The sequence below is a fragment of the Kitasatospora sp. NPDC056076 genome, from assembly GCF_042266305.1.
Taxonomy (GTDB): Bacteria; Actinomycetota; Actinomycetes; order Streptomycetales; family Streptomycetaceae; genus Kitasatospora.
This window is the reverse complement of sequence record NZ_JBHJWG010000003.1, coordinates 1-113,239: the sequence shown is the minus strand read 5'-3', so window position 1 is coordinate 113,239 and position 113,239 is coordinate 1. Positions and strand designations below refer to the sequence as shown.

Here is a 113,239-nt window from a genome sequence, read left to right as displayed (position 1 = left end):
TGGGCGACCTGGAAGGTCTCCATGCCGCGCAGCAGGTACCCGGAGGACGGCGCCGCGACCGACAGCAGGTAGTGCTTGCCGTCGGCGGCACCCGCCCTGTCCAGGTTCTCCCTCAGGGACTTCATCAGCGCCGCGTAGCCCTTGGCCAGCGAACCGCGCTTGGCGTTGGCGAGCTGCCAGTCCAGCGGGTTGCCGGCGTCCTTCATCGACGTCGGGTACTCGTAGTCGATGTCGACGCCGTTGAAGCCGTACTTGCGGATGAAGTCGACGGAGGAGGCGGCGAAGGTGTCGATCCCGGCCTGGTTGACGCTGCCGTCCGGGTTGACCGTCATCGAGTAGAAGCCGCCGGAGTTCACCCGCTTGCCGTCGTCCCCGAAGTAGCCGCCGGTCTCGGTCCAACCGCCCACCGAGATCAGGGTCTTGACGTTCGGGTACTGCTTCTTGAACTTCGTCAGCAGGTTGAAGTGGCCCTTGTACGGCAGCGTCGGGTCCAGCTCCGCCCCCGGCACCCCCGGGAAGGAGATCCCGGTGGCCTCGTTGGTCGGGCCGTCCGTGCCGACCGACAGCTTGTTGTCGCCGCCGACGTGCCCGAAGGCGTAGTTGAGGTGGGTGACCTTGTCCCAGGGGACGTCGCTCACCAGGTAGGGCTGGTCGCCGTTCTTGCCGGTGCGCCAGCCGGTGAAGTACCCGATGATGCGGCGCTGGTGGTCCGCGCCCATCTTCTCGCGCCCGCTCGTGTCGTAGACCGAGCAGTACGGGACGTCCACTCCGGGCGTCTGGTACAGCCCGTCCGGCCGACAGGCCGCGTTGTCGACGGCCGCCGACGCCTGCGAGGGCGCCGCACCCAGCGTCGCCATCAACAGCCCCGCCAGCGACACCGCCGCCAACGACGCAACGCCCGCCCGGGCACTCTTGCGGCGGATCACAGCGGTGGGACGCCGCTCCGCCGTACTACGGATCAACACTCGGTCCTCCAGGAGAGAGTGTCGGCGCGTACCTGTGGGGGAGCACGCACGTGGGGGATTCCAATTGGCGCAGAAGCTATGTGGTCTGAACCACATAGGTCAATAGGTCTGTACCAATTGGTAATCAACAACCAAACATCACAGGTCGGAACCCCTCGACAAACCGGTCACCCCTGGCCGAAACCCGCCCGGTCGGGAGTCCGGCCCACCACCCGCCACCCATCCCGCCCGAACTGCCACCCCATCGGCAGCGGCGACCGTCCGCGGCGGCGCCACGAGCCCGCGGCGCCACCGCGAATCGCGGTGTTGCCACCGGAGCCGAAGCTCTAGACTGAGAGCCTTGCGGCCTTGGCGTAACCGGCAGCCGCGCGGGTTTTAGGTGCCCGTGGGAGAAATCTCGTGAGGGTTCGAGTCCCTCAGGCCGCACTAGCCTAAGAATCGAAGGCCCGCCCCGGATCATCCCGGGGCGGGCCTTCGGTGTTCAGCGGACGGCCCGTCAGCCGATGAGGTCCTTGACCACCGGGGCGAGGCCGCGGAAGGCCTTCCCGCGGTGGCTGATGGCGTTCTTCTCGTCCGCCGTCAGTTCCGCGCAGGTGCGGGTCTCGCCGAGGGGCTGGAGGATCGGGTCGTAGCCGAAGCCGCCGTCGCCCGCCGGGGCGGTGCGCAGGGTGCCGAGGAGGCGGCCCTCGACGACGCGCTCGGTGCCGTCGGGCAGGGCGAGGGCGGCGGCGCAGAAGAAGTGGGCGCCGCGGTGGGGTTCGGCGATGTCGGAGAGCTGGGCGAGCAGCAGGTTCAGGTTGGCGAGGTCGTCGCCGTGCTTGCCGGCCCAGCGGGCGGAGAAGATGCCGGGCGCGCCGTTGAGGACGTCCACGCAGAGGCCGGAGTCGTCGGCGACGGCGGGCAGTCCGGTGGCGCGGGCGAGGGCGTGGGCCTTGAGGAGGGCGTTCTCGGCGAAGGTGACGCCGGTCTCGGGGACGTCCGGGATCTCGGGGTAGGCGTCGGCGCCGACGAGTTCGACGTCCAGGCCGGCGTCGGCGAGGATGGCGCGCAGCTCGGCGACCTTGTGCTGGTTGCGGGTGGCGAGGATCAGGCGGGTGGACATATCGCCCACCCTATCGAGATCCGGCGGAGGGTCAGCCGGTGCAGACCGAGGTGAGGTTACCGGCCGCGTCGCCGAGCGGCTTGAGGTCGGGGGCCTGGTTCCGGTCGACGGCCTGCTGGACCTTGTCGGCCTGCGTCTTGAGGTCGGTGACGGCCTTGGCGACGTCGGTGTTCTTGGAGTTCTTGCCGATCTGGTCGAGGTCGCCCTTGAGCTTCTGGAGCGCCTTGCCGGCGGCGGCGGAGTCGTTGCTGGAGTTGTCGTAGGCCTTGGTGAGGTCGGCGAGGTCGCCGGTGACCTTGACGGCGGTGTTGCCGCAGTCGATGGCCTTCTGGGCGGCGGAGCAACTCACCATGCTGAGCGGGAGGATCGCGATCAGTGCGGCCACGGCGAGGGCGGCGGGGCGGGCGATGCTCGACGAGGCCATCCGGTCCTCCTGGGGCGCGGGTTCCGTGGGGAGGACGCGCGCGGACGGGGCGCGGTTCCCGCAGCGGGGTGCTGCGGGAACCGTACGGGCTGCGGGCCGCGCGTGTACAGCGGGCCGGGCCCGGTTCAGCCTGAAGGGTTCTGCCCCGGGGGGGCGGTTCAGCCTTCGAGGGCCTTGCGCTGGATCTGGTCGAGTTCGGCGCAGCCGAGGGTGCCGAGGTCGAGCAGCCGGTCGAGCAGGGCGCGGTCGAAGGGGGCGCCTTCGGCGGTGCCCTGGACCTCGACGAAGCGGCCGTCGGAGGTGCAGACGATGTTCATGTCGGTCTCGGCGCGGACGTCCTCCTCGTACTGGAGGTCGAGCATGGGGACGCCGTCGATGATGCCGACGCTGACGGCGCTGACGCCGCCGGTGATGGGCTGTCCCTTGGCGCGCAGGAGCTTGCGGTCGCGGGCCCAGGAGACGGCGTCGACGAGGGCGACGTAGGCGCCGGTGATGGCGGCGGTGCGGGTGCCGCCGTCGGCCTGGAGGACGTCGCAGTCGAGGACGATGGTGTTCTCGGCGAGGGCGCGGTGGTCGATGACGGCGCGCAGCGAGCGGCCGATGAGCCGGCTGATCTCGTGGGTGCGGCCGCCGATGCGGCCCTTGACGGATTCGCGGTCGCCGCGGGTGTTGGTGGCGCGCGGGAGCATGGAGTACTCGGCGGTGACCCAGCCTTCGCCGCTGCCCTTGCGCCAGCGCGGGACGCCTTCGGTGACGCTGGCGGTGCACAGCACCTTGGTGTCGCCGTAGGAGACGAGGACGGAGCCTTCGGCGTGCTTGCTCCAGCCCCGTTCGATGGTGATGGGGCGGAGCTGGTCGGGGGTGCGGCCGTCGATACGTGACATAGCCACTGAGCGTAGCCGTTCCGATCGCCGGTTCCGGATGTGCCTCGGCCCGCCGTCCCCTGAGCGGGTCGGCGGGCCGTGGGTGGTGGAGCGGTGGTGCGCGAGCCCGGGTGGCTCAGCTCACATCATGTCCTCGATGTCGGCGGCGATCGGGTCGGCGTCGGTGCCGATGACGACCTGGATCGCGGTGCCCATCTTGACGACGCCGTGGGCGCCGGCGGCCTTGAGGGCGGCCTCGTCGACGAGGGAGGCGTCCTTGACCTCGGTGCGCAGGCGGGTGATGCAGCCTTCGACCTCTTCGATGTTGTCGATGCCGCCGAGACCGGCGACGATCTTCTCAGCCTTGCTGGCCATGTGGTTTCTCCCTCTGTCTCGGCCTTCGGCGGCTCTGCCGGGTGCCGTCCTGCGCTGTGCTGGGGTTCGGTCCTCGACCGTCGGGTGGTGAGGTCCGTGCCGGTGGCTGACGCGGGTTCAGCTGGGGTCGCGCTGCCGGGCAGCGCGACCAGCATGACCCGAGCAGGTCCGGTCTGCCACGTTAGTCCACTTTTGGCCCATTCCGGCGCGCAGGCTCCGGGCCGCCACCCGAGGATGACGATCAGCGGGGCTCGCGTCCCGGCGTCCGGCCTGCGTCCCAAAGTGGTCTACACCAATATATGTGTACTCCGATGAACGCAGGAAGGACCCCGGGTGTTCCTGACCCCCGCCCGAGGGTCCCGCAGGGGCCCACCGGTCGGCAACCGCGCTCGGAGGGCGAAGGATGAGTTCGGCAGGCGCCACGGCCCCGCAGAACCTGTGGTGGCACACCTTCTACGGCGGCCTCCAGAAGATGGGCCGCTCCCTCCAGCTCCCGGTCGCGGTGCTGCCCGCGGCGGGCATCCTCAACCGGCTCGGCCAGCCGGACGTGTTCGGCAAGGACGGCCTGGGCTGGAACAACGTCGCCAAGGTCTTCGCGGCGGCCGGCGGCGCACTGCTCGACTCCTCGCTCGGCCTGCCGCTGCTGTTCTGCATCGGCGTGGCGATCGGCATGGCCAAGAAGGCGGACGGTTCGACGGCGCTGGCGGCCGTGGTCGGCTTCCTCGTCTACTACAAGGTGCTGCACGCGTTCCCGGAGCACTGCAAGGCCGGGACGGTCCAGATCCCCGACGCGTGGACCGCCCAGTGCGTCGACTACGGCTCGGCCAAGGTGGCGGCCGCGACGTACCAGAACCCGGGGGTGCTGGGCGGCATCCTGATCGGCCTGATGTCGGCCTGGCTGTGGGTCCGGTTCCACCGCGTCAGACTGGTCGACTGGCTGGGCTTCTTCAACGGCCGCCGCCTCGTTCCGATGATCACCGCCGTGGTCGGCCTGGCCACCGCCTGCATCGCCCTGTGGGTCTGGCCCCCGATCGGCCGCGGCCTCAACGACTTCTCGCAGAACCTCGCCGATCTCGGCGCGGGCGGCGCGGGCATCTTCGGCCTGTTCAACCGCGCGCTGCTGCTGATCGGTATGCACCAGCTGCTGAACACCTTCGTCTGGTTCCAGTTCGGCGAGTTCACGAAGGCCGACGGCAGCATCGTGCACGGCGACATCCCGCGTTTCCTCGCGGGGGACCCGACGGCGGGGCAGTTCCAGTCCGGATTCTTCCCGATCATGATGTTCGCGCTGCCCGCCGCGGCACTCGCGATCGCGCACTCGGCCAAGCCGCACCGCCGCAAGGAGATCTACGGCCTGATGCTCTCGGTCGGCCTGACCTCCTTCGTCACCGGCGTCACCGAGCCGATCGAGTACTCCTTCGCCTACATCGCCCCGGCCCTGTACGGCCTGCACGCGCTGCTGACCGGCGCCTCGATGGCGGTCACCTGGGGACTGGGGGTGCACGACGGCTTCAGCTTCTCGGCCGGCCTGATCGACTACGTGATCAACTGGGGGCTCGCCACCAAACCGTGGCTGATCATCGTCATCGGGCTCTGCTTCGCCGCGGTGTACTACGCGCTCTTCCGGTTCATCATCGTCAGATTCGATCTGAAAACACCGGGGCGCGAGGACGAGGACGAGGTCGAGGACGTCACCAAGGCCTGATTCCCCGACCGTACGGAACGAATTCCCGGAGAACCTCCGGCAAAGGCCCTCGGACCCACCGGTCCGGGGGCCTTCGGCATTTCACCGAAGGACGGAATTCCCTACCCGGGAGTCACCGAATGGGTAATTCGGTCGCGATCCGGCCGGCCGGACGGCCGTCGGGACGGGTGCCGACAGCGGTCAGAACGGGTGCCGGCGGCGGTCGGGACGGGCGCCGACCGCCGTCGGAGGGCGCCCCACCGGGCACGTCCGCGACCCTCCGGTCACTCTCGGCAGCCGTCGCGCACGCCCGGGAGCGGCCGGATCGCCCGGACCCGGCCCCGACGGTGGCCGCCGGACCCGCCACGACCCGGGCGCCGCAAGGGCCCGGCGCTTTTTGTTGCGCAAATAGCCAAAATCACAATCGCGACTGAAATCATGATCAACGCTCCGGATCCAGGTTTCGATTTCATAGCGCTTCTCGACAACCCCGCTATCCGGGCTTCCCCGAGTTCTCCACCCGTGCTACAAAACTGGTCTACACCACGTGTGGTGTAGACCAGTTCGCGGTTCGGCCCCCGTACCTTCCCCCCGACCGACCCGCCATGCCGTTAGGAACCCACCCCCATGAGTCAGTCTGCGCAGGCACCGGCGCCCGCCACGGCTCCGGCCTCGCCCAGCCCCGCCAAGCAGTTCGGTCAGAACCTCCTCCAGGGTCTGCAGAAGATCGGCCGCAGCCTCCAGCTGCCGGTCGCCGTCCTCCCGGCCGCGGGCATCCTGGTCCGACTCGGCCAGCCCGATGTCTTCGGCAAGGACGGGCTCGGCTGGGGGAAGGTCGCCGAGGTCTTCGCCACCGCCGGTGACGCCGTCTTCAAGAACCTCGCCCTGCTGTTCTGCGTCGGTGTCGCGATCGGCTTCGCCAAGAAGGCCGACGGTTCCACCGCGCTGGCGGCCCTGGTCGGCTACCTGGTCTTCAAGAACGTGCTGACGGTCTTCCCGATCGACGGCACCATCACCGCGGCGCTGCCCGCCGGGAAGCCGCAGGACCCGGGTGTCCTCGGCGGCATCATCGTCGGTCTGCTGAGTGCCGTGATCTGGCAGAAGTACCACCGCAAGAAGCTCATCGACTGGCTCGGCTTCTTCAACGGCCGCCGCCTCGTGCCGATCATCATGGCCTTCGTCGGCACCCTGCTCGGCGTCGTCATGGGTCTGGCCTGGGGCCCGATCGGCACCGGCCTGACCCACGCCAGCGACTGGCTGACCGGCCTCGGCGCCGGCGGTGCCGGCATCTACGGTGTCGCCAACCGCGGTCTGATCCCGGTCGGCATGCACCAGTTCCTCAACACCTTCTTCCAGCAGCAGGTCGGCAGCTTCACCGACGCCTCCGGCCACACCTGGACCGGCGACATCCCGCGCTTCTTCCACGGCGACCCGACCGCCGGCCAGTTCATGTCCGGCTTCTTCCCGATCATGATGTTCGGCCTCCCGGCCGCCGCGCTGGCGATCGCCCACACCGCCCGCCCCGAGCGCCGCAAGGCCGTCATGGGCATGATGATCTCCGTCGCGCTGACCAGCTTCGTGACCGGTGTCACCGAGCCGATCGAGTTCTCGTTCATGTTCATCGCCCCGGTGCTCTACCTGATCCACGCCCTGCTCACCGGCCTCTCGATGGCCGTCACCTGGGGCCTGGGCGTGCACGACGGCTTCGGCTTCTCGGCCGGCCTGATCGACTACCTGCTCAACTGGAACCTGGCCACCAAGCCCTGGATGATCATCCCGATCGGCCTGGTCTTCGCCGCCCTGTACTACTTCCTGTTCCGCTTCGCGATCACCAAGTTCAACCTCAAGACCCCCGGTCGCGAGGACGACAGCGAGATCGAGGACGTGACCAAGGCCTGACGCCGGTCCCGCCCGTTCCGAAGGCCCCGCCCCACCGCCGCTCCCCCGGCGGCCGGGCGGGGCCTTCGGCGTTCCCGGGAGGTTCCACCGTGCGGAAACGGCGGTTGACGAACCGCCGGAGGCCCTGGTCAACTGAACCGGTGAACGCCTCGTGCCCGCTGGTGACCCGCAGCCACATCGACTTCGGTCGCGTGTGGTCGGCGGCGTGTCGCGGCTGAGCCGATCCTTCGCCCCGCCGCCGCCCGGCTGAGTCCCCGCCCGGCGCCGGCCGCCCTCCTCCCCCGCCCGTCGCGGGCCTCCGCCTGCCCACGGGCCGTCACCGCGCAACCGCGCCGCGCGCGACCGCACCCCCGCACCCGTACGGGGCCGCTGTCCACGCACGGCCGCGCACCTCCGCGCACCTCCGCACGAGGAAAGCCAGGCTCGCCATGCCCCGCCAGTTGCACCTCTCCGCCGCCATCGACAGTCCCGGCCACTTCGACGCCGCCCACTACGCCGGCCTCGCCCTCCTCGCCGAGCGCGCCGGCCTGGACTTCGTCACCCTCGACGACTCCTTCGCCCCCGAGCCGCGCCGCCCCGACGCGCTCGCCACCCTCGCCCGGATCGCCCCGCTGACCTCGCGGATCGGCCTGGTCCCGACCGTCACCACCACCCACACCGAGCCCTTCCACACCTCCATCTCGCTCAACACCCTGGACTGGGTGAGCGCGGGCCGGGCCGGCTGGCTGGTCGGCGTCTCCGGCACCGAGGCCGAGACCAGGGCCTTCGGCCGCCGCCCGGTCGCCCCCGAGGACGAACTGTGGGCCGAGGCGGCCGACGCCGCCGAGGTCGCCGCCCGGCTCTGGGACAGCTGGGAGGACGACGCGGAGATCCGCGACACCGCCACCGGCCGGTTCGTCGACCGCGACAAGCTGCACTACATCGACTTCGAGGGCCGCCACTTCTCGGTCCGCGGCCCCTCCATCACCCCGCGCCCGCCGCAGGGCCGCCCGGTGGTCGTGGTGCCGGTGTCCGCCGCCGACCTCGTCCCGGACGCCACCCCCGGCGGGCGGGCCCGGGTCGCCACCGCGATCCGGTACGCCGACGTCGTCGTCCTGGACGCCCCCGACCGGGCCGCCCGGCTGACCGCCGCCACCGAACTGCGGCTGCGCTCCGGCGAACAGCTGCGCATCCTCGCCCGGCTCGACGCCGCCCTGCCCGACCGGGCCGCCGAGCAGCGGCTGCTCGCCGAACTCAGCTCCACCGGCACCGGCGTGGACGGCTTCCACCTCGTCCCCGCCGAGCCCGCGCGCGACCTGGCCGCCCTCGCCGAGCGGACCGCCCCGGCCCTGCGCGCCACCGGGCTGCTGCGCGCCGGCCACTCCGGCCGCACCCTGCGCGACCACCTCGGCCTGCCCCGCCCGGCCAACCGCTACGCCGCCGCGGTCGCGGCGAGCGTCCCCACCACCGACTCCCCCGCCCTCGCCGAGGTGACCCGATGACGGACCGTCCGCTCAAGCAGATCCACCTCGCCGCCCACTTCCCCGGCGTCAACAACACCACGGTGTGGAGCGACCCGGCCTCCGGCAGCCACATCGAGTTCGACTCCTTCCGCCACCTCGCGCAGACCGCCGAACGCGGCAAGTTCGACTTCTTCTTCCTCGCCGAGGGCCTGCGGCTGCGCGAGACCAACGGCCGCATCCACGACCTGGACGTGGTCGGCCGCCCCGAGTCGATCACCGTGCTGAACGCCCTGGCCGCCGTCACCGAACGGATCGGCCTGGCCGCCACCGTGAACGCCACCTTCAACGAGCCGTACGAACTCGCCCGCCGTTTCGCCTCCCTGGACCACCTCTCCGGCGGCCGGGCGGCCTGGAACGTGGTCACCTCCTCGGACGCCTTCACCGGAGAGAACTTCCGCCGCAGCGGCTACCTGGACCGGGCCGACCGCTACACCCGGGCCGCCGAATCCGTCGAACTGGCACGGGAGTTCTGGGACGCCGGGGCCGCCGGGGTGCGGCACTCCGGGCCGCAGTTCGAGGTCGAGGGCCGACTCTCCCTGCCCCGCCCGCCGCAGGGCCACCCGGTGGTCATCCAGGCCGGGGACTCCGACGAGGGCCGCGAGTTCGCCGCGTCCGCCGCCGACGTCATCTTCAGCCGCCACTCCACCCTCGCCGACGGCCAGGCCTTCCACCGGGACGTCAAACGGCGACTGGCCGCCTACGGGCGCAAGCCGGACGAGTTGAAGATCCTGCCCGCGGCCACCTTCGTCCTCGGCGACACCGACGCCGACGCGGCCGAGCGCGCCGCCGAGGTCCGCCGGGCCCAGGTCGGGCCGCAGACCACGATCAACTACCTGGAGCAGGTCTGGGGCGTCGACCTGTCCGACCACGACCCGGACGGGCCGCTGCCGGACGTCGACCCCGACCCGGACAGCGCGCTGGTCCAGGGCCGGGTCCGGATCCCGGACCCGGTGGGCACCGCCGCACGCTGGCGGGCGCTGGCCGCGGAGAAGAACCTGACCAGCCGTGAACTGGTCATCGAGGTGACCGGCCGGCAGTCCTTCATCGGCTCCCCCGCCACCGTCGCCGGGCAGATCGACCACTTCGTGCAGAACGACGCGGCCGACGGCTACATCCTCGTCCCGCACCTCACCCCGGGCGGCCTGGACGAGTTCGTCGACCGGGTCGTCCCGCTGCTCCAGGAACGCGGGGTGTTCCGCACCGACTACACCGGCCCGACCCTGCGCGACCACCTCGGCCTGCCGGTACCCGGCCGACGCTAGGGTCCGTCTTCGAAGATCAGATCCAGAGCAGGGGCCCGGACCAGGAACAGCGGATCGGGTCCGGAGCAGGGATCAGATCTCGTACACCGCGCCGGCCCGGGCCAGCTCCACCGGGCCGGCGTACGCGGCGGCGGCGTCGCGGCGGTTGCGCTCGGCGTCGGTCCACGGCGGGATGTGGGTGAGCACGAGCCGGTGCGCCCCGGCGGCGGCCGCGTGCTCACCGGCCTCCCGGCCGTTGAGGTGGACGGCCCGGTAGGTGTCGCGGCCGTCCAGGTAGGCGGCCTCGCAGAGGAACAGGTCGGCGTCCCGGGCGAGTTCGACCAGCTCGGGGCTCTCACCGGTGTCACCGGAGTAGACCAGCGCGCGGCCGTCGTGCTCCAGCCGGAAGGCGAAGGCGTCCACCGGGTGGTTGACCTGCGCGACGGAGACCCGGAACGGGCCGAGCCCGAAGCTGCCCGGAGTGAGCGTGCGGAACTCGAACACCTCCTTCATCCCGGGGTTCTCCGGCATGTCGTACGCCCGGGCGAGCCGCTCGGCGGTGCCGGCCGGACCGTACACCGGGAGCAGGTCGGGGCAGCCCTCGGCACGGTAGTTGCGGGCGACCCAGTAGGCGCACAGGTCGACGCAGTGGTCCGCGTGCAGGTGGCTGAGCAGGACGGCGTCGACCTCGTAGAGGCCGGTGTACTTCTGCAGCGCGCCGAGCGCGCCGTTGCCGAGGTCCAGCACCACGCGGTAGCCGTCGGCCTCGACCAGGTAGCTGGAGCACGGCGAGTCGGCGGACGGGAAGCTCCCCGAGCACCCCACCACGGTCAGTTTCATCCGAGCCCCTCCGCCCCGACACGTCCTGGCTGCTGTTGGCGTACGACATGGAAACAGCATGGAAAACAAGCATGGAAAACGGCAGGCCGGGCCGGTGGACCGGCCGGTAGCACTGCGTTGGTGTGTCGAGGGTAAGGGCGGAGCAGCACTTTGCCCCCGTCCCCGTGCCGGGCTGTGGCTGGAATCACCCAGACCGCCGGGGCGGGGGCCGCGGCGCCGGATCAGCGGTGCCGGGGGCGGTTGCGGGCCCAGGTGCGGATGGTCGCGGGGTACCAGCGGGGGTGTCCGCTGCCGTCGATCACGTCGGGGTCGGGCAGCAGTCCGTGCCGCCGGTAGTTGCGGACGGTCTCGGGCTGGACGTTGATGTGCCGGGCGATCTCGGCGTACGACCACAGTGCGTCGCTGTTCACGAAGGCACCTCCGGGGGGACGGGGGCGGACGTTCGTGGGGCAGCCTTTCCGGACGGCACCGGGACGCAGGCCGCAGAACGGGCGTCGTGGCGGATCCGTGACGAACCGGGAGCAACGTACGGACAAATGCTCAACTGTCACGGCCGCCACGGTGGTGGCGTCCACCGGCGGCCCGGTACGGTTCGCGGCATGACTGGCATCTGGATCGTTCTCCTGCTGGCGGGCGTCGCCGTGCTGGCCGCCGTCGCGGCGGCGCTGGTCAGGCGCACCCGCCCCGCGTCCCGCCCGGCCGCCCCGACCCGCCCGCGGCCGCGCCCGCGCACCGGGGCCGGGCCGGAGCCGCAGGAGATCTGGTGGGCCGAGGTGCCGTTCGAGGACGGCCCGGGCGCCAAGGACCGCCCCTGCCTGGTGCTGCGAGTGCACGGCCGGACCGCCACCGTCGCGAAGATCACCAGCAAGCACCACGCCGAGCGCCCGGGCGTGCTACCGCTGCCGCCCGGTTCGGTGGGCGACCGGCAGGGCCGGGCCAGCTGGCTGGAGACCGACGAGCTGCGCGAGGTGCCGCTGTCGGCCTTCCGCCGCCGGGCCGGCACCGTGGACCGCCAGGTCTGGTCCCGGGCCCAGCGGGCGGTGTCGAACCAGGGACGCTAGGGCATCAGGCCCAGAGCTGGCCCTGCAAGGCCTCGACCGCCGCCTCGGTGGACTCGGCGGTGTAGATGCCGGTGGAGAGGTACTTCCAGCCGCCGTCCGCGACCACGAACACGACGTCCGCGCGCTCCCCGGCGGCCGCCGCCTTGCGGCCGACGCCGATCGCGGCGTGCAGGATGGCGCCGGTGGACACGCCCGCGAAGATGCCCTCCTGCTGGAGGAGTTCGCGGGTGCGGCGGACGGCGTCGGCGGAGCCGACCGAGAAGCGGGTGGTGAGCACCTCGGCGTCGTACAGCTCGGGGACGAAGCCCTCGTCGAGGTTGCGCAGCCCGTACACCAGGTCGTCGTAGCGCGGTTCGGCGGCGACGATCCGTACGCCGGGGACCTTCTCGCGCAGGTAGCGGCCGACGCCCATCAGGGTGCCGGTGGTGCCGAGGCCGGCCACGAAGTGGGTGACGGTGGGGAGGTCGGCGAGGATCTCGGGGCCGGTGGTGGCGTAGTGGGCGCCCGCGTTGTCGGGGTTGCCGTACTGGTAGAGCATGACCCAGTCGGGGTGCTCGGCGGCGATCTCCTTGGCGATCCGGACGGCGGTGTTGGAGCCGCCGGCGGCCGGGGAGGGGATGATCTCGGCGCCCCACATCCGGAGCAGTTCGCGCCGTTCCTCGCTGGTGTTCTCGGGCATCACGCAGACCATCCGGTAGCCCTTGAGCTTGGCGGCCATGGCGAGCGAGATGCCGGTGTTGCCGCTGGTGGGCTCCAGGATCGTGCAGCCGGGGGTGAGCCGGCCGTCGGCCTCGGCGCGCTCGATCATGTGCAGCGCCGGGCGGTCCTTGATGGAGCCGGTGGGGTTGCGGTCCTCCAGCTTGGCCCAGAGGGTCACCAGGCCGTCGTCGTTGCCGGGGACGGCGGCGGACAGCCGGGGCAGGCGGACCAGGGGGGTGTTGCCGACGGCTTCGAGCGGACTGTCGTATCGCAAGGGAGGCCTCCGGCCACGGCGGTGAGGGTGAAGAGGGGCGGTTCCCCCGACCCCGGCGCCGGCCCCGTTGCGCCACGGGCGGGGACGGTGCCGGGGGAACCGGGAGGTCAGCGGGCGCCGCCGGCCACGGCGGGCAGGATGGTGACGCTGTCGCCGTCGGCGAGGGCGGTGGAGATGCCCTCCAGGAACCGGACGTCCTCGTCGTTCAGGTAGACGTTGACGAAGCGGCGCAGCTCGCCGCCGTCGACCAGGCGGGCGGCGATGCCCGGGTGGCGGGCGTCGAGGTCGGTGAAGAGTTCCGCGAGGTTGCTGCCGTTGCCCTCGACGGCCTTGGCGCCGTCGGTGTAGGTGCGGAGGATGGTCGGGATGCGGACCTCGATGGCCATGGGTGCGCTCCTGTGCGAGTCGTGTGGGGTGGGTGGGCCGCAACGGGCGCGGCGGGGCGGAGGGTGCCCGGGGCTCGACGCCGCCGGGGAGGCGGCGGGGCCCGGGTGGGGCGGGGCGGCTCTCAGCGCGAGCGCGCGGGCGTGCCGGGACAGATCGCGCCGGCGTGCCGGCACAGGTCGATGTGCAGGCGCGCCACGAGGCGGGTGCCCGGGGCCTGGTTGCTCACATCGACGGAACGCATGGGCTCATCGTATAGATTCCCGGGCCCGCTCCGACATGCCCGTCCCGCGATCCGGATGCTTTCGTTTCCGATGCTGAGATTCCTCCGGGACGCCGGGGGCCCGCCGACCGCTCGGGGCGGGTCGGCGGGCCGGGTCCGGGTGGGTGCCGGTCAGGCCGGGTGGGCCTCGACGACCTGGACGTCTTCCTCCGTGATCTCGCCGTCCACGATGCGGAACGAGCGGAACTCGTAGGGGTCGTCCTCGGCGGCTCCCTCGGCGGTGGAGACGAGGACGTAGTGGGCGAACGGCTCGGAGGCGTAGCTCACGTCGGTGCGGGAGGGGTAGGCCTCGGTGGCGGTGTGCGAGTGGTAGACGATCACCGGCTCCTCGTCCAGGTCGTCCATCTCGCGGTAGAGCTTGAGCAGGTCGCCCGAGTCGAACTCGTAGAAGGTGGGCGAGCGGGCCGCGTTGAGCATCGGGACGAACCGCTCGGGCCGGCCGCTGCCGGCCGGGCCGGCGACCACGCCGCAGGCCTCGTCCGGGTGGTCGGCGCGGGCGTGGGCCACGATCCGGTCGCGGATCTCTCGGGTGATGGTCAGCATGTCGGCCAGGATGCCACGCCCTACCGGATGTCCGCCGGGGCGTCCGAGGCCCGGTCGCCGGGTGTCCGCCACCCGGTCGCGGGCCCGCGGACGCCCGGCCGCGCCGGGGGTGTCAGCCGCCGTTGCGGGCGTGCAGGTGGTCGTGGGCGGTGCCGTGGACGGACTCCGGGTTGCGGCGCTTGAGCACCTGGTAGCCGATCACCAGCACCAGCGCCCAGCCGGGGAAGACGTACAGCGAGATCCGGTTGTCGGCGTCCAGGGCGATCAGCACCACGACCATGGCCAGGAAGGCGAGGGCGGCCCAGCTGACCCAGGCGCCGCCGGGGGCCTTGAAGGTGGGCGGCGGCAGGTGGCCGGCCTGCCACGCCTTGCGGTAGCGGATCTGGGAGATCAGGATCATCGCCCAGGTCCACAGCCCGCAGACCGTGGCGACCGAGGTGATGTACTCGAACGCCCGTGCCGGGACGAGGTAGTTGAGGACCACGCCGGCGCCCATCAGCACACAGGAGATGGTGATCGCGAAGGCCGGGGTGCGGCGGCTGTTGAGCTTGGTGAGCTGCCCGGGGGCCTGGCCGCGCAGGGCGAGGTCGCGCAGCATCCGGCCGGTGGAGTACATCCCGGAGTTGCAGGAGGAGAGCGCCGCGGTGAGCACCACGAAGTTGATGATGCCGGCCGCGGCCGGGATGCCGATCTTGCCGAAGGCGGCGACGAACGGGCTGACGCCGGGCTGGAACTCCCGCCACGGCACCAGCGAGAGGATGACCACCAGGGCGCCGATGTAGAACAGCGCGATGCGCCAGGGCAGGGTGTTGATGGCGCGCGGCAGGGTCTTCTCGGGGTTCTCGCTCTCGCCCGCGGTGACGCCGACGAGTTCGACGCCCAGGTAGGCGAACATGACGATCTGCAGGGTCATCACGGTGGCGCCGATGCCCTTGGGGAAGAAGCCGCCGTCCTGCCACAGGTGGGTGATCGACGCGGTGTCACCGGCCTTGCTGAACCCGAGGGTGAGCACGCCGATGCCGATCAGGATCATGCCGATGATGGCGGTGACCTTGACCATGGAGAACCAGAACTCGATCTCGCCGAACAGCTTCACCGAGATCAGGTTGGCCGCGTAGAGGATGACCAGGAAGGTCAACGCGCTGGCCCACTGCGGGATGCCGGGCGCCCAGAACTTGACGTACACGGCGGCCGCGGTGGTCTCGGCCATGCCGGTGACGACCCAGAACAGCCAGTACGTCCAGCCGGTGACGTAGCCGGCGAAGGGGCCGAGGAACTCCCGGGCGTACTCGGCGAAGCTGCCGGAGACCGGGCGGTAGGTGAGGAGTTCGCCGAGGGCGCGCATGATCGCGAAGATCACCAGGCCGGCGACCGCGTAGGAGAGGATCAGGCTCGGCCCGGACTTGGAGATCGCGGTGCCGGCGCCGAGGAAGAGGCCGGTGCCGATCGCGCCGCCGATCGCGATCATCTGGATCTGGCGGCTGCCGAGCCCCCGCTCGTAGCCCTCTTCGTCCGGTTTCCCGTCGACCACCTGGTCGTAGGTCTGCTCGGCCATGGTCACCGTCCTGGTGGGTCTCGCTTGTGGGGAGAAGTCGTACCACGCCCGATCCGGATACCGGTGTTCATCTGAGCGATATTTGAGCATGTCCTGCTAGGTTTTGCCCGATTTATGCGAAAATGCCCCGGCCGATCGTCCGCATGCTGGACGGAACGGCCGGGGCTTGCCCGAAAGCGGGCAGGATCGCCGGACGAAGCGGAGGAAACCGCTCCACCGTCAGTCGGCGATCGCCTCCAGCAGCGACTCCTGGAGCGCCCCGAGCCACAGGTAGGCCATCACCAGCGGCTTGCGCTCGTCGCCGTCCGGCAGCCCGTAGAGGCCCTGCTCGTCCTCCTCGGTGATCTCCAGCCGCGCCCCGAGGGTCAGCCGCAGGTCGTTGAGCGCGCCCAGCCAGCGCAGGCAGTCGGGGGCCGGCAGCTTGAGCACCCCGCCGCCGCCCAGGCCGTCCAGCGACCGGACCACCTGGAGCGCGTCGTCCCGCTTGCGGGCCCGCAGGTCGAGCTCGGTGTAGCGGCGGAACTCGGCCGAGGCGGCCTGCGCCTCGGTGTCAGCCGGCGCGGCCGGGTCGCCGTAGGCGTCCGGGAACAGCCGGGCCAGCGCCGGGTCCGCGGGCGCCTCGCTCGGCCCCTCGGCGAACAGCGCCGCCAGCGGGTCGTCGCTCTCCCCGCCCGGGCCGGGGCCGATCAGCTCCAGCATCTGCACTTCCAGCGAGCGCAGGATGGAGGCCTCCACCTCGTCCAGCGCGATCGCCGCGCCACCATCGCCGGTGCTCTCGAACAACCCAGCCATCTGTATCGGTCAGCCCGTCTTCGTCGTCTTCGCCCGCACCGCCGGGGAGGCGGGCGGTCAGTCGGTCGCCCGGTCGGTCGTGCGCCGGAGGGGGGTCAGTCGTGCTGCAGCGTCGCCCACAGGCCGTAGCCGTGCATCGCCTGGACGTCCCGCTCCATCTCCTCGCGGGAGCCGCTGGAGACCACCGCCCGACCCTTGCTGTGCACGTCCATCATCAGCTTCCGGGCCTTGTCCTTCGGGTAGCCGAAGTAGGCCTGGAAGACGTACTGGACGTAGCTCATGAGGTTGACCGGGTCGTTGTGCACGATGGTCACCCAGGGCGTGTCCGGCTCCGTCACCGGCTGTCCTTCGACCTCCGGGCGCTCGATCTCCACGGGCGCGACACTCACCGGCAGGCCTCCTCGTTGCACACTCGTCCGTGACTTCTCACGCCCCATGCTGCCATCCGGGGGACACCCGGGCGATTCCGCCCCGGGTCGCATCCAGAGAAATCGTCACTCTGACGCTAAGTGGTAGTAGCATCATCCTCATGGACGCCACATCAGTGCGCGCGGCCGGTTCGACCGCGCTGCTCACCGACCGCTACGAGCTCACCATGCTGCAGGCCGCCCTGCGCAGCGGGGCCGCGCACCGCCGCTCCGTCTTCGAGGCGTTCACCCGACGCCTCCCCAGCGGCCGCCGCTACGGCGTGATGGCCGGCACCGGCCGGGTGCTGGACGCCGTCGAGAACTTCCGCTTCGACACCGCCCAGCTGGACTGGCTGTCCGAGCAGGGCGTGGTGGACGAGGACACCCTGCGGTTCCTGGCCGACTACCGCTTCCGCGGCGACATCCACGGCTACCCCGAGGGCGAGGTCTACTTCCCCGGCTCCCCCGTGCTCACCGTCGAGGGCAGCTTCGCCGAGACGGTGATCCTGGAGACGGTGATCCTCTCGACCCTCAACTTCGACTCCGCCGTCGCGGCCGCCGCCTCCCGGATGACCGCCGCGGCCGGCGGCCGGCCGGTGATCGAACTGGGCGCCCGCCGGGCCCACGAGCAGGCCGCCGTCGCCGCCGCCCGGGCCGCCTACGTGGCCGGCTTCGCCGCCACCTCCGACCTGGAGGCCGGCTACCGGTACGGCATCCCCACCACCGGCACCTCCGCGCACGCCTTCACCCTGGTGCACGACAGCGAACGGGACGCCTTCCGGGCCCAGATCGAGTCGATGGGCCGGGGCACCACCCTGCTGATCGACACCTTCGACCTGCACGAGGCCGTCCGCACCGCCGTCGAGGTGGCCGGGCCCGAACTCGGCGCCGTCCGGATCGACTCCGGCGACCTCATCCTGGCCGCCCACCGGGTCCGCCGTCAGCTCGACGAACTCGGCGCCGAGAAGACCCGGATCATCGTCACCTCGGACCTGGACGAGTACGCCATCGCCGCCCTCGCCGCCGCCCCGGTGGACGGCTACGGCGTCGGCACCAGCCTGGTCACCGGCAGCGGCCACCCGACCTGCGCCATGGTCTACAAGCTGGTCGCCCGCGCCGAGACCCCGGACGGCCCGCTCGTCCCGGTCGCCAAGCGCGCGGCCGGCGGCAAGACCAGCGTCGGCGGCCGCAAGTGGGCCGCCCGCCGACCCGACGCCGAGGGCGTCGCCGAGGCCGAGGTGGTCGGCACCGGGCCGATCCCCGAGGACCTGCGGCCCCACCTCGTCCAGGTGCCGCTGGTCCTGGCCGGCGAGACCGTCGGCCGCGAACCGCTGACCGCCGCCCGCGACCGCCACGTCCGGGCCCGGGCCGCGCTGCCGCTGTCGGCCACCCAGCTCTCCAAGGGGGACCCGGTCATCCCCACCGAGCTGATCGACTGACCGGCGGTCCGGTTGGCCGGCTGGATCGACTGACCGGCGGTCCGGTCGGCCGGCTGGCCGGCTGGCCGGCAGACGACCGGTTGGCCGACCTGCCGACAGACCTGCCGACTCCTGCGGAGCGTCGCGGACGGCCGCGCGGACCGGCGGTGGGCCGCCGGGCCCGAAGACGGGCCCCAAGCCTTCCGCCGCCGCGCGCCACTCCCTAGAGTCAGCCGTAGAGTTCCCCTGGAGTTCCTCCCCAGCCGTCCGGCGTTCGCGAGGGACCCGCCACCGGGGCGCACCCGCCCCCCACATCCGAGGATGCGAGCCATGCACCGGGCACTGATCGTCGTCGACGTGCAGAACGACTTCTGCGAGGGCGGCAGCCTGGCCGTCCCGGGCGGCGCCGAGGTGGCCGCCGCCATCACCGACCTGATCGCCGAGTCCCCCGCCGGCTACCAGCACATCCTCGCCACCCGGGACCACCACATCGACCCGGGCGGGCACTTCTCCGCCGAGCCGGACTACGTCTCCAGCTGGCCGGTGCACTGCGTGGCCGGGACCGAAGGCGTGGGCTTCCACCCCAACTTCGCCCCCTCGGTGATCTCCGGCGCGGTCGAGGCGGTCTTCGACAAGGGCGCCTACTCGGCGGCCTACAGCGGCTTCGAGGGGCTGGACGAGAACAACCGCGGCCCGGTGGAGTGGCTGCGCGAACGGCAGGTCGACGAGATCGACGTGGTCGGCATCGCCACCGACCACTGCGTCCGGGCCACCGCCCTGGACGCCGCCCGGGCCGGCTTCACCACCCGGGTGCTTCTCGACCTCACCGCCGGGGTGGCGCCGGAGACCACCGCCGCCGCGCTGGAGGAACTGCGGGCGGCCGGGGTCGAGCTGGTCGGCGCGCCGGTGGTCCGGCCGGCCTGAGCCGGACCTGCTGAGCCGGACCTGCTGGGCCCGGCCCGCTGGACCCGGCCCGCGCACGAGCGGTGCGGTCGGTGCGGTCGGTGCAGTCGGTGCAGTCGGTGCAGTCGGTGCTCAGACCACCATCAGCTCCACCACGTCCGTCCCGCCCGCCCGGTAGGCCTCGCGCAGCTCGCCGCCGACCGCCTCCGGGTCCGCGGCCAGCCGGGCGCCGGAGACGTACACCACCCGGATCCCCAGGTACTCCATCCGGTGCTGGCCGCCGCGCACCCAGGCGGCCTCGCCCTCGCTGACGCAGCGCAGGTCCGAGTCCACCTCCACCGCGACGCCCTGCTCCGGCCAGTAGAGGTCCGGGACACCGATGTAGGTGCCGCCGCGCATCCGCAGCTCCGGGGCGACCAGCGGGGCGGGCAGCAGCCACTCGTCCACCAGCCGGTCGACCCGCTCCAGCACGAACTCCCGCTCGGCGGCCAGGAGTTCGTCCAGCGCAGCCCGCACCCGGGGCTCCCCGGTCAGCCCCGACTCGACCAGCTCGGCGGCCAACTCCCGTACCGTGCAGCGGTTCTCCGGGCGGGCGACGGCCTCCCGGAGCACCTCGCGCACCGGCACCGGGGCGTCCACCGGGAGCCCGTCCGCCGTCCACTCGGCCAGCGCGTCGGCGACCGCCCGGGCCACCGGTGCGCAGGCCAGCCCGTGCACCGAGCGGGCCACCAACTCCCGTTCGGTGCGCCGGATCCGCACCTCGCCGGCGTCCTTGAGCCGACGCTGGCGGGGCACCAGGACGTCCACCCCGGTCACCGCGGGCAGCCGGGGCACGGCGGCGAAGCCGTACAGCGCCAGCGCGGCCGCCCCGGTGATCACCGCACCCTCCCGGCGGCCCTCCTCCCGGCCGTTCTGCGCCGCGTACAGCAGCGCGGCCCACATCCGCTGCTCCGGGGTGGGCTCGCCGGACTGGAGCAGGTAGACCCTGGGCAGCAGCCGCTGCCAGGGGCCGCCGTGGCGGCAGTGCTCGGTGATGACCCGGGCCGGCACGCCCCGGGCGCGCAGCTGGCTCGCGGTGACGACGTTCTGCTGACGCTTCGCCAGCTCCTCCAGGGACGGCGGCGGCGAGGGGATCCGGTAGCTCATGCGCGCCCCTCGACGAATCGCTCACTACGTTCGTTCATGCGCCCACCATCCCCAACCGCCACGCCCCCCGTGCCACTGCCTGACGCACTGTTACTCAACCGTCGCGAAACCGGGATCAGCCTGCACTAAAGTCCTCATACCCTCACTCATTTGGAGTAAATGACGTTCATATGGCTATCGGGTTTGATCGGAAACGATCGCCGACCTGGTCGTCTGACCCAGAGTGATCAAGGGCATACGGCGAGGGACCCCCGGGGCGTCAAACGCGCTTCCGGGATTGCCTAGGCTTACGTCATGTCACGTGACGAGACCGCCGGCCTCCGCGCGGCCCAGCTCCGCCTCGGCCGTCTGCCCGGGTACGTCCGCCGCCCGGATCCGGCCCGCCGCAGCGGCGAGAAGGGCCATACGTACAAGAAGGGCTGGGAGGTCCGCTTCACCGCCCGGAGCGAGGCCGAGATAGCAGAGATCCGCGACCTCGTGGTCGCCGCCGGGTTCGCCCCGGCCAGACCCTTCTTCAAGGGCCACCAGCTCATCCAGCCGGTCTACGGCATGGCCGCCGTCCAGGCCTACCTGGCCGCTAGACAGGCGGCCGAGGAACACGCCGAACGGGCGGAACTCGGGCGCCGACGACGCGCGGCGGGGGCGCGCGCGGGCGCGACGCACGCCGGAGGGGCGCACGCTGCCGGGCAGCACGCCGTCGGCCATGCGGCGAACGGGTATCCGGCGGGCGGACACCAGGCGAACGGCCACCTCGCCAACAGCCACCCGACGAACGGACACCAGGCCAACGGGCACCAGGCCAACGGACACCCGACCAACGGGCATCCGGCCAACGGGTTTCCGGCGGGCGCACACGCCACAGCCGGTCACCCCTCGGCCGCACAGGCCACCGCAGCGCCCGGCACCCACCGGTGCGAGCGCGAGGAGGCCGCCGCCGGAGCCGCCGCGGCTGCCGCGGCAGCGGCCGCGACGGCCGCCCAGCTGGCCCGGCGCCGGGCCGTCGAGTCCTTCCCCGCCCAGGTCGAACGCGGCAACACCGCCGACGACCTGATCGCCCCCACGGAGGCCCGGCCGACCCCCTGACCGGGCGGCACCTCCCCGCCCCGATCCGCGCCCCGGTCGCCGCAGGCCGCCGGGGCGCTTTCGACGTACACCCCGCCACCCGGCCCGGCGCAACCCCCGTCGTGAGCGCGGTTGCGCAGACGGTTGTGCAGCCCCGGCTTCGCGCCCTGGGCGTGGACGCCGGACCCGGCAGGCCCTACGGTGGCACCTCAACTGCCGTGCGACCCCTGCCGTCCCACACCCCCTGACCAGCTGCGACACGCTCGAACCCGCGCCCCCGCACCACTGTGCAGCACTCCCCCGGCCGGACCCCGGCGGCCCCGGTCGACCCACCACCAGCCCTCGACCTGCCCTCGACCGGCCCTTCACCGGCCTCCACCGGCAGTACCGCCGCCGCGCCGCACCGCCCGTCACCGGAACCGGACGCGCCGCAGCGGGTTCCAGGCATTCCATCGGATTGGTCACCCAGCGCACCGAGGGCCTACCGTAGAGTGAGCACAGATGATCGACCGTCAGAAACCCATCTCCCCTTCCGAGAAGACGAGATGACCAACCGTCACACGAGCGCCGCCGAGCCACCCCCGGGGCCCGGCGAACCGGAGGACGTACCGCTGGAGTTCGCGGCCTTCTGCGAACTCCACCGCCCCCGGTACCTCAGCTACGCCCGGGTGTGGCTGACCGAGCACGCCGAAGCGGCCACCGCCGTCCAACAGGCGTTCGCCGAAATCGCCGTCCAGTGGCGGGAATTGCTCACCAGCCCCAACCCGACCGCGCTCGCCTGGCAGATCCTGCGCGGCACCGTCGCCGAACACACCCCGCAGGAGATCCCCGTCCCCGACCGCCACCCCGCCGACGACGACCTGGCGATCCTGCACTACGTCGTCGGCCTCGCCGCCCCCGAGATCGCCGACGTCATCGGTACCGACACCGCCAGCGTCGCGGGCCGGCTCCGGCGCACCATGCTCCGCGAGGCCTCCGGCTGGTGAACCGCGGCGACCGGGGTCAGACCCGCTCGCCCGTCACGTCGAACAGGTGGTGCACCGGGTCGTGGATCAGGTAGCGGGCGAAGGACCCGACGGTGAAGCGCGCCCCGTCGCTGCGGCTCCCGGTCCGCTCCCACTGCTCCCCCGACACCGCCCCGAACGCCGCCGCCAACGCCGCCGCGGCCTCCGCCAGCTCCTCGGCCACCACCTGCGGCCGCTGCTCCCGGTAGCGCTCGGCGACCGCGGTCTCGTCCTGGTCCCAGTTCGGGAAGAGCGGGCCGTCCTGGTCGAGCATCAGGTCCAGCCGGACCAGGAACAGCCGGAAGACGTCCCGGACGTGGCAGGCGTACTCCAGGTCCGACCACACCCCCGGAGCCGGCCGACGGCGCAGCCCGTCCTCGTCCCCCGCCAGCACCGCCAGCCAGGCCTCGGCGTTCGCCCGGACCATCGCGGCGACCTCCGCCGGGGCCACCGCCGGAGTGTCCAACCCGCAGTCGGGGCAGGCGCGTTCGAGCACCCAGGTCCAGTCCTTGGCGTCGGGGACGATCGCGTCCGGGGCGCTGGGGGCGGGGGTGCCCGGGGCGGAAGTGCTGGCGTCGACGAGGTTCGCGAGGTGCTGGTCAGGAGTGCTCATGGGCCCAGCATGGCCGCCCCGCACCCGGCCCCACCAGCGCCAAGGCCGCCAGCGACCGCCGAAATGCTGCCAGGCCGGCGCCCGTCCGATCGGCACCCGTCCGAGCGGTGCGCGGCACGATCAGCCCCGGCGCGATCAGCCCCCGGCCCGCTCGTACTCCAGCCGGGCCGCCAGCAGGCTGCCCAGGTTCTCCCGGCTCCACTCGCACACCGCGTCCATCGGCCCCAGCAGGGTCCGCCCCAACGGCGTCAGCGCGTACTCGACCCGCGGCGGATTCTCCGCGTACTCGGTCCGGACCACCGCGCCGTCCTGCTCCATCGAACGCAGCGACTCCGCCAGCACCTTCGCCGTGATGCCTGCCAACGGCACCCGCAGCTCCGAGAACCGGCGCGGCCCGCCCTCCAGGCAACGGATGATCCGCCAGGCCCACTTGCGGCTGCCCAGCACCGGCACCGACTGCACCGGGCAGTCGGCCGGGAAGAAGTCCGCCGGCAGCGGCGCCGGCCCGGTCTGCGTCATGCCCCGACCGTGCCCGCCGGACCGGCTCCGCGGCAGGGCGGCACCGGCCGTCGGAGCCGGTTCCGTTGAAGTAACCGGCACCCCCCGGTCTACCGTCACCGCACCGGCGGGCCACCACGCCCGCCACCGAACCGACCCGAACCGACCTGAACCGACCGACGGAGGCCCCCATGACCACCACCACGCCCCGGCAGCAGCACCGCGCGGACGTCATCGTCTACGGCGCGGGCGGGCAGGTCGGCCGCGCCGTGATCACCGAGGCCCGCCGCCGCGGCCTCACCGTCACCGCCGCCGTCCGCGACCCCGAGCGCCACGCCGACCTCGCCGACCTCGCCGACCTCGCCGGCGGGGGCGTCACCCTGGTGCGCTGTGACGTCACCGACCCGGTCGCCGTCGCCGCCACCGCCCCCGGACACCCCGCCGCCGTCAGCTCCGTCTACACCCCCGACACCCCGTCCACCGAGTTCTACCGCGCCGCCACCAGCGCTCTCGTCGACGGCCTCGGCCGCGCCGGCGTCCCCCGGCTGCTCAGCGTCGGCATCGCCACCACCCTGCAGACCGCCCCCGGCGTCGCCGTCCACGACGACCCCGCCTTCCCCGACGCCTACCGCACCTTCTCCCTCGGCCACTCCGCCGCCCTCGACCTGCTCCACGACTCCCCCGCCACCCTCGACTGGGTCGTCGTCACCCCGCCCATGGACCTCGACCGCACCGCCCCCGGCACCGGCCGCTACCGGATCGGCGGCCCCCACGTCCTCGGCCCCCGGATCGCCCAGGCCGACCTCGCCCTCGCCATCGTCGACCAACTCACCACCCCCACCCACCACCGGCAGCAGATCGCCGTCGCCGCATAAGCCCCGCACCGAAAATCCCGGCACGAACCGGCCCCACCGGGCATCCTGGGCACCATGGCCACGGACCTCTCAGCCCTCGCGGTGAAACCCACCCTGCACGGCCCCACCATCCGCCTCGTCCCCCTGGCGGCCCGGCACACCGACCCGCTGTGGGCGCACTGCACCGACCAGGAGACCAACCGGCTCACCGGCACCCGCACCGCCTTCACCCGCGACCAGATCGCCCAGTGGTGCGCCACCCGCGCCGACCACCCCGACCGGCTCGACCTCGCCGTCGAGGACCCGACCACCGGCCGCTTCCTCGGCGACACCGCCCTCACCAACGTCGACCCGGACAACAACTCCGCCGACTACCGGATCGCCCTCACCCCCGACAGCGTCGGCCGCGGCATCGGCACCGAGACCACCGTCCTGGTCCTCCGCCACGCCTTCGCCACCGTCGGCCTCCACCGCATCCACCTCGACGTCTTCGAGTACAACGAACGCGCCGCCCGCGCCTACACCAAGGCCGGCTTCGTCCTCGAAGGCCGCGCCCGCCAGGCCCACCACTGGGACGACCGCTACTGGGACGTCCTCCACATGGCCGCCCTACGCGACGACTGGCTCAGCACTCACTGACCGCCCCCACCGTACGGCGCCCCCTCAACCCCCCGCCGCCGCAGCACCACGGCCACCACCGCCCCCACCACCACAACACCGACCGCACCGACGCCGATCACCAACCCACTGCCGCTGGTGCCGCCTGACGTGGCCTCGGGTACGGCCGAGGGTTGGCCCGTCGCGTCGCTCTCGTCATCAGCGGGTGGCGCGCCCAACGACTCGGGCCGGTTCGCGAGCGGGTTCTCCTTCGGCCCGTTGTCCACCGCCGGATTCGGCTCCAGCGCCTTCTCCGGGGCGACGACCCCGTAGCCGTAGTGGACATTGGGCACCACTGTCCCATCCGGCGGGGGAGTGGCCGACTTGATCATCCTGTTGATCACCTGCCCGGCGGACAGGTTCGGGTACTTGGACCGAATGAGAGCCGCGGTAGCGGAGACGTAGGCAGTGGAGTCGGACGTACCGTTCCCGATCGCATAGCTCGTCAGGGATTTCGCCGAAGCACGGTAGATCTCCACACCGGGTGCGAGGAGCGTGAGTTCGGGACCGGGCTTGGAACTGCCCCACACCACCCCCTTGGCGTCCGCCGCCCCGACGGCCACCACGCCGGGAAAGGCGGCCGGATAGTTGACGCTCAGGTCCGCGACGCTGTTGCCGGCTCCCCCGACCAGTACGGCGTCCTTCGACACCGCGTACTCCACCGCTTTCCGGGCCTCAGAGTCGAAGTGGAACGGTCCCCCGACGGACATATTGATGACCGTCGCACCGTGGTCCACCGCAAAACGAATCGCCGCCGCCAGATCGTTCTGCTCCGGCACAGGACCGCCGTCGCTCGTTCTCACCTTCACCGGCAGGATCTTCGCTTTGGGGGCCAGCCCCATCACTCCGGCCTGGGTACCGTGCCCGTGCCCCGCGATGAGACTCGCCATCCCGGTTCCGTGACCGTCCGTGTCAGTACGCCCGTCCGACTTGGCACCGGAGAAATCGGCCCCGGGAAGCACCTGCCCCGTCAGGTCCTGGTGCTCCGAGTTCACCCCGCTGTCGATCACCGCAACGACGACGCCCTCGCCCTGACTCACCGGCCAGACCTTCGTCTCGGCCTCGAAGGTCTTGAGAGCCCATTGCTTGTCCCTGACCTCATCGGCCAGAGCCGCCGGCGCGGCGACGGCCCAGACCAGCGCCCCAGCCGCAAGGACCGCCGTACCACGTGCCAACGAGCGGCTCGTCAACCCCGGTCACCCCACTCAACGAGGCATCCTGCAGATCACCGACCTGCGGGATGCGATCAGATCACCCGGCCGTTCACGGACCGGCCCTCATTCCACCACGTTCGGATTGGCCGGCTTGTCCGACGCCCAGGTCTCCTCGTCCTCAACGAGGTAGTCCGGCCGCTTACCGTCCTTCCCTCGGTTCTTCCTACCGCGCTGTGCCTCGCTCAGCGGGATGCCTGGCGACATGACACCTGTACTCCGGGCTCCGACCTCCCCACCCAGGCGGCTACGCGCGCCCAACCCGGACCCTCCTTCCGTGAAGGCCTGCTTGCCCCGTACTCCGGAAATGGGCGGAATCGTCTCGCCGACGGCTCCCCCGGGCCGGGCCAGCGGTCCAGCGAGCTGTCTGGCCCCGGCCGCTCCTCTTCCTCCGGCTCCGATACCTGGATGGACCTCACCACCGATCCCGGTAGTTCGGCCACCTCGAAGACCCGGCCCCTCCACCGGAGCCGCGCCACTCGAAAATTCCTTGGCGCCAAAGCCAGAACCAGCAGGAGAGCCCTGCACCGACGGTCCTGGATGGACAGCAGTCGTCCGCTCACCGCCGCCCCCGATCGGTCCGCTGCCGGGAGCCACGGTCGGCGGAACATTCAAGCCGGACGTCTGGGTCCCGGAGGTGACCGGACTCGGCGCACTTCCGCCCTGTCCGGGCATCGGCGTACCCGAGATGCCCGCGCTGGAAGTACGCCCCGTGGTTGGCGGCGATTTCGGGAGCGCCTGTGCCACTCCTCCCCTGATCCCGGAATCGGTCGGAGCCGCTGTCCCCTTGACCGCGGGGCGGGCCACCATCGGAGGCTGCGACTTCGGCCGCGTTGACGTGGCGCCGGCTGCCGACCGCGCCGACGCCCCTCCGGTCCCGAACGAAGCACCTGAGACGACTGCGGCCACTGCAGCCGCCGCCCCCGTCGGGTCGGCCTGCGGGCTGGCGTCTCGACTGTCGTCCACCGGCGGTCGTTGAAGGGACGGCGGAGCCTTCAAGGCAGGTGTCGCGATGCGGTAGTGCATCGCGAGGGTCTGCATGACGGCTGCCGCTTCGGCCTTCTTCTGGTCCGTGAGCTGGATGTGGTCGTCCTCGCTGCTGAAGAAGTCCCCGACCTTGTCCTTGAACTGGTCCCAGCTGCCCGGTTCCTCGGGCATGGTGCGCTTGGCCGTCGCCATCGCCTCGGACATGTTGTGCAGCGTGTTGGCCGCGTCGTTGGCGTACGCGGCGGCCTCGTTGATGTTGGTGGCGAGGGTCAGCATCGAGGTGTGGAAGGAGTCGCTGGTGGTGCCCTCCCAGGAGGTGGCCGCCTCGGTGCTCACGTTGGTGAGGGTCTTGCGGATCTCCTTGAGCGTGGTCGCCGCCTTGCGCCAGGGGTCGCCGGCGGCCATCACCGCGCCGGGGTCGAGGGCCTGTGCCATCGTGCGGAGATCGGCATGGCTGTACTTGGTGAAATCGGTGTAGGTCACGGGTGGTTCACCTCCGGTCGGGCGATCGGTCAGATGGTGGCGTTGCCACGCCGGGACGGGACCTGGTTGGCCTGGTACGCGACCTGGCTGGTCGACGAGGGATCGGACACGGACCAACCGTCGCCGGCCAGCTTGAGCTTCGTGCCCACGTGCTGGTCCTGCTCCTCGTAGTTGGTCGCGGTGAGTTCTGCCTTCTTCTGGGCCTGATCGATCGCCTGCTGGAGCTGGTTCAGCACGTCCCGCAGGGCGTCCCGCATGGTGCTGTAGCGGCCGTGGATCTCCGTCGCCTCCGCGAAGGTGCCGAAGGCGGTCTTGCCGATGCCGCTGCGTCCGTGGGTGGTGCTGCCGTTGGCGTCCTTCTCGAATTCCTTCAGCAGCAGCCGTACCTGCCCGGCGAACGTGCGCAGTTGCTCGATCTCGACCCGGTAGCCCTGGTTGGCCCCGCCGGTCGAGCCGGTCCCTGTTCCCATTGCGGCGCCCCCCGTGCGTCCGTTCCTGGCCTTCGGGGCCCGGGCCCCGGTGTCCCATGTCTAACACACCGGGTCGGAACCCCGCCCGGTGCACGGTCAGTTCGAGGGCGTCCTGGTCTGCAGGGCTTCGGCGAGGGCGCGGCGGCAGAGGGAGTCGGCGTGCCGGGTGGTCTCGGGTTGGCGGTAGCGGCGGGCGAGGTCGAGGGTGGTGCGGACGGCGGTGTCGAGGCCGATGCGGTGGCCGACGGAGACGTAGACGGGTTTGACGCCGGGCTGGGTGCGCACCGCGCGGCCGACCTCTTCGCCGGTGACGGGGTCGGTGAGCGGGGTCCAGGAGCCGCGTGCGGCCTCGGGGTCGTGGTGGTCGAAGGTGAAGGGGGTCTTGGCGACGCCGAGGGTGCGCAGTCCGGTGAGGACGCCGAGGTGGCTGGCGAGGCCGAGGCGGCGGGGGTGGGCGAGGCCGTAGCCGTCGCAGACGACGGTGTCGGGGGTGCGGGTGAGGGCGGCCAGCGCGTCGAGGACGGCGGGGAGTTCGCGGAAGGCGAGCAGTCCGGGGACGTAGGGGAAGGCGATCCGGCCGACGGCGGTGGCTTCCTCGACGACGTCCAGGGTGTCCCGGTCGAAGAGGACGGCGGCGGCGACGACGAGGTCGTGGTCGTCGTCGTAGGCGACGTCGACTCCGGCGATGAGCGGGCCGGGGGTGCCGTCGTCCTGGGCGCGGACGAGCGGCCGCAGTCGTTCCTGTTCGGCGAGCGCCTGGGCCTCGGTGGTGGGCCAGTCGGTGGGGATGGGCACGGTCGGTTCCCCCGGGTCTGCGTGGTGTCGGACGGGTTCCACCGTACCGAGGGGTGCGGACGACCCCGGGGTGAGCCCGTGCGCCCCCTGTGCCCCCGGCCTCGCGGGCTAGCCTGGTCGTGCCGAACTCCCCTGCCGGGTAGGACTTCTGGCACCGGCATCATTCCCGCCCGTTTCCCCCGACGTGCGAAGGACCCCCCGCCATGCCACGTCCGTCCGCTGCCCAGTTCTGCCTCGGCTCGTTCACCGTCGTCGCCACCACCGTGGCGCTGCTGGCCGTCTCGGGCGCCTCGGGCGTCCTGGAGGTCGCGGTGCTGGTGGGGTTCGCGCTGGCGCTCGGCACCGTGGTGACGGTGCTCTCGGTGGCGGTGTCCGCCCGCTCGGCGGCGGTCGGCGACCGCTCCGGGGCCTCCGCGGCCGCTGCCGGGCGCGAGTACGCCCGGCAGCGCTGATCCGCCGATCAGCTGATCGACGGGCCGACGGATCAGCGCTGTCGCGGTCAGATCTCGGTGGTGACCACGACGGTCTTCGCGGCCTTGTCGTGGAGGCACTGCCGGTAGGGCTTGTCGAAGACGCCGAAGAGGCCGTCGATGACCCACCACACGGCGGCGCAGCAGAGCACGGCCGGGAGGATGTAGACAGCGGCCCGGGTCCACGCGGCGGACTGCGTCGGCGAGTTGCCGTCGATCAGCATGGCGACGCGGATCTTCATGGCCTTCTTGCCGAGGGTCTGGCCGTCCCGGCTGAGCATCAGCGCCTCGTAGACGAGGTAGACGGCGCAGCCGAGCCAGAAGGCCTCGGTGGTGCCCTCCCGGGTGCTGAGGTCGACGAAGGGGCCAATGACGATGACGCCGATGGCCTGCATCAGGACGTAGTCGATGAGGCGGGCGACGATCCGCTTGGGCCAGGTGCCGATCGGCGGCATGCCGGGGACGGGTCCGCCGCCGGGGGTGCCGTACGGGGCGGAGCCGGGGCCGTGGCCGGGTGGGGGCTGGTCGTAGGGCTGCCCGCCGTAGGGCGTTTGGCCGTAGGGGTTCTGACCGGGGGTCGGTCCGCCGTAGCTGCCCTGGTAGGCGCCGGGGCCCTCCCCGGGGGCGCCGGACGGGGCGGGTCGTGGCGGTTCGCCGTCCGGCGTGCCGCCACCCGGGGTGGGGGGCTGCTTGTCGAAGGAGGGCGGACCGCCCCCCTCCGGCTGGGAGCCTGAGGGGTCGTGGGTGCTCATCTCCCGAGTAGAACATCGAGGATTCTCAGCCTTTGGGACATTTTGTCCGTTTTGCTGTCACGCAGCTCGATCGGCGACCCGGCGAACGCCACCCGGGCACCCGGGACCGCAACGGCCGGCTCAGCTGCGGACCACCCTGGTCCGGGCCGCCCGGTCCTGCCAGCCGCGCCGGGCCGACCGGTCGAACACCGGCCAGACCAGGCCGAGCAGCAGCACCGTGCCGAGCTGCCGGACGACCCACCGCAGCAGCGAGCGGCCGAGGCTCAGCCGGGCGGTCCGTCTGCCGGGGGCACCGGCGTCCACCACCCGGATCCGGGCCAGCCGCTTGCCGAAGGTCTGGCCGGTCCGGGCGATCGGCAGCACCTCGTAGACGAGGCTGACGAACACCAGGATGCCGAGCAGGGCGGCGACCTTGGCCAGCACCACGTCGTCGACCAGCCAGACCTGCACGTGGCGGCGGGCGAGGGAGCTGGCCATCCTGGCCTGGTCGACCTTCTGCTGGAGGTGGTCGGAGACCGAGCTGCCGAGCGGGATCCCGGCCGCGACGGCGACCACCAGCAGCACCGCGGTGTCCACCGCCCGGGCCGCCAGCCGCCGCCCCAGCCCGGCGGGCACCAGGGGCGCCGGGGATGCCGGTCGGCGACGGGCGGCGGACTCCCGGGCCGGCCGCACCACCGGCAACGCGGCGACGACGGCCGGGACCGGCGAGGACCCGGGCCCGTCCCCCGCTCCGGGCCCGGCCGCCACTTCGGCCACCACCTGGGCCGCCGGTTCGACGGCCGCCCCGGCGGTCGGCGCCGCCACCTCGCGGACCGCGCCCGTCATGGCGGGCGCGACGGCCACCGCCACCTCCACGGCAACCGCAGCGCGCTCCCCCTCCGCACGCCCCTCTTCCTCCTCGAGCGCCCCCGGAAGTACCCCCCAGGACACCCAGCGCGGGGCCCCACCGGTCTCCATCAGGCCCCGCTGCGCCCGCGGATCGGCCTGCCACCCCGAGGCTCCGGCGTCGGCACCGGCACCGACCTCGGCGGCCCCGGCCACCCCGGGAGCCTCCTCCAGCGCGGGCTCGACGATCCGGAACACCGGCCCGCCGATCACCTCGGCGACCCGCGGCCCGACCACGAAGGACGCCCCGCCCGTGGTCTGGTCCAGGTACACCGGCCCGGTGTCCCCCGCCCCCGGAGCCTCCCGCCCGTCCAGCACGGGCACCACCGGCACCGGCCCCGGCGCAGAACCAGGCACGGACACCGGCACAGAAACAGGCACCGGCACCGGCACGACCAGCGGCACCGGCGACTCCGACCGCGCCGGCGGCACCGGCACCACCGGCGGCGGCACCACCCGCGCCGCCGCGACGTCGGGGGCGGGGGCGGGGGCGGGCCGCCGGGTGGCGTACCGGGGCGGCTGCAGCACCTCGCCCTCGACGGGGGCGGGCCGGCTGGTGCCCGGCACCCAGGCCGAGCCGCCCCAGTAGCGGACGAACCCGGGGATGGACGGGTCGGCGTAGTAGCCGGGCTCGGGTGCGACGGCCGGGTCGCCGCCGGCGGCGAAGGAGCGGTCCGTCATGGGGGTCTTCTCTCCTGTCGGGCCTTGACGAGGGCCGTTGAGGGGCGGGCCTCGGCAGATCCAAAGATCGAAACGTGGTCGGAACCGGGTCGGTCCGAGCACAGGGCCACGCCGCGCCCGCGCACACCCCGGGGCGTACGGGGCGCTCGGGGCACGTGGGGGCGCCACCGAAGGCGGACAGTCGCCGGACAGTTACAAAGAGTAGTACCTCGCCGGAGCCCCCAAGGAAAGTTGACGATTCCCCGGACAGCGGAGGCCCGCCCGGGGTAGGGGCCCACGCGCGGCGGGACCGCCACACCCCGCCGCCCGAAACTTCCCGGAGAAATCCCGGAAACGTGTGTAAGAACCGGCGCGGACCGCCCTCTCAAAGGTCACAGGGCCCGGAAGCGGGCACGAACCGAAGGCAGAGAGGAAGACGATCATGGACCGCCCCGTCAGCGTCGTGGAGCACGAGCTGGAGCTGAACCTGGTGCTCTCCCCGGAGCACAGCGTCCCCGTCCCGGCCCGGCTGACCTACGGCAGCCACGACCCGTACGCCGTGTACATCACCTTCCACCTGGACACCGGCTCCCCGGTGACCTGGGTGTTCGCCCGCGAGCTGCTGGTCGAGGGCACCTTCCGCCCGTGCGGCCAGGGCGACGTGCGGATCTGGCCGACCCGTTCGGGCCGGCGCAGCGTGCTGTGCATGGCGCTGAGCTCCCCGGCCGGGGACGCGCTGCTGGAGGCGCCGCTGCCGGTCGTCGCGGCCTGGCTGGAGCGGGCGCACCGGCTGGTCCCGCCGGGCAGCGAGCTGGCCGCCCTCGACATGGACGGCTCGCTCGCCGAGCTGCTCGCGTAGACGTGCGGGCCATGCGGGTCGTGCCGGTCGTGCCGGTCGCACGCCGCAACGTACGGAGCGTACGGAGCGTACGGAGGCTGCGGAGCGTACGGAGAGCCCCCGCCGGCTCAGCGGGCCGCGGGGGCCTGCTGACGACCGCGGGCGGCGTCCGGGCCGCCGTCGCCGTCCCGCTGTCCGGGCAGCCGGACCAGCGGGGCACCGGCCGAGCGCCGACGTGCCCTTATCCGGATGGCGGCGGCGAGCAGGAAGCAGAGGCCGACCCACGGATAGATCGAGGTCGGCAGCTGGTTCAGCGGTGACATGTGGAGCACGGCAGCGCCGACCGGCTTGGCGGCCCACATCGCGAAGGACAGGAAGGCCAGCAGGGTGGCCCAGAACGCGGCCCGCCAGCGCAGTCGGCGGACGCCGGCCGGGCGGGCGCGCTCGACGGAGGCCTCCGCGGCGAGCAGCACGAGGACCGGCACGCACCAGACCCAGTGGTGGGTCCAGCTGATCGGCGAGATGAGCACGGCCGTGACGGCGGTGACGCAGAAGCCCCAGGCCTCGGCCCGGGGCAGCCAGCGGCCGCTGCGGACGGCCCAGGCGGCGACGGCGAGGCCGGCCACCGCGACCAGGCCCGCCCCGAGGGTGGCGAGGAAGCCGGGGTCGGCGCTGTGCAGCAGCCGGGCGAAGGCGCCGCGCAGCGACTGGTTGTCGACGATCTCGGTCTTGCCGACCCGGGAGGAGTCGTAGAGGTACTTGGTCCAGAAGCCCCAGGTGGCGTCGGGGAGGAAGAGCGCGCCGATCAGGAAGGTGCCGAGGAAGGTGAGGCCGGCGGTGAAGGCGGCCCGGACCCGGCCGGTGATCAGCAGGTAGACGGCGAACAGGCCGGGGGTGAGCTTGATGCCGGCGGCGATGCCGATCGCGATGCCCTTGCTGCGGTGGGCGTCGGACCGGGTGAGGTCCCAGAGGATCAGGCAGCCGAGCGCGAGGTTGATCTGGCCGTACCGGAGCGTGGTGAAGACGGGTTCGAGCCAGACGCCGAGGCCGGTGATCAGGACCACACCGATCGGCCGGAGTTCGCGGCGCGGCCAGCCGACCAGCTTGAAGGACAGGTGGGACATCAGCGCGAGCAGCCCGAGGTTGCCGAGAGTGATCACCACGCGGAGGACGGGGATCGGCAGCCAGGTGGTCGGGACGAACAGCATGGCCGCGAACGGGGGGTAGGTCGCGGGGAGGTTCCACTCGGTGACGCGCAGCGCGTAGAGGTCGGTGCCGTTGGCGACGGCGGCGCCCTCGGCCCGGTAGACGATCATGTCGACCATCGAGGTGTGGACGAAGTGGCGGACCACTGCGTACACGACCAGCGACAGCAGCGCCACGGACGAGGCGATCAGCATCGGGCGGCGAGGGGCCTCACGCACTGCGCGCACGGGGGCACCGAGCGCGACGCGCAGCCGGTCGGACAGGGGAGCGGGCGACGGGGCGGATACGGTCCGCACCGGGCTGCGCTCGTCTTGTACCGCTGTCACCTGTCCACTCCGTCCACCGCTCGGCCAACCAGCGACGATACCGGATGCGACCCATCCCGTCCTGGGCGCGATCGACTACTCGCAGTGACGACAGTGCCCCGACCGACAGTGCCCCGACCGACCGTGCCCGGCTGCGGGCTGAGCACGGGCGGCCGGGGCGGTCCGAGGGGCCGGAGCCCGGCGCGGGGGCCTCAGCCGGTGTAGCGGCCGAAGGCCCGGGTGAAGTCCAGCGGCTGCTGGACGATGCTGCTGCAACTGGCGTCCGCGGTGGGCCTGGCGCCGCCGGCGCAGGCCTTGTCCCGGGTCCCGGACCACATGGCCAGCCAGGCGAGGTGCTTGCCGGCCGCGAAGTCGGCCAGCTGCTCGGCGTCGGCCACCGTGAAGACCTCGCTGGCGACGTCGTTGACGCCGATCATCGGGGTGACCGCGACCTTGCGCCAGGCGGCCGCGTCGTCCAGCCCCAGCACGCTCTTGACCTGGGCCTGGGTGGCGGTGGCCGCGGCGATCGCGTACGTGCCCATCCGCCCCTGCGGGTTGGGGGCGACGCCGTCGCCGAAGTCCATGGCCATGATGTTGACGGCACCGATCGCGACGCCGGCGGCCTTGGCACCGGCGACCAGGTCGACGCCGTCCTGGGTCAGGCCGGAGGGCAGCGCGGGCAGGGTGAAGGAGACGTCGAGCGGACTGCCCTTCGCGGCGGCCTCGCGCTGGAGCTGGGCGACGGCCTGGGCCCGCCGGGTGTTGGCGGCGGTGTCGGCGATCGCGCCGCCCTCGACGTCGAAGTCGAGCCGGGTCACGCCGTACGCGTCGATCACCGTGCGGTACGCGGCGGCCAGGTCGGCGGTGGAGCCGCAGGCCAGGGCCAGCTCGCTGCCGTTGGCGCCGCCGAAGGAGACCCGGACGTCGCCGCCGATCGCGCGCAGGGCGCCGATCTGGGCGGCCACCGCGTCGGCGGACAGGTCGCTGACCCCGCCCCACTTGGGTACGCAGCCGCCGCCGGAGACCACGAAGGCGAGGGTGAACCGCTTCACCCCGGTGGCCTTGGCGGTGGCGACCAGGTCGTAGGGCGGGTAGAGCGAGGTGTCGACGTACGGGGCGAAGCCGCCCCCGGTGCCGGCCGGGGGGACGGGCACACCGGTCGCCGTGGGGGTGGCGGTCGGGGTGGCGGTCGGCTTCGCGGTGGCGGTCGGGGTCGGCTTCCCGGTGGCCGTGGCAGTGGCAGTGGCGGTCGGACCGGCCGTCGCGGTCGCGGTGGGCGAGGCCGAGCCGGTGGGCGCCACGGTGGGGGTGGTGGTCGGGCGTCCGGAGGGGGTGGGCGCGGGGCCCTCGCCGGCCGTGCAGGAGGCGTTGTTGATCAGGCAGTTCCCGGGCTCGGCCTGCGCCGGGCCGACGCCCTGGGCGACGAAGCCGACCACCACGCCCTTCCCCGGGTCCAGCCGCTTGCTCCAGGCCTCCGGCCTGACGGTGACGTGCTGCCCGGCGACGGTGAAGGTGGCGTTCCAGAGCGAGTCGATCTTCGCGCCGGCCGGCAGGTCGAAGCTGAGCGTCCAGTCCTCGATCGGATCGGCGGCCGGGTTGGTGACCAGGTACTGGCCGGTGTAGCCGGCGTCCCAGCTGCTGGTCCGACTGTAGACGGCGCCGAGCGGGGCGGCGCTGGCCGAGGAGGCGAGCACCACCGTCCCGCCCGCGACCAGGGCGGCGGCGACCGCCGAGGCCCCGATGATCGTCCCCTTGCGGCTGCGCCTGCGGCGGCCGGAACGACGGGTGGGTCGGGTGGTCATGCGCGTTACCTCCGCGGGAGCCTGCGGTCGGCACCGTTCGCGGGTGCCTGCGGTCGGCCGCCGTCCGGACGGGCCGCGCACGGGTGCGCGGGGACGTCCCGGGCGGCCGGCCCGGCTCGGTCGGGTGACCGGCGCGACCGACGCTAGCCGCGCCCGGGGGCCGGAAACCGCGGGCTGAGCGAGGGGTGAAGCTCCCTTAGGCCGCAGTTAAGGAAGAGGCCCCGGAGGAGAAGGCGCCGGAGGAGGACGCCCCGGAGGAGAAGACCCCGGAGGAAGAGGCCACCCTCCCGACCCGCCGTCACTTCGGGAACAGCGCACCCCGGGTCCGCCGCCGTCCGGCCCGCGCGGGCGGGGCCTCCGTCGGGCGGGTGCGCAGCCGCAGCCTGGTCTCCGCGCCGCCGAGCACGGCGGAGCGGCCGAGTGCCAGGTCGCCGCCGGTCGACTCGGCGAGCTTGCGCACGATGTCCAGTCCGAGGCCGGTGGAGCCCTCGCCGCCGTGGCCCTCGCCGCGTTTGAGGGCGGCGGCCGGGTCGCTGTAGCCGGGCCCGGCGTCGCCGACCAGCACGATCACCGCGTTCTCGGTGGCCAGGACGTCCACCGAGAAGGCGGTGCCGACGGCGGTGTGCCGGAAGACGTTGCCGAGCAGGGCGTCGACGGCGGCGGCCAGGTCGCCGCGCTGGACGGGGACGGGCGCGGCGCGTTCGGCGCCGGCCAGTTGCCAGCGGCGGCCCTCGTCCTCGGCCAGCGCGGACCAGAAGCCGACCCGTTCGCGGATCACCTCGGCGGCGTCGCAGCCGACCGCGACGGCGGGCGCGTCCTCGGGGGCGCGGCGGGCGGAGCGGATGATCTGGTCGACCTCGCGCTCCAGTTGGGCCACCGCGTGCCGGGTGGCGTCGGCCGCGTCGCCGTCGCCGAGGGAGGCGGCGTTGAGCCGCAGCACGGTCAGCGGGGTGCGCAGTCGGTGCGACAGGTCGGCTGCCAACTCGCGTTCTGCCGCGAGGAGTTGGACCACCCGGTCGGCCATGGCGTTGAACGCGTTGGCGGCCTCGCGGAGTTCCTCGGGGCTGCCGTCGACCTGCTTGCCCGTCACCGGGACGCGCACCGCGAGGTCCCCGGCGCCCAGCGAGCGGGCGGCGGCGGCCAGCCGGCGGGCGGAGGCCACGATCCGGCCGCCCATCCGGTCGGCGACCAGCACCGAGAGGGCGACCAGGCCGAGCGCGACGGCGGAGAGCACCAGCCAGGCGGTGGCGACGCCCCGGGTGAGGTCGCTCTCGGCGACGAACACCTCGACCACGGCGGTCCGCCCGGTGTCCACCGCGACCGGCTGGAGCAGCGCGTAGCCGCCGGGCACCGCGACGGTGAAGGCCCGGCCCTGGTCGCCGGCCGTGGCCACGTCCGCCGCGGCGGCGCGCCCCTCCCCGAGGGTCGGCCCGTCGGGCCCGCCGGACCCCGCGGGCGCCCGAGCCCCTTCGACCCCACTGACCCCACCAGACCCGCTGGACCCACCGGCCCCGCCGGAACTGCCCGACCCCGCAGCCGCCCCGGCCCCGCCCGAGGCCCAGGACTCCCCCGCGGGCACCGGAAGGTGCACCGCCATCCGGCCCTGGCCCCCCGCGTCGGTGCTGGCCAGCGCACGGTTGACGGCGTCCTGGTCGGTGGTGATCGCCAGGGCCGGCCCGAGCGCCGCGGCCTGCCGCTCGGCGGCGGTGAACGCCCGGTCCCGGGCGGTCTGCTGGACCATCAGGCCGAGCGGGATGAGGAAGGCCAGCGCGACCATGGTGGTCCCGGCCACGGCGGCCTTGATCAGGGCCCAGCGCAGCGAGTGGGTGAACCGCTTCATGTCCGGTGCTCCGCGGGGCCCCCGGTCGCGGGGCCCGCGGTGGCGGCCTCCAGCCGGACCCCGACGCCCCGGACGGTGTGCAGGTAGCGGGGGTTGGAGGCGGTCTCGCCGAGCTTGCGGCGCAGCCAGGAGAGGTGGACGTCGATGGTCTGGTCGCCGCCGTAGGTCTGCTGCCAGACCTCGGCGAGGATCTCCTTGCGCGGTACGACCACTCCGGGCCGGGCGGCCAGGAAGGCCAGCAGGTCGAACTCCCGCCGGGTCAGGTCGAGCAGCCGCCCGTCCAGGACGGCCTCGCGCCGCTGGAGGTCGATGGCCAGTCCGCCGACCCGCAGCACCTGGGCGACGGGCGCGGTGCCGCCGCCGAGCCGGCGCAGCACGGCGGCCATCCGGGCGCTCAGGTGTTCCCCGGAGAAAGGTTTCACCAGGTAGTCGTCGGCACCGTCGTTGAGCAGTCGGACGATCTCGGCCTCGTCGTCCCGCGCGGTCGAGATGATCACCGGGACGTTGGTCAGTCCCCGGATCATCTTGAGCGCCTCGCTGCCGTCCAGGTCCGGCAGGCCCAGGTCCAGGATCACCAGGTCGCAGCCGACCTGGGCGACCTCCCGCAGCGCCTCCAGGGCCGTGCCCACACTGCGGACCGCGTGACCGGTGTCGGTCAGGTGGCGGATGAGCGCGGAACGTACGAAGGGGTCGTCCTCGACCACGAGCACTGTTGCCATGGCCCTGCACGGTACGCCATCGGCGGGCAGTGGTCTGTACCTCGGGGGTGGCTGCGCACGGCCTCCGGACATGGTGCAACTCCCCTGCCGAACACCGGGGGTACCCGTCACGACCTGCCCGGAAATGCGGCAGGATGTGCGGACGATGCGGAACGGACTGGTACAGCTCTGCGCCTGGGCGGCGGCCACCGGGGCGGCGGTGGCGCTGTCCTGGCTCGGCGTGCACGCCGTGCTCAGCGGAGCCGCGTTCGAGCGGCCCACCGCGCTGCCGCTGCCCTCCCCCAAGGTCGGGAGCACCCCGTACGGAGCGAGCGCCACCCCCAGCCGGACGCCGACCGGCGACGCACCCTCCCCGCCGTCCTCCCCGGCCACCAGCGCGGCCGCCACCGCCGCGCACGCCCCGGTCACCACCGCGGCCGCCCCGCCGACCAGGAAGCCCGTGCCCGCCGCCACCACCCCGACGTCGACGGTGAAGAGCTACCCCGTCCCCGGCGGCCGGGTCGCCCTGGACATCCGCGCCGACCGGGCCTCGCTGGTCTCCGCCACCCCGGACCCGGGCTGGCAGATGCAGGTCTGGAACGGCGACCAGTGGATGCGGGTGGACTTCACCAAGGACAACCAGGCCAACTCGGTCTTCGTCTACTGGAACGGCCACCCGCCGGTCGTGGAGACGGCGGTCCGCTGACCCGCCGCCGCCCGCGACCCCGGCACCGCACCCGCCGTACCGGTCACCGCCCGCGCGGGCGCCCCCGTCACCACCCCGCGAAGGCCTCGTACCCCGGCAGGTACGGCCCCGCGTAGCCCGACCGGTCAACCAGGGTGTGCCGGGAGCCGCCCGGCACCGCGATGGTGGCCAGCACCACCGAGCCGTACCGGTCCCGCACCTCGTACGGTTCGGCCAGCGACAGCGCGCCCCGGTCCACGGCGTAGTCGTACGCGTAGGGGACGTCCGGCACGCCGACCGCGAGGTCCAGCACCCCGTCCCCGTACCGCTCCAGGTGCGCCGCCAGCTCCCGGCCGCGCGGGCCGATCACCTGCACCGGCGAGGTGAGCACGATCCGCGTCCCGGGCCCGGCCAGCACGTAGGAGACCGCCTCCGGGTCACCGGTCCCCGGCCCGGCGTACGCCGTACAGCGCAGCCCGAGCGCCGCCAGGTAGCGGCGGGCCGCCCGCTCGGCGTCGCCGACCACGAACACCAGCGCGTCGGCGCGGCCGGGCGGCAGCGGCCCCGGGTCCTCCGGCCCCCCGGCCGGGCCCGCGGCGAGCAGGACGGATTCGGCGGCGGTGTCGGTCATGACGGCCCTCCCGGTAGGCGTACGGACCACCCGGCGCCCGGGGTGGGGCCCGGAGCACGGGATCGTGGCTGGAGGGTGGCGCCGGGCCGACCGACGCGCAACTGTTCCGTTTCCTCCTGGTCAAGCTGCGCCCCGGAGCGGGAGAATCGGCGGCACCGCTGTACAGAATGCCCACCGGAGGACCGAGCCGCGATGCCCCCCGCCCACTCCCCGAGCGCCCCGGGCTCCCCCGACCCGTCCGCCCCCCAGGGCGCCCCCGCGGCCCCGGCCGCCGCCGGTACCAGCACCGGCACCGGCACCGGCGGCGGCAACGACACCATCGACGCCCTGGACGGCCGGCTGATCCGGCTGCTCGCCGAGGAGCCCCGGATCGGCGTGCTGGAGTGCTCGCGCCGGCTCCAGGTCGCCCGGGGCACCGTGCAGGCCCGGCTGGACCGGCTGCAGGCCAAGGGGGTGATCAGCGGGTTCGGCCCGGAGGTGGACCCGGCCGCGATCGGCTACCCGGTGACGGCCTTCGCCACCCTGGAGATCTCCCAGGGCCAGGGCGCGGACGTGCGGGCGCACCTGGCGCGGGTGCCGGAGGTGCTGGAGCTGCACACGATCACCGGGATCGGGGACATGCTGGTGCGGATCGTGGCCCGCTCCAACGCCGACCTCCAGCGGGTGATCGACCGGGTGCTGGGCTTCGACGGGATCGTCCGCTCCTCCACCGCGATCGTGCTGGAGAACCCGGTGCCGTACCGGATCCTGCCGCTGGTGGACCAGGCGGCCGCCGAGTAGGACGGGGCGGCTCAGCAGCTGGGAACGCTGCCGCCGCTCTTCAACGCCTCGAGCGCCTGCACCGACTCGGCGAGCGTGCCCACCGGCACCAGCCGCAGCGTCCTGGGGGTGTTCACCTTGGCGTCCGTGCACTCGTCCTTGGGCAGCAGGAACACCGTGGCGCCGTCCCGGGCCGCCGCCTGGGTCTTCAACGGGACGCCGCCGACCGGGCCGACGGTGCCGTCGTCGTCGATGGTGCCGGTGCCCGCGATCCTGAGCCCGCCGGTGAGGTCGCCGCCCTTGCCGTCACCGGCCAGCTTGTCGACGATGCCCAGCGCCAGCATCTGTCCGGCGCTGGGGCCGCCCACGTCCCCCAGGTCGACCTTGACCTTCACCTGGGCCGGCGAGAGGTGGAGGTAGCCGAGCGCGGCCGCGGTGGCGCTGTCCTGGGACTCGGCCATCTGCTGGGCCGTCACCTGCTCCGCCTTGGCCGGGTTGCCCTGCGGGTACACCGTCTCGGTCGGCCGGACGGCCTCCTTCGGGTCGAACCACGCCCGCAGGCCCCGCCAGAACGTGGTCTTCTGCCCCGGGTTGGTGGCCGAGATGGTGACCATCCGCAGCTCGCCCTCGGTGCTGCGCAGCGGCGCCCCGGTGATGGTGAGCACCGGCCGGTCCTGGTAGCTGCCGAGGGTGTCCGCGGTCAGGCCCGGCCAGGTGATCGTGTACGGCAGCGGGACGAAGGCCGCCACGCCGAACAGCGCGGCAACCAGGAGCCCGCAGAGCGCGAGCGAGCGGGTCCGCGGGGACGGGAGGGCCTTGGGCAGCTTGGTGTCGGACACAAGGGGAATCCAAACACACCCGACACTCCCGCGTGGTTCGCCCGCTCGCCCCGCGCCGGACGGCGGGCGCTACCTCAGGGCGTCGGCCACCTCGGTGGCCGCCTCCACCACCCGGGGGCCGACCCGTTCGGGCACCAGCCCGTTGAGCATCACCACGCCGACGCTGCCCTCGATGCCGCTCAGCCCGAGCAGCGCGGCGGCGGCCCCGCTGGCCCCGGACTGCTCCTCCGCACGGGTGATGACGAATCCCTGTTCGGGCCGGCGCTGGCTGGGGAAGCCGCGGGCCTCCAGGATCGCCCGGCCGGCCGCGCTCTCGCCGAGCGGGTGGCGCAGGCCGGTGCGGTACGCGACGTGGAAGTCGGTCCAGCTGGGCTCGACGACGGCGACGGCCAGCGCCTCGTTGCCGTCCACCAGGGTCAGGTGGGCGGTGGCGCCGAGGTCCTCGGCGAGGCTGCGCAGGGCGGGGAGTGCGGCCTCGCGCAGCAGCGGGTGCACCCGGTGGGCCAGGCGCAGCACGCCGAGGCCGACCCGGGCCCGGCCGCCGATGTCGCGGCGGACCAGGCCGTGCTGCTCCAGGGTGGCGAGGAGCCGGTAGACCACGGTGCGGTTGACGGCGAGGCGGGCGGCCAGCTCGGTGACGGTGAGCCCGCGCTCGGAGTCGGCGAGGAGCTTGAGGACGCGGACGCCGCGATCCAGTGTCTGGGAGGTCTCTGCTGTCACGACGGGCAGTCCTTTCCGCGGCGCTCGCGGGGCGTGCGGCGCCGGGCCAGAAGGTCGGTGTCGCGCGCAGGTGGGGGTGGCCGCGCTCGGGCCGTGCGGCGTCGTCCTTGACGACCGCACGGTCCTGCGGAGCCCGTCCCGCGGGGGTTGCCCGGCGGAAGAGCGTGGGGGAAAGGTAGTGAAGGAATTCCCGCGGCGGAAGTGGTTGTCCAAAATTCGGTCGTGATCGGCATCACCGCCGCCGGGAATTCCGGACAAACCCTGCCGATCCACCGGCCCGACCAGGGCGTCAGTTCGACCCCGGTCCGATGTCCGGACACTCCGGGGGGAGGCGGTCCGGGCCGCGGCGGCCCGGATCCGCCTGCCGGACCGTTACTTCGCCCACTCCCGGATCTTGGCGATCCGCGCCGTCAACTGGTTGGCGGTGGCCTGCGCGGTCAGCGGCCCGCCGCACTGGCGGCGCAGCTCGTTGTGGACGGTGCCGTGCGGCTGGTTGGTGCGGTGGTGCCAGGCGGCGACCAGCGCGTTCAGCTCCTTGCGCAGCTCGCGCAGCTCCTGGTGGGTGACCACCGGCCGCTGCTCGGCCGGGAGCTCCAGCAGGTCGGCCTCCTCGGCGGGCTTGGTCTTGCTGCGCTGGATCTGCCGGTGCTGGCGCTTCTGCAGCAGCATCTGCACCTGGTCCGGCTCCAGCAGGCCCGGGATGCCGAGGTAGTCCTCCTCCTCCTCACTCCCCGGGTGGGCCTGCATGCCGAACTCCATGGCGTTGTACAGCACCCGGTCGAAGACCGCCTCGGAGCCCAGCGCCTCGTAGGAGAACTCCTCGCCGCCCGCGCCGTCCGGCCCGTCGTTGGCGCGCTCGGCCTCGGCGAGCAGCCGGTCCTCCTCGTCGAAGAGGCCGTCGCCCTCCTTCTTCGGCCGGTCCAGCACGTGGTCGCGCTGGAGCTCCATCTCGTTGGCGAAGCCCAGCAGCATCGGGATGGTCGGCAGGAACACCGAGGCGGTCTCACCGCGCTTGCGGGCGCGCACGAAGCGGCCGACGGCCTGGGCGAAGAACAGCGGGGTGGAGATCGAGGTGGCGTACACCCCGACGCACAGCCGGGGCACGTCGACGCCCTCGGACACCATGCGGACGGCGACCATCCAGCGCGAGGTCCCCTCCGCGTAGTCGGAGATCCGCTTCGAGGCCTCGGTCTCGTCGGAGAGCACCAGGGTGACCTTCTCGCCGCTGATCTCGCGCAGCATCTTGGCGTAGGCGCGGGCCACGTTCTGGTCGGTGGCGATCACCAGTCCGCCGGCGTCCGGGATCGCCTTGCGGACCTCGGTGAGCCGGCGGTCGGCGGCCTGGAGGACGGAGGGGATCCACTCGCCCTGCGGGGAGAGCGCGGTGCGCCAGGCCTGGGCGATCAGGTCCTTGGTCATCGGCTCGCCGAGCCGGGCCTCCAGCTCGTCGCCGGACTTGGTGCGCCAGCGCATGTTGCCGCTGTAGCTGAGGAAGATCACCGGGCGGACGACGTGGTCGGCGAGCGCGTGCCCGTAGCCGTAGGTGTAGTCGGCGATGGACTTGCGGATGCCGTCGCTGCCCGCGTCGTAGGCCACGAAGGGGATCGGATTGGTGTCCGAGCGGAACGGCGTCCCGGTCAGCGCCAGCCGGCGGGTGGCCGGCTCGAAGGCCTCGAAGCAGGCCTCGCCCCAGGACTTGGAGTCACCGGCGTGGTGGATCTCGTCCATGATCACGAGGGTCTTGCGGGCCTCGGTCCGGTTCCGGTGCAGCATCGGGTTGACCCCGACGCCCGCGTAGGTGACCACGATGCCGTGGTAGTCCCGGGAGAGCGGGCCGGAGGAGTACGCCGGGTCCAGCCGGATGCCTATCCGTGCGGCGGCCTCGGCCCACTGCTTCTTGAGGTGCTCGGTCGGGGCGACGACGGTCACCTGCTGCACCAGGTGGTTGTGCAGCAGGTACGAGGCCAGGGTGAGGGCGAAGGTGGTCTTGCCGGCGCCCGGGGTGGCGACCGCGAGGAAGTCCCGCGGCTGGGTCTCGATGTACTTGTCCAGCGCACCCTGCTGCCAGGCCCGCAGCTTGCCCGCGGTACCCCAAGGGGCACGACCGGGGAAGGCCGGGGAGAGGTGGTGCGAGGCGGCGGGCGCGGCGTGGCCGACGGCCCGGGCGGGCTCCTGCTGCTCCGGTGCGTCGGAAAACAGCGGCATCGAGGAGGCGGCGGCAGTACTCACGGTCTCCGAGGGGGGATCATCGCAGGTCAGGGGCGGTTTGGCGGCCCCGTCCCGCGGTCGGGCGGCGATCGGACAACCCGCCCAGCGTACCGGGCCGGCGCCGTTCGGGCCTCCAGGCCGGGCTCCGCGCCGGGCCCGGGCGGCCGGAAATCGCTGTGACGCAGGTCACGTCGATTCCTCCGTGGAACCGGGTAATCCCCACCGGCCCCGGGACTCTCACCAGGGTGAGGCCGCCCCAACCCCACCTGCCGTCGGGCGGCCCGCACCGAACGAAGGGACCCACCCCTTGTACTCCGCCGTCGAAGAGACCGTCCAGGCCCGCCTGATCCTCTCCCCCCAGCGTTCCGCCCGGCTGCGCGTGGTCCTGTCGTACCTGCCGGAGGACCCGTACGCGGTCCGGATGGCCTTCCCGGCCGAGTTCTCGCTGGACGGGCCCGCGGACGAGCGGGCCGGCGAGGACATCGTCTGGGTGTTCGCCCGGCAGCTGCTCTCGGCCGGCCTGGAGCTGCCGGCCGGCGTCGGCGACGTCCACGTCCGCCCGGCCCCCGCCCGGCACACCATGGTCGAGCTGCGGGCCCCGGAGGGCACCGCGCTGCTCCGGTTCGACACCGGGGACCTGCGCCGGTTCCTGTGGCGCAGCCGCCTGCTCGTCCCGGAGGGCGAGGAGCACCTGCACCTGGACGCCGACCGCGCCCTCGCCCAGCTGCTCGGCTGACGTGGGCGCGGCCCCCGGGCCCGGGGCCGGGGCCGCCGCACGCCCGACCACCGGTTCAGCCGGTTCAGCCGGTTCAGCCGGACAGCTTGCGCATCAGCCGGACCCCCTGCGCCGCCGTGAGGTGCGGCAGATAGGCCTTGCCGATCGCCCTGGTGATGCCGGGCAGCGCGGCCGGGTCGGGGTACGCCATGTACATCGGCCGGTACTCCGGTTGGAACTTCGCCTTGAACGCCAGCAGCGAGCGGAACCCGTACACCGGCTCCAGCACCCGGCCCATCCAGTCCAGCATCCGCTGCAGGCCGGCGGGCTCCTCGTCCTGCCGGGCGCGGGCCAGCGGTGCCCCCGACAGCGAGAGGAAGCGGGCGCCCTCGCCCTTGAAGCCGAGCGCGGCCGACGCGATCAGGAACTCGTTCACGCCGCGGAAGCCGTCCGAGCGCCGCCGCATGAAGTCGAGCGTCCAGCCGACCGGCACGCCGTCCTCGTGCACCGGCATCCAACTGGTGAGCCCGTGCACCACCCGGTCCTGGTCCACCGCGATCAGCACCCGCACGTCCGGGTCGTCCAGCTCCTCCAGCCCGCCGAGCGTGAAGCCCATCTCGGGCAGGCCCTTCTCGGAGACCCACTCCTCGGAGATGGCCCGGATCTGGTCGCGCAGCGCGAGCGGCGCCTCCTGGTAGGTCCACCACTCCGCGGTGATGCCCTGCTTCCCGGCCTTGTTCAGGGCGGTGCGGATGTCCTGCCACTTGCGGCCGGTGAAGGCCAGTTCGGGCAGCGGCACCACGGTGTCCTCGGCGACCTGCACCGAGCGCCAGCCCAGCTGCGCGGCCGCCGCCCTGGTCTCGGCGCAGACGCTGTAGAAGCACGGCGTCCAGCCGCGGGCGTCGCAGTAGCGGGCGAATCCGGCCACCGCCCGGGCCCGCGCCTCCGGGGCGCCGAACGGGTCGCCGGTGGTCAGCGCCACGGTGCCGACCACCCGGTAGGCGACGGCCGCGCGGCCCTGCTCGTCGAACCAGTAGTGGTTGCCCTCCCAGGTGGTGATGAAGGACAGCGTCCCGCCGCCGTGCTCGGCGAGCAGCACCCGGGCCCGGGCGGCCGCCGCCGTGTCGGTGCGCAGCACCGGACGGCGGAACGCCGACAGCAGCGCGAGCAGCGCGACGACCCAGAACGCCAGCCCGCAGTACGTCTCCAGGAACAGCGCCATCGGGCCGACGGCTATCGGGTAGTCCGGCAGCAGGTCGTTGTAGGCGGGCGGCAGGAACTGGGCGGGCAGCCCGTTCACCAGTCCGCGCACGCCCGCGCCCGGCTCGAACTGCCCGGCCACCAGTCGCCCGACGCCCACGTAGGTGGCCGCCGCCACCAGCGCGGCCCCGCCGACCACGACGGCCAGCCGGCGCACCGCCCGGCCGGTCAGCCGCAGCCGGAACCGCTGCCGGGTGGCCAGCAGCAGCACGGTGGTCAGCAGCGGCAGCAGCATCGCCTCGACGAAGTACTGCACCGCGTCCCCGCTGACCGGCCCGGCCTCGAAGTACAGCCAGGCCAGCAGCGCGGCCCAGAGCACCTCGGTGACGACGCTGATCCGCCAGGCGAACCGCAGGCCCCGGCGCAGCCCCTCGGCGAGCACCAGCAGCAGGGCCGGGAAGAGCGCGGCCATCAGCCGGGCGGGGGTGTCGAATATCCGCTCGACGGCGTGCGCCCGGGCGCAGTCGTGCGCCGAGGCGGCGCAGAAGTCGGCCACCTCCTCGGGGCTGAGCCGGTGCGAGAGGTACAGCTCGGAGAAGGTGTTGAACGGACCGCTGGCGTTGTCGTACAGCGAGGCGATCAGCGGCCCGCAGGCGGCGGCGACCAGGCAGAGCGCGACCAGCACCCGGGTCTCGCCGTGCGAGGAGCGGTGGGTGCGCAGGTACGGCCGGCCGCGGCTGAGCAGGGCGCCCAGGCCGAGGCCGAACAGCGCGCCGGCGCAGCGCTGGACGCTCTGCAGGTGCCCCACGTACAGGGTCATGACCAGCGGGACGAGCAGCACCAGCAGGTGCAGCCGGCGGCGCCAGAGCACGGTGAGCCGGTAGCCGAGCACCCCGGCCAGGGCGAACAGGCCGACGGCGGGCCCGACCGAGGTCTGGTCGGCCACCGAGGCGGTCCACTGCTCCCCCGCCGAGGAGCCGAACGCGACCAGCCCGGTGCCCAGCAGGGTGCCGGCCACCTGCCCGCCGACCAGCAGCGCGAGGGTGCGCAGCCGGCCGAACCGGCGCTCGGCGGCCGGGCCGACCAGGAGCAGCAGCAGGCTGGTGAAGACGTACGAGCCGATGCCCGTGGAGAAGGACAGCGAGCTGACCGGCGTCCACCAGCGGCCCTCGCCGAGGGTGGGCAGGCCGACGCCGACCCGGGCGAGCAGCCGCCCGGACGGACCGCCGGACAGGCTGCCGGTCGCCGCGCCGAGGGCCCAGAACCCGGCCAGCAGCGCCAGGGTCAGCGGCGCCGAGCGCAGCCGGTCGCCGAGCATCCGGACGGCCCGGCGGATCCGCTGCGGCCCGACCTCCGGCGTCGGGGTGACCGGGGCCAGGTGGGCGTCCTGCGGCTGCGCGGCCTCCGCGTCCCGCCCCTCCGCGCGCTCCCGCCCCTTGGCGACGCGCGCCGCCGTCCCGATCACCGGGTCAGCCCGGTCTGCTGGGCCAGCCACGGGATCTGCCGGACGATGCCCGGGCGGAAGACGACCCAGCCGTGACCTCCCGGCATGAGTTCGAACTTCGCCTTCATACCGGCCTCCTGAGCGAGCTGGTAGACCTTCTCCATCTGCGGTCTGAACTCCCCGTCGTGTTCGCCGACGACCAGCGCGACGCTGGTGTCCGGGAACTTCCGGCGGGCCATCACGTGGGCGGGATCGACCGCCTCGAACTTCTTCCCGTCGCCGCCGAAGGCCGCCTTGACGGTCTCCTCGCGGGTGCCCAGGGTGGGCTCCTCCTGCCCGGACATGTCGAGCACGGTGCCGTACACGTCGGGCGCGTTGACCCCGAGCTGGAGGGCGCAGGTGCCGCCCATCGAGGCGCCGCCGATCGCCCAGGCCTTCGGGCCGGTGGCGGTCTGCAGGTTCTGGTGGACCCACCGGGGGACGTCCACCGCGAGGTAGGTCTGCACCTTGGCGATCTTCGAGTCCAGGCAGAGCGTGTTGGCCCAGGTCGAGCCGAGCTGGTCGGGCATCACGACGATCGGCGCCAGGCCGTGGTGCTCGGCCGCGAACGCGTCCATCGCCGCGTTGATCTGCCCGGAGAGCACCCAGTCCCCGGGCTGCCCGGGCTGGCCGGGGAGCATCACGACCACGGGCAGCAGCGGCCGCGGGGTGGCCTGGTAGGCGGGCGGGAGGTAGACGTACGCGTCCCGGGCCTTGAAGCCGGACCTGAGGCCCGGGATCGGGACCACCGAGACGGTGCCCTTGTCGGGCAGGTTCGCCGGGGGCTGCCAGACCTCGTCCAGCACCTGCTCCGGCTGGGCGGAGACGGTCTGCGCCACCTTGGCGGCGACCAGGCCCTCGGTCCTGGTCAGCCACGGCGCCAGCATCACCCGCCCGTTGGGGAACTGGCCGAAGCCGGTGTTCACCTCGGAGGCGGCCATCAGCAGGACCAGCCCGCTGAGGCCGAGCGCCAGGCCCCGGCGCGGCCAGGACAGCCGGCGCATCCGGTACCCCGCCAGGCAGAAGCCCAGCAGGGCGACGGCTATCCACCAGGTGACGTACCGGGGGGTGCCCTCCGGGAAGGGGTGCCACCAGCCGTCGACGACGACCTCCAGCAGCAGGCTGAGCGCCGCCGCGGTGATCAGCGCGGCGGGCAGCCGGACCCGCCACCAGCTGCGGCCGCGGCCGACGGCGAGCGCGAACAGCGCCGCCCAGCCGGCCAGCAGGACGGCTTGCGGGATGGGGCCGTGGGTGAGCGGCCAGTCGATCGGGTTCCAGCGGGTGGCGAGGGTGAGCGTGGTCATGCGGCTTTGCCCGGCGGTGTGGTGTCGGCCAGGAATCCGTAGGCGACGACGTTTCCCTCGTAGCCGTGTTCCTCGCTGTACGCGCCGCCGCAGGTGATCACCCGCAGCTGAGCGTCGGCGGCCTGGCGGTAGACCCGGTCGTCCGGGAAGTCCTTTCGGTCGTGCACTTCGATGGCGTACAGCTGGTAGACGGCGGTGGCGCCGTCGGCGCGGGCGATCTCGATCCGGTCGCCCCGGTGGAGTGCTCCCAGGTGGTAGAAGACGGCCGGTCCGGCCTTGTTGTCGACGTGGCCCGCCAGGATGGCGGTGCCGCGCTGGCCGGGGGTGGCGCCGCCGCGGTACCAGCCCGCGAGGTTGCGGTCGGCCGCGGGCGGGGCCTGGAGGTGGCCGTCGGGGTCCAGTCCCAGCTCGGTGACGGGGGCGTCCAGGCGGACGGACGGGATGCGGATCCGGGTCGGGGCGGACGGGCCGAGCGGGGGGACGACGGAGACCGGGGCGAAGCCCGACAGCGCCTGTCCGCTCGGCAGCGGCGGCAGCACGGGCGCGCCGCCCCCGTGCAGCAGCCAGGCCCCGAGCACCAGGGCGGCGCCGGCCGCCAGGGTGCCCGGCCAGGGGCTCCTGCTCTGCTGGACGCCCACGGGTGCTCCCTTCTGCCGGCCCGGATCCCATTCCTGAGAGTTTGCTGGGAACTCATTCAATCGGATCGGACCCTAAGGCACGTCCCCACGACGGTCGTATCCGTACCCGCCGATCGGCAGGGATGACGGCTCCGGACCTGCACGGAGTGGATGGGCGGCCACGGTACGTGACGTTCCGCTTCCGCGTCCGGGGGCGGCGCTCCCACCCGTACGAACACCTTCGACGTTTCGGCCCGCCGTTTCGGTTGCGTCAATCGGGCGATCGATCACGACCGTTCGCTGCGCCTCTACGACCGTTCCGGCCCACATGCCATCCTGACCCGGTCACGGGCTCCACCCCCTCCGGGCCGACCGGACCTCCGCGCGCCGCACGCACCCCGAACGCACCCCTCGCGCGCCTGCCGGACTCCGCCCGCCCGTCGAACACCTCACGAACGGAGTGACCATGGACGCGCTCTCCCGCCGAACCCTGCTGGCCGCCGGAGCGGCCGGCGCCGCCACCCTGGCGGCGGGCTGCGGCAGCGACCGGGCCGGCGGGGGCGGGGAGCACGCGGCCGGCGGCGCGGCCCCGGCCACCCCGGCGTCCGAGGGGCAGAGCGCCACCCCCGCCGCGGTCCCGCAGAAGCCGCAGGCCGTCCTGCTCGGCGACGGTTCCACCTCGGACACCGGCCCCCAGCCCCACCAGCCCGTCCCGGACCGGCTCCAGCCCGGCCAGCGGCCCCCGCAGTTCGTGGTCTTCTCCTGGGACGGCGCCGGCGAGCTCGACAACGGGCTGTTCGCGCGGTTCCGCCGGCTGGCCCAGGAGCACAACGCCTCGATGACCTTCTTCCTCAGCGGGCTCTACCTGCTGCCGGAGTCCAAGAAGGACCTGTACCGCCCGCCGCAGCACAAGGTCGGCGCCTCCGAGATCGGCTACCTGAGCGACCAGCACATCCACGACACCCTGGAGAACGTGCACGCCGCCTGGCTGGAGGGCCACGAGATCGGCACCCACTTCAACGGCCACTTCTGCGGCCCCACCGGCGTCAGCGCGTGGTCCCCGGAGGAGTGGGAGAGCGAGATCCAGCAGGCGATGGAGTTCGTGACGAGCTGGCGCACCAACACCGGCTTCACCGACCTGCCGGCCCTGCCCTTCGACTACCGCAAGGAGCTGATCGGCAGCCGCACCCCCTGCCTGGAGGGCCAGCGCAACCTGCTGCCCACCGCCGTCAAGCGCGGCTGGCGCTACGACAGCAGCGGCAACGGCACCCAGGTCTGGCCGCAGAAGATCCAGGGCGGCGCGCTCTGGGACCTCCCGCTGCAGTCCATCCCCTTCCCCGGGCACACCTTCCAGGTGCTGTCGATGGACTACAACATCATGTTCAACCAGTGCGGCCCCAACACCAAGGCCGACCCGGCGCTCTACCCGGGCTTCCAGGCCCAGGCCCGGGACTCCTACCTGATGGGCTTCGACCGCACCTACAACAGCAACCGGGCGCCGTACATCATCGGCAACCACTTCGAGGAGTGGAACGGCGGCATCTACATGAACGCCGTCGAGGACGTGCTCAAGTCGATCGCGGGCAAGCCCGAGGTGCGGCTGGTCTCCTTCCGCCAACTGGTCGACTGGCTGGACGCCCAGGACCCGGCGGTGCTGCGCAAGCTCCAGGGCCTCGGCCCGGGCCAGTCCCCGGCCGGCGGCTGGGAGGCCTTCCTCGGCACCCCGGCCGCGCCGCCGGCCGCCTCCCCCTCCCCCACCGCCGCCGCATCCTGACCCCGGGTCAGGCCCGGACCCGCACCCGCCCGGCGAGCAGCGCCCCCAGCGCCGCCACCGCGGCCATCACCAGCAGGATCACCGCGAAGGCGCCGGGCGAGCCGTCGGCCCCGGCGCCCTCGTGCGCCGCGGCCAGTGACCCGCCGCCCAGCGCCGCGAACAGCACCCCGGCCAGACCGGTCAGCAGCACGTTGCCCAGGGCGTCGCTCATCTGCAGCGCGGCCGAGTTGGCCCCGGCGTCCTCGGGCGCGGAGAGCTTCATCATCAGCACGCTGACGCTCGCGACCGTCAGCCCCATCCCGATACCGCCGACGCCCCAGGCCACCGAGGCCACCCAGGCCGGGACCGCCGGGACCAGCACCAGCGCGGCGGCCGCGATCGCCACCGCCGTCAGCACGAAGCCGCCCCGGATCATCGCCTCGCGGTACCGCTCGGCCCCCGGGCGGCCCTGCAGCCAGGAGCCCAGCGCCCAGGTCAGCCCGCCGCTGGTCAGGGTGAGCCCGGACAGGGTCGGCGAGAGGCCGCGCTCGGTGGTCATCATCAGCGGGACGAAGGCCTCGGCGCCGAGGAACGCCCCCGCCGCCAGCCCGCGCAGCAGGATCACCGTCGGCAGCCCGCGCCCGGCCCGCAGGGTCCGCTTCGGCAGCAGCCCCAGCACGGCCGGGGCCAGCAGCGCCGCACCGGCGACGCCGGGGAGCAGCCCGACCAGGTCCCGGCGCTGGCCGGCGTACTGCAGCAGGCCGGCGCCGACCGCCGCCATCGCGGCCAGCAGGGTGCGGCGGCGGTCGAAGTCGGCGCCCTTGAGCACCGGGTGGTCCCGCTCGGAGCGGGCCAGCGCCGGGCCCATCACCGCCAGCGGCAGCAGGATCAGCACCGGCACCGCCAGGAACACCCAGCGCCAGCCGAGGTGCTGGGTGACGGCCCCGGAGACCAGCGGCCCGACGATCGAGGGCAGCACCCAGGCCGAGGAGAAGGCGGCGAACACCGCCGGCCGCAGGCGCTCCGGGTAGGCCCGGCCGACCACCACGTACAGCGCGACGATCACCAGCCCGCCGCCCAGCCCCTGGATCGCCCGCCCGGCCACGAACACCCACATGCCCGGCGCCGTCCCGGCCACCACCAGGCCCGCGCCGAACACCGCGATGCCGGTGAACAGCGGCTGGAGCGGGCCGCGCCGGTCGCACCACTGGCCGGAGACGACCAGGGCGAACAGCGTGGTGGTGAAGTAACCGGAGAAGGCGAAGGCGTACAGCCCCAGGCCGTCCAGTTGCCGGGCCGCGGTCGGCATCGCGGTGTTGACGGCGGTCGCCTCGAAGGCGATCACCAGCACGACCGACACGATCCCGAGCGTCAGGGCCCGGAAGCGGCCGCTCATGACCCCGCCCCCGGGGTCAGCTCCGGAGGGTATCGAGGGGGAGTCGACCGAGGTGGGGGAGGCAGTGGTCATACGTAACATCGTAAGAGCCGTCCGCGTCCTTGACTCCTGACCGGAGTCCCCGACCGGGTCCGTCGCAGGGCCTAGGACCGGCCCCGGGGGCAGGCGTCAGTGCAGCACCTTGAGCCCCACCACGCCGCAGACGATCAGCAGCAGGCAGCCGATCCGGGCCATGGTCACCGCGTCGCCCAGGACGGCCATGCCGTAGACCGCGGTGCCGACCGCGCCGATGCCGACCCAGACCGCGTAGCCGGTGCCGATCGGGATGGTGCGCATCGCGTACGCCAGCCCGCCCATGCTGAACAGCAGCGCGACGCCGAAGACGAGGCTGGGAACGAGGCGGGAGAAGCCCTTGGACGATTCCAGGGCCACTGCCCAGACGGTCTCCAGGAGACCCGAGACGATCAGAACGAGCCAAGCCATGACGGCCGTACCTCCGCAGTCCACAGCGGCCGGATTGCCGCTGAACTGCGCCGTCTTGTCGTCACCGGGTACGACGCGCTCGTCCGGGGTGGCGGGGAATCAACCACCTGCTCCGACCGTAGCACACATTGCCACACAGAATTTACACAACGTCATTGACCCCATTCGGCCGGTCCGCCATCCTGAATTCACTGGCCGTGTGCCCGAGTGGCTCAGGGAATCGTCTGCAAAGCGATGTACGCGGGTTCAATTCCCGCCACGGCCTCGAAAGGGGAATTGCCGGTCGACCGAAGTCGACCGGCAATTCCGCATTTCCCGTTCCGTTTCCGGCCGGCCCGACGGCCCGGCCCGACGACCCGACGGGCACCCGCGGCGGCGGGGCCCGACGGCCGAGGGCGCCGGCTCAGGCCGTGACGGCGTCCTCCGGGCGGATCGGCAGCCGGCCCACCGGCAGCCCGGTGGCGGCCCGGACGGCGGCGGCGACCGCCGAGGGGGCGACCACCGCGGGCACCGCGCTGACCGCCTTGGCCCCGAAGGTGGCGACCACGTCCCGCTCCTCCAGCAGCGCGGCGATCCGCACCTCGGGAGTGTCCAGCGAGGTCGGCAGCCGGTAGCCGGTGAGCGAGGGGTTGGTCATCACCCCGCCCGAGGTCTGGAGGTCCTCCATCAGCGCCAGTCCCACGCCGTGGGCCACGCCCGCCTCGATCCGGTCCTCGATCTGGCGCGGGTTCAGCGCCCGGCCGACGTCCTGGGCGACGGTCATCTCGACCACCCGGACGGCCCCCAGCTCGATGTCCACGTCCACCACCGCGCGCATCGCGCAGAAGGAGATGGAGACGAAGGCGTCGCCGTGTCCGGACTCGTCCAGCGGCTCGGTCGGGTGCGGGCGGCACTGCGCGGTGGCCCAGAGCTCCTTGCCCTCCAGCGCCTCCGCGACCGGCATGCCGAGCACCCCGTCGTAGGAGGTGATCTTGCCGTCGGCGATCTGCAGCAGCTCCACCGACATCCCGAAGTCGGCCGCGATCGGCTGCAGCAGCTGGTGGCGGACCATCAGCGCCGCCCGCTCGACCGCCCCGCCGGAGACCCAGGTGTGCCGGCCCCGGGCAGAGGGCCCGGCGATCGACTGGTCGCTGTCGGCCGGCGCGATGTAGACCTCGCTGACGCCCAGCACCGTCTGCACGATCTGCCGGGCCAGCGTGGCGAAGCCCTGCCCGGCGTCGACGGCCGCGCAGATCACCGTGGCGTGGTCACCGCTGACCCGCACGGTGGCGGTGGAGACCTCGTCCTCGCCCTCGGCGCCCAGCATGTGCACCATGCCGACGGCGTAGCCGATCCCGCGCCGCACCGCGGCCGGGTCCCCGGCCCCGCCGGGACCGCCGGGCAGCAGCCACTCGGCGTCCGGGTCGTCCACCGGCAGGGCCGGCAGCGGCTCGGCGGCCACCGCGTCCAGCAGCGCCTTCACCGGGGCGGGGCAGGTGACGGCCTGTCCGGTGGGCAGCGGGTCGCCGGTGGACATCGCGTTGCGGCGGCGGATCTCCACCGGGTCCACGCCCACCCGGGCGGCCAGCTGGTCCAGCTGCGACTCGTACGCGAAGCAGGCCTGGAGCGCGCCCTCGCCGCGCATCCGCCCGGCCGGCGGGTTGTTGGTGCGCACCGCCCAGGCGTCCACGAACACGTTGGGGCAGACGTACGGGCCGACCGAGAAGGCCGTCGCGGCGGCCAGCGCCTCGGCGGAGACGTCGGCGTAGGCGCCGCCGTCCAGCAGGATCTGCGCCTCCACCTTCACCAGGGTGCCGTCGGCGTCGGCGTGGTGGCGGTAGCGCAGCAGCGCGGGGTGGCGCGAGGTGTGGGTGTGGAAGGACTCCTCGCGGGTGAGGGTCATCTTCACCGGGCGGCCGGTGCGCAGCGCCAGCAGCGCCAGGGTGACCTGGAAGGAGAGGTCCTCGCGGTCGGTGGTGGCGCCGGGCACGCCGGTGACCACCAGGCGGACCCGGTCCGGCTCCAGGCCGAGGCAGGCGGCGGTGCGGTCGCGGTCGCCGTGCGGGTCGGTGGAGGACAGGTGCAGCTCGACGCCGCCGTCCGGGCGCGGCACGGCCAGCCCGGCCTCGGCGCCGAGCGGGGCCGGGTCCTGCCGGCCGACCTGGTAGAGGCTCTCGACGATGATCTCGCCGGCCGCGTCCGGGTCCCCGGTGCGCAGCGGCAGGTGGCGGAACAGGTTGCCGTCCGGGTGCAGCGCCGGGGCGGTGAAGGCCTGCTCGGGGTCGGTGACCGCCTCCAGCGGCTCGTAGTCGACCGCGATCAGGCCGACGGCCAGCCGGGCGGTGTCGGGGTGGTCGGCGGCGACCGCGGCGATCGGCTCGCCGTGGTGGCGCACCACGCCGGCGGCCAGCACCGGGCGGTCGGAGACGATCGGGCCGGCCGGGGCGCCGTCCGGCAGGCCGTCCGGGCCGGGCGGCAGGTCGGCGGCGGTGACCACGGCGTGCACCCCGGGCAGGGCGAGCGCGGCCGAGGTGTCGATGCCGCGGATCCGGGCGTGCGGGTGCGGCGAGCGCAGCACCGCGCCCCACAGCAGCCCCTCGGCCCAGAGGTCGGCCGCGTACGGGTAGATGCCGAGCGCCTTGGGCAGCGCGTCGCTGCGCAGCGGGGAGCTGCCCAGGCCGAAGGGCTCCGGTCCGGCGCCGCCCTCGCCGCCGTCCTGCTGGAGTGCTGCGCCGATGTCGGTAGGCGACGTCATGATGCGTGGTCGTCCTCGGGGAGCCGGATGCCGTGGGCGGGGGTGGCGCCGTAGGGGACGCCGGTGGTCGGGACGCCGGCCTCGGCCGGGGTCCCGTGCGGGTCCGCGTACGGGGTGCCGTGCGGGGGCGTGCCGTCGTGGACGGCGCCCGGCAGCGGGGTGCCGTGCGCGGGGGTGGGCTCGTAGACCGGGGCGTCGTAGCCGGTGTCGTAGCCGGTGTGCTGCTGGTGGCCGTCCGGGTAGCCGGCCGGCACGTAGGTGCCGTGCGCGGGGGTGGCCTGGTAGGGCTGCTCGGGGTAGCCCTGCGGGTAGTACACCTGGTCGCCGACGGCCTGGGCGGGGATGCCGGGCTGCATCCCGGTCAGCGCGGAGGTGTCGTACACGCCGGTGTCGTAGCCGCCGTCGCCGTACGGCTGCTCGGCGGGGGCCGGGGCCGGCTGCGGGGCCTGGGCCTGGGCGGGCACCGGGGCGGGGGCCGGTTCGACGGGCGGCTGCGGGACGTGCTCGATCCAGGCCTCGGAGTCGGCGTAGACCGGCGGTTCGACGGCCGGCTCCGGCTCGACGGCGGCGGCGGCCGGGGCTCCGGTCCCGGCGGCCGGGGCCGCGGTGCTCCCCTCGGCGGCCGCGGCGGCGGCCTCCTCGGCCTCCTCGACCTCCAGCGCGCGGGCGTCCGCGACGGTCTGGACGGCGGCCAGCACTCCGCGGTAGCCGGTGCAGCGGCACAGGTTGCCGCACAGCGCCTGCCGGGCCTCGACCTCGGTGGGCCGGTGGTTGCGCTGGAGCAGGTCGTGCACGGCCATCGCCATGCCGGGGGTGCAGTAGCCGCACTGCACGGCGCCGGAGGCGGCCAGCGCCTGCTGGACGTCGCTCGCGCCGCCGCCGGCCGACAGGCCCTCGACGGTGTTGATCTCGCTGTCGGCGGCCAGCGCGGCGGGCACCAGGCAGCCGGCCACCAGCTGGCCGTCCACCTGCACCGAGCAGGCCCCGCACTCGCCCTGCTCGCAGCCGTCCTTGGCGCCGGCCAGGCCGAGCCGCTCGCGCAGCACGTAGAGCAGGCTCTCGCCGATCCAGGCGTCGGTGACGGGCCGTTCGAAACCGTTGACCCGCAGCGTGTAGGAGGCGCACGGGCGCAGCTCCCGGCTGACCTGCGGGGCGAGGCCGAGCGGGTCGGCGTCGAGGGTCTCGATGGGGTCTGTGGTCACTTCAGCGCCCTTCCCAGTGCCCGTCGGGCCAGCACCGATACGGTACGCCGCAGCCGGACGGCGGCCGCGGTCGGCCCCTCGGTCGCGGCCTCCCAGGCCCCTTCGGCACCGTAGTTGTCGGGGACGCAGGCGGCGGCGACGTACTCGCCGAAGGCGGCGCCCGCGGCCGGGTCGATCTCCCGGCTGCCGTCCCAGTCGATGCAGCCGGCCACCCAGGCCTCGGCCTCCAGCGGGCGCAGCGGCACCGGGGCGACGGCCCCGACGGCGCAGCGCACGGCGCGCCGGGCCGGGTCGAGGACGAGCGCGACGGAGGCGGTGGCGCGGGCCGGGCCGCTGCGGCCGGTGGCCTTGAGGAAGACCTGCGGCGCGTGCAGCAGCGGGACCCGCACCCAGGTGAGCAGTTCGCCGGGGCGCACCGGGTCGAGTCCGGTGAGCAGGTGACTGACCGGCACCTCGCGGCTGCCGCCGGCCCGGGCGAGGGTGACGCTGGCCTCCAGGGCGGCGAGCACCGGGAGGGTGTCGCCGGCCGGGGCGGCGGTGACGATGTTGCCGCCGAGGGTGCCGACGTTGCGGACCTGCGGCGGGCCGGCGGTGCGGGCGGCGTCGGCGAGGGCGGGGATGAGCGCGGCGAAGTCGGGGCGGTCCATCCGGGCGTGGGTGAGTCCGGCGCCGAGCACCGCGGTGCCGCCGTCCTCGTAGCGCCAGCCGCGCAGTTCGGTGATCCGGCCGAGGCCGACCAGGGCGGCGGGGCGCAGCCGTCCGGCGTTGACGGCTTCCATGAGGTCGGTGGCTCCGGCCACCGGTACCGCGGCCGGGGCGGCGGCCAACGCGTCGACGGCCTCGTCGAGCGAGGCCGGCAGCATGATCGTCCGGTTCACCTGGGTCCCACCGTGCTCCACTTGCTCATCGATCGTCTGCCGCCCGCGGCCGTGGCCGCACTGCACTGTCCGCGTCAGCAGCCCGGCCTGGCCGTAGGGTACGGGCGATCGGGCCGGGTTGGGCAACTCTGGCACACAATGCTCGATGATCATTTCGGGACCGGTGAACGGGACTGCCCGATTGGGACGGATACCGGGCGGTATCTGCCCCGACCCGAACGGGACCGGGGCAGATGTTCATCTCTTCTTGACGTCAGATGACCGTCCATAAGTTCCCGACGAACACATCGGCGCACCACCCGCACCGCCTCAGCGCACCGGCGGCGGCCCCTCGATCGGCCGCCCCGCCACCCCGGGCCGGCGCTGCCAGGGGTGCGGCCCGTCGGCCGGGCGGTACTCGACGCCCAGCGCGTCCAGCACCGCCAGGTGGCCCCGCAGCCGCCGCTCGAAGCCGGCGTAGTCGCGCTCGGCGGGCACGGCGGGCAGCGCGGACCAGGCGACCTCGGCGAAGGCGACCAGCCGGGGGAAGGCCCGGTAGTCGATGTCCCGGGCGCTGTCCATGAACTCGCTCCACAGGTTGGCCTGGGTGCCGATGACGTGCCGGGCGGCCTCCCCGTCCAGCTGCTCGGGGACGGGCTCGAAGCGGTAGACGTCCTCCAGCGTGCGCACGAAGCCGACCGGGACCGGCTCGTCCGGCCCGTCCGCCTGCCGGTGGTCGAAGTAGACGTGCTGCTCGGGGCACATCACCACGTCGTGCCCGGCCTTCGCGGCCGCGATCCCGCCGCCGAAGCCGCGCCAGGAGGAGACCGCCGCGCCCGGGGCGAGGCCCCCCTCCAGGATCTCGTCCCAGCCGATCAGCCGGCGGCCGCGCTCGGCCAGCCAGCGGTCGAAGTGCCGGATGAGGTGGCTCTGCAGCTCGTCCTCGTTGGCCAGGCCCAGCTCGCGGATCCGGGCCTGGGCGGCGGCGCTGTCCTTCCACTGCTCCTTGGGGCACTCGTCGCCGCCGAGGTGGACGAACTCGGACGGGAACAGTTCCAGGACCTCCTCCAGCACCCCCTCGAAGAAGCGCAGGGTCTCCTCGGAGGCGTTGAGCACGTGGTGGCTCACCCCCCAGTCGGTCCAGACGCCGAGCGCGGCGGTGTCCACCACGTCGGTGTTGCCCAGCTCGGGGTAGGCGGCGACGGCGGCCTGGGTGTGGCCGGGCAGGTCGATCTCCGGGACGACGGTGACCCCGCGCGCGGCCGCGTAGGCGACGATCTCGCGCAGGTCGTCCTGGGTGTAGTAGCCGCCGTGCGGGCGGTCGTCCCGGCGCTGCGCGGACCGGTAGCCGACCATCGAGCGCTCCCGCCAGGCGCCGCGCTCCGTCAGCCGCGGGTAGCGCTTGATCTCCACCCGCCAGCCCTGGTCGTCGGTCAGGTGCAGGTGCAGCACGTTGAGCTTGTGCGCGGCCAGCAGGTCGACGAAGCGCAGCACGTCGGACTTGGGCAGGAAGTGCCGGGCGACGTCCAGCAGCGCGCCGCGCCAGCCGAACCGGGGCTCGTCCGCGATGTCCGCGCCGGGCAGCACCCAGCCCTCGGCGCGCAGCGGGGAGCGGCGGTAGGCGTCCGGCCCGAGCAGCTGCCGCAGGGTCTGGGCCGCCCACAGGGCGCCGGCCGGCCCGCCGGCGGTGAGCAGGGCGTGGCCGGGGCGCACCGCGATCCGGTACGCCTCGGCGGCCAGGGTGTCGTCCAGGACCAGCTCGATGCCCGTGCCCGGCCGGCCCGGACCGAGCGGCAGCCCGGTGGCGGCGGACAGCGTGCCGCGCAGCCAGCGCTCGGCGTCGGCCAGTACGGGCGGTGCGGTCAGCGTGGTGGCGGCGTCGAGCGGGAAGTCCCCGTCCGGGCGCCGGACGGCACTCGAAGGTGCGGGAATGAGGTCCATTCCGACATCCTGCCCAGGCCCCGAACGATTGGCATAGACCACCTGGGAAACGCGGTGCTATGCAAAACGGCGTCCTGCAGACGACGGCGGACTACTTGCCGCCGTTGTCCCCGTCGCCGCCCTGCGGCTTGCCGATGCCGTCGTAGATCTCCTTGCACATCGGGCAGACCGGGTACTTCTTCGGGTCGCGCCCGGGCACCCACACCTTGCCGCACAACGCCACCACCGGGGACCCGGAGAGCGCGCTCTCCATGATCTTGTCCTTCTGGACGTAGTGCGCGAAGCGCTCGTGGTCGCCGTCCCCGTGGGACACCTGGGGGACGGGCTCGACCAGGGTGCCGGTGCCGAGGCCGCGCTCGGGCTCAAGAGTGCTCATGGGTGCCAAGTCTATGGGCGCCCCGGGAAACCGGGCCAGTGTCACGCGGCGGCCCGGGTTCCCCGGGCCTCGACACGGGGCCGGACGGGCCGGACGGGCCGGACGGGCCGGACGGGCCGGACGGGCCGGACACGCCCTAGTTCATCGTCGGGTCGTCCGGGTAGGTCGCCAGCAGGGCCAGCGGGCTGCGCTGGCGGCGCAGCACCGAGCGCCACAGCCGTTCCGGCTCCGGGCTGGAGACGTCCCCCGGCTCGCAGTCCACCAGGTACCAGGCGCCGCTCCCCAGCTCCGACTCCAGCTGGCCCGGCGACCAGCCCGCGTACCCGGCGAAGATCCGCAGGCTGCCCAGCTCCCCGGCCAGCACCTCCGGCGGCGCCTCCAGGTCGACCAGGCCGATCGCGCCGTGCACCCGGCGCCAGCCGAGCGGCTCCCCGGTGCCCGGCTCCCCCGGCGCGACGGCCAGGCCGAGCGCCGAGTCCAGCGCCACCGGCCCGCCCTGGAACACCACCGCGGGCTGCCCGACGAGTCTGCCCCAGCCGTCCAGCACACTGCCCACCTCGACCGGCGTCGGCCGGTTGAGCACCACGCCGAGCGCCCCCTCGGCGTCGTGGTCGAGGAGCAGCACCACCGCCCGGGCGAAGTTCGGGTCGGTGAGCATGGGCGTCGCGACGAGCAGACGGCCGGTGTGGGACCGGCCTCCGTGCGAATGGGCCGCCGTCATGCCACACATGATCCCGCAGAACGGCACCGGCCGGACACCGCAACACCCGAAACCCCGCCACGCCGGACGAGCACCCGTACGGCCGAACCGGCGGGCGGGAGCCGGGCCGGAGAGAGCACCATCACGGGAGAGGCAAACGGGAACCATCGGGACGCCCACTACCATCTACGGATGGTGGACGCCCCTCTACGGTGCCGACTCGGATTCTCCGGGGGCCCGAACGCGCCCGTACGCCTGTACCACCGGTCCACCAGCGGTTCCGTGACGGAACCGTTCCCACTCCTCTGGCACCCCGGATTGCGAGAACGATGACCGACGACGTCCTGCTGGTCCACGGCGGAAACCCGCTCGAAGGCGAGATCCGCGTCCGCGGTGCGAAGAACCTGGTCCCCAAGGCCATGGTCGCCGCCCTCCTCGGCCAGGGCCCCAGCAGACTGCGCAACGTCCCGGACATCCGCGACGTCAAGGTGGTCCGCGGCCTGTTGCAGCTGCACGGCGTGACCGTGCGCACCGGCGACGAGGACGGCGAGCTGATCCTCGACCCCTCGCACGTCGAGAGCGCCAACGTCGCCGACATCGACGCCCACGCGGGCTCCTCGCGGATCCCGATCCTGTTCTGCGGCCCGCTGCTGCACCGCCTCGGCCACGCCTTCATCCCGGGCCTGGGCGGCTGCGACATCGGCGGCCGGCCGGTCGACTTCCACTTCGAGGTGCTGCGCCAGTTCGGCGCCACCATCGAGAAGCACCCGCAGGGCACCTACCTGGTGGCCCCGCAGCGGCTGCGCGGCACCAAGATCGAGCTGCCCTACCCCTCGGTCGGCGCGACCGAGCAGGTGCTGCTCACCGCCGTCCTCGCCGAGGGCGTCACCGAGCTGCGCAACGCGGCCATCGAGCCGGAGATCGTCGACCTGATCTGCGTGCTGCAGAAGATGGGCTCGATCATCACCCTGGGCACCGACCGCACCATCCTGATCACCGGTGTGGACGAGCTGAACGGCTACAACCACCGGGCCCTGCCGGACCGGCTGGAGGCCGCCTCCTGGGCCTGCGCGGCGCTGGCGACCAAGGGCGACATCTACGTCCGCGGCGCCCGCCAGCTGGAGATGATGACCTTCCTCAACACCTTCCGGAAGGTCGGCGGCGCCTTCGAGGTGGACGACGAGGGCATCCGCTTCTGGCACCCGGGCGGCGAGCTCAAGGCGATCGCCCTGGAGACCGACGTGCACCCGGGCTTCCAGACCGACTGGCAGCAGCCGCTGGTGGTCGCGCTGACCCAGGCCACCGGCCTGTCCATCGTCCACGAGACGGTGTACGAGTCGCGGCTGGGCTTCACCGGCGCGCTCAACCAGATGGGCGCGCACATCCAGCTCTACCGCGAGTGCCTGGGCGGCACGCCGTGCCGCTTCGGCGCGCGCAACTTCCTGCACTCCGCGGTGGTGTCCGGCCCGTCCAAGCTGATGGGCGCCGAGCTGGTCATCCCGGACCTGCGCGGCGGCTTCTCGTACCTGATCGCGGCGCTGGCGGCCGAGGGCACCTCGACCGTGCACGGCATCGACCTGATCAACCGCGGCTACGAGAACTTCATGGAGAAGCTGCGGGACCTCGGCGCCCACGTCGAGCTGCCCAGCGAGCAGCTGGTCGACGCGTAGGGCGTGCCCCGGCGGCGCCCGCCCGGCGTGAGCCGAAAGACACGCCCCGGCCCGCACGCACGACGAGAGGCCGGGCTCCCCGCGGGGAGCCCGGCCTCTCGGGCGTTCAAGGGGTGGTTCAGGCGCCCTTGGCGGCTTCCTTCAGCTTGGAGCCGGCGCTCACCTTGGCGCTGTAGCCGGCCGCGATCTGGATCGGCTCGCCGGTCTGCGGGTTGCGGGCGGTGCGGGCAGCGCGGTGGGTGCGCTCGAAGGTCAGGAAACCGGGGATGGTGACCTTCTCGTCGCCCTTGGCGACGACCTCGCCGACGATCTCGGCGAAGGCGGCCAGAACGGCGTCGGCGTCCTTGCGGGTCACCTCGGCGCGCTCGGACAGCGCGGCCACCAGCTCACTGCGGTTCATGTGTACTCCTGTGGTCTGTTCGCTTGCGGTGTGCGGGGGCCCATCGGTGCTCCCACCGGGGGGCACCCGGATGGGCCGCAGGTCCGCACACTGTGCTCATGCAGGCATTGCGTGGTCGCAGGCCGGGTCCGTACCCGTATGCCGCGCGCCGGAGCCGTCGAAGAGGCCCGCCGCCTGCCTGGGAACGAATCCTGCCCCGACCGGCCCCGAGAAAGCCAATCGGGCCCCGGCCGAGCCACCCGAACATCGCCCGCCCGTTGGAGGTGTGACGCTCCGTCGGCTCCGGCGGACCGGGCGCGGACGGCGGTCAGGATGACACGCCGGAAGACCAGGGGGACGTTCCGTACTTGTCGGACACGCCTGCCCCGGCCAGGGCTACCGTACGCCCTAGGCACGACAAGCCCAAACACGCCCCTCGCCCTTGTGTCGCAAGGGTTCGGGGCGCGCTTGGGCGGGTATGGCCGCTAATCGGACATTTGACCGATCGGCGACCGGCCCGCGAGCCGGGCCGTCCGGCGCCCGGCCGGGGCCGTCAGAGCTTGACGGTGGGGAAGGCCGAGGTGTCCAGCGTGCCGACGATGCCGGGGGTCGGACGGGCCGGTACGGCGGGCTCCTGGGCGTCCGCCAGGGCCGCCTCGCGCACCGCCGCGGCGACGGTCTTGGCGACGTCCTTGTGGAAGACGCTCGGGATGATGTAGTTCGCGTTCAGCTCGTCGTCGGCGACGGTGGTGGCCAGCGCGCGGGCCGCGGCGATCATCATCTCGGTGTTGACCGTGCGGCTCTGGGCGTCCAGCAGGCCGCGGAAGACACCCGGGAAGACCAGCACGTTGTTGATCTGGTTCGGGAAGTCGCTGCGGCCGGTGGCGACCACGGCGGCGGTCTGCCGGGCCACCCCGGGGTCGACCTCCGGGTCCGGGTTGGCCAGCGCGAAGACGATCGACCGCTCCGCCATGGTGGCCAGGTCGTCGCCGTCCAGGACGTTCGGGGCCGAGACGCCGATGAACACGTCCGCGCCCGCCACGGCCTCCTTGAGGCTGCCGGTGCGGCCCGAGCGGTTGGTGTGCTCGGCGATCCAGCGCAGGCTGTCGTTGAGGTCCTCACGGCCCTGGTGGACCACGCCGTGCACGTCGGCGACGGTGGCGTGCTCGACACCGGCGGCCAGCAGCAGCTTGAGGATGGCGGTGCCGGCCGCGCCGGCGCCCGACATCACCACGCGGATGTCGCCGATCTCCTTGCCGACCACCTTCAGCGCGTTGGTGAGGGCGGCCAGCACCACGATCGCGGTGCCGTGCTGGTCGTCGTGGAAGACCGGGATGTCCAGGGCCTCGCGCAGCCGGGCCTCGATCTCGAAGCAGCGCGGCGCGGAGATGTCCTCCAGGTTGATCCCGGCGAAGCCCGGGGCGATCGCCTTGACGATGGCGACGATCTCGTCGCTGTCCTGGGTGTCCAGGCAGATCGGCCAGGCGTCGATCCCGGCGAAGCGCTTGAACAGGGCCGCCTTGCCCTCCATGACGGGCAGCGCGGCCGCCGGGCCGATGTTGCCCAGGCCCAGCACCGCCGAGCCGTCGGTGACCACGGCGACGCTGTTGCGCTTGATGGTCAGGCGGCGGGCGTCCTCGGGGTTCTCGGCGATCGCCATGCAGACCCGGGCCACGCCCGGGGTGTAGATCATGCTGAGGTCGTCACGGTTGCGGATCGGCAGCTTCGAGGACATCTCGATCTTGCCGCCGAGGTGCATCAGGAAGGTGCGGTCCGAGACCTTGCCGATCGACACGCCGTCGATCGCCCGGAGCTTCTCGACGATCTCCTCGCCGTGCGCCACCGAGGAGGCCGCGACCGTCACGTCGATCCGCAGCGCCTCCAGGCCGGAGGCGGTGACGTCGAGACCGGTCACCGATCCGCCGGAGGACTCCACTGCCGTGGTGATCGCGCTGACCGCGTTGCCGCGGGCCGGGACCTCCAGTCGCACCGTGATCGAGTTGGAGACACTGGGCACCGTCGCCATCGACGCTTCCTTCTTCCGTCTGTCCCGCAGGCTCAACATTTTGTTGAAGGCATCGCCTGCGCATGCTAGACCTCGATCGTCGCACCTTCCAAGGGGTTGCCAGAAATAACGTTCATTGAGTGTGCGGATCCGACAAGCGGGCCGCGTCGCCCACAGTCTCCGGGCGCACACTCCTTGCCTCTCCCGGCCGATGCGTTACATTGGACGGGACACCGGCTCGATCCAAGCCCCCGGGCCCAACCTTCGTCCCTCAGAGGGACCACTTGCCGCGAGGCGAGCATGGCGGGTCGGTGTCGTCAACGTCCGAAGGCCCCTCACCAGCGGTGAGGGGCCTTCGTCGTGGATGCGTCAGCCGTGCAGCAGCGCGGGCACGCCGGCCGCGTCCGGCAGGTCGTCAGGGCCGGACAGCACCGTCAGCCGCTGGGTCGCCCGGGTGAGCGCCACGTAGAGCACCCGCAGGCCCGCCTCCGACTCGCCGGCGATGCCGGTCGGGTCGGCGACCACCGTCGCGTCGTACTCCAGGCCCTTGGCCTCCAGGCTGCCCAGCACCACCGCGCGCCCGCCCAGGCCCTCGGCCCAGCCGGCCGCCTCGGCCCGGCGGTCCATCGGCACCACGATCGCCACGGTGCCGTCCACCTCGCCCAGCAGCCGCTCCAGCTCGCTCCGGGCAGCCCGGCCGAAGGCCTCCGGCGCGGGGTCGGTGACGGCCGCGAAGCGCGGCTCCACGCCGACGTGGCGCACCGCGCTCGGCGAGGGCGTGCCCGGCGCGGCCAGCGCCAGCACCTTCGCCGCGACCTCGGCGATCTCGGCCGGGTTGCGGTAGTTGACGGTCAGCGTGAAGCGGCGGCGCGGCTTGCCCGCCAGCACCTCGTCCAGCGCGGCCTGGGCCTCCTGGGGGAACGGCCAGGAGGACTGCGCCGGGTCGCCGACGATGGTCCAGGTGGCCATCCGGGAGCGCCGGCCGATCATCCGCCACTGCATCGGGGTGAGGTCCTGGGCCTCGTCCACGATCACGTGGGCGTACTCCTTGCGCTCCACCGGCTGGCGCTCGCGCTGGCGGGAGTTGCGGTCGGCGAAGGTGGTGACCTCCTCCAGGCCGCTCAGCAGGTCCACCGCGTCCACCTCGCGGACCTTCGGACGGGCCGGCTCGCCGAGCAGCACCTGCAGCTCGTCCACCAGTGCCACGTCGTGCGCGGACAGCCCGCCCTCGCCCTGCGGCGACAGGTGGCGCCAGGAGGCGGCCAGCAGCCTGGCCTCGTCCGGGGTCACGGCACGGCGGGCGATCCGGTTGGTGTGCCGGGTCTGCTTGAGCGTGCCGAGCACCCGGCGCGGGGTCAGCGCGGGCCACCAGGCGTCCAGGAAGTCCAGGAACGACGACTCGTCGGAGACGTAGTCGTCGAAGGACTCCTTCTCCTCCTGGCGCTGCTCCCGGGCGTAGTGGTCGGTGGGCTTGGGCAGGTGCCGGATCGCCTCCTGCCACAGGGCGTCCAGCAGCAGCCGGCGGGCGCGCGGGCGCAGCAGGTTCAGCGGGGTGCCGCCGGAGCCCACCACGTTGCCGCGGACGGACCTCAGCCGGCCCGCGTCCAGCTTCAGCACCTCGCCGCGGGCGACCACCTTGAGCTCCTGCGGGGCGCCCAGCTCCAGCGCCGCGCGGGCCGCCCGCCGCAGCAGGTGCACCATCCGGGCCGAGCCCTTGACCCGGGCCGCCTCCGGGGCGTCGTAGGTGTCGGCCTCGATGCCGTCCACCAGCGAGCCGACCGCGCGGATCGCGACCTGGCCCTCCTCGCCGAGCGAGGGCAGCACGCCCTCGGTGTAGGAGACCAGCAGCGCGGTGGGCGAGACCACCAGGATGCCCCCGGCGTAGCGGCGGCGGTCCTGGTAGAGCAGGTACGCGGCGCGGTGCAGGGCGACGGCGGTCTTGCCGGTGCCGGGGCCGCCGGTGACGAGGGTGGCCCCGGCCGCGGCGGCCCGGATCACCTCGTCCTGCTCCTTCTGGATCGAGGAGACGATGTCGCGCATCGAGTGGCTGCGGGCGCGGCCCAGCGAGGCCATCAGCGCGCCGTCGCCGACCACGGCCAGCTCCCGGCCGCCCAGGGTCGGGGTGAGGTCGGGGCGCAGCAGGTCGTCCTCGACGCCGATCACCTTGCGGCCCTTGGAGCGGATCACCCGGCGGCGGATCACCCGGCCGGGCTCCACCGGGGTGGCGCGGTAGAACGGCGCGGCGGCCGGGGCCCGCCAGTCGATCACCAGCGGGCCGAACTCGGCGTCCAGCACGCCCAGGCGGCCGATGTGCAGGGTCTCGGCGACGGCCGGGTCGGCCGGGTCGAGCGGGGTGTTCGAGGGGATGCCGTGTTCCTCCGGCGCGTCGGCCTGCTGGAGGTCGATCCGGCCGAAGAGGAAGTCCTCGAACTCGTTGTTGAGCCGTTGGAGGTGCGCGCCGGCCCGGTAGACCTGGGCGTCGCGCTCGGCGAGGGCGCCGGGAGTACCGACCTGGACCCGCTTGGCGGCGTCCTCCAGGATGTACTCCGCCTCGGCGAGCTTCTCCTCCAGCCGGTGGTAGACGGTGTCGAGGTGCTGCTGTTCACCGGCGATCTCACGCTCGCGGACGGTCTCGTGATCGGTGGTGGGGGTGGTGTCCGTGTTGCTCTGCATGGCCTCGGGGGTTGCGACGGAATCCGGCTCCGGAAAACGAGCGGACGGATGATCCTACGCCGCGACCCCCCGCACGCGCTGCTCCGGAACGTACAAAAATCGAAGGCCGCCCTCCGCATCAGCGGTGGACGGCCTTCGGTGTGAACATGGGGTGGTGGAGATGCCGGGAATCGAACCCGGGTCCAGTGGAGTTAATTCAGGGCTTCTCCGAGCGCAGTCCGCTGTGATTTTCTCGGCCCTGGCGGTCACACGGACAAGCCGCCAACAGGCCCAGCTGCTGTTTGATTTCCCATCCACCCTCGCAGCCCGGGCGGACGGTTGAGTTCCCTAGATTATGCCAGGGTCCGGGTCGGGAACTCCCCGGTCTGACACCCAAGCGCTATCGGTGCTTATTAGGCAGCGAGAGCGAACTGCTGGGAATCGCGCTTAGAGTTGGCGATTATTTTTTTGCGACACGTGGTTAACGAGATCATTGCCGCGTTCCTCGGCTCGCTTCCCCTGTTTCAACATCCCCTGTCGAAACCGATCATCCCCATGTTTTGTTGAGAAACAGCTCGGACGGTGACCGTCCGTGTTGCTGACGCCATAGTACGCGAGGCGACGGGCGAGGGTCCAGCGGATTAACCCTGGCGCCGCCGGGCCGCCGCCACCGCGCGGGCCGTCTCGCGGGTGTCCTGCTTCTCCCGCAGCGTCTGGCGCTTGTCGTACAGCTTCTTGCCGACCGCCAGCGCGAGTTCGAGCTTGACCCGGCCGTCCTTGAAGTACAGGGACAGCGGGACCAGGGTGTGGCCCGCGTCGCGGACCTTGGTCTCGATCTTCTGGATCTCCATCCTGTGCAGCAGCAGCTTGCGCTTGCGCCGGGCCGCGTGGTTGGTCCACGTCCCCTGGGTGTACTCGGGGATGAAGACGTTGTCGATCCAGGCCTCGCGGTTCTGGATGTAGGCGTAGCCGTCGACCAGGTTGGCCCGCCCCTCGCGCAGCGACTTGACCTCGGTGCCGGTGAGCACGAGGCCGCACTCGTAGGTGTCGAGGATCGTGTACTCGTGTCGCGCCTTCTTGTTCTGCGCGATCAGCTTGTGTCCGGTTTCCTTTGCCATAGCGCGGCCATTCTCGCACTTCGACGCCGGATCGGGCAGCCGCTTTACCGCCGGGCGGCCGGGTCAGGACCGGGTGCCGAGCCCGGCCAGGACGCGCAGGGCGAGCGCGTCGGCGTCCTCGCCCGCGGCGGCCGGGACGTCCGGGGTCAGGCCGGTGCCGTCCAGGGAGCGTCCGGCCGGGGTGTAGTAGCGGCCGACGGTCAGCTCCAGCACCGCGCCGTCGGCGAGCCGGCTGGGCTGCTGGACGGTGCCCTTGCCGAAGGTCCGGGAGCCCACCACCACGGCACGGCTGCGGTCCTGGAGGGCCCCGGCGAGCAGTTCGGCGGCGCTCATCGTGCCGCCGTCCACCAGCACCACCAGCGGGCTGCGCCGGTCGCCGCCGGGCGGGGCGGTCAACTCCCGCTTCTCGCCGCGCTCCTGGTAGGAGCCGACGGCGCCGCCGTCCAGGAAGCTCCCGGCGGTGCCGACGGCCTCGTCCAGCAGCCCGCCGGAGTTGCCGCGCAGGTCGAGCACCACCCCGGCGTGCGGGGCGCGCAGCGCGGCGCGCACCTGGTCGGCCACGCCGCTGGTGAAGCCCCGGACGGTGATCCGCAGCACGCCCTTGTCCAGGTGCTCCGCGGTGACCTGCCGGCTGTCCAGCAGCACCCGCCGCAGCCGCAGTTCGCGCACCTCGCCGCCGTCGCGCTGGACGGCCAGGGTGACCTCGGAGCCGGCCCGGCGCTCGTCGCCCTGCCCGCGCAGCCGGGCGACCACCTCGGTGACCGGCAGCCGGTCGGCCTGGTCCCGGTCGATCCGCAGCAGCCGGTCGCCGGGGGCGATCCCGGCCTCGGCGGCCGGTCCGGCCGGGGTGACCTGGGAGACCGAGGTGACGCCGTCCTCGCCGCGGCCGACCGACAGCCCGACCCCGGGGTAGCGGCCGTCCAGGCCCTGGCTGAACTCGGCGTACTCCTGGGCGCTGTAGTACGCGCCCCAGCGGTCGCCGCCGGCCGCCAGCAGGTGCTCGGCCTGCTGCTCGGACAGCGCGGCGCCCGCCGGGTCCGCCGGGAGCCCGGCGGCGGCCGGGGCGAGGTCGGCGGAGGCCCGGCGCGGCGGGTCGCCCGGGCCGTCCCAGGCGCCGGTCGCGGCGCCGCCCAGCAGCACGGCACCGAACACCAGGCTGAGCGCGGCCACCTGACGTGCCCTGCGCGGAGTTTGCAGCATGGCAACGGAGTGTAGACACCGCTCCGCGCGCGACGGGCCGGAACGGCGGAGCGCGGAACGGCGACGGCCCCGTACGGCGCAGTGCCGTACGGGGCCGAAGCGACTTCCGGGGGTCAGACCTTGAGGTACTTGCGCAGCGTGAAGAACGCCGCGATGCCGGCCATGCCCATACCGACCACGACCAGCAGCGGGATCACCGCCAGCACCGAGCCGAGGCCGATGAAGTGGATGAACTGCACCCGGTCGGCCAGCCAGCCCTGGACGAAGAAGTGCCCGCCGACCAGCAGTCCGGAGGCCAGCGCCGCGCCGAGCAGCGCGGAGAACGCGGCCTCGGCGATGAACGGCATCTGGACGTAGAAGTTCGAGGCACCGACCAGGCGCATGATGCCGGTCTCGCGCCGCCTGCTGTACGCCGACACCCGGACGGTGTTGACGATCAGCAGCAACGCGACGAACAGCATCAGCACCATGATCACGAACGCCGCCGTCTGCAGGCCGTTGAGCAGGCCGAACAGGTTCTCCAGGATCTTCCGCTGGTCCTCGACCGACTTGACGCCGGGCTTGCCCGCGAAGGCGCTCTGGATGACGTCGTACTTGGTCGGGTCGTTGAGCTTGACCCGCCAGGACTGCGGCATGGCGTCCGGGCCCAGGACGGAGATGAGCGGATTGTCCGGGTTCATGTCCTTCCAGTGCTTGTACGCCTCCGCGGAGCTCTCGTACGTGGACGACTGGACCACCGAACTCATCTTGTCCAACTGGTCCTTGATGTCCTGGACCTGCTGGTCGGTGGCCGCACCCTTGTCGCACTGGGGCGAGTTGCGGGCATCCGCCTTGGTACAGAAGTAGATGCTCACCTCGACCTTGTCGTACCAGTACCCCTTCATGGAGTTCACCTGGTCGCGGACCAGGAGCGAGGAACCGGCGAGGGCGAGGGAGAGCGCGACGCTGACCACGACCGCGATGGTCATGGTCAGATTGCGTCGGAGACCCACACCGATCTCCGACAGGACGAACTGGGCACGCATGCGGGAAACAACTCCAGGGTCGGTACTGCGCGGTCTGGCGGTCCGGGCCGGCGGGCCCTACGGGTCAGCGCTGGTCGGTCAGTGCTGGTATCCGTAGACGCCGCGGGCCTGGTCGCGGACGAGCAGCCCCTTGTCGAGCTCGATGACGCGCTTGCGCATCTGGTCGACGATGGCCTGGTCGTGGGTGGCCATCAGCACCGTGGTGCCGGTGCGGTTGATCCGGTCGAGCAGCTTCATGATGCCGACCGAGTTCTGCGGGTCCAGGTTTCCGGTGGGCTCGTCCGCGATGAGCAGCATCGGGCGGTTCACGAAGGCACGGGCGATCGCGACGCGCTGCTGCTCACCACCGGACAGCTCGCCGGGCATCCGGTCCTCCTTGCCGCCGAGGCCGACCAGCTCCAGCACCTCGGGCACCACCTTGTTGATGGCGCTCTTGGGCTTGCCGATCACCTCCAGCGCGAAGGCGACGTTCTGCGCGACGGTCTTGTTCGGCAGCAGGCGGAAGTCCTGGAAGACGGTGCCCAGCTGGCGGCGCATGTGCGGCACCTTCCAGTTGGACAGCTTGCCGAGGTCCTTGCCCAGCACGTGCACCGCGCCCGTGGAGGGACGTTCCTCCCGCAGGCACAGTCGCAGGAAGGTGGACTTTCCCGAGCCGGACGAGCCGACCAGGAAGACGAACTCGCCCTTCTCGATCTCCAGCGAGACGTTGTCCAGGGCGGGACGGTTCTGCTTGGGATAGGTCTTGGAGACGTTGTCGAATCTGATCACGGCTGCATCACGGAGGCCATCCTAGGCGGCGCCAGTCCTCGGTCGATCCGCCCCGGAGGCCCGGCCCGGGGGCGGGCGATGGGAGCGCGGAGGGCCGCTCCCGGTCTGGGACCATACGCGAACCTGCGGTGGGCCCGCAGGGACAGCCCAGGACGGATTCCGGAATCTGGGGGAGAATGTCCGGTTGTGCCCCGATAATTGCGAGCCATCTCACAGCCCGGGAGCCGGAACGGCCAGAACCTGGCAGAGTGGAGGTGGCGACCGTGTCCGGCCGCTCCCCCGTACAGGGCAGACTCCCCCGTACAGGTAGGAAGAGGGAACCAAAGCCCCGTCCGGTGCGTTGCTGTAGCAGCGAGGAGGAGATCGCATGACCTGCGACCATCTGGTGTGCGCCAACTGCAACGGCCGCGTCAGCGACGGGCGTTGCCCGGTGTGCCGCGCCAACCGGGCCCGGCTGCAGGAGCAGCAGGGGCCGTTCGCCGCACTCTCCCCCGCGATGCTGCTGGCCCTGCTGGCCGGACTGCTCGCGGTGGCGCTGATCGCGCGGCAGGCGCTGGCCTGACGAACCTGCGGTACGACGAAGGGCCCCGACCGCTGCGGTCGGGGCCCTTCGCGTGTGCCTGCTGTTACTCGGCGCTGGTCTCGCGCTGCTTGCGCCAGCGGATCCCGGCCTCGATGAAGCCGTCGATGTCGCCGTCCAGGACCGCCTGCGGGTTGCCCGCCTCGTACGCGGTGCGGACGTCCTTGACCATCTGGTACGGGTGCAGCACGTAGGAGCGCATCTGGTTGCCCCAGGAGCTGCCGCTGTCCTTGAGCGCGTCCATCGCCGCGCGCTCCTCCTGGCGGCGCCGCTCCAGCAGCTTGGCCTGGAGGACGTTCATCGCCGAGGCCTTGTTCTGGATCTGCGAGCGCTCGTTCTGGCAGGAGACCACCACGCCGGTCGGGATGTGCGTGATGCGCACCGCCGAGTCGGTGGTGTTGACGCCCTGGCCGCCGGGGCCGGAGGCGCGGTAGACGTCGATGCGCAGCTCGCCCTCGTCGATGTCGACGTGGTCGGACTGCTCGACGACCGGGAGCACCTCGACGCCGGCGAAGGAGGTCTGCCGACGGCCCTGGTTGTCGAAGGGCGAGATGCGGACCAGGCGGTGGGTGCCCTGCTCGACCGAGAGGGTGCCGTACGCGTAGGGCGCCTTCACGGTGAAGGTCGCGGACTTGATGCCGGCCTCTTCGGCGTACGAGGTGTCGTACACCTCGGTCGGGTAGCCGTGCCGCTCGGCCCAGCGCAGGTACATGCGCATCAGCTGCTCGGCGAAGTCGGCGGCGTCCACGCCACCGGCCTCGGCACGGATGTTGATCAGCGCCTCGCGGGCGTCGTACTCACCGGAGAGGAGGGTGCGGACCTCCAGCTCCTCGACGGCCTTCTGGAGCGAGACCAGCTCGGCCTCGGCCTCGGTGCGGGTGTCCGCGTCGTCCTCGGCCTCGGCGAGTTCGAACAGCACGCCCAGGTCGTCGATGCGGCTGCGGAGGCCCTCGACGCGGCGCAGTTCGCCCTGGAGGAAGGAGAGCCGACTGGTCACCTTCTGTGCGTTCGCGACGTCGTCCCACAGGGTGGGGGCGGCTGCCTCCTCCTCCAGGACCGCGATGTCGGCCCGGATCTTGTCCAGGTCGAGGACGGCCTCGATCGACCCCATGGTCGTATCGAGGTTCTTGAGCTCTTCGGAAGGATCGACGGCTGCCACGCCCCCAGCGTAATGGTTCCGGGGGTGCTCATGACGACACCCCCGGTTCCAGCGCCGTTCCCCGCGGGCTACGGAGCCCGCGGAGCGGTGCCGTGCACGGCCGGGCGGGCCGGGTGGCCGCCGCCCGGTTCGGTGGCCGCGAAGGCCGTCCAGGCCGCGGCGGCGCCCGCCAGCAGCAGCACGGTGGCCAGCAGGACGGCCAGCAGCCGGCGCCGGCGCAGCAGCGCCGCGCGGTCCCGGCGGTGGCCCGGCGCGGTGCGCTGGGCGCGGGACTCGGCGGCGTACGCGGCCAGCTCGTCGGCCGAGGGGCGGCGCAGGCTGGTGTGGGTGTCCCGGGTGGAGTCCGGGGCGACGCCCGGCACCAGCGGGACGGCCGGACCGCGGCGGCGCTTGTGGGTGCCCGGGCCGGCGTCCACCTCGGCGTAGACCGCCTCGCCCGGGGTCAGCTGCTCCTCGGCCGGGGCACGGCCCTGGGAGGGCACCGCCAGCACCGGCAGACCGGCCAGCGAGGGCAGCTGCTCACGCAGCCGGGCGGCCAACTCGGCGGCGCGCAGCCGGGAGGCCGGGGCCTTGGCCAGGCACTCGGAGATGACCCGCCACAGCCCGTCCGGCAGGCCGGGGATCGGCGGCACCTGCTCGGTGACGTGCCGGCGCAGCACCGCGCCGGTGTGGCCGCCGCCGAACGGGGTGGAGCCGGCCAGCAGCTCGTACAGCACGGTGGCGAGGGCGTAGATGTCGACGGCGGCGCGCGGCTCCAGGCCCTCGATGATCTCGGGGGCGAGGTAGTCGGGGGTGCCGATGATCCGGGTGGCCCGGGTGCGGCGCGGGGCGTCGACCAGGCGGGCCACCCCGAAGTCGGTGAGCTTGGCGCGCGGGGCGCCGCCCGGGCCGGGCGCGGCGGCGAGGTCGAGCAGGACGTTCTCCGGCTTGACGTCGCGGTGGACGATCCCGGCCGCGTGCGCGGCCGCCAGGCCGTCGGCGACGTCGGCGATGATCGAGGCGGCGGCCTGCGGCGGGAGGGCGCCGTCCCGCTCCAGCCGGGAGCGCAGGTCGGTGCCCTGGACGAGCTCCATCACCAGGGCGAGGTCGCTGCCGTCCACGACCATGTCGCGCACGCCGACCACCCGGGGGTGGTCGAGGCTGGTCAGCGCGGTGCGCTCCTGGACGAAGCGGCCGACCAGCACCTGGTCGGCGGCGAGGTCCTCGCGCAGCAGCTTGACCGCCACCGGGCCGTCGGGCCCCTCACCGAGCCAGACCGTCCCGGCCGAACCCCGGCCGATCACCTGGTGGACGGTGTACCGGCTGCCGATCTTGCGTGCCAATGCTGCTCCGTGGGCGGCGCGGGAGCGCTCCGGGGGTCCGGGCGCGCTCGGTGGGGCGGGACAACAGCGACCAACCTACGCGCCCGGACCCCCCGTGCGGGCCGCCTGGGGGCCGTGGAGCGGCACTCGGGGGCGAGAAATCTCGGGAATTGTCGACAAAGCGTCAATCATGGCTTCCGGGGCGCTACCGGACGCCCGGTCAGCCGCCGGGCGGGCCGGTCGCCCCGGCCCGCACCCCGCCGGCCGCCCGGGCCCGCGTCAGCCGTTGGAACTGCCGATGACGCTGTTCACCCAGTCCCGGGCGGAGTCGAACCAGCCCACGACGTTGTCCCAGTAGTGCGGCAGCGGCGTGAAGTTCCACAGCGCCAGCGCGGCCACCGCCAGCACCAGCAGCACCATCAGGCAGCCCTTGAGACAGCCCAGCCCCGGGATGTACATCCGGTTGCGGCTGCGCGGACGCCGCTCGCGCGGCGGGGCGCTCTCCCGACGGGACGGCTCCCGCGGCTCCTCCCGCGGCGGCCGGGACTCCCGGTGCTGCGGCGCGGGCGGCTCGGCCCGGCGCGGCACCGGGGTGGGCGCGGGCGGCGGCGGGTAGCCGCCCTGCGGCCCGCCCTGGCCGGACGGGGCCTGCCGGTAGCCGCCGGGCGGCTGCGGACGGCCGCCGCTCTGGCCGCCCTGCCCGCCCTGAGGCCCCTGGTTGACCTGGTAGGGCGGCGGGGCGACCGGCGGGCGCTGGGCGTAGCCGGGCGGCGGCGCCTGGCGGCGCTGGTCCGGGCGGTAGCCGGCCGGGGGCTGCGGCTGGTAGCCGGGCGCGCCCTGGCCGGCGTGACCGCCCTGGCCGCCCTGCTGGGCCTGGCCCCCCTGGTGCGCCTGGTAGGGCGGCGGGGCGACCTGCGGGTCCTCGAAGTCCTCCGGCCCGAAGTAGCCGACCTGGGTCTGCTGGTTGCGGTCGCGCGCCGCCCGCAGCTGGGTCTGCCAGGGGTGCGGTGCCTCCTCCGGCGGCGGCCCGGCCGGGGCGCCCGGCGGGGGCGGCGGCACGGCGGTGGGCGGCATCACCTGGGTACGGTCCTGGGTGCTGTACGGGGGCCCGGGCGGCGGCTGGGTGCCCATCACCCGGGTCGCCGCGGCCGGGTCGTACTGCCCGGCCGGGTCGTACGGCGGGACGCCCGGGGGCGGGGGCAGCACCTGGGTGCGGTCGTCGGCCCCGAACGGTCCGGGCCCGCCGGGGGCCACCGGCACGGTGCCGGGCACGGCGGTCGGCCGCGGGTCCGGCAGCAGCAGGGCGCCGACCGCCAGGGCCTCGTCCACCGCCGCCGGCGAGGCGTGCACGCCGACCCCGGCCGCGACCACCCGCAGGGCGCGGGCCAGCACGGTGGCGCTCGGCCGCTGCGCCGGGTCCTTGCGCAGGCAGCGCTCGATCACCGTCCAGAGCGGCTCGGGCATGGTGCTGGGCCGCTGCGGCTCCTGCGCCAGGTGGGCCTGGAGCACCGCCAGGGCGCTGTCGCCCTGGAACGGCTGGCGGCCGGTGACCAGCTCGTACAGCATGATCCCGGCGCCGTAGACGTCCACCGCGGAGGTCTGCGGGCGGCCCTCGGCGGACTCCGGCGCGACGTACGCGGGGGTGCCGACGAACTCGTGGGTGCGGGTGACGCCCGGGGAGTCGGCCAGCCGGGCGATGCCGAAGTCGGTGAGCAGCGGGTGCATCTGCTCGGTGCCCTGCACCACGGTGGAGGCGAGCAGCACGTTGGCCGGCTTGAGGTCGCGGTGGACGATGCCGTCCGCGTGGCTGGCCGCCAGCGCGTCCGCGACCTGGGCCATCAGCAGGGAGCCGGCGATCGGGCTGAACGGGCCGTTGGCGCGCAGGTAGCGGGCCAGGTCGGGGCCCTCCACCAGGTCCATCACCAGCGCCAGCAGCTCGCCCTCGACGACCAGGTCGCGGACCCGGACGATGTTCGGGTGGCTCAGCCGCAGCAGCAGCGAACGCTCGCGCAGGAAGCGCATCACCACGTCCGGGTCGGCCGCCAGTTCCTCGCGCAGCACCTTGATGGCCACCTGCTGCCCGGGCTCGCTGCCCGGCACCTGGACGTCCTGGCGCACCAGACCGCGCCAGACCGTCCCGGTGGCACCCCGCCCCAGGGTCTCCTCAAGCAGATACTTGCTGCCGACTGGCCGCACCTGTCGCACTCCTCGCCGTGCCGCCCGCGGGGCGCTCCCCCGCCGGTGTGCGGTGAGCCTGCCGGGCCCGTGTTTGCGGCCACTCTAACGGTGTCCGTACGGGTTTTTGAGGTGACCGGCTGGCGGTCGGAGCAGGGTTGGGGGACATCCCCTAGGGAACCACCCGGAGGCGGCCGCCGGGCCCCTCGGCCGGGCGGGCGGAGCGACGGTTGACCTGACCCTCCGTCGCCTCCACCATGGCGATGATCGCAAGATCGTCAAATCCGGTACGGTGCGCGGACCGTCCGCGCCGGATGGCAGGATGGACACTCGCCACTCGTGTGGCCCAAGGGTCGCCGCGATCGCCCCGCGCGTGCGCGACGACACCGGGCAGCGGTACCAGGCATCACACCAGCAGAAGGGACCCGCGGGCGAGATGCAGATCCGGCTGACCGTCCTCCGACCGCGCAGCGGCCCGACCGCCGCCGGCTCCGCCATCCCCTACGTGGACGTGCTGGTCACCGCACCCGTCGGCACCGCGCTCGGCGCCATCGCGGGCGCACTCGCGGGCGCCGTCGGCGTGCGCGGGCCACGGGCCGCCACCCATGTGCACCTGTACGCCGGGGCGCACCGGGTGGACGAGCACACCCTCCTCGGCCACCCCCCGCTGCTCGACGGCGCCGTGCTCAGCCTCAACGAGCCCGACCCCACCGCCGACGACCCCGACGACACCCGCGCCGCGGCCGAACTGCGCGTGGTCGGCGGCCCGGACGCCGGCGGCGTGCACCGGCTGCACGGCCGGGAGATCCGGATCGGCCGCTCCGGCGAGGCCGACGTCCCGCTCGACGACCCGGACGTCTCCCGGCTGCACCTCGCCCTGCACCTCGGCGAGGACGGCCGGGCCACCGTCCGCGACCTCGGCTCCACCAACGGCACCACCCTGGACGGCCGGATCGTCCCGCCCCTGCCGCCCGAGGCCGCCGTCCCCCTGGAACACGGCGCGCTGCTGCGGATCGGCGAGTCCACCCTCCAGGTCCTCGAACCGCTCGGCGAGCCGGCCCGCGCCGCCCTGCCCGACGGCAACGGCCACCTCCAGCTCGCCGCCCCCGGCCCCGTCCGGCCCGCTCCGCCCGTCCTCGAACCGCCCACCGCCCCCGAGCCCGCCCCGGGCCGCGGCCGCGGCCTCTTCTCCCTGCTGCCCGGCCGCGCCGCCGAGCCGCCCGGCCAGGAGAGCGCCGAACGCCACCACACCGCCGTACGGCTGCGCCAGGCCGCCGCCCAGCGGGAGCGCTGGCCCGACCTCGCCACCGTGCTGCTCAACGCCGTCGGCCCCGGCCCCCGGCTGTGGGAGCGCGGCCCCGGCCACCCCGACGCGCTCACCCTGCGGCTGGGCACCGCCGACCGCCCCGGCGGCGCCGGCACCACCCCCGGCACCATGCTGCCCGCGGTGCCCGTCACCCTCGACCTCCAGACCGCCGGCAGCCTCGGCCTCAGCGGCCCGCGCGAACGCCTGGACGCGCTCACCCGCGCCGTCGTCGCCCAGCTCGCCGCACTGCACCCGCCGACCGGACTGAGCCTCGTCGTGGTCGACGCCGACCCGGCCCGCAGCCCCGAGGACCGCGTCGACACCTGGGCCTGGGCGCTGTGGCTGCCCCACCTGCGCCCCGTCGACGGCCAGGACTGCCGCCTGCTGACCGGCTTCGACGACGACCAGGCCACCGCCCGGCTCACCGAGCTCACCGCCCGGCTCAGCGGCCCGACCGGCCCCGGCGGCCACCCCGCCACCGTGGTCGTGGTGGACGGCCGCCCGGCCACCGAGGCCGCCCGGCACGCGCTCGACCTGCTGCTGCGCCAGGGCCCGGCGGTCGGCATCTTCCCGGTCTGCCTCGCCGAACAGCCCGAACTGCTCCCCCGCGGCCTCGGCGCCACCGCCCTGATCACCGGCGAGGTCGGCACCCAGCTCTCCCTGGACCGCCCGGTCGCCCGCGGCCGGGAAACCCTGCACGAGGTCTCGCTGGACGCCGTCTCCGACGCCTGGGCCGAACGGCTGGCCCGCCTCCTCGCCCCGCTGCGCGAAGCCGCCCCGGTCTCCCGCGGCCCGCTGCCGGACGCGCTGCGGCTGCTCGACCTGCTCCAGCTCGACACCGTCACCCCGGCCAAGCTCTCCGCCCGCTGGGCCGCCCACGCCGGCGGCATCGGCGCCGCCACCGCCCTGCTCGGCACCACCCGGGACGAGCTGTGCACCCTCGACCTGGCCGACCCCGAACTCACCCTGCCCTCCCCCGACCCGGGCGGCCCCCACCTGCTGATCGGCGGCGCCCGCGGCTCCGGCAAGACGGAACTGCTGCGCACCCTGGTCGCCTCGCTCGCCGTCTCCGAGCGGCCCGAGCGCCTCGCCGTCACCCTCATCGAGGGCCGGGCCACCGGCGACGGCCAGGACGGACTGGACGGCTGCACCGAGCTGCCGCACGTCACCGGCCGGGTGAACGCCGTCGCCGACCCGCGCGCCGCACTCCTCGCCGCCGAGGCGCTGGAGGACGAACTCGCCCTGCGGGAGCGGCTGTTCGACGGGCTGGACTTCGCCTCCTGGCACGCCGCACGGATCTTGGACGGGCACATCCTGGACGGACACGGCCTGGACGGGCAGCGGCTGGACGACCACGGCGCGACCTCCGTACCGGTCCCCGCCACCGTCGGCGCCGGCACCACCTCCACCGCGGCGCGGATCATCCAGCCGCGCAGCGCCGAGGACTCCCGGCCGTCCGCCGCCCCCACGGGCCCCGTCCCGGCCCGGCTGGTCGTCGTCGTCGACGACTACGACGCCCTGCTCTCCCCCACCTCCCCGGTCGGCCGCCCGCTGGCCCGCGCGCTCGCCGCCGTCGCCCGGCGCGGCGGCCCGCTCGGCATCCACCTCGCCGTCGCCACCGGCCGCCCCGAGGAGAGCGCCGGCACCGAGGTCGACGAGGCCGCCCTGCTGCGGATCGCCCTGCGCACCGAGGACCCGGCCGACTCCGACCTGCTGATCCACCTCGGCGACGCGGCCGCCCTCCCCGAGGACACCCCCGGCCGCGGCTACCTGCGCCGCCCGGACGGCGGCGTCACCGCCTTCCAGACCGCCCGCATCAGCGGCCGCATCCCGCGCACCGCCACCCTGCGCCCCACCGTGGTCGCGATAGACCCCCTCCAGCTGGGCGCCCCACCGGCCCGCCGCCCGGTCCGCGAGCTCGGCAACGGCCCCACCGACCTCGCCCTCCTCGCCAGCGCCCTCCAGCGCGCCGCCTCCCGCTAGGGTCCGCACGCGGGGCTTCGGCGCCACCTGCGCAGGAAGTCGACCGGACCGACTTCCTGTGCAGAGAACAAGAGGCGTTTCGCTCCGCTGTGGGAATGCGAGCACGGAGAACACGAAGCCCGCCTTCGAGATGATCTCGAAGGCGGGCCCCAGCACCGGAACCGTCGCGGTCAGGCGGTCAGGCGGTCAGACGCACTTGATGTCGCGGTTGGCCACGGCCATGCCGACGACCTTGCCGCCGTCCACGGTGAACTCGTACTTCCAGCCCTGCTGTCCCTCGACCGGCAGCTCGTACTTGCCGCTCTTGGCCAGCTGGAGGCCCTTGGCGCCGTACGCCTGCTGGAGGGCGTCCAGGGTGGAGCCGGCACCGATGCCCTCGGCGGTCCTGGCCTCGGCCGGGGCGACCAGTTCGCGCAGGCCGGTGGCGGCGAAGGAGACCCGGCCGGTGGCCAGGAAGGCCTTGTCCTTGGCCTCGCGGGCCACCCACATGTCCGCGATGGACTTGGTGGCGTCGGCCATCAGCTTGGCGGTGGCGGCCGAGTCCTTGGCCGCAGCGGCCGAACCGGCGGCGGCCGCGGCGGCATCCTTCGCGGAGGCCCCTGGCGGCAGCGTGCCCGCCGGGGCGGGGGCCTTGCCCCGGGCCGCGTCCGCCTGGGCATTGAGGTCCTTGTAGCGGGCCTCGGTGGCCGCCTCGGCGTCCATCCGGGTCTTGTCCGGTGCCGGGCCGCCCTTGTAGACGAAGTCGGTGCAGCCGTCGAGCAGCGAGACCGGCGCCGCCTCCAGCGCACCGGTGGCCAGCCCGGCGTCCTTCGCCGTCCCCGGCTTGAGGCCGCGGTAGCCGGCCGCCGAGAAGGCCTCCGGCGCCTTGGACGTCGGCGCCGCCGAGGCCGTGGCGGTGGAGTCGGCCTTCGCCGTGTCCTTCTTGTCGTCGTTGCCGCAGGCCGCCGCTCCGGCGACCAGCAGCACCACCGAGACGGCCGCGCCCACTGCGCGGATCGGTCCCCGGTTCTTCCCCATGTCGATTCCCCCAAAGTTCGTTCGGGAGCACCGTATCGAACGTGCGTCCACGATCCGTAACCGGTTTTCGGGGCGGTGGCGGGAACGCGGAAGGGCCCGCGGCCGAAGACGCGGGCCCTTCCGTACAGCCGTCCTGCAGCCGTCCGTCAGCGCATCGAACCGGTGCGCAGCAGGGTGCGGATGACGCGCATCGCGACCGAGAGGCTGGACAGCTCGTAGTTGTCCGAACCCCTTATGTCGTCGAGGGTGGCCTTGGCGCGGTTGAGCAGGGTGGAGTTGAGGTCCGCCCAGGCGGTGTAGCGCTCCTCGGGGGTGGCGCCCTCGGGGCCGCAGGCCAGGATGTCGGCGGTCAGCGCCGCGTGCGCCGCGAAGAGGTCCTCGCGGATCGCGGCCCGGGCCATCGACGACCAGCGGTCGGTGCGGGGCAGGTCGATGATGCGGTCGAGCAGGTGCGAGATCTGCAGGCGGTCGCCCAGGTCGTAGTACAGCTCGGCGACCTCGGCGACGTCCTTGCCGGAGCGGTCCGCGACCTCGGTGATGTCCAGGGTCGGGAAGACCGAGGACAGCCCGGCGATCCGGGTGGCCAGCGCGTCCGGCACGCCGGCGGCGGCGAGCTCGCCCTGGATCTTCTCGAACCAGGTCAGGTCCTCGCCGCGGAGCGGCTTGGGCAGCGAGCCCCAGACCTGGTTGATCCGGTCGTGGAAGAACTCGATGGTGCCGGCGATGTCGAGCGGCTGGCGGCGGTTGTTGAGCATCCACCGGGTGGCGCGCTCGACCAGGCGCCGCGAGTGCAGCCGCATCTTGGTCTGGATCCGGGCCGGGACCTTGTTGTCCAGGCCCTCGATCTCGGCCCAGATCTCCTCCAGGCCGAAGACGGCCCGCGCGGCGGTGTGCGTCCGGGCGATCTCCTCGTAGGTCGCGCCGGTCTCCTCCTTCAGGCGGAAGGCGAAGGTGCAGCCACCGCGGTTGATCGTGTCGTTGACGATCAGCGTGGTGATGATCTCGCGGCGCAGCGCGTGGTTGTCGATCGCGTCGGCGAACTTCGCGCGCAGCGCGCTCGGGAAGTACTCGTGCAGCGCGGTGCGGAAGTACGGGTCGTCCGGCAGGTCGGTGGCGAGCAGCTCGTCGGCCAGGATGATCTTGGTGTAGGCGAGCAGCACCGACATCTCGGGCTGGGAGAGCCCGCGGCCGTTCTGCTGGCGCTCGCGGATCTGGCGCTCGACGGGCAGGAACTCCAGCCCGCGGTCGAGCCGGCCGGCCGCCTCGAAGCGGTTGATCATCCGGGCGTGGACGTTGACCATGCTGTGCGCCTGGGCGACGGCGTTGGCCAGCACGACGTTCTGCGCGTAGTTGTTGCGCAGCACCAGGTGGCCGACCTCGTCGGTCATCTCGGCGAGCAGGACGTTGCGCTGCTTGACCGTCATGTCGCCCTCGGCGACGACCTGGTTGAGCAGGATCTTGATGTTGACCTCGTGGTCCGAGGTGTCCACACCGGCCGAGTTGTCGATGGCGTCGGTGTTGATCCAGCCGCCGGCCGCCTCGGGGCCGCCGGTGGCCGCGTACTCGATGCGGCCGAGCTGGGTGCAGCCGAGGTTGCCGCCCTCGCCGATGACCCGGGCCCGGACCTGCTCGCCGTTGACCCGGATGGCGTCGTTGGCCTTGTCCCCGACCTCGGCGTTGGTCTCGGTGGAGGCCTTGACGTAGGTGCCGATGCCGCCGTTCCAGAACAGGTCGACCGGCGCCTGGAGGATGGCCTTCATCAGCTCGGCCGGGGTGAGGCGGGTCTCCTGGATGCCCAGCGCGGCCCGGACCTGCGCGCTGACCTGGATCGACTTGGCGCTGCGCGGGAACACGCCGCCGCCGGTCGAGATCAGCGACTTGTCGTAGTCGTCCCAGGAGCTGCGCGGCAGGTCGAACAGGCGGCGGCGCTCGGCGTACGAGACGGCCGCGTCCGGGTTCGGGTCCAGGAAGATGTGGCGGTGGTCGAAGGCCGCCATCAGCCGGATGTGCTCGCTGAGCAGCATGCCGTTGCCGAAGACGTCGCCGGACATGTCGCCGATGCCGACGACCGTGAAGTCCTCGGACTGGGTGTCGTGGCCCAGCTCGCGGAAGTTGCGCTTGACCGACTCCCAGGCGCCGCGGGCGGTGATGCCCATGCCCTTGTGGTCGTAGCCGGCCGAGCCGCCGGAGGCGAAGGCGTCGCCCAGCCAGAAGCCGTACGACTCCGCGACGCCGTTGGCGATGTCGGAGAAGGTCGCGGTGCCCTTGTCGGCGGCGACGACCAGGTAGGTGTCGTCCTCGTCGTGGCGGACCACGTCGGCCGGGTGGACGACCTCGCCGGCCACCAGGTTGTCGGTGATGTCGAGCAGCGCCGAGATGAAGGTCTTGTACGAGGAGACGCCCTCGGCCAGCCAGGCGTCGCGGTCCACCGACGGGTCCGGCAGCTGCTTGGCGACGAAGCCGCCCTTGGCGCCGACCGGGACGATGACGGTGTTCTTGACCATCTGGGCCTTGACCAGGCCGAGGATCTCGGTGCGGAAGTCCTCGCGCCGGTCGGACCAGCGCAGACCGCCGCGGGCGACCTTGCCGAAGCGCAGGTGCACGCCCTCGACCTGCGGCGAGTACACCCAGATCTCGAACGCCGGGCGCGGGGCCGGAAGGTCCGGGATGGCCTGCGGGTCGAACTTCATCGACACGTAGGAGTGCCACGCGCCGGAGCCGTCGTGCTGGAAGAAGTTGGTCCGCAGGGTGGCCTTGATGAGGTGCAGGAAGGAGCGCAGGATGCGGTCCTCGTCCAGCGACACGACCTCGTCGAGCGCGCCGGACAGCTCCTCCAGGATGCCCTCGGTCAGCTCCAGGGCGCCGGAGCGGTGGCTGGGGCTGAGCCGGGCCTCGAAGAGGTTGACCAGCAGGCGGGTGGTGTGGGTGTTGTTGCGGAGCGCGTCCTCCATGTAGTCCTGGGAGAACGTGGAGCCCGCCTGGCGCAGGTACTTGGCGTAGGCGCGCAGCACCATCGCCTGGCGCCAGTTCAGCCCGGCGGTGAGGACCAGCTCGTTGAAGCCGTCGTTCTCGGCCTTGCCGGTCCAGGTCGCGGCGAAGGTGTCCTGGAAGCGCTCGCGGGCCTCGTCGGTGAGCTCGGTGGCCTCGCGCAGCTTGAGGCCGAAGTCGTACACCCACGCGGTGGTGCCGTCGGAGCGGCGCAGCGCGTACGGGTGCTCGTCCAGGACCTCGACGCCCAGGCGCTGGAGCACGGGCAGGACCTCGCTGAGCGAGATCGGGCCGCCGACCCGGTAGATCTTGAAGCGGCGCTCGTCGTCGCCCGCGCCGACCGGCTGGTACAGGTTGAGGCGGAAGTCGCCCTCGCCGTGCAGCGCCTCGATCTGCTTGATGTCCGAGACGGCGGTGCGCGGCGGGAAGTCGGCGCGGTAGCCGTCGGGGAACGCGTTGGCGTACTTGTGGCCGAGCTCGGCGGCCTTCTCCTCGCCCAGCTCGGTGTGCAGCTGGTCGTGGAAGCCGTCCATCCAGAACCGGGCGGCCTCGGCCAGGCGGTTCTCGATCCGCTCGATGTCGGAGTCGGTGAGCCGGGGCAGCTCGGTGCCCGGGGCGACCCGGACGACGAAGTGCAGGCGGGTCAGCACCGACTCGGTGGCGTACACCGTGTAGTCGATGGTGGCGCCGTTCAGCTCTTCCTTGAGGATGTCGGTGAGCAGCAGCCGGATGCGCGTGGTGTAGCGGTCGCGCGGGAGGTAGATGAAGGCGGAGAAGTAGCGCCCGTACTCGTCCTGGCGCAGGAAGAGCCGCAGCTTACGGCGCTCCTGGAGGTACAGCACGCTGGTGGCGATGGAGAGCAGTTCGGCGGCCGAGGTCTGGAAGATCTCGTCGCGCGGGAAGGTCTCCATGATCTGGAGCAGGTCGCGGCCGTCGTGGCTCTCGCTGGAGAAGCCGGAGCCGTCCAGCACCTCCTGGACCTTGCGGCGCACGACCGGGATGCGGGTGACCGACTCGGTGTAGGCGGCGGAGGAGAACAGGCCGAGGAAGCGGCGCTCGCCGGTGGGCTCGCCGGCGGCGTTGAACTTCTTCACGCCGACGTAGTCGAGGTAGGCCGGGCGGTGCACGGTGGAGCGGCTGTTGGCCTTGGTCAGGACGAGCAGCTTCTTCTCGTGGGCCTTGGCGCGGACCGGGGCGGAGAGCCGGCCGAAGGCCTCGGAGACCGAGTGGTGGCGGTCGTCGTGGCTGTGCGGGTCGGAGCGCAGGATGCCCAGGCCCGTCCCGGCGACGGCCTTGAGGACCTCCTCGCCCTCGTGCTCGACCAGGTCGTACTCGCGGTAGCCGAGGAAGGTGAAGTGGTCGTCGGCGAGCCAGCGCATCAGCTCCCAGGCCTCGCCGACCTCCTGCTCGGGCAGCTCGGCCGGGGGCTCCTCGGCCAGCTCGTCGGCCAGGCGCAGCGCGCTGTCGCGCATCTTGCCCCAGTCCTCGACGACCTCGCGGACGTCGCCGAGCACGCGGCGCAGGTTGGTCTCGATGGTGCGCAGGTCGTCGCGGTCGGTCTCGCGGTCGATCTCGATGTGCATCCACGACTCGACGGTCGCGTCGGCGGGCCACTCGGTGCCGGCGGCCTGGCTGCGGGAGCAGGCGTCGACGTCCAGGATCTCCAGCAGCTTGCCGGTGATGTCACGGCGGACGAGCAGCTGGGGGTGGACGACGAGGTGGATCGCGCGGTCCTGGCGGGAGAGCTCGTTGGTGACCGAGTCGACCAGGAAGGGCATGTCGTCGGTGACGACCTCGACCACGGTGTGGCCGCAGGACCAGCCGTTCTCCTCGACCGAGGGGGTGTGGACCCGCACCTCGGCGGTGCCCTGGGGGCGCTTGAGCCCCAGGCGGTAGTGGGAGGCGGCCGCGCCGTACACGTCGACCGGGTCGAGGTCGACCAGGTCCTCGGGCGCGGTGTGGAGGTAGTAGTGGTGCAGGTACGCGGTCAGAGCACCGTTGCTCAGACCCTCCCCCGGCGCCGCTCCCCCCACCTGGCTGTTCTCAGCGGCTGCGGCTGCCTTCTTGAGCAGTTCGGCCTTGGCTGCGTCCAGCTTGGTCTGCATGACTTCTTGGCTCCTGTCGCGCGCCGTTGCGTGACTCGGTGGTGTGTGGGTGTACACCGACGGGTCGCTCGCAATCCTGCCGCACCGTCCGACTGAAAGGGGCTCATGGCACGCATGAAACGCCCTCCCAGCGGGTAGGACGACACGTTCGTCCTGCAAGCCACCCGACGACGCCAGCCAGCCTAACCGGATCAATCGAAGGTGCACAGGGACAGGGAGGCGCAAACCCACAGGATGTCGGGTCCGTCCTGGACACCATGTCCAAACCGGAGCGTCGTGTTCGCTTTCAGCCCATATGCGGGTAACCGTGCCGGGTGGGCGGCACGAAGGTCTCCTTGATCGCCCGCGCCGAGGTCCAGCGCAGCAGGTTCTGCGCGGCGCCCGCCTTGTCGTTGGTCCCGGAGGCCCGGGAGCCGCCGAAGGGCTGCTGGCCGACCACGGCGCCGGTGGGCTTGTCGTTGATGTAGAAGTTCCCGGCGGTGAAGCGCAGCTCCTCCACGGCCTGGGCGATGGCGTACCGGTCCTGGGCGATCACCGCGCCGGTGAGGCCGTACGGGGCACCCGCGTCGACCCGACGGAGCACGTCGTCCCAGCGGGAGTCCTCGTAGACGTGGACCGCCAGGATCGGCCCGAAGTACTCGGTGCGGAAGATCTCGCCCCGGTGGTCCGAGGAGACCAGCACGGTCGGCCGGACGAACCAGCCGATCGCGTCGTCGTACTGGCCGCCGGCCACCAGTTCGACGGTCGGGTCGGCCTTCGCCCGCTCGATCGCGGTGCGGTTCCGCTCGAAGGCGCGCTTGTCGATCAGGGCGCCCATGAAGTTCGACAGGTCGGTGACGTCGCCCACCGTCAGGGCGTCCACCTCGGCCAGGAAGTCGTCCTTGATCGTGAGCCAGAGGCTGCGCGGCAGGTAGGCGCGGGAGAGCGCCGAGCACTTCTGGCCCTGGTACTCGAAGGCGCCGCGGACCATCGCGGTCCGCAGGATGTCCGGGTCGGCCGAGCGGTGGGCCAGCAGGAAGTCCTTGCCGCCGGTCTCGCCGACGATCCTCGGGTACGTGCGGTAGCCGCCGATGTTCGCGCCGATGCTCTGCCAGAGCGACTGGAAGGTGGCGGTCGAGCCGGTGAAGTGGAGCCCGGCGAACGCCGGGTCGGCGAGCACCACCGGGGAGACCTGGAGGCCGTCGCCGGTGACCAGGTTGACCACCCCGGGCGGCAGGCCGGCCGCCTCCAGCAGCCGCATCAGGTGGTACGCGGCCAGGGTCTGGGCCGGCGCGGGCTTCCAGACCACGGTGTTGCCCATCAGCGCGGGGGCGGTGGGCAGGTTCCCGGCGATCGCGGTGAAGTTGAACGGGGTGACCGCGTAGACGAAACCTTCCAGCGGGCGGTGGTCGACCCGGTTCCACACCCCCGGGGAGGAGACCGGCTGCTCCGCCAGGACCTGCCGGGCGAACCCGACGTTGAACCGCCAGAAGTCGATCAGCTCGCAGGCGGAGTCGATCTCGGCCTGCTGCACGGTCTTGGACTGGCCGAGCATGGTCGCCGCGTTGAGCGTGTCCCGCCACGGCCCGGCCAGCAGGTCGGCGGCCCGCAGGAAGACCGCGGCCCGGTCGTCGAAGGAGAGCGAGCGCCACTGCCGCCCGGCCGCCAGCGCCGCGTCCACCGCCGCCCGGGCGTCCTCCCGGGTGGCGTTGCCGAGCACGCCCAGCTTGGCGGCGTGGTGGTGCGGCTGGACGACCTCGATCCGCTCGCCGCCGCCGAACCGCTGCTCACCGCCGATGGTCATCGGCAGCGGGACCTGCTCGGCCGCCAGCTCGTCCAGCCGCCGGACCAGCCGGTCCCGCTCCGGGCTGCCGGGCGCGTACGTCCGCACCGGCTCGTTGACCGGGGTCGGCACCTCGGTGACTGCGTCGATGGGCATGGCGGCTCCGTCCTGGCGGCTGGGGTTCGACTCCAGCCTGACCAGGGCGGGACCGTTCCGCCCGTCCAGACACGCCAACGGCGGACGTGGCGCCCGCCACGTCCGCCGTCCCGACCGGTCCGCTCGGCCCGTCGGCCCGTCGGCCCGTCGGCCCGACCGTCTCGGCTCAGCCGGTCAGCCCGTCAGCCGGCCCGCCAGCTCGACCGCCTCGGCCAGGCTGTCCACCACCGGGACGCCGACCGGCTCCAGCTTCTCCCGGGTGTGCGAGCCCCCGGTGTACAGCACCGCGCGGGCCCCCGCGTGCAGCGCCGCCAGGGCGTCGTCCGCGGCGTCGCCGATCAGCACCGTACGGGCCGGGTCGACCCGCTCGCCGAGCTCGGCCAGGTGCCTGGTCAGCTGCTGCGCCTTCTGGCCGCCGGAGGGGCCGCTGCGGCCGTCCACCCGCAGGAAGCTGCCGGTCAGGCCGAAGCCGTCGACCAGCGGGACGAGCTTCTCGTGCTCGTACATCGACAGCAGGGACTGGCTGTGCCCGGCCGCCTGCCAGCCCGCCAGCAGCTCGGGCACGCCCTCGGTCAGGCCGCAGGCCCGGCTGAGCTCGACGTAGCGGTCGTGGAAGGCGTCGTCCAGTCGCAGCCACTCCTCCGTGGAGGGCATCCGACCGAGCAGCCGCTCGTAGAACCGGGGGATCGGGATCTCGTACTGCTCGCGGTACTGCTGCAGGGTCATCGGCCCGACGCCGATGGTCGCGAACGCGGCGTTGCTCGCGCCGAGGACGGCGTCCATGTCGTGGAAGAGCGTGCCGTTCCAGTCCCAAACGATGTGAGTGCGCACGGGGTCAAACGGTAACCCGAACGGCCGACACGCCGGTAGGAGCGGGGTCACCCCCGCAAGGGTCGTACGCCGGGCGCTCCTACGCCGGGGCGGGCCTACGCCAGCAGGGCGGGGATCTCCTGGGTCGCGTACCAGAGCAGGTCGTGGTCCTCGGCGCCGTCCACGGTGAACTGGGCGTCCTGGTCGCCCGCGTCGGCCGCGGCCACCGCCGCCACCGCGGCGGCGACGTCCTCGACCACCTCGTCGTCGGCCACGTCCGCGTGCACCGAGGCGGCCTTCGCCAGCTTCACCGGGCCGGCCAGCACCACCCGGCCGAGCGAGGCCTGGTCCTGGTACTCGTCACCGGGGAAGGGCCGCACCGCCGAGTCGGCCACGTCCAGCGCCACCACGACGCGCCGGCGCGGGGAGTCCGGGTCGGCCGCCAGCAGCCGCAGCGAGGACTGCGCGGCCCGGTTGAGCGCCGCGTACTCCAGCTCCTCCAGGTCGTCGCTGACGTACCACTCGCGCAGCGCGGGCGTCACGGCGTACGCCGCGGACTGGTCCAGGGCACCGCCCTCGTGCGCCGCCGCCAGGCCGGTCAGGGTGGTGGGCACGTACACGCGCATCGGTGGCACTCTCCGGTTTCCGCGAAGCTACTCCAGCGCCCCAAGAATAAGCTCAGCCGCACCGGGCGTGATCACCTGAGCCCTCGCACCGGTGCCCGGGACTACCGCGCCGCCCCGAGCGCCTCCCGGGCGCTGCGCAGGCCGCTCTCCAGCACCGCGCCGCGGCGGGCCGGGTCCATCAGGTTCGGGCCCATCACCGCCAGGTCGGCCGGGGTGGGCGCGAGCAGCCGCACCCGGACGCCCTCGGCCCGCAGCAGCGCGGCCTCGCGCAGCAGCTGCCGGGTCACCGCGCGGCGGTAGCGGCTGACCAACTGGGCCAGCACCCCGCGCGGGCGGTCCCGGGCCCGCCACTCGCGCAGGGCGGCCACCGTGCCGCCCTCGGAGCGCTCCGACCGCGGACCGAGCCGCAGGGCCATCGGGGCGAGCACGTACACCTCGTCCAGGCCGCGGCCGAGCAGCAGGTCGGCGTTGGTGGCCGACCAGCAGCCGCCGTCGACGTAGGCCGAGCCGTCCAGGCGCACCGGCGCGAACCAGCCGGGGATCGCGCAGGAGGCCATCACGGCCCCGGCCACCGGGACGTCGGGGGCGTCCGGGTCGCCGAAGACCACCCGGTGGCCGCTGCGGTAGTCCACCGCGGCCACCCGCAGCGGGGCCGCGGCGGCGCTGGGCGGGACGGCGTCCGCGGCCTCGGCCTCGGCCTCTACCATCGCTCCCGCCTCTCCCGTCGCGCCCACCGGGAGCGGCCAGCCTCCCGGGCCGAGCAGCCCGCGCACCAGCTCGCCGACCGGGGCCAGCGAGCCGCGGCCGTGCGGCGCCACCGCCGAGACCATGGTCAGCAGCGGGTACTCGCGCGGATGCCGGACGGCGTCCCGCAGCAGGCCGGGCGAGCCGATCCCGGCCCGCGGCCGGGGCGGCAGCGCACCGCCCACCGCGGTGTCGTAGTCGAAGGCCACCCCGGCCAACGGACCCTCGGTGATCGGCAGGCCGCGCTGGTGGTCGCGCAGCTGCTCGGGGCGCACGCCCCCGGCCAGCATCGCGGCCAGGATGGCGCCGGCCGAGGTGCCGAGCAGCACGTCCGCCTCGCCCGGCCGGTGCCCGACGGCCTCCTCGACGGCGCAGAGCGCGCCGACCGTCCAGGCCGCGCCGAGCATCCCGCCGCCGCCCAGCACCAGGCCGCGCCGGGGGGTGCCCCCGGCGTCGGCGGGCGTGTCCGGCCCCGTCACCGCCCTTGTGGTCGTCCCGGCTGTCGTCATCCCGGCCGCCCGTCGTCGTCGGGTTCGGGTCAGGCTCCGATGGTGCGCGCGGACGCGCGGGCGGCGCAACGGGAGCCCGCCGCGGGACCACCCGGTCCGCCGTACCCGGGCGTCCCCTTTCGGGCCGTACGGTCCGTCCCCGCACGTCAACCGGGTGCCGCCGGCACGGCCGCCGGGCCCGTCGCCGCACTGGTCGACTCACCCGGATAGGTGAACTTCGCGCCGGCCCGAGGGGCGGCCGCAAACCCGTTGCCGCCCGGTGATCGACACCGCCAGCCTGGACCCGTCCGTACCCGCACCACCCTTGTTCGGAGCCACCGTGACCGTCAGCCCCCGCACCTGCCCGAGCGCCCGGCCCACCGCCGCGCCGACCGCCCACCGGCGCGTCCGCCCGACCGAGCACCCGACCGCCCGACCGCACCACCGGGCCCGTACGCCCGACGGCGGCTGCGACCCGACCGGGCGCCGCCCCCGCCACCCGCGCGCCGCCTGCACCACCCCCGGATCCGCCCCCGGGTCCGCCCCCGGCCCCGCCCGGCACGACGCCGGGGCGCTCGCCGCCCGCTTCGCCCACCAGCTGGTCGAGGTGCTCACCGGCGCCCGGCCCTCGGGCCAGCTGATGCGGCACACCAGCCTGGACGGCTACGGGCAGCTCGCCTCACTCGTCCGGGCCGGCGCGCTGCGCCGCGGCGGCCCGGCCGACCGGCCCCGGCTCGGCCCGGTGCACGACCGGTCGCCCTCCCCGGACGCCGTCGAGGCCTGCGTCCGGGTCGACCTCGGCCGGCGGCACCACATGGTGGCCTTCCGGCTGGAGCAGCGCGGCCCGGCCGGCCAGTGGCAGTGCACCGCCGTGGAGGCCCGGTGACGACCACGACCCGGAACACGCCCCGAGGGATGCCCCAGGGGACGGCGCAGGGCGCCGCCCCGGTACGGGAGCGGCGCCCTGTGCGGCGTCCTGCGGCCGGCGGCTCAGGCCTTGCGGCGGCGGCCCTTGGCGGACTTGGCGGCCTTGCGGCGCTCGGCGCGGGTCAGCCCGTCGCCCTCGTCCTCCGGCAGGCCGTCCTCGAAGTCGCCCTCGATGACACCGCCGCCGACCTCGTCCGAGGGGGCCGTGTAGTGCAGCCGCTGCGGCTTCGGGGCCTCCAGGCCCTTGGCCTTGATCTCCGGGCGGGCGGCGTCCTTCTCCAGCTTGTCGAGCAGCACCTCGGCGTCCGCCACCGGCACCTCCTCGACCTGCTGCTCGACCTGGACCTCCAGGTTGAACAGGTAGGCGACGGACTCCTCCTTGATGCCCTCCATCATCGCGGTGAACATGTCGAAGCCCTCGCGCTGGTACTCGACCAGCGGGTCGCGCTGCGCCATGGCCCGCAGGCCGATGCCCTCCTGGAGGTAGTCCATCTCGTAGAGGTGCTCGCGCCAGCGGCGGTCCAGCACCGACAGCACGACGCGGCGCTCCAGCTCGCGCAGGATCTCCTCGCCGAGCTGGTCCTCGCGGGCGCCGTACTGCGCCTGGACGTCCTCCTGGACGACCTTGGTCAGGAAGTCCGGGGTCAGGCCGGCCGGACCGCCGACCTCCTCCTCCAGCTCCGCGAGGTCCAGGGTGATCGGGTAGAGCTGCTTGAACGCGGTCCAGAGCTTGTCGAGGTCCCAGTCGTCCTCGAAGCCCTCGCCGGTGGCCGCCTTGACGTAGGCCTCGACGGTGTCGTCCATGAAGTGGCCGACCTGCTCCTGGAGGTCCTCGCCCTCCAGGACGCGGCGGCGCTCGCCGTAGATGACCTCGCGCTGGCGGTTGAGCACCTCGTCGTACTTGAGGACGTTCTTGCGGATCTCGAAGTTCTGCTGCTCGACCTGGGTCTGCGCGGAGGCGATCGCGCGGGTGACCATCTTGGACTCGATCGGCACGTCCTCGGGCACGTTGGCCATCGAGAGCACGCGCTCGACCATGCCGGCCTTGAACAGGCGCATCAGGTCGTCGCCCAGCGACAGGTAGAAGCGGGACTCGCCCGGGTCGCCCTGACGGCCGGAGCGGCCGCGCAGCTGGTTGTCGATCCGGCGGGACTCGTGCCGCTCGGTGCCGAGGACGTAGAGGCCGCCGGCCTCCTTGACCTCGTCCTGCTCGGCCTTGACCGAGGCCTTGGCCTTCTCCAGCGCGGCCGGGAACTCGGCCTCGTACTCCTCCGGGTTGTCGCCCGCGGAGAGCCCGCGCTGGGCCAGCTCGGCCGCCGCCAGGTGGTCCGGGTTGCCGCCGAGCATGATGTCGGTGCCACGGCCGGCCATGTTGGTGGCGACGGTGACGGCGCCCTTGCGGCCGGCCTGGGCGACGATCTGCGCCTCGCGCTCGTGGTGCTTGGCGTTCAGCACCTCGTGCGGGATGCCGCGCTTGCGCAGCTCCTGCGACAGGTACTCGGACTTCTCGACCGACACGGTGCCGACCAGCACCGGCTGGCCCTTCTCGTGCTTCTCGGCGATGTCCTCGACCACGGCGGCGAACTTGGCCGGCTCCGACTTGTAGATCAGGTCGGGCTGGTCGATGCGCAGCGGCGTCTTGTTGGTCGGGATCGGCACCACGCCGAGCTTGTAGATCTGGTGGAACTCGGCGGCCTCGGTGGTGCCGGTACCGGTCATGCCGGAGAGCTTGTCGTACAGGCGGAAGAAGTTCTGCAGGGTGATGGTGGCCAGGGTCTGGTTCTCGTTCTGGACCTCCACCCCCTCCTTGGCCTCGATCGCCTGGTGCATGCCCTCGTTGTAGCGGCGCCCGGCCAGGATGCGGCCGGTGTGCTCGTCGACGATCATGACTTCGCCGTTCATGACGACGTAGTCCTTGTCCTTCTTGTACAGCTCCTTGGCCTTGATGGCGTTGTTCAGGAAGCCGACCAGAGGGGTGTTCACCGACTCGTAGAGGTTGTCGATGCCCAGGTAGTCCTCGACCCGGGTGACGCCCTCCTCCAGGACGCCGACGGTGCGCTTCTTCTCGTCGACCTCGTAGTCGCGGTCGATCTTGAGGCGCAGCACCAGCTTGGCGAAGTCGGCGTACCACTTGGTCGCCTGGTCCGCCGGGCCGGAGATGATCAGCGGGGTGCGGGCCTCGTCGATGAGGATCGAGTCGACCTCGTCGACCACCGCGAAGTTGTGGCCGCGCTGGACGAGTTCGTCCTTCGACCAGGCCATGTTGTCGCGCAGGTAGTCGAAGCCGAACTCGTTGTTCGTGCCGTACGTGATGTCCATCGCGTACTGGCGCTTGCGCTCGGCGGGCGTCATGTTCGCCAGGATCACGCCGACCTCGAGACCGAGGAAGCGGTGCACCCGGCCCATCCACTCCGAGTCGCGCTCGGCGAGGTAGTCGTTGACGGTGATCAGGTGAACGCCCTTGCCCGTCAGCGCGTTCAGGTACGTGGGCAGGGTGCCGACGAGGGTCTTGCCCTCACCGGTGCGCATCTCGGCGACGTAGCCGAGGTGCAGCGCCGCGCCGCCCATGATCTGGACGTCGTAGTGCCGCTGGCCGAGGACGCGCTTGGCCGCCTCGCGGACGGTGGCGAACGCCTCGGGGAGGATGTCGTCCAGCGTCTCGCCGTCGACGATCCGCTGCTTGTACTCGTCGGTCAGCGCGCGCAGCTCGGCGTCGGTGAGGTTGACGAAGTCCTCTTCGATGGAGTTGACCTGGGCAGCAATCCGCTGCAGCTTGCGAAGGATCTTGCCTTCGCCGGCGCGCAGGATCTTGTCGAAGACGGACACTTGAGCGGGCTCCTTGCCTGTATTGGCACTGGACGACTGCACGGGGGGTCCACCCCACCGCACGGGCCATCGTATGCGAGGAGTCCAATGCGCCGGGAGGTGCGTCAGCACGGTATTCCCGTGTCACCCGCCCGTGCACATGGACCGATAGCACCGTCCACCGGGACAAAAGGGTCGACGGGCCGGGGAGTTGGCCCGGAATTCGGATGCCCGCATTCCTCCTGCGGAGAAATAATCCGTCCATGGAACAGCCCCGGAGCGAACTCGTCACCCTCACCACCGACCGCCTGGTCCTGCGGGCCCCGCAGGAGTCCGACATCGACGCGATCTTCGCGGCCTGCCAGGACGCCGAGATCCAGCGCTGGACGGTCGTCCCGGTGCCCTACCGCCGCAAGGACGCCGAGTTCTTCGTCCACACACTGGCACCCGAGGGCGTGGCCAAGGACTCCGAGTTCATCTGGTGCGTGGTCGAGCGCGGGACGGGCCGGCTGGTCGGCGCCCAGGCGGTCACCCGCAAGGCGGACGACCCGGCCGCCGCCTCGGTCGGCTGGTGGACGGTGCAGGAGCAGCGCGGTCGCGGCTACACCGTCGAGGCGGCCCGCGCGGTCGCCCGCTGGGCGCTGACCGACCTCGGGCTGCGCCGCCTCCAGTGGCTCGCCTACGTCGGCAACGACGGCTCGCGCGCGGTCGCCGAGCGGGTCGGCTACCGCTACGAGGGCACCCTGCGCTCGTACGCCGACCAGCGCGGCGTCTTCCAGGACGCCTGGGTCGCCTCGCTGCTCCCCGCCGACCTGGACCGACGGACCGGGCCCGACCAGGACTGACCGCAGGATCGGGCCACGGGACCGGCGCCCGACCCGGCGCCCGACCCGCTGTCGGTGCCCCGGGCTACGCTCCCCGGCATGACCGCTGCCGCCGCCGGGCCCGCGCCCGTCACCGTCCTGGCCGCCGACGACGCCCGCCGGATCGCCCTGCGCGCCCAGGGCCTGCTGGGCGCGCCCGACCGCCGGGCCGGCGCGCGCGGGGTGCTGCGGCACCTGGGCGCCGTCCAGCTGGACACCATCTCGGTGCTGGCCCGCTCGCACGAACTGGTGCCCTACGCCCGGCTGGGCGCGGTCGGCCGCCCGGCGGTCGAGGCGGCCTACTGGGGCGCGGGCACCACCTTCGAGTACTGGTCGCACGCGGCCTGCGTCCTGCCGGTCGAGGAGTGGCCGCTGTTCGCCTTCCGGCGCCGCCGCTACCGCGAGCGCGGCAGCCTCTGGAGCCACCAGGTCGCGCCCGGGACGTACCGGGCGGTGCTCGACAAGCTGCGCGCCGAGGGGCCGTTGACCGCCACCGAGCTGGGCGGGGCCAAGCGGACGGCCGAGTGGTGGGACTGGTCCGACACCAAGATCGCGGTGGAGCGGGCGCTCGCCTTCGGCGACGTGGTCTGCACCGACCGCCGGAGCTGGAAGCGGGTCTACGCGCTGGCCGAACAGGCCGTCCCCGACGCCCTGTTCGGCCAGGACCGGTCCGACGAGGAGTGCCTGCGCACCCTGGTGGCCCAGGCCGGGTCCGCGCTCGGCGTGGCCACCCGGGCCGACCTCCAGGACTACCACCGGCTGCGCGCCGAGGACTTGGACCGGGTGCTCGCGGACACCGGGCTGGTCCCGGTCGAAGTGGCGGGCTGGGGACCGGACGGCGGCCGGGCCGCCGCCTGGGCCGACCCGGCCGCGCTGGCCACCGCACCGCGCGGGCGCCACCGCACCACGCTGCTCTCGCCGTTCGACTCGCTGATCTGGGACCGCGCCCGCACCGAGCGGATCTTCGGCATGACCCACCGGCTGGAGGCCTACACCCCCAAGCACAAGCGGGTGCACGGCTACTTCGCGATGCCGCTGCTCACCGGCGGCCGACTGGTCGGCCGGGTCGACCCGGCCCGGGAGGGCCGCACGCTGGTCGCCCGGCAGGTCTCGCTGACGGACGACCGGGGCGGCGCCCGGCAGGTCGAGGCGCTCGCCACCGCCCTGCACGAGGCGGCCGCCTGGGTCGGCTGCGACGGGGTGCGGGTCGAGGCGCTGCACGACGAACGGCTGCGCCCGGCCCTGGAGAAGCTGCTCGCCCGGTAGCCAAGCGGCGGGCGCCGGTCACCCTATTTCGAGGATCTTCTCCCGCATCGCGTACACCACGGCCTCCATCCTGGAATGCAGTTGGAGCTTTTCCAGGATGTTGCGGACGTGGTTCTTCACCGTGTTCTCGCTGATGAAGAGCTCCTTGGCGATCTCCCGGTTGTTCATCCCGGTCGCCACCAGCTTGAGCACCTCCAGCTCCCGGTCGGTGAGCCGGGGCGCCGGGACGAGGTCCCGGTCGTCGGAGCGCCGCTGGATCATCGACTTGAACTCGGTGAGCAGCTTGGAGGCCATCGACGGGCTGATCTGCGACTGCCCGTCGGCGACCGCCCGGATCGCGGTGGCGACCTCGTCGGTGGAGATCTCCTTGAGCAGGTAGCCGGTGGCCCCCGCCTTGATCGCCTCGTAGAGGTCGGCCTCCTCGTCGCTTATGGTCAGCATGATGATCTTGGTGCTGGGCGCCACGTCCTTGATCGCCGTGCAGGCCTCGATCCCGCTGCGGCGCGGCATCCGGACGTCCATCAGGATGATGTCGGGCAGCAGGTCGGCGGCCTTGAGCACGGCTTCGGCACCGTCCCCGGCCTCGCCGACGACCTTGATGTCCGGCTCCTCCGCCAGCACGATCTCCAGCCCGCGGCGGAACAACGCGTGGTCGTCCACCACCAGGACGCGGATCGGCTCACCCCGGCGCGGCGCGTACGCGGGTTCCTCCTCCGGCCCCGGCGGCAATCCGGTGACCGGTCCCCCAGCGGGCCCCAGCCCGAAGTGATCCCCCATCCGCTCCTCCCCCTTCGCGGGTCGACGTGCGCCCAATCATTCCACGCCCCGCCACCGCCGCGGTCACCCTCCGGCGCCGATTGCCCCGCATCGGGTGACCCCTGGACACAACGGACCCGAGCCCCGTTCGAGCCCGTCCCACCGGCCGGTGCCCGGAACGCGTGGATCGCCCCGGAACGCCGGTGACCCCGGCGGTCGCTGCCGCCGGGGTCACCCCTCCGTGTTCAGCTGCCGGGACGGTCAGTCCTCGTCGACGGACCGACCGATCGCACCGCCGGCGCCGCTGGCCACGCCGGCCGCCATGTCCGGCTGCACGTGGATGACGCCGTAGTGGTAGCCGTGCCGGCGGTAGACGACGCTCGGCAGGCCGCTGTCCTTCTCCACGAACAGGTAGAAGTCGTGGCCGACCAGCTCCATCTCGTAGAGCGCCTGGTCCAGCGCCATGGGGGCGGCCGAGTGGGTCTTCTCCCGGACCACCAGCGGGCCTTCGCCCTCCACTTCCAGGGATCCCATCATGGTCTTGCGGACGGCCCCGTTGGTCTCGCCCTCGTGCGCCGTGGTCTCGGGCAGCGCGGCCAGGGCCGCGGTCGCCTCGGCGACGCTGATGGGGGTGCGGCCGTTCGCGCCGCCCTTGTGCACCCGGCGCCGGTCCGCGGACTTGCGCAGCTGCGCGTCGAGCTTCGCCGAAGCCAGGTCGAGCGCCGCGTACGGGTCGCCGGCGGCGGCTTCGGCCCGGATCACCGGGCCCCGGGTACGGAGAGTGATCTCCACGCGGTCGGACCGGTCGGCCTGCCGCGGGTTGTGCTCCTTGGACACCTCGACGTCGAGGCTGATCACCTTGCCGTCGAACTTCTGGACCTTCTCCAGCTTCTCGGCCACGTGCTCGCGGAACCTCTTGGGCACCTCGGTCTTGCGGCCCTTGACGACGATGTCCACGCAGAACTCCGATCCCTCGTGCTGACGCCGATCCGGGTGCTACCGGACCGGACTGAGCTCCAGCTGGACCAGCCCATCCACTGCCGGCCCCCCGCTCCGCCGCCAGCGGCGGAAACGACTGGCCCTCATCTCACTTCCTCCCCATCAGGGACGGTTGAAACCCCCTGGAGCCTTATCGAACACCTCACGCGGGGTTTTCGCCTCCCCGGGCGGGAAGGGGGGTATGACCCGATACTTCGGGCGGTGCTGGGAGTGGGCGGTCAAACCGTTGCACCCTGTCTACCCTCCTGCGAGTGAAGTATGGGTAAATACCTGGACAACGCCCCCCATACGGCGGATCCTTTGCTGACTCTCCGTGCCGAAGCCGCCAGGAGCAGCCGTGCCGCCGACCCCCTCGCCCGCCCGTCCGCCGTCCGCACGGACACCGTTCGGCCACGCACTGGCCGGGCTGCTGGACGTCCTGCTCCCCGCCGACTGCGCGGGCTGCGGCGCCGAGCGCACCCAGCTCTGCCCGGCCTGCCGGCACGCGCTGACCGCCACCCGGCCCGGCCCCACCCTGCTGCCCTGGGCGCACGCGGCCGCGCCGTACGCGGACCCGGTCCGGCAACTGCTGCTCGCCCACAAGGAACGCGGCGCGCTGCGCCTGGCCGGACCGCTCGGCGAGGCGCTCGGACGGGCGGTGCGCTCCGCCCTGGGGGCGCGCGCCGGGGCCGCGCCGCTGCTGCTGGTCCCGATGCCCTCGGCCCGCGCCGCCGTGCGCGCCCGGGGGCACGACCCGACGCTGCGGCTGGCCGGGGCCGCCGCCCGCTCGCTGCGCCGGGCCGGGCTGGACGCCCGGGCCGCTCCGCTGCTGCGGCACGCCCGTCCGGTCGCCGACCAGGCCGGGCTGAACGCCGCCGAGCGGCGGCGCAACCTGCACGGCGCGCTCACCGTCCTGCCGCGCGCCCGTCGGGGCCTGGCCGACCGTCAGCCGGTGCTGGTGGACGACCTGGTGACCACCGGGGCGAGCCTGGCCGAGGCCGCCAGGGCCCTGGCCGACGCCGGACTGCCGGCCCGCGCCGCCGCCACCGTCGCGGCCACCGCGGTGCACCCGCCGGGTCAGTACACCTAGAGCCGGTCAGCCCGGGTAGAAGTACGAGCGGGCCTTGTCCACCAACTGGGCTTCCCGCCACTGGTTGTTGACCAGCCGGTAGACGGTGCCCGCGGCCACCGCGAGCACCGGCGAGGGCTGGGCCAGGATGTAGCCGCGGGACTCCGCCGTCGAGATCGACTGCGGGGAGGACGGCAGGCCGTTGCCGGTCTGCAGCTGACCGTCCGTGCTCTGCGAGCCGTCGGTGCTGATGTAGTACAGCTGCTGGGGGCGGTCCTGCTCCTTGCCGAGCACCAGCAACTGGTCGGTCTCCGACCAGGACACCGAGGCGACGTCGACGAGCGAGGGGGCCGCCGGGCGGACGCCGGTGATCCGCACGGTCGGCGCCTGCGGCGTGCCGCCGTGCTCCACCCGCCCGAACATCAGTGAACTCCCGTTCACCCCGGGGGACTTGACCACCAGGGCGATCCGGGCGCCGTCCGAGGAGAGCTTCAACGCCTGCACCGTCTGCCCGGTCAGCCCGTCCACCGGCGCGGTGTACGTCTTGCCGCCGCGCACCATGACCACCCGCGGGTTCTGCGGGTTGCGGTCCACCACCCAGAGGTCGCCGCGGCCGTCCCAGCTGGGCGAGGCGAGGCCGTCGTCCTTGGCGCCGGCCTTCGCCGGGGAGCTGAGCACCGGTTCGGGCATCGTCGCCGCGCCGGCCTGCAGCGGCACCGCGTAGAGCTGGTGGCCGTCGTCCGAGAGCGCGGCGGCCTGGGCGCCGTCCCGGCTGACCGCGACGGCGCCCAGGACGGGCGCTCCGCTCGCGTGCGGCTTGCCGAGCACCCCGGGCACCGGGTCGCCGGTGTGCCCGTCGTCGGCCGCCATCAGGGCGCCGTTGTCGGCGCGCTGGTAGTACTGCTGCACGGGCAGTCGCCCGGCCAGCGCGCCGGGGCCGACGGCCGGGTCGTCGGTGCGGCTGGCCGTGCAGGAGCCCCGCTGACCGCGCAGTTCCAGCCGTTCGACCTGGCCCTTGCCCTGGTCGGCGAAGGTGTAGAAGAGCTGGGCCGCCATCCGCCGGCAGGCCAGCGGGTCGGCCAGGTCGGCCCCGCCGACCTGCACGTGGGCGATCCGGCTGTCGTCGATGCTCACCTTGTCGACCGTGGTGCCGGTCGGGAAGGCCGTCCGGACCACCGGCGAGAGCCAGGTCGACGGCCCGGAGACCAGCGCCTTGGCGGCCGAGGTCAGCGGGTCGATCCGGCGGCGCAGGTAGATCGGGTCGGCTATCAGCACCTCCTGGCCGCCGTTGGCGGGGGCCGGCACGGACGGGTCGGGGGTGCTGTAGAAGAAGCGCTCGACCTGCCGGAAGCTGTTCCGGAAGTTGGTCTCGTTCATGATCACGCCGGGCGGCAGCGAATCGATCCGCCAGTCGCCGTCGTGCTCGCGCACGAAGGTGAAGTCGAAGACGTTGTTGTTCTGCCCCGCCACCAGCAGGTAGGAGTGCTTGTCGTCGACCTTGGCCACCAGCTGCCCGGAGACCGTCGACGAGTACTTGGTGTCGGCGTCGGCGACCTGGTCCAGCGGGATCTTCGTGGCGGAGAGCACCTGGATGCCCGCGTCCGGGTTCCAGCTCGCCGCGGCGCGCTCGGTGAGGTACTTGCGCGCGGTCTCGTAGCCCTCGTCGGCGGTCACCGCGTCCAGGAACCCGGTCAGCAGCTCGCGCGGCTTGGCGCCCTTGCCGGGCGCCACCGGGAAGACCCTGGCCTGCAGGTTCTTGTCGGCCGAGCCCTGGGACAGCTCCACCTTAGTGATGCCGCCGGAGTCCGGCATGGCCGCGCAGCCGCTCGCCACCAGGGTGACGAGCACCGCGCCGGCCACCGCCACGAGCAGCGGCGCGGGGCCGGTCCTCGCGCTCCCGCCCACGGACCGACGCCCGCCCACGGACCGACGCCCGCCCACGGACCGACGCCGGGGCAGGCCCCTAGTCGTGTTGCTCGTCCTTCGCACGCTGCGACCCCTCCAGGTCCGTCCCACCCGTCACGTCCGGCTCCGCCGTACGCTGCGCCACCGACGGCCGTCCGGGCGTCGGGTCCACCATGACCTGGGCGCCGATGACGCCGTAACCGGCCCCCGCCGTCCGCACGTCCGAGGGGTCCGCGCGCGGCCCCTCGGGCAGCCGGCTCCGGCCCAGTCCGGGGCCGATGTTCAGCACTCCGCCGAGGCCGCTGCCCAGCCCGTTGCCGGGCCCCTCCGGCGCCTCGGCCTGCTCCTCGGCGGCGGTCATCGCCGTGGCGCCCGCCGGGGCGATCGCCCGCCGGTACGGCGTGCCGTACGCGCCCAGGCCCCGGTTGTTGCGGGAGTCCTCCGGCTCCAGCCGGAACGGCGCCCGGTTGATCTCGCCGCCGCGGGTGCGCGGCAGGGTCAGCCGGAAGTGCGAGCCGCCGCCGGGCTCGCCCCAGGCCTGGAGCCAGCCGCCGTGCAGGTGGGCGTCCTCGACCGCGATGGACAGGCCCAGCCCGGTGCCGCCGGTGGTGCGCACCCGGGACGGGTCCGCCCGCCAGAAGCGGTGGAACACCCGGGAGGCCTCGCCCGGCTTGAGTCCGATGCCGTAGTCGCGCACGCCGACCGCGACGGCGCCGTCGGCCGAGCCGAGGCGCACGACCACGTCGCGGCCCTCGCCGTGCTCCAGCGCGTTGACCACCAGGTTGCGCAGGATGCGCTCGATCCGGCGGGAGTCCACCTCGGCGAGCACCGGCTCGCCGTCACCGCGGATCACCACGGCGCTGCCCTTGGCCTCGGCCAGCGGTTCGGCGGCCTCGACCACCCGGCCGACGATCTCCCGCAGGTCGACCGGCTCGGCGTCCAGGATCGCGGCGCCGGCATCGAAGCGGCTGATCTCCAGCAGGTCGGCGAGCAGCGACTCGAAGCGGTCGAGCTGGCCCTGGAGCAGCTCCGCCGAGCGGGCCGCCATCGGGTCCAGGTCCTCGCGGCTGTCGTAGATCAGGTCGGCGGCCATCCGGACCGTGGTCAGCGGGGTGCGCAGCTCGTGCGAGACGTCCGAGACGAAGCGCCGCTGCACCCGGGAGAGCTCCTCCAGCTGGCGGATCTGCGCCTGGAGGGCGTTGGCCATCCGGTTGAACGACTCCCCGAGGCGGGCGATGTCGTCCGTCCCGGTCACCTTCATCCGCTCTTCCAGGTGTCCGTCGGCGAGCCGCTCGGAGATGCCCGCGGCCATCCGGACCGGGGTGACCACCTGGCGCACCACGACCCAGGCGATGCCGCCCATCAGGATCACCACGAACACGCCGGCGGTCGCCAGGGTGCCGGTGATCAGGTTGAGGGTGTCGGTCTCCTGGCCGAAGGAGAACACGTAGAACAGCTGGTAGCTGGTGTCGGCCGGGCCGACGAACTGCATGCCGAGGGCCAGCCCGGGCTCGCTCTTGCCGCCGCCCTCGGGCGAGCGGTGGATCCGGGTCGGCTGGTCGAACATCTGGCCGGGCTCTTCGAAGAGCTTCGCACGCAGGCTGTCCGGGATGCTGCTGGGCTGGATGTCGCCCGAGTAGCGCGGCGCGAAGCCGGCGCTGTCCGGCACGACCGTCCCGGTGCCGGGGGCCATCGCGATCACCGAGTAGACCGTCTGCCCGCTCGCGGCGAGGTCGTTGACCTGGCGCAGCAGCCAGGTGCCGGTCTCCGCGGTGCTCGGGTCGACGGCGCCGCGCAGCGCCTGGTCCCGGGCCTCGTCGATCTTCTTCTGCTCGACCTGGAAGCCGATCCGGGCCTGCGCCCGGGCCGCGTCGATCTTGGTGTCGAGCAGGCCGGTGCGCACCTGCGCCACCACGACCACGCCCAGCACCAGGACCACCGCGATGGAGGCCAGCAGGGACACCGCGACCACGCGCAACTGGATCGACCGGCGGTACAGCGTGGTGACCCGGCGGGCCGGGCGCCTGAGCTGACGCTTCATCAGACCGAACACTCCGGACGGGCCGCGACGGCGGCGGGTGGTCGAACTCAGCACGTCCCCGCGCACGGCCCCCGCCCCGTCGGTCGCGGAACCCGACGGGGTGTCGTCAGCCCGGTCCGTCACGTCAGCTGGGTCCGGCCTTGTAGCCGACGCCGCGGACGGTCACCACGATCTCGGGGCGCTCCGGGTCCTTCTCGATCTTGGAACGGAGGCGCTGCACGTGGACGTTGACCAGGCGGGTGTCCGCCGCGTGGCGGTAGCCCCACACCTGCTCCAGCAGCACCTCGCGGGTGAACACCTGCCAGGGCTTGCGGGCCAGCGCGACCAGCAGGTCGAACTCCAGCGGGGTCAGCGGGATGCTGCGCCCGTCCCGCTTCACCGAGTGGCCGGCCACGTCGATCACCAGGTCGCCGATGGTCAGCTGCTCGGGCGTCGGCTCCTCGGCACGGCGCAGCCGCGCGCGCACCCGGGCCACCAGCTCCTTGGGCTTGAACGGCTTGGTGACGTAGTCGTCGGCGCCGGACTCCAGGCCCACCACGACGTCGACCGTGTCGGTCTTCGCGGTCAGCATGACGATCGGGACGCCGGACTCGGCCCGGATCTGCCGGCACACGTCGATGCCGTCCCGGCCGGGCAGCATCAGGTCGAGCAGGACCAGATCGGGCTTGCTCTCCCGGAACGCGGCTAGCGCCTTGTCCCCATCCGCGACGAAAAACGGCTCAAAACCCTCACCACGCAACACGATGCCGAGCATCTCGGCCAGTGCGGAGTCGTCATCAACGACGAGGACGCGTCCCTTCATGGGTCCATCTTCTCATTACCGGATTGTGACCTGCCGCACAGCAGTGCCATTGCTCCACAACGGCCAACTCCACCGCCGTCGAATTCCGGCCATACCGGGCGAATAGCCCTCCTCGGAGCGCCTCCGAACTGTCCGGAACCCGCCGTCCGACCCCCCGGCGGCCCCCGTTGTCGATCAGCAACCGGATACCCCTGGGGCGTCTCCGGGCCCCATGGCACGATGGGCGCTGCGCGCGGGCGAAAGATCCGCCCGGAGCCGCGCCCAGGACGCCCCTCCGAGGAGCAGTGATGACCGACACTCCGGGCTGGGCCTCGCCCAGCTCGTCCGAGCCACCCCGCGACGGCACCCGGCCCCCGGCCGACGCGCCCGCCGCCGTGCCCGGGCCGTCGGCACCCCCTCAGGCCGCACCCGCCTGGGGCGCCCAGTACGGACAGCCGAACCGCGGCGCCCAGCCCCCCGGCCAGGGCCCGTACGGCTGGGAGAGCGCGCGCAGCCCCCGGCCCGGCGTCATCCCGCTGCGCCCGCTCAGCATCGGCGAACTGCTCGACGGCGCCGTCACCACCGTCCGCCGGAACTGGCGCACCGCGCTCACCCTCTCGCTCGGCATCGCCGTCGTCGACCAGGCCGGCGCCTTCGTCGCCAAGCTGCTGGTCAAGGGCCGTACCGGCGCCTCCACCCAGCTGCTCACCCTGCTCGCCACCATGCCGCTGTCGCTGCTGCTCGACGCGCTGGCCGTCGCCCTGCTCACCATCGTGGTCAGCCGCGCCGTCCTCGGCCGACCGGTGACCGCCGGCGACGCCTGGCGCGACGCCCGCCCCCGGCTGCTGCAACTGCTCGGGCTCACCGTGCTCACCACCCTGATGAGCGTCGGCGTGGTGCTGCTCGGCTTCACCCCGCTGATCGGCTACACGGCGGGCGGCTCGGACACGCCCGGCACCGCGGCCCTGCTGTTCCTGGTCGGCCTGCTGACCGTCCCGGTCGGCCTCTGGCTGCTGATCCGCTACAGCCTGGCCGCCCCCGCGCTGATGCTGGAGAAGCAGGGCGTGGTGACCGCGCTCTCGCGCTCCCGCCGGCTGGCCCGCGGCTCCTGGTGGCGGATCCTCGGCATCGTCCTGCTGAGCCGGGTGCTGGCCGGGATCGTCGGAGTGACCCTCGCCATCCCGTTCCGCTTCCTCGGCCTGGTCCTCGGCCTCGGCTCCATGGACCGGCTCGGCGACACCGCCCACGAGTCCGTCGGCATGATGGTGCTGACCGCGCTCGCCGGGATCATCGCCTCCGCCCTGACCACCCCGTTCCTGGCCGCCGTCGGCGTGCTGGTCTACATCGACCAGCGGATCCGCCGCGAGGCCCTGGACATCGAGCTCGCCCGCGCCGCCGGACTGCCCGAACAGGGCGGCACCGGCTGGAGCGGCCACGCCGACCAGACCACCGCGAGGCACTGAACCGGATGCCTATCTGGGGGGACAGGCTCCTCGCCGCCGGCGGCGCCCCGGTCACCGTTCCACGGGACCCGGCCCGCGACGCCGCCCGCGACGAGCTGCTCAAGGCCGAGTACCACAAGAACGACCCGAGCGTCCTGGAACGGGTCATCGACTGGATCTGGGACCACATCGACCGCGCCATGGGCAGCATCTCCGGCGGGGGCACCGACGGCACCACCGGACTGGTGCTCTTCCTGGTCGTCGCCGCGGTGATCGCCGCCGCCCTCTGGTGGCGCCTCGGCGCGCCCAAGCGCGCCGCCCGCACCGACTACGGCGTGTACGGCGTCGCCGGCCCGCGCACCGCCGCGCAGTACCGCGCCGACGCCGCCGGGCACGCCGCCGCCGGCCGCTGGACCGAAGCCGTCCGCGAGCAGATGCGCGCGCTGGTCCGGGCCCTGGAGGAGCGCACCCTGCTCGACACCCGCCCCGGCCGCACCGCCGACGAGGCCGCCGCCGAAGCCGGCCGGGCCCTGCCCGACCAGGCCGCCGCACTGACCGCCGCCGCCCGCACCTTCGACGACATCGCCTACGGCGAGCGCACCGCCGACCAGGCCGCCTACCAGCTGCTGCTGGACCTCGACCGGGCCCTGGAGCGCAGCCGCCCGGTGCTCGCCCACGCCGCGGCCACCGCCCCGGCGCCGGCCCCGACCCCGACCCCGGGAGGAGCGGCATGACCAGCACCGCCCCGGCTCCCCCCACCCCCGAACGACCCGCCGCCGACGCCGCACCGACCAGCCTCGCCCCCACCGGGCGCGGCCTGGCCCGCCGCGCCCGCTGGTACCTGGTCGCCCTCGCCGTCCTGCTGGTCGCCGCCGTCGGCCTCGCCGTCCTCAACACCGGCCACCGCTACCCGCCGCTCGACCCCCGCTCCTACGACGCCGACGGCACCCACGCCGTGGTCGCCCTGCTCCAGGGCCAGGGCGTCCGGACCGAACTGCGCACCGACCCCACGGCCCCCGCCGACGGCGCCGACACCCTGGTGCTGCCCGAACCCGACCTGCTGAGCCCGGCCGAGCTGCGCGCCGTCGCCGCCGCCCGGCACCGGCGGCTGGTCCTGATCAACCCCGGCCCGGCCGCCCTCAGCACGCTCGCCCCCGGCATCCGCACCTCCGACGAGGTCGGCGGCGTCCCGTTCACGTCCGTCCGCAGCACCCACCCGGGCTGCGCCCTCCCCGAAGCCGTACGGGCCGGCGCCGCCGCGATGGGCGGCACGCTCTACACCAGCGGCAGCCGAGGCGACGGCTGCTACCCGTACCACCACGGCTACCCGCTGGTCAGCACCCCCGACGACGGCGGCGGCAACGTCATCGTCCTCGGCAGCGGCGAGTTCCTGCAGAACCGCAGGCTCGCCGACGACGGCAACGCCTCGCTCGCCCTCGGCCTGCTCGGCTCACAGCCCCGCCTCACCTGGCACCTGCCCGACTACTCCGCGCCGGTCGCCGAGGGCACCCCGCGCAAGAGCTTCGGCGACTACATCCCGAAGGGCTGGCACTGGGCCTCCTACCAACTGGCCGTCGCCGCCGTGCTCGCCGCGCTCTGGCGGGCCCGCCGACTCGGCCCGGTGGTCAGCGAGAACCTGCCCGTGGTGGTCCGCGCCGCCGAGACCACCGAGGGCCGCGCCCGCCTCTACCGGCGGGCCAAGGCCCACGGCCGCGCCGCCGAGGCGCTGCGCCGCGCCACCGCCCACCGCCTCGCCCCCGCCCTGGGCCTCCCGCTCCAGGCCGGCGGACCGGAGCCGGAGGCGCTCTGCGCGGCCGTCGCCGACCGCCTCCCCACGCGACCCGCCGGGGACGTCCGGGCCCTGCTGTACGGCCCGCCCCCGACCGACGACGCCGCACTGCTGCGGCTCGCCGACGACCTCGACGCCCTCGAAAGGCAGGTACGGAACCCGTGACCGAACAGGCAACCGCCCAGCTCCGCATCACCCCCGGCACGGCGCCCGCCACCCCCGTCACCGACCCGCGCGCGGCCCTGACCGCCCTGCGCGCCGAGATCGGCAAGGCCGTCGTCGGCCAGGACGCCGCCGTCACCGGCCTGGTGGTGGCCCTCCTCTGCGGCGGCCACGTGCTGCTGGAGGGCGTCCCCGGCGTCGCCAAGACCCTGCTGGTGCGCACCCTGTCCACGGCGCTCAGCCTGGGGACCAAGCGCATCCAGTTCACCCCCGACCTGATGCCCGGCGACGTCACCGGCTCGCTCGTCTACGACGCCCGCACCGCCGAGTTCTCCTTCCAGCCCGGCCCGGTCTTCACCAACCTGCTGCTCGCCGACGAGATCAACCGCACCCCGCCCAAGACCCAGGCCGCCCTGCTGGAGGCCATGGAGGAGCGGCAGGTCACCGTCGACGGCGAACCGCGCGCGCTGCCCGTCCCGTTCCTGGTCGCCGCGACCCAGAACCCGGTCGAGTACGAGGGCACCTACCCGCTGCCCGAGGCCCAGCTGGACCGCTTCCTGCTCAAGCTGATCCTCCCGCTGCCCGACCGCGACCAGGAGTTCCAGGTCCTGTCCCGGCACGCCTCCGGCTTCGACCCCAAGGACCTCGCCGCCGCCGGCGTCCGCCCGGTCGCCGGGCCCGAGCACCTGGCCGCCGCCCGCGAGCAGATCGCGAAGCTCACCGTCTCGCCCGAGATCCTGGCGTACATCGTCGACCTCTGCCGGGCCACCCGCCAGTCCCCGTCGCTGTCGATCGGCGTCTCCCCGCGCGGTGCCACCGCGCTGCTCGCCGCCTCGCGCGCCTGGGCCTGGCTGGCCAGGCGGGACTACGTCACCCCGGACGACGTCAAGGCGCTCGCCCTGCCCACCCTGCGGCACCGCGTCGCGCTGCGCGCCGAGGCCGAGATGGAGGGCGTCACCGCCGACTCCGTCATCCAGGCCGTCCTCGCCCAGACGCCCGCCCCCCGCTGATCCACCACCGGTAGGCGTACCGGGTCCTCGAACACACCGGGCTTCCGAAGGAGCGCACCCGCATGGCCCTCACCGGGCGAACCGCCCTGATCGCCGCGCTCGGCGCGCTCTTCGTGGGCCTCCTGCTGCCCTCCTGGACCGGGATCGGAGCCGTCACCGGCGCCGTCCTGCTCGCCGTCCTGGTCGACCTGGTGCTCGCCGCCCCCGTCCGCAGCCTGCGGATCGCCCGGGGCGGCGACACCACCGTCCGGCTCGGCGACACCGCCTCGGTCGAACTGACCGTCAACAACACCTCCGGACGGCCGCTGCGGGCCCTGGTCCGCGACGCCTGGGCCCCCTCCGCCTGGCGCCCCGGCACCTCCGAGACCGCCTCCCGGCACCCCCTCGCCGTCCCCGGCGGCGAACGGCGCCGCGCCGTCACCGTGCTCACCCCTGGCCGCCGCGGCGACCACCACGCCCACCGCGTGACGGTCCGCTCGCTCGGCCCGCTCGGCCTGGCCGGCCGCCAGGGCTCCCACCACGTCCCCTGGACGGTCCGCGCCCTCCCCCCGTTCAACAGCCGCAAGCACCTGCCCTCCCGGCTCGCCCGGCTACGCGAACTCGACGGCCGGACCTCGGTGCTGACCCGGGGCCAGGGCACCGAGTTCGACTCGCTGCGGGAGTACCTGCCCGGCGACGACGTCCGCTCCATCGACTGGCGCGCCAGCGCCCGCCGCAACACCGTCGCCGTCCGCACCTGGCGCCCCGAACGCGACCGGCACATCCTGATCGTCCTCGACACCGGCCGCACCTCGGCCGGCCGCGTCGGCGACGCCCCCCGCCTGGACGCCGCCCTCGACGCCGCCCTGCTGCTCACCGCCCTCGCCACCCGCGCCGGCGACCGGGTCGACCTGCTCGCCCACGACGCCCGCAAGCGCGCCTCGGTCATCGGCAGCTCCCCCAGCGAGATCCTGCCGTCCTTCACCAACGCGATGGCCCTGCTGGAACCCGCGCTGCACGAGACCGACATGCGCGCGCTGGTCTCCACCGCGCTCACGATGGCGCCGCACCGCTCGCTCGTCGTACTGCTCACCGGCCTGGACGCGGCCTCCGTCGAGGACGGCCTGCGCCCACTGCTGCCGCTGCTCACCAAGCGCCACGAGGTCGTCCTCGCCTCCGTCGCCGACCCGCACCTGGACGTGCTGGCCGCCGGCCGCGGCACCGTGGAGGCCGTCTACGGTGCCGCCGCCGCCGAACAGACCCGCGCCGACCGCCGGAACACCGCCGACCGCCTCACCCGCAGCGGGGTCACCGTCCTCGACGCCCCACCGGCCCAGATCGCCCCGGCGCTGGCGGACACCTACCTGGCGCTCAAGGCGGCCGGCCGGCTCTGAGGCACCGGATCAGGTGCGGCGGCCGGCGTTGAGCCGGGCCGCCTGGCGCGTGAGGTGGTCGCGCTCCGCGAGGTTGGACGCCCTGCGGGCCGCCTCGGCGTACAGCCGGGCCGCCACCACCGGCTCCCCGGCACGCTCGTGGAGGTACGCCGCGGCGGCCGCGTACCGGGGCAGCGCCTCGTCCAGTTCACCGAGCGCCGCCAGGCCGGCCCGCGGCCCGTCGGCCTCACCGACCGCCACCGCACGGTTCAGCCGCACCACCGGACTGTCCGTCAGCCGCACCAACTCGTCGTACCACTCGACGATCTGCACCCAGTCGGTCTCCCCGGCGGTGGGCGCGTCGGCGTGCAGCGCCGCGATGGCCGCCTGGGCCTGGAACTCCCCCAGCCGGTCCCGGGCCAGGGCCGTCTGCAGGATGCCGACGCCCTCCGCGATCGCGCCGGTGTCCCAGAGCCGCCGGTCCTGCTCCGCGAGCGGCACCAGACTTCCGTCGGGTCCGGTCCGGCCGGCCCGCCGGGCGTGGTGCAGCAGCATCAGCGCCAGCAGCCCCGCCACCTCGGGGTGGTCGATCGCCGCCGCCAGCTGCCGGGTCAGCCGGATCGCCTCGGCGGCGAGGTCGACGTCCCCGGAGTAGCCCTCGTTGAACACCAGGTAGAGCACCCGCAGCACGGTCGCGACGTCGCCCGGCCGATCGAGGCGGACCGCCGAGACGGTGCGCTTGGCCCGGCTGATCCGCTGCGCCATGGTCGCCTCGGGCACCAGATAGGCCTGGGCGATCTGCCGGGTGGTCAGCCCACCGAGCGCGCGCAGGGTGAGCGCGACCGCGGAGGACGGCGTCAACGACGGGTGGGCGCACAGGAAGTAGAGCTGCAGGGTGTCGTCCACCGAGGCCGCCGGACCGGGCTCCGGCTCCTGGTCGACCAGGTCCTCCCGGCGGCGACGGGCGGTGTCCGCCCTGGTCGCGTCGAGGAACTTCCGCCAGGCGACGGTGACCAGCCAGCCCTTCGGATCCCGCGGCGGATCACCCGCCCAGACGCGGACCGCCTCGACCAGCGCCTCCTGCACGGCGTCCTCGGCCGCCGCGAAGTCGGCTCCGCGGCGGACGAGGACACCCAGCACACCCGGGGTGAGGCCCCGGATCAGGGCCTCGTTCATCGGGAAGGTCACGGGAGAGGTCACTCCGTGACGGTCGGCGGCATCGCCAGGAACGGACGCAGCTCCAGCCACTCGTGGATCGGCTTCCCACCGGCCCCCGGGGCCGCCGACAGCTCACCGGCCAGCTCCAGGGCGCGCTCGTGGCTGTCCACGTCGATCACCATCCAGCCGGCGATGAGGTCCTTGGTCTCCGCGAACGGACCGTCCGTCACCGGCGGCCGCCCCTCGCCGTCGTACCGCACCCACGACCCCTCGGGCGCGAGCGCCTGGGCGTCGACGAACTCGCCGGTCTGCTCCAGCCGGGCCGCGAAGTCCTGCATGTACGTGATGTGCGCCGTGACCTCCTCCGGCGTCCACTGGTCCATCGGCGCGCAGTTGACCGGAGTCGGGGCGCCTCGGTAGTGCTTGAGCAGCAGGTACTTGGCCATCGTGCTTCTCCTTCGGAGCTCGTGCGACCCATTGTGGCCGCGCTCACCCCTGGGACGGAGCCGGCCACGGGTTCTCGACACGACCGGCCAAGATTTTTTCGCCCGTGGTCCTGTCGTCCGCCGGTTGTCCCGGAAATGCGAAAAGGCCCACCCGGTCACCCGGGTGGGCCTTCTCTGAATGATTGTTCGGCGGCGTCCTACTCTCCCACAGGGTCCCCCCTGCAGTACCATCGGCGCTGTGAGGCTTAGCTTCCGGGTTCGGAATGTAACCGGGCGTTTCCCTCACGCTATGACCACCGAAACACTATGAAACTGTCAACCGCACCAACCCGTGAACTTCTCCCCGGGTCGGGGTCGTTGTTTCAGAACAACACAGTGGACGCGAGCAACTGAGGACAAGCCCTCGGCCTATTAGTACCGGTCAACTCCACCCCTTACAGGGCTTCCATATCCGGCCTATCAACCCAGTCGTCTACTGGGAGCCTTACCCTCTCAAGGAGGTGGGAGTGCTCATCTCGAAGCAGGCTTCCCGCTTAGATGCTTTCAGCGGTTATCCCTCCCGAACGTAGCCAACCAGCCATGCCCTTGGCAGGACAACTGGCACACCAGAGGTTCGTCCGTCCCGGTCCTCTCGTACTAGGGACAGCCCTTCTCAACACTCCTACGCGCACAGCGGATAGGGACCGAACTGTCTCACGACGTTCTAAACCCAGCTCGCGTACCGCTTTAATGGGCGAACAGCCCAACCCTTGGGACCTACTCCAGCCCCAGGATGCGACGAGCCGACATCGAGGTGCCAAACCATCCCGTCGATATGGACTCTTGGGGAAGATCAGCCTGTTATCCCCGGGGTACCTTTTATCCGTTGAGCGACGGCGCTTCCACAAGCCACCGCCGGATCACTAGTCCCTACTTTCGTACCTGCTCGACCCGTCAGTCTCACAGTCAAGCTCCCTTGTGCACTTACACTCAACACCTGATTGCCAACCAGGCTGAGGGAACCTTTGGGCGCCTCCGTTACTCTTTAGGAGGCAACCGCCCCAGTTAAACTACCCACCAGACACTGTCCCTGATCCGGATCACGGACCCAGGTTAGACATCCAGCACGACCAGAGTGGTATTTCAACGTCGACTCCACAACAACTGGCGTTGCTGCTTCAAAGTCTCCCACCTATCCTACACAAGCCGAACCGAACACCAATATCAAGCTATAGTAAAGGTCCCGGGGTCTTTCCGTCCTGCTGCGCGAAACGAGCATCTTTACTCGTAATGCAATTTCACCGGGCCTATGGTTGAGACAGTCGAGAAGTCGTTACGCCATTCGTGCAGGTCGGAACTTACCCGACAAGGAATTTCGCTACCTTAGGATGGTTATAGTTACCACCGCCGTTTACTGGCGCTTAAGTTCTCAGCTTCGCC

General features: G+C 73.1%; 95 protein-coding genes, 2 tRNA genes, 2 rRNA genes, 1 other RNA gene and 1 riboswitch (1 of these 101 cut by a window edge). Of the genes, 31 read left to right on the top strand and 69 right to left on the bottom strand.

What is annotated here, in order from left to right:
* Positions 1-857, bottom strand: partial view of a chitinase C-terminal domain-containing protein gene (locus ACFC1T_RS03845; protein ID WP_375883459.1) — the 5' end (the start) only. 1,495 nt of this gene lie to the left of the window's left edge; the window shows 857 of its 2,352 coding nt (coding positions 1-857); its start codon is at positions 855-857; its stop codon lies beyond the left edge, outside the window.
* 450 nt (positions 858-1,307) lie between these two features.
* Between ACFC1T_RS03845 and ACFC1T_RS03840 the strand changes: the two genes are divergently transcribed.
* Positions 1,308-1,391, top strand: a tRNA-Leu gene (locus tag ACFC1T_RS03840).
* 70 nt (positions 1,392-1,461) lie between these two features.
* On the opposite strand, the gene rdgB is transcribed toward ACFC1T_RS03840, so the two are convergent.
* From rdgB to ACFC1T_RS03820, 4 genes are all read right to left on the bottom strand, one after another.
* Entirely contained in the window at positions 1,462-2,067 is a 606-nt protein-coding gene (rdgB, locus tag ACFC1T_RS03835; RefSeq protein ID WP_375883116.1) for an RdgB/HAM1 family non-canonical purine NTP pyrophosphatase, read from the bottom strand.
* A 31-nt stretch (positions 2,068-2,098) separates the two neighbouring features.
* A complete protein-coding gene (locus tag ACFC1T_RS03830; protein WP_375883113.1) occupies positions 2,099-2,491 on the bottom strand; it encodes a hypothetical protein in 393 nt (130 codons plus the stop codon).
* 158 nt (positions 2,492-2,649) lie between these two features.
* Positions 2,650-3,375 carry a ribonuclease PH gene (gene rph, locus ACFC1T_RS03825; RefSeq protein WP_375883110.1) on the bottom strand — a complete coding sequence of 242 codons (726 nt, stop codon included), beginning with the start codon at positions 3,373-3,375 and terminating at the stop codon, positions 2,650-2,652.
* Positions 3,376-3,495: 120 nt separating this feature from the next.
* Positions 3,496-3,729, bottom strand: a complete 234-nt coding sequence (locus ACFC1T_RS03820) for a glucose PTS transporter subunit EIIB (protein WP_030060521.1) — start codon at positions 3,727-3,729, stop codon at positions 3,496-3,498.
* Positions 3,730-4,132: 403 nt separating this feature from the next.
* Between ACFC1T_RS03820 and ACFC1T_RS03815 the strand changes: the two genes are divergently transcribed.
* The 4 genes from ACFC1T_RS03815 (at position 4,133) to ACFC1T_RS03800 (ending at position 10,076) form a co-directional block, all read left to right on the top strand.
* Complete coding sequence (locus ACFC1T_RS03815; RefSeq protein WP_375883108.1) at positions 4,133-5,434, top strand: PTS transporter subunit EIIC; 1,302 nt, start codon at positions 4,133-4,135, stop codon at positions 5,432-5,434.
* Positions 5,435-6,040: 606 nt separating this feature from the next.
* A complete protein-coding gene (locus tag ACFC1T_RS03810) occupies positions 6,041-7,312 on the top strand; it encodes a PTS transporter subunit EIIC (RefSeq protein ID WP_375883106.1) in 1,272 nt (423 codons plus the stop codon).
* Between the two features lie 428 nt (positions 7,313-7,740).
* Positions 7,741-8,793 (top strand): LLM class flavin-dependent oxidoreductase, encoded by a 1,053-nt coding sequence (locus tag ACFC1T_RS03805; protein WP_375883104.1) that lies wholly within the window; start codon positions 7,741-7,743, stop codon positions 8,791-8,793.
* The gene (locus ACFC1T_RS03800; RefSeq protein WP_375883101.1) at positions 8,790-10,076 is read left to right on the top strand and encodes an LLM class flavin-dependent oxidoreductase; all 1,287 of its coding nucleotides are present in this window, start codon (positions 8,790-8,792) and stop codon (positions 10,074-10,076) included. Before ACFC1T_RS03805 ends, ACFC1T_RS03800 begins: the two co-directional genes overlap by 4 nt.
* A 72-nt stretch (positions 10,077-10,148) precedes the next feature.
* On the opposite strand, the gene ACFC1T_RS03795 is transcribed toward ACFC1T_RS03800, so the two are convergent.
* Both ACFC1T_RS03795 and ACFC1T_RS03790 read right to left on the bottom strand, forming a co-directional pair.
* Positions 10,149-10,895, bottom strand: coding sequence for an MBL fold metallo-hydrolase (locus ACFC1T_RS03795; protein ID WP_375883099.1), 747 nt, complete (start codon positions 10,893-10,895; stop codon positions 10,149-10,151).
* A gap of 221 nt (positions 10,896-11,116) precedes the next feature.
* Positions 11,117-11,305, bottom strand: a complete 189-nt coding sequence (locus tag ACFC1T_RS03790; protein WP_375883096.1) for a MerR family transcriptional regulator — start codon at positions 11,303-11,305, stop codon at positions 11,117-11,119.
* A gap of 189 nt (positions 11,306-11,494) precedes the next feature.
* Here ACFC1T_RS03790 and ACFC1T_RS03785 point away from each other — a divergent pair, with 189 nt between their 5' ends.
* Positions 11,495-11,956, top strand: a complete 462-nt coding sequence (locus tag ACFC1T_RS03785; RefSeq protein WP_375883093.1) for a type II toxin-antitoxin system PemK/MazF family toxin — start codon at positions 11,495-11,497, stop codon at positions 11,954-11,956.
* A gap of 4 nt (positions 11,957-11,960) precedes the next feature.
* Here the strand turns inward: ACFC1T_RS03785 and ACFC1T_RS03780 are convergent, their stop codons facing one another.
* The 7 genes from ACFC1T_RS03780 to clpS all read right to left on the bottom strand — a co-directional run bounded on the left by ACFC1T_RS03780 (position 11,961) and on the right by clpS (position 16,875).
* Complete coding sequence (locus ACFC1T_RS03780; protein ID WP_375883090.1) at positions 11,961-12,929, bottom strand: PLP-dependent cysteine synthase family protein; 969 nt, start codon at positions 12,927-12,929, stop codon at positions 11,961-11,963.
* A 107-nt stretch (positions 12,930-13,036) separates the two neighbouring features.
* A complete protein-coding gene (locus tag ACFC1T_RS03775; RefSeq protein ID WP_097237732.1) occupies positions 13,037-13,315 on the bottom strand; it encodes a MoaD/ThiS family protein in 279 nt (92 codons plus the stop codon).
* A 122-nt stretch (positions 13,316-13,437) separates the two neighbouring features.
* Complete coding sequence (locus ACFC1T_RS03770) at positions 13,438-13,557, bottom strand: putative leader peptide (protein ID WP_317621128.1); 120 nt, start codon at positions 13,555-13,557, stop codon at positions 13,438-13,440.
* A gap of 150 nt (positions 13,558-13,707) precedes the next feature.
* Entirely contained in the window at positions 13,708-14,139 is a 432-nt protein-coding gene (locus tag ACFC1T_RS03765; RefSeq protein WP_375883086.1) for a Mov34/MPN/PAD-1 family protein, read from the bottom strand.
* A gap of 112 nt (positions 14,140-14,251) precedes the next feature.
* The gene (locus ACFC1T_RS03760; RefSeq protein WP_375883083.1) at positions 14,252-15,694 is read right to left on the bottom strand and encodes an amino acid permease; all 1,443 of its coding nucleotides are present in this window, start codon (positions 15,692-15,694) and stop codon (positions 14,252-14,254) included.
* A 219-nt stretch (positions 15,695-15,913) separates the two neighbouring features.
* Positions 15,914-16,486: a DUF2017 domain-containing protein gene (locus tag ACFC1T_RS03755; RefSeq protein ID WP_375883081.1), complete on the bottom strand. Its 573-nt coding sequence runs from the start codon at positions 16,484-16,486 to the stop codon at positions 15,914-15,916.
* A 95-nt stretch (positions 16,487-16,581) separates the two neighbouring features.
* The gene (gene clpS, locus ACFC1T_RS03750) at positions 16,582-16,875 is read right to left on the bottom strand and encodes an ATP-dependent Clp protease adapter ClpS (RefSeq protein WP_375883078.1); all 294 of its coding nucleotides are present in this window, start codon (positions 16,873-16,875) and stop codon (positions 16,582-16,584) included.
* A gap of 140 nt (positions 16,876-17,015) precedes the next feature.
* Here clpS and ACFC1T_RS03745 point away from each other — a divergent pair, with 140 nt between their 5' ends.
* On the top strand, positions 17,016-18,332 hold the full coding sequence (locus ACFC1T_RS03745; protein ID WP_375883077.1) for a nicotinate phosphoribosyltransferase: 1,317 nt from the start codon (positions 17,016-17,018) through the stop codon (positions 18,330-18,332).
* Positions 18,333-18,641: 309 nt separating this feature from the next.
* The gene (locus ACFC1T_RS03740; protein WP_375883075.1) at positions 18,642-19,235 is read left to right on the top strand and encodes an isochorismatase family protein; all 594 of its coding nucleotides are present in this window, start codon (positions 18,642-18,644) and stop codon (positions 19,233-19,235) included.
* A 111-nt stretch (positions 19,236-19,346) separates the two neighbouring features.
* Here the strand turns inward: ACFC1T_RS03740 and ACFC1T_RS03735 are convergent, their stop codons facing one another.
* Positions 19,347-20,360 (bottom strand): hypothetical protein, encoded by a 1,014-nt coding sequence (locus ACFC1T_RS03735; protein WP_375883072.1) that lies wholly within the window; start codon positions 20,358-20,360, stop codon positions 19,347-19,349.
* Positions 20,361-20,654: 294 nt separating this feature from the next.
* Between ACFC1T_RS03735 and ACFC1T_RS03730 the strand changes: the two genes are divergently transcribed.
* Positions 20,655-21,443: a hypothetical protein gene (locus ACFC1T_RS03730; protein ID WP_375883071.1), complete on the top strand. Its 789-nt coding sequence runs from the start codon at positions 20,655-20,657 to the stop codon at positions 21,441-21,443.
* A 524-nt stretch (positions 21,444-21,967) separates the two neighbouring features.
* A complete protein-coding gene (locus ACFC1T_RS03725; protein ID WP_375883069.1) occupies positions 21,968-22,408 on the top strand; it encodes a hypothetical protein in 441 nt (146 codons plus the stop codon).
* A 16-nt stretch (positions 22,409-22,424) separates the two neighbouring features.
* Here the strand turns inward: ACFC1T_RS03725 and ACFC1T_RS03720 are convergent, their stop codons facing one another.
* Complete coding sequence (locus ACFC1T_RS03720) at positions 22,425-23,039, bottom strand: DinB family protein (RefSeq protein WP_375883067.1); 615 nt, start codon at positions 23,037-23,039, stop codon at positions 22,425-22,427.
* Positions 23,040-23,174: 135 nt separating this feature from the next.
* Positions 23,175-23,558, bottom strand: coding sequence for a winged helix-turn-helix transcriptional regulator (locus ACFC1T_RS03715; RefSeq protein ID WP_375883065.1), 384 nt, complete (start codon positions 23,556-23,558; stop codon positions 23,175-23,177).
* Between the two features lie 170 nt (positions 23,559-23,728).
* On the opposite strand from ACFC1T_RS03715, the gene ACFC1T_RS03710 reads away from it, so the two are divergent.
* Together ACFC1T_RS03710 and ACFC1T_RS03705 are read left to right on the top strand one after the other, a co-directional pair.
* The gene (locus ACFC1T_RS03710; RefSeq protein ID WP_375883062.1) at positions 23,729-24,412 is read left to right on the top strand and encodes an NAD(P)-dependent oxidoreductase; all 684 of its coding nucleotides are present in this window, start codon (positions 23,729-23,731) and stop codon (positions 24,410-24,412) included.
* 54 nt (positions 24,413-24,466) lie between these two features.
* On the top strand, positions 24,467-25,030 hold the full coding sequence (locus tag ACFC1T_RS03705) for a GNAT family N-acetyltransferase (protein ID WP_375883059.1): 564 nt from the start codon (positions 24,467-24,469) through the stop codon (positions 25,028-25,030).
* On the opposite strand, the gene mycP is transcribed toward ACFC1T_RS03705, so the two are convergent.
* From mycP to ACFC1T_RS03685, 4 genes are all read right to left on the bottom strand, one after another.
* Positions 25,024-26,238: a type VII secretion-associated serine protease mycosin gene (gene mycP / locus ACFC1T_RS03700; RefSeq protein WP_375883056.1), complete on the bottom strand. Its 1,215-nt coding sequence runs from the start codon at positions 26,236-26,238 to the stop codon at positions 25,024-25,026. The genes ACFC1T_RS03705 and mycP overlap by 7 nt on opposite strands.
* 87 nt (positions 26,239-26,325) lie before the next feature.
* Positions 26,326-27,729: a WXG100 family type VII secretion target gene (locus ACFC1T_RS03695; protein ID WP_375883053.1), complete on the bottom strand. Its 1,404-nt coding sequence runs from the start codon at positions 27,727-27,729 to the stop codon at positions 26,326-26,328.
* A gap of 29 nt (positions 27,730-27,758) precedes the next feature.
* Positions 27,759-28,199 carry a hypothetical protein gene (locus ACFC1T_RS03690; RefSeq protein ID WP_375883050.1) on the bottom strand — a complete coding sequence of 147 codons (441 nt, stop codon included), beginning with the start codon at positions 28,197-28,199 and terminating at the stop codon, positions 27,759-27,761.
* A 96-nt stretch (positions 28,200-28,295) separates the two neighbouring features.
* Positions 28,296-28,994 (bottom strand): endonuclease V, encoded by a 699-nt coding sequence (locus tag ACFC1T_RS03685; RefSeq protein ID WP_375883048.1) that lies wholly within the window; start codon positions 28,992-28,994, stop codon positions 28,296-28,298.
* Positions 28,995-29,197: 203 nt separating this feature from the next.
* Between ACFC1T_RS03685 and ACFC1T_RS03680 the strand changes: the two genes are divergently transcribed.
* On the top strand, positions 29,198-29,446 hold the full coding sequence (locus ACFC1T_RS03680; protein WP_375883046.1) for a hypothetical protein: 249 nt from the start codon (positions 29,198-29,200) through the stop codon (positions 29,444-29,446).
* Between the two features lie 47 nt (positions 29,447-29,493).
* Here the strand turns inward: ACFC1T_RS03680 and ACFC1T_RS03675 are convergent, their stop codons facing one another.
* Both ACFC1T_RS03675 and ACFC1T_RS03670 read right to left on the bottom strand, forming a co-directional pair.
* Positions 29,494-30,216 carry an RDD family protein gene (locus ACFC1T_RS03675; RefSeq protein ID WP_375883044.1) on the bottom strand — a complete coding sequence of 241 codons (723 nt, stop codon included), beginning with the start codon at positions 30,214-30,216 and terminating at the stop codon, positions 29,494-29,496.
* 120 nt (positions 30,217-30,336) lie between these two features.
* Entirely contained in the window at positions 30,337-31,782 is a 1,446-nt protein-coding gene (locus ACFC1T_RS03670) for an RDD family protein (protein ID WP_375883043.1), read from the bottom strand.
* A 421-nt stretch (positions 31,783-32,203) separates the two neighbouring features.
* Between ACFC1T_RS03670 and ACFC1T_RS03665 the strand changes: the two genes are divergently transcribed.
* Complete coding sequence (locus ACFC1T_RS03665) at positions 32,204-32,620, top strand: SsgA family sporulation/cell division regulator (protein ID WP_188307044.1); 417 nt, start codon at positions 32,204-32,206, stop codon at positions 32,618-32,620.
* Between the two features lie 107 nt (positions 32,621-32,727).
* Here ACFC1T_RS03665 and ACFC1T_RS03660 read toward each other — a convergent pair whose 3' ends face one another.
* From ACFC1T_RS03660 to ACFC1T_RS03645, 4 genes are all read right to left on the bottom strand, one after another.
* Positions 32,728-34,023: a glycosyltransferase 87 family protein gene (locus ACFC1T_RS03660; protein WP_375883042.1), complete on the bottom strand. Its 1,296-nt coding sequence runs from the start codon at positions 34,021-34,023 to the stop codon at positions 32,728-32,730.
* Positions 34,024-34,322: 299 nt separating this feature from the next.
* On the bottom strand, positions 34,323-35,912 hold the full coding sequence (locus ACFC1T_RS03655; RefSeq protein WP_375883038.1) for a cellulose binding domain-containing protein: 1,590 nt from the start codon (positions 35,910-35,912) through the stop codon (positions 34,323-34,325).
* Between the two features lie 298 nt (positions 35,913-36,210).
* The gene (locus ACFC1T_RS03650) at positions 36,211-37,752 is read right to left on the bottom strand and encodes a sensor histidine kinase (RefSeq protein WP_375883036.1); all 1,542 of its coding nucleotides are present in this window, start codon (positions 37,750-37,752) and stop codon (positions 36,211-36,213) included.
* Complete coding sequence (locus tag ACFC1T_RS03645) at positions 37,749-38,471, bottom strand: response regulator transcription factor (RefSeq protein ID WP_375883033.1); 723 nt, start codon at positions 38,469-38,471, stop codon at positions 37,749-37,751. Before ACFC1T_RS03645 ends, ACFC1T_RS03650 begins: the two co-directional genes overlap by 4 nt.
* Positions 38,472-38,616: 145 nt before the next feature.
* Here ACFC1T_RS03645 and ACFC1T_RS03640 point away from each other — a divergent pair, with 145 nt between their 5' ends.
* Positions 38,617-39,156, top strand: a complete 540-nt coding sequence (locus tag ACFC1T_RS03640; RefSeq protein ID WP_375883030.1) for a hypothetical protein — start codon at positions 38,617-38,619, stop codon at positions 39,154-39,156.
* Positions 39,157-39,223: 67 nt separating this feature from the next.
* On the opposite strand, the gene ACFC1T_RS03635 is transcribed toward ACFC1T_RS03640, so the two are convergent.
* Complete coding sequence (locus ACFC1T_RS03635) at positions 39,224-39,766, bottom strand: VOC family protein (protein WP_375883028.1); 543 nt, start codon at positions 39,764-39,766, stop codon at positions 39,224-39,226.
* 318 nt (positions 39,767-40,084) lie between these two features.
* On the opposite strand from ACFC1T_RS03635, the gene ACFC1T_RS03630 reads away from it, so the two are divergent.
* On the top strand, positions 40,085-40,546 hold the full coding sequence (locus ACFC1T_RS03630; protein ID WP_375883456.1) for an Lrp/AsnC family transcriptional regulator: 462 nt from the start codon (positions 40,085-40,087) through the stop codon (positions 40,544-40,546).
* Between the two features lie 11 nt (positions 40,547-40,557).
* Here the strand turns inward: ACFC1T_RS03630 and ACFC1T_RS03625 are convergent, their stop codons facing one another.
* From ACFC1T_RS03625 to ACFC1T_RS03615, 3 genes are all read right to left on the bottom strand, one after another.
* A complete protein-coding gene (locus ACFC1T_RS03625; protein ID WP_375883027.1) occupies positions 40,558-41,364 on the bottom strand; it encodes a S16 family serine protease in 807 nt (268 codons plus the stop codon).
* Positions 41,365-41,433: 69 nt separating this feature from the next.
* Positions 41,434-42,084, bottom strand: coding sequence for a helix-turn-helix domain-containing protein (locus ACFC1T_RS03620; protein ID WP_350564128.1), 651 nt, complete (start codon positions 42,082-42,084; stop codon positions 41,434-41,436).
* Between the two features lie 372 nt (positions 42,085-42,456).
* Complete coding sequence (locus ACFC1T_RS03615) at positions 42,457-44,289, bottom strand: DEAD/DEAH box helicase (RefSeq protein ID WP_375883453.1); 1,833 nt, start codon at positions 44,287-44,289, stop codon at positions 42,457-42,459.
* 310 nt (positions 44,290-44,599) lie between these two features.
* Between ACFC1T_RS03615 and ACFC1T_RS03610 the strand changes: the two genes are divergently transcribed.
* Positions 44,600-45,028 carry an SsgA family sporulation/cell division regulator gene (locus tag ACFC1T_RS03610; protein WP_375883023.1) on the top strand — a complete coding sequence of 143 codons (429 nt, stop codon included), beginning with the start codon at positions 44,600-44,602 and terminating at the stop codon, positions 45,026-45,028.
* Between the two features lie 73 nt (positions 45,029-45,101).
* Here the strand turns inward: ACFC1T_RS03610 and ACFC1T_RS03605 are convergent, their stop codons facing one another.
* The 3 genes from ACFC1T_RS03605 to ACFC1T_RS03595 are packed head-to-tail and all read right to left on the bottom strand — an operon-like array spanning position 45,102 to position 49,632.
* On the bottom strand, positions 45,102-47,702 hold the full coding sequence (locus ACFC1T_RS03605; RefSeq protein ID WP_375883021.1) for a rhomboid family intramembrane serine protease: 2,601 nt from the start codon (positions 47,700-47,702) through the stop codon (positions 45,102-45,104).
* Positions 47,669-48,994, bottom strand: coding sequence for an alpha/beta hydrolase-fold protein (locus tag ACFC1T_RS03600; RefSeq protein WP_375883019.1), 1,326 nt, complete (start codon positions 48,992-48,994; stop codon positions 47,669-47,671). The genes ACFC1T_RS03605 and ACFC1T_RS03600 overlap by 34 nt, the downstream gene beginning before the upstream one ends.
* Entirely contained in the window at positions 48,991-49,632 is a 642-nt protein-coding gene (locus ACFC1T_RS03595; RefSeq protein WP_375883016.1) for a class F sortase, read from the bottom strand. The genes ACFC1T_RS03600 and ACFC1T_RS03595 overlap by 4 nt, the downstream gene beginning before the upstream one ends.
* A gap of 445 nt (positions 49,633-50,077) precedes the next feature.
* Between ACFC1T_RS03595 and ACFC1T_RS03590 the strand changes: the two genes are divergently transcribed.
* Positions 50,078-51,385, top strand: coding sequence for a hypothetical protein (locus ACFC1T_RS03590; protein ID WP_375883014.1), 1,308 nt, complete (start codon positions 50,078-50,080; stop codon positions 51,383-51,385).
* Positions 51,386-51,392: 7 nt separating this feature from the next.
* Here the strand turns inward: ACFC1T_RS03590 and ACFC1T_RS03585 are convergent, their stop codons facing one another.
* Both ACFC1T_RS03585 and ACFC1T_RS03580 read right to left on the bottom strand, forming a co-directional pair.
* Positions 51,393-52,832 (bottom strand): MFS transporter, encoded by a 1,440-nt coding sequence (locus ACFC1T_RS03585; RefSeq protein ID WP_375883011.1) that lies wholly within the window; start codon positions 52,830-52,832, stop codon positions 51,393-51,395.
* Positions 52,833-52,928: 96 nt separating this feature from the next.
* A complete protein-coding gene (locus tag ACFC1T_RS03580; protein ID WP_375883009.1) occupies positions 52,929-53,243 on the bottom strand; it encodes a DMT family transporter in 315 nt (104 codons plus the stop codon).
* A gap of 44 nt (positions 53,244-53,287) precedes the next feature.
* A riboswitch (guanidine-III (ykkC-III) riboswitch) is annotated at positions 53,288-53,356 on the bottom strand.
* A gap of 80 nt (positions 53,357-53,436) precedes the next feature.
* Between ACFC1T_RS03580 and ACFC1T_RS03575 the strand changes: the two genes are divergently transcribed.
* Positions 53,437-53,508: transfer RNA gene (locus tag ACFC1T_RS03575), tRNA-Cys, on the top strand.
* Between the two features lie 138 nt (positions 53,509-53,646).
* Here ACFC1T_RS03575 and ACFC1T_RS03570 read toward each other — a convergent pair.
* From ACFC1T_RS03570 to ACFC1T_RS03545, 6 genes are all read right to left on the bottom strand, one after another.
* The gene (locus tag ACFC1T_RS03570; protein WP_375883007.1) at positions 53,647-55,977 is read right to left on the bottom strand and encodes a xanthine dehydrogenase family protein molybdopterin-binding subunit; all 2,331 of its coding nucleotides are present in this window, start codon (positions 55,975-55,977) and stop codon (positions 53,647-53,649) included.
* A complete protein-coding gene (locus ACFC1T_RS03565; protein ID WP_375883006.1) occupies positions 55,974-57,179 on the bottom strand; it encodes a 2Fe-2S iron-sulfur cluster-binding protein in 1,206 nt (401 codons plus the stop codon). The genes ACFC1T_RS03570 and ACFC1T_RS03565 overlap by 4 nt, the downstream gene beginning before the upstream one ends.
* Positions 57,176-58,042 (bottom strand): FAD binding domain-containing protein, encoded by an 867-nt coding sequence (locus tag ACFC1T_RS03560; RefSeq protein ID WP_375883450.1) that lies wholly within the window; start codon positions 58,040-58,042, stop codon positions 57,176-57,178. Before ACFC1T_RS03560 ends, ACFC1T_RS03565 begins: the two co-directional genes overlap by 4 nt.
* A gap of 324 nt (positions 58,043-58,366) precedes the next feature.
* Positions 58,367-59,977: a beta-N-acetylhexosaminidase gene (locus ACFC1T_RS03555; RefSeq protein ID WP_375883003.1), complete on the bottom strand. Its 1,611-nt coding sequence runs from the start codon at positions 59,975-59,977 to the stop codon at positions 58,367-58,369.
* A gap of 91 nt (positions 59,978-60,068) precedes the next feature.
* Positions 60,069-60,353: a DUF3039 domain-containing protein gene (locus ACFC1T_RS03550; protein ID WP_360239079.1), complete on the bottom strand. Its 285-nt coding sequence runs from the start codon at positions 60,351-60,353 to the stop codon at positions 60,069-60,071.
* A gap of 136 nt (positions 60,354-60,489) precedes the next feature.
* Positions 60,490-61,083 (bottom strand): YqgE/AlgH family protein, encoded by a 594-nt coding sequence (locus ACFC1T_RS03545; RefSeq protein ID WP_375883000.1) that lies wholly within the window; start codon positions 61,081-61,083, stop codon positions 60,490-60,492.
* A 299-nt stretch (positions 61,084-61,382) separates the two neighbouring features.
* On the opposite strand from ACFC1T_RS03545, the gene murA reads away from it, so the two are divergent.
* Positions 61,383-62,723: a UDP-N-acetylglucosamine 1-carboxyvinyltransferase gene (murA, locus tag ACFC1T_RS03540; RefSeq protein ID WP_375882997.1), complete on the top strand. Its 1,341-nt coding sequence runs from the start codon at positions 61,383-61,385 to the stop codon at positions 62,721-62,723.
* Positions 62,724-62,841: 118 nt separating this feature from the next.
* Here murA and ACFC1T_RS03535 read toward each other — a convergent pair whose 3' ends face one another.
* The 8 genes from ACFC1T_RS03535 to ftsE all read right to left on the bottom strand — a co-directional run bounded on the left by ACFC1T_RS03535 (position 62,842) and on the right by ftsE (position 71,870).
* Positions 62,842-63,123: an HU family DNA-binding protein gene (locus tag ACFC1T_RS03535; RefSeq protein WP_030059737.1), complete on the bottom strand. Its 282-nt coding sequence runs from the start codon at positions 63,121-63,123 to the stop codon at positions 62,842-62,844.
* Between the two features lie 532 nt (positions 63,124-63,655).
* The gene (locus tag ACFC1T_RS03530; protein WP_375882994.1) at positions 63,656-65,128 is read right to left on the bottom strand and encodes an NAD-dependent malic enzyme; all 1,473 of its coding nucleotides are present in this window, start codon (positions 65,126-65,128) and stop codon (positions 63,656-63,658) included.
* 348 nt (positions 65,129-65,476) lie between these two features.
* Positions 65,477-67,780, bottom strand: coding sequence for a HelD family protein (locus tag ACFC1T_RS03525; protein WP_375882992.1), 2,304 nt, complete (start codon positions 67,778-67,780; stop codon positions 65,477-65,479).
* 152 nt (positions 67,781-67,932) lie between these two features.
* Positions 67,933-68,314: a transfer-messenger RNA gene (gene ssrA, locus ACFC1T_RS03520) on the bottom strand.
* Between the two features lie 86 nt (positions 68,315-68,400).
* The gene (gene smpB / locus ACFC1T_RS03515; RefSeq protein ID WP_350504740.1) at positions 68,401-68,877 is read right to left on the bottom strand and encodes an SsrA-binding protein SmpB; all 477 of its coding nucleotides are present in this window, start codon (positions 68,875-68,877) and stop codon (positions 68,401-68,403) included.
* A gap of 63 nt (positions 68,878-68,940) precedes the next feature.
* A complete protein-coding gene (locus tag ACFC1T_RS03510; protein ID WP_375882990.1) occupies positions 68,941-70,077 on the bottom strand; it encodes a S41 family peptidase in 1,137 nt (378 codons plus the stop codon).
* A 113-nt stretch (positions 70,078-70,190) separates the two neighbouring features.
* Positions 70,191-71,102, bottom strand: coding sequence for a permease-like cell division protein FtsX (gene ftsX, locus ACFC1T_RS03505; RefSeq protein ID WP_350504738.1), 912 nt, complete (start codon positions 71,100-71,102; stop codon positions 70,191-70,193).
* Positions 71,103-71,180: 78 nt separating this feature from the next.
* Positions 71,181-71,870 carry a cell division ATP-binding protein FtsE gene (gene ftsE / locus ACFC1T_RS03500; RefSeq protein ID WP_030059730.1) on the bottom strand — a complete coding sequence of 230 codons (690 nt, stop codon included), beginning with the start codon at positions 71,868-71,870 and terminating at the stop codon, positions 71,181-71,183.
* A 367-nt stretch (positions 71,871-72,237) separates the two neighbouring features.
* Here ftsE and ACFC1T_RS03495 point away from each other — a divergent pair, with 367 nt between their 5' ends.
* Entirely contained in the window at positions 72,238-72,432 is a 195-nt protein-coding gene (locus ACFC1T_RS03495) for a hypothetical protein (protein WP_030059729.1), read from the top strand.
* 64 nt (positions 72,433-72,496) lie between these two features.
* Here the strand turns inward: ACFC1T_RS03495 and prfB are convergent, their stop codons facing one another.
* From prfB to ACFC1T_RS03480, 3 genes are all read right to left on the bottom strand, one after another.
* On the bottom strand, positions 72,497-73,609 hold the full coding sequence (gene prfB / locus ACFC1T_RS03490) for a peptide chain release factor 2 (protein ID WP_375882988.1): 1,113 nt from the start codon (positions 73,607-73,609) through the stop codon (positions 72,497-72,499).
* Between the two features lie 68 nt (positions 73,610-73,677).
* Positions 73,678-74,931 carry a serine/threonine-protein kinase gene (locus ACFC1T_RS03485; protein ID WP_375882985.1) on the bottom strand — a complete coding sequence of 418 codons (1,254 nt, stop codon included), beginning with the start codon at positions 74,929-74,931 and terminating at the stop codon, positions 73,678-73,680.
* 258 nt (positions 74,932-75,189) lie between these two features.
* Positions 75,190-77,106 (bottom strand): serine/threonine-protein kinase, encoded by a 1,917-nt coding sequence (locus ACFC1T_RS03480; RefSeq protein ID WP_375882982.1) that lies wholly within the window; start codon positions 77,104-77,106, stop codon positions 75,190-75,192.
* 352 nt (positions 77,107-77,458) lie between these two features.
* On the opposite strand from ACFC1T_RS03480, the gene ACFC1T_RS03475 reads away from it, so the two are divergent.
* Positions 77,459-80,374, top strand: a complete 2,916-nt coding sequence (locus tag ACFC1T_RS03475) for an FtsK/SpoIIIE domain-containing protein (RefSeq protein WP_375882979.1) — start codon at positions 77,459-77,461, stop codon at positions 80,372-80,374.
* Positions 80,375-80,560: 186 nt separating this feature from the next.
* Here the strand turns inward: ACFC1T_RS03475 and ACFC1T_RS03470 are convergent, their stop codons facing one another.
* The 6 genes from ACFC1T_RS03470 to ACFC1T_RS03445 all read right to left on the bottom strand — a co-directional run bounded on the left by ACFC1T_RS03470 (position 80,561) and on the right by ACFC1T_RS03445 (position 91,061).
* Positions 80,561-81,391 carry a hypothetical protein gene (locus ACFC1T_RS03470; protein ID WP_375882977.1) on the bottom strand — a complete coding sequence of 277 codons (831 nt, stop codon included), beginning with the start codon at positions 81,389-81,391 and terminating at the stop codon, positions 80,561-80,563.
* Between the two features lie 146 nt (positions 81,392-81,537).
* On the bottom strand, positions 81,538-86,484 hold the full coding sequence (locus ACFC1T_RS03465) for an NAD-glutamate dehydrogenase (RefSeq protein ID WP_375882975.1): 4,947 nt from the start codon (positions 86,482-86,484) through the stop codon (positions 81,538-81,540).
* Between the two features lie 286 nt (positions 86,485-86,770).
* The gene (pruA, locus tag ACFC1T_RS03460; RefSeq protein ID WP_375883448.1) at positions 86,771-88,396 is read right to left on the bottom strand and encodes an L-glutamate gamma-semialdehyde dehydrogenase; all 1,626 of its coding nucleotides are present in this window, start codon (positions 88,394-88,396) and stop codon (positions 86,771-86,773) included.
* Between the two features lie 180 nt (positions 88,397-88,576).
* Complete coding sequence (locus ACFC1T_RS03455) at positions 88,577-89,233, bottom strand: HAD family hydrolase (RefSeq protein WP_375882973.1); 657 nt, start codon at positions 89,231-89,233, stop codon at positions 88,577-88,579.
* Positions 89,234-89,328: 95 nt separating this feature from the next.
* On the bottom strand, positions 89,329-89,838 hold the full coding sequence (locus ACFC1T_RS03450) for a DUF6912 family protein (protein ID WP_375882972.1): 510 nt from the start codon (positions 89,836-89,838) through the stop codon (positions 89,329-89,331).
* A 101-nt stretch (positions 89,839-89,939) separates the two neighbouring features.
* On the bottom strand, positions 89,940-91,061 hold the full coding sequence (locus ACFC1T_RS03445) for a patatin-like phospholipase family protein (protein WP_375882969.1): 1,122 nt from the start codon (positions 91,059-91,061) through the stop codon (positions 89,940-89,942).
* Between the two features lie 349 nt (positions 91,062-91,410).
* Between ACFC1T_RS03445 and ACFC1T_RS03440 the strand changes: the two genes are divergently transcribed.
* Complete coding sequence (locus ACFC1T_RS03440; protein WP_375882966.1) at positions 91,411-91,956, top strand: Rv3235 family protein; 546 nt, start codon at positions 91,411-91,413, stop codon at positions 91,954-91,956.
* Between the two features lie 104 nt (positions 91,957-92,060).
* Here ACFC1T_RS03440 and secA read toward each other — a convergent pair whose 3' ends face one another.
* Positions 92,061-94,823 carry a preprotein translocase subunit SecA gene (gene secA, locus ACFC1T_RS03435; RefSeq protein WP_375882964.1) on the bottom strand — a complete coding sequence of 921 codons (2,763 nt, stop codon included), beginning with the start codon at positions 94,821-94,823 and terminating at the stop codon, positions 92,061-92,063.
* Between the two features lie 242 nt (positions 94,824-95,065).
* Between secA and ACFC1T_RS03430 the strand changes: the two genes are divergently transcribed.
* Positions 95,066-95,647 carry a GNAT family N-acetyltransferase gene (locus ACFC1T_RS03430; RefSeq protein ID WP_375882962.1) on the top strand — a complete coding sequence of 194 codons (582 nt, stop codon included), beginning with the start codon at positions 95,066-95,068 and terminating at the stop codon, positions 95,645-95,647.
* Positions 95,648-95,725: 78 nt separating this feature from the next.
* Positions 95,726-96,931: a winged helix-turn-helix domain-containing protein gene (locus tag ACFC1T_RS03425; protein ID WP_375882959.1), complete on the top strand. Its 1,206-nt coding sequence runs from the start codon at positions 95,726-95,728 to the stop codon at positions 96,929-96,931.
* A gap of 18 nt (positions 96,932-96,949) precedes the next feature.
* Here the strand turns inward: ACFC1T_RS03425 and ACFC1T_RS03420 are convergent, their stop codons facing one another.
* On the bottom strand, positions 96,950-97,708 hold the full coding sequence (locus ACFC1T_RS03420; RefSeq protein WP_375882957.1) for a response regulator: 759 nt from the start codon (positions 97,706-97,708) through the stop codon (positions 96,950-96,952).
* 240 nt (positions 97,709-97,948) lie between these two features.
* A complete protein-coding gene (gene hpf / locus ACFC1T_RS03415; RefSeq protein ID WP_360244504.1) occupies positions 97,949-98,644 on the bottom strand; it encodes a ribosome hibernation-promoting factor, HPF/YfiA family in 696 nt (231 codons plus the stop codon).
* A 379-nt stretch (positions 98,645-99,023) separates the two neighbouring features.
* Between hpf and ACFC1T_RS03410 the strand changes: the two genes are divergently transcribed.
* Positions 99,024-99,755, top strand: coding sequence for a ComF family protein (locus tag ACFC1T_RS03410; protein WP_375882954.1), 732 nt, complete (start codon positions 99,024-99,026; stop codon positions 99,753-99,755).
* A 6-nt stretch (positions 99,756-99,761) separates the two neighbouring features.
* Here ACFC1T_RS03410 and ACFC1T_RS03405 read toward each other — a convergent pair whose 3' ends face one another.
* The 3 genes from ACFC1T_RS03405 to mtrA form a co-directional block, all read right to left on the bottom strand.
* On the bottom strand, positions 99,762-101,639 hold the full coding sequence (locus ACFC1T_RS03405) for an LpqB family beta-propeller domain-containing protein (protein ID WP_375882952.1): 1,878 nt from the start codon (positions 101,637-101,639) through the stop codon (positions 99,762-99,764).
* 58 nt (positions 101,640-101,697) lie between these two features.
* Positions 101,698-103,680 carry an MtrAB system histidine kinase MtrB gene (gene mtrB / locus ACFC1T_RS03400; RefSeq protein WP_375882951.1) on the bottom strand — a complete coding sequence of 661 codons (1,983 nt, stop codon included), beginning with the start codon at positions 103,678-103,680 and terminating at the stop codon, positions 101,698-101,700.
* Between the two features lie 124 nt (positions 103,681-103,804).
* Complete coding sequence (gene mtrA, locus ACFC1T_RS03395; RefSeq protein ID WP_030283937.1) at positions 103,805-104,482, bottom strand: MtrAB system response regulator MtrA; 678 nt, start codon at positions 104,480-104,482, stop codon at positions 103,805-103,807.
* Positions 104,483-104,769: 287 nt separating this feature from the next.
* Between mtrA and ACFC1T_RS03390 the strand changes: the two genes are divergently transcribed.
* From ACFC1T_RS03390 to ACFC1T_RS03370, 5 genes are all read left to right on the top strand, one after another.
* Entirely contained in the window at positions 104,770-105,924 is a 1,155-nt protein-coding gene (locus ACFC1T_RS03390) for a hypothetical protein (RefSeq protein WP_375882947.1), read from the top strand.
* Between the two features lie 5 nt (positions 105,925-105,929).
* Complete coding sequence (locus ACFC1T_RS03385; protein ID WP_375882946.1) at positions 105,930-106,637, top strand: DUF4129 domain-containing protein; 708 nt, start codon at positions 105,930-105,932, stop codon at positions 106,635-106,637.
* On the top strand, positions 106,634-107,857 hold the full coding sequence (locus ACFC1T_RS03380) for a DUF4350 domain-containing protein (RefSeq protein WP_375882943.1): 1,224 nt from the start codon (positions 106,634-106,636) through the stop codon (positions 107,855-107,857). The genes ACFC1T_RS03385 and ACFC1T_RS03380 overlap by 4 nt, the downstream gene beginning before the upstream one ends.
* A gap of 26 nt (positions 107,858-107,883) precedes the next feature.
* Positions 107,884-108,864: an AAA family ATPase gene (locus tag ACFC1T_RS03375; protein WP_375883445.1), complete on the top strand. Its 981-nt coding sequence runs from the start codon at positions 107,884-107,886 to the stop codon at positions 108,862-108,864.
* Between the two features lie 62 nt (positions 108,865-108,926).
* Positions 108,927-110,237, top strand: a complete 1,311-nt coding sequence (locus ACFC1T_RS03370) for a DUF58 domain-containing protein (RefSeq protein ID WP_375882942.1) — start codon at positions 108,927-108,929, stop codon at positions 110,235-110,237.
* 9 nt (positions 110,238-110,246) lie between these two features.
* On the opposite strand, the gene ACFC1T_RS03365 is transcribed toward ACFC1T_RS03370, so the two are convergent.
* The 4 genes from ACFC1T_RS03365 to ACFC1T_RS03350 all read right to left on the bottom strand — a co-directional run.
* Positions 110,247-111,392: an RNA polymerase sigma factor gene (locus tag ACFC1T_RS03365; RefSeq protein ID WP_375883443.1), complete on the bottom strand. Its 1,146-nt coding sequence runs from the start codon at positions 111,390-111,392 to the stop codon at positions 110,247-110,249.
* A 20-nt stretch (positions 111,393-111,412) separates the two neighbouring features.
* Entirely contained in the window at positions 111,413-111,820 is a 408-nt protein-coding gene (locus ACFC1T_RS03360; RefSeq protein ID WP_375882940.1) for a YciI family protein, read from the bottom strand.
* 184 nt (positions 111,821-112,004) lie between these two features.
* Positions 112,005-112,121, bottom strand: a 5S ribosomal RNA gene (gene rrf, locus ACFC1T_RS03355).
* A 90-nt stretch (positions 112,122-112,211) separates the two neighbouring features.
* Positions 112,212-113,239: ribosomal RNA gene (locus ACFC1T_RS03350) — 23S ribosomal RNA — on the bottom strand; the annotation flags it as partial.

Excerpts from the sequence above, each read along its gene's own strand:
- rdgB (WP_375883116.1), bottom strand. The coding sequence starts at position 2,067 with ATGTCCACCCGCCTGATCCTCGCCACCCGCAACCAGCACAAGGTCGCC.
- ACFC1T_RS03830 (WP_375883113.1), bottom strand. The coding sequence starts at position 2,491 with ATGGCCTCGTCGAGCATCGCCCGCCCCGCCGCCCTCGCCGTGGCCGCA.
- rph (WP_375883110.1), bottom strand. The coding sequence starts at position 3,375 with ATGTCACGTATCGACGGCCGCACCCCCGACCAGCTCCGCCCCATCACC.
- ACFC1T_RS03820 (WP_030060521.1), bottom strand. The coding sequence starts at position 3,729 with ATGGCCAGCAAGGCTGAGAAGATCGTCGCCGGTCTCGGCGGCATCGAC.
- ACFC1T_RS03815 (WP_375883108.1), top strand. The coding sequence starts at position 4,133 with ATGAGTTCGGCAGGCGCCACGGCCCCGCAGAACCTGTGGTGGCACACC.
- ACFC1T_RS03810 (WP_375883106.1), top strand. The coding sequence starts at position 6,041 with ATGAGTCAGTCTGCGCAGGCACCGGCGCCCGCCACGGCTCCGGCCTCG.
- ACFC1T_RS03805 (WP_375883104.1), top strand. The coding sequence starts at position 7,741 with ATGCCCCGCCAGTTGCACCTCTCCGCCGCCATCGACAGTCCCGGCCAC.
- ACFC1T_RS03800 (WP_375883101.1), top strand. The coding sequence starts at position 8,790 with ATGACGGACCGTCCGCTCAAGCAGATCCACCTCGCCGCCCACTTCCCC.
- ACFC1T_RS03795 (WP_375883099.1), bottom strand. The coding sequence starts at position 10,895 with ATGAAACTGACCGTGGTGGGGTGCTCGGGGAGCTTCCCGTCCGCCGAC.
- ACFC1T_RS03785 (WP_375883093.1), top strand. The coding sequence starts at position 11,495 with ATGACTGGCATCTGGATCGTTCTCCTGCTGGCGGGCGTCGCCGTGCTG.
- ACFC1T_RS03775 (WP_097237732.1), bottom strand. The coding sequence starts at position 13,315 with ATGGCCATCGAGGTCCGCATCCCGACCATCCTCCGCACCTACACCGAC.
- ACFC1T_RS03770 (WP_317621128.1), bottom strand. The coding sequence starts at position 13,557 with ATGCGTTCCGTCGATGTGAGCAACCAGGCCCCGGGCACCCGCCTCGTG.
- ACFC1T_RS03765 (WP_375883086.1), bottom strand. The coding sequence starts at position 14,139 with ATGCTGACCATCACCCGAGAGATCCGCGACCGGATCGTGGCCCACGCC.
- ACFC1T_RS03760 (WP_375883083.1), bottom strand. The coding sequence starts at position 15,694 with ATGGCCGAGCAGACCTACGACCAGGTGGTCGACGGGAAACCGGACGAA.
- ACFC1T_RS03755 (WP_375883081.1), bottom strand. The coding sequence starts at position 16,486 with ATGGCTGGGTTGTTCGAGAGCACCGGCGATGGTGGCGCGGCGATCGCG.
- ACFC1T_RS03745 (WP_375883077.1), top strand. The coding sequence starts at position 17,016 with ATGGACGCCACATCAGTGCGCGCGGCCGGTTCGACCGCGCTGCTCACC.
- ACFC1T_RS03740 (WP_375883075.1), top strand. The coding sequence starts at position 18,642 with ATGCACCGGGCACTGATCGTCGTCGACGTGCAGAACGACTTCTGCGAG.
- ACFC1T_RS03735 (WP_375883072.1), bottom strand. The coding sequence starts at position 20,360 with ATGAGCTACCGGATCCCCTCGCCGCCGCCGTCCCTGGAGGAGCTGGCG.
- ACFC1T_RS03730 (WP_375883071.1), top strand. The coding sequence starts at position 20,655 with ATGTCACGTGACGAGACCGCCGGCCTCCGCGCGGCCCAGCTCCGCCTC.
- ACFC1T_RS03725 (WP_375883069.1), top strand. The coding sequence starts at position 21,968 with ATGACCAACCGTCACACGAGCGCCGCCGAGCCACCCCCGGGGCCCGGC.
- ACFC1T_RS03720 (WP_375883067.1), bottom strand. The coding sequence starts at position 23,039 with ATGAGCACTCCTGACCAGCACCTCGCGAACCTCGTCGACGCCAGCACT.
- ACFC1T_RS03715 (WP_375883065.1), bottom strand. The coding sequence starts at position 23,558 with ATGACGCAGACCGGGCCGGCGCCGCTGCCGGCGGACTTCTTCCCGGCC.
- ACFC1T_RS03710 (WP_375883062.1), top strand. The coding sequence starts at position 23,729 with ATGACCACCACCACGCCCCGGCAGCAGCACCGCGCGGACGTCATCGTC.
- ACFC1T_RS03705 (WP_375883059.1), top strand. The coding sequence starts at position 24,467 with ATGGCCACGGACCTCTCAGCCCTCGCGGTGAAACCCACCCTGCACGGC.
- ACFC1T_RS03690 (WP_375883050.1), bottom strand. The coding sequence starts at position 28,199 with ATGGGAACAGGGACCGGCTCGACCGGCGGGGCCAACCAGGGCTACCGG.
- ACFC1T_RS03680 (WP_375883046.1), top strand. The coding sequence starts at position 29,198 with ATGCCACGTCCGTCCGCTGCCCAGTTCTGCCTCGGCTCGTTCACCGTC.
- ACFC1T_RS03675 (WP_375883044.1), bottom strand. The coding sequence starts at position 30,216 with ATGAGCACCCACGACCCCTCAGGCTCCCAGCCGGAGGGGGGCGGTCCG.
- ACFC1T_RS03670 (WP_375883043.1), bottom strand. The coding sequence starts at position 31,782 with ATGACGGACCGCTCCTTCGCCGCCGGCGGCGACCCGGCCGTCGCACCC.
- ACFC1T_RS03665 (WP_188307044.1), top strand. The coding sequence starts at position 32,204 with ATGGACCGCCCCGTCAGCGTCGTGGAGCACGAGCTGGAGCTGAACCTG.
- ACFC1T_RS03655 (WP_375883038.1), bottom strand. The coding sequence starts at position 35,912 with ATGACCACCCGACCCACCCGTCGTTCCGGCCGCCGCAGGCGCAGCCGC.
- ACFC1T_RS03650 (WP_375883036.1), bottom strand. The coding sequence starts at position 37,752 with ATGAAGCGGTTCACCCACTCGCTGCGCTGGGCCCTGATCAAGGCCGCC.
- ACFC1T_RS03645 (WP_375883033.1), bottom strand. The coding sequence starts at position 38,471 with ATGGCAACAGTGCTCGTGGTCGAGGACGACCCCTTCGTACGTTCCGCG.
- ACFC1T_RS03640 (WP_375883030.1), top strand. The coding sequence starts at position 38,617 with ATGCGGAACGGACTGGTACAGCTCTGCGCCTGGGCGGCGGCCACCGGG.
- ACFC1T_RS03635 (WP_375883028.1), bottom strand. The coding sequence starts at position 39,766 with ATGACCGACACCGCCGCCGAATCCGTCCTGCTCGCCGCGGGCCCGGCC.
- ACFC1T_RS03615 (WP_375883453.1), bottom strand. The coding sequence starts at position 44,289 with ATGCCGCTGTTTTCCGACGCACCGGAGCAGCAGGAGCCCGCCCGGGCC.
- ACFC1T_RS03600 (WP_375883019.1), bottom strand. The coding sequence starts at position 48,994 with ATGACCACGCTCACCCTCGCCACCCGCTGGAACCCGATCGACTGGCCG.
- ACFC1T_RS03590 (WP_375883014.1), top strand. The coding sequence starts at position 50,078 with ATGGACGCGCTCTCCCGCCGAACCCTGCTGGCCGCCGGAGCGGCCGGC.
- ACFC1T_RS03585 (WP_375883011.1), bottom strand. The coding sequence starts at position 52,832 with ATGACCACTGCCTCCCCCACCTCGGTCGACTCCCCCTCGATACCCTCC.
- ACFC1T_RS03580 (WP_375883009.1), bottom strand. The coding sequence starts at position 53,243 with ATGGCTTGGCTCGTTCTGATCGTCTCGGGTCTCCTGGAGACCGTCTGG.
- ACFC1T_RS03570 (WP_375883007.1), bottom strand. The coding sequence starts at position 55,977 with ATGACGTCGCCTACCGACATCGGCGCAGCACTCCAGCAGGACGGCGGC.
- ACFC1T_RS03560 (WP_375883450.1), bottom strand. The coding sequence starts at position 58,042 with ATGCTGCCGGCCTCGCTCGACGAGGCCGTCGACGCGTTGGCCGCCGCC.
- ACFC1T_RS03555 (WP_375883003.1), bottom strand. The coding sequence starts at position 59,977 with ATGGACCTCATTCCCGCACCTTCGAGTGCCGTCCGGCGCCCGGACGGG.
- ACFC1T_RS03550 (WP_360239079.1), bottom strand. The coding sequence starts at position 60,353 with ATGAGCACTCTTGAGCCCGAGCGCGGCCTCGGCACCGGCACCCTGGTC.
- ACFC1T_RS03545 (WP_375883000.1), bottom strand. The coding sequence starts at position 61,083 with ATGTGTGGCATGACGGCGGCCCATTCGCACGGAGGCCGGTCCCACACC.
- murA (WP_375882997.1), top strand. The coding sequence starts at position 61,383 with ATGACCGACGACGTCCTGCTGGTCCACGGCGGAAACCCGCTCGAAGGC.
- ACFC1T_RS03535 (WP_030059737.1), bottom strand. The coding sequence starts at position 63,123 with ATGAACCGCAGTGAGCTGGTGGCCGCGCTGTCCGAGCGCGCCGAGGTG.
- ACFC1T_RS03530 (WP_375882994.1), bottom strand. The coding sequence starts at position 65,128 with ATGGCGACGGTGCCCAGTGTCTCCAACTCGATCACGGTGCGACTGGAG.
- ACFC1T_RS03525 (WP_375882992.1), bottom strand. The coding sequence starts at position 67,780 with ATGCAGAGCAACACGGACACCACCCCCACCACCGATCACGAGACCGTC.
- smpB (WP_350504740.1), bottom strand. The coding sequence starts at position 68,877 with ATGGCAAAGGAAACCGGACACAAGCTGATCGCGCAGAACAAGAAGGCG.
- ACFC1T_RS03510 (WP_375882990.1), bottom strand. The coding sequence starts at position 70,077 with ATGCTGCAAACTCCGCGCAGGGCACGTCAGGTGGCCGCGCTCAGCCTG.
- ftsX (WP_350504738.1), bottom strand. The coding sequence starts at position 71,102 with ATGCGTGCCCAGTTCGTCCTGTCGGAGATCGGTGTGGGTCTCCGACGC.
- ACFC1T_RS03495 (WP_030059729.1), top strand. The coding sequence starts at position 72,238 with ATGACCTGCGACCATCTGGTGTGCGCCAACTGCAACGGCCGCGTCAGC.
- ACFC1T_RS03470 (WP_375882977.1), bottom strand. The coding sequence starts at position 81,391 with ATGGGGAAGAACCGGGGACCGATCCGCGCAGTGGGCGCGGCCGTCTCG.
- ACFC1T_RS03465 (WP_375882975.1), bottom strand. The coding sequence starts at position 86,484 with ATGCAGACCAAGCTGGACGCAGCCAAGGCCGAACTGCTCAAGAAGGCA.
- ACFC1T_RS03450 (WP_375882972.1), bottom strand. The coding sequence starts at position 89,838 with ATGCGCGTGTACGTGCCCACCACCCTGACCGGCCTGGCGGCGGCGCAC.
- ACFC1T_RS03430 (WP_375882962.1), top strand. The coding sequence starts at position 95,066 with ATGGAACAGCCCCGGAGCGAACTCGTCACCCTCACCACCGACCGCCTG.
- ACFC1T_RS03425 (WP_375882959.1), top strand. The coding sequence starts at position 95,726 with ATGACCGCTGCCGCCGCCGGGCCCGCGCCCGTCACCGTCCTGGCCGCC.
- ACFC1T_RS03420 (WP_375882957.1), bottom strand. The coding sequence starts at position 97,708 with ATGGGGGATCACTTCGGGCTGGGGCCCGCTGGGGGACCGGTCACCGGA.
- mtrB (WP_375882951.1), bottom strand. The coding sequence starts at position 103,680 with ATGAAGCGTCAGCTCAGGCGCCCGGCCCGCCGGGTCACCACGCTGTAC.
- mtrA (WP_030283937.1), bottom strand. The coding sequence starts at position 104,482 with ATGAAGGGACGCGTCCTCGTCGTTGATGACGACTCCGCACTGGCCGAG.
- ACFC1T_RS03390 (WP_375882947.1), top strand. The coding sequence starts at position 104,770 with ATGACCGACACTCCGGGCTGGGCCTCGCCCAGCTCGTCCGAGCCACCC.
- ACFC1T_RS03385 (WP_375882946.1), top strand. The coding sequence starts at position 105,930 with ATGCCTATCTGGGGGGACAGGCTCCTCGCCGCCGGCGGCGCCCCGGTC.
- ACFC1T_RS03380 (WP_375882943.1), top strand. The coding sequence starts at position 106,634 with ATGACCAGCACCGCCCCGGCTCCCCCCACCCCCGAACGACCCGCCGCC.
- ACFC1T_RS03370 (WP_375882942.1), top strand. The coding sequence starts at position 108,927 with ATGGCCCTCACCGGGCGAACCGCCCTGATCGCCGCGCTCGGCGCGCTC.
- ACFC1T_RS03365 (WP_375883443.1), bottom strand. The coding sequence starts at position 111,392 with ATGAACGAGGCCCTGATCCGGGGCCTCACCCCGGGTGTGCTGGGTGTC.
- ACFC1T_RS03360 (WP_375882940.1), bottom strand. The coding sequence starts at position 111,820 with ATGGCCAAGTACCTGCTGCTCAAGCACTACCGAGGCGCCCCGACTCCG.